At 64.6% G+C, this 109,396-nt stretch carries 130 protein-coding genes (2 of these 130 only partly in view); 93 read left to right on the plus strand and 37 right to left on the minus strand.

The window, feature by feature from the left end:
• Both SM753_RS15870 and SM753_RS15875 read right to left on the minus strand, forming a co-directional pair.
• Positions 1–492, minus strand: the 5' portion of a protein-coding gene (locus SM753_RS15870; RefSeq protein ID WP_323192350.1) for a hypothetical protein. The gene continues 489 nt to the left of window position 1, outside the view; the window shows 492 of its 981 coding nt (coding positions 1–492); the start codon lies at positions 490–492; its stop codon lies beyond the left edge, outside the window.
• A 175-nt stretch (positions 493–667) separates the two neighbouring features.
• Entirely contained in the window at positions 668–1,084 is a 417-nt protein-coding gene (locus tag SM753_RS15875) for an EamA family transporter (RefSeq protein WP_135535454.1), read from the minus strand.
• A gap of 133 nt (positions 1,085–1,217) precedes the next feature.
• Here SM753_RS15875 and SM753_RS15880 point away from each other — a divergent pair, with 133 nt between their 5' ends.
• The 4 genes from SM753_RS15880 (at position 1,218) to SM753_RS15895 (ending at position 4,214) form a co-directional block, all read left to right on the plus strand.
• Positions 1,218–1,706, plus strand: coding sequence for an Lrp/AsnC family transcriptional regulator (locus SM753_RS15880; protein ID WP_323192351.1), 489 nt, complete (start codon positions 1,218–1,220; stop codon positions 1,704–1,706).
• On the plus strand, positions 1,703–2,839 hold the full coding sequence (locus tag SM753_RS15885) for an aminotransferase class I/II-fold pyridoxal phosphate-dependent enzyme (RefSeq protein WP_323192352.1): 1,137 nt from the start codon (positions 1,703–1,705) through the stop codon (positions 2,837–2,839). The genes SM753_RS15880 and SM753_RS15885 overlap by 4 nt, the downstream gene beginning before the upstream one ends.
• A gap of 274 nt (positions 2,840–3,113) precedes the next feature.
• Positions 3,114–3,824: a DUF2270 domain-containing protein gene (locus SM753_RS15890; protein WP_135535451.1), complete on the plus strand. Its 711-nt coding sequence runs from the start codon at positions 3,114–3,116 to the stop codon at positions 3,822–3,824.
• A 213-nt stretch (positions 3,825–4,037) separates the two neighbouring features.
• A complete protein-coding gene (locus SM753_RS15895; protein ID WP_323192353.1) occupies positions 4,038–4,214 on the plus strand; it encodes a YMGG-like glycine zipper-containing protein in 177 nt (58 codons plus the stop codon).
• A gap of 82 nt (positions 4,215–4,296) precedes the next feature.
• On the opposite strand, the gene SM753_RS15900 is transcribed toward SM753_RS15895, so the two are convergent.
• Complete coding sequence (locus tag SM753_RS15900) at positions 4,297–5,082, minus strand: phytanoyl-CoA dioxygenase family protein (protein ID WP_323192354.1); 786 nt, start codon at positions 5,080–5,082, stop codon at positions 4,297–4,299.
• A 144-nt stretch (positions 5,083–5,226) separates the two neighbouring features.
• Between SM753_RS15900 and SM753_RS15905 the strand changes: the two genes are divergently transcribed.
• The 3 genes from SM753_RS15905 (at position 5,227) to SM753_RS15915 (ending at position 9,093) form a co-directional block, all read left to right on the plus strand.
• Entirely contained in the window at positions 5,227–6,504 is a 1,278-nt protein-coding gene (locus SM753_RS15905) for a divalent metal cation transporter (RefSeq protein WP_323192497.1), read from the plus strand.
• Between the two features lie 3 nt (positions 6,505–6,507).
• On the plus strand, positions 6,508–7,089 hold the full coding sequence (locus SM753_RS15910; RefSeq protein WP_323192355.1) for a hypothetical protein: 582 nt from the start codon (positions 6,508–6,510) through the stop codon (positions 7,087–7,089).
• A 126-nt stretch (positions 7,090–7,215) separates the two neighbouring features.
• Positions 7,216–9,093, plus strand: a complete 1,878-nt coding sequence (locus SM753_RS15915) for a PAS domain-containing protein (RefSeq protein ID WP_323192356.1) — start codon at positions 7,216–7,218, stop codon at positions 9,091–9,093.
• Between the two features lie 23 nt (positions 9,094–9,116).
• Here the strand turns inward: SM753_RS15915 and SM753_RS15920 are convergent, their stop codons facing one another.
• Both SM753_RS15920 and purL read right to left on the minus strand, forming a co-directional pair.
• Positions 9,117–9,698: a response regulator transcription factor gene (locus SM753_RS15920; RefSeq protein WP_135535445.1), complete on the minus strand. Its 582-nt coding sequence runs from the start codon at positions 9,696–9,698 to the stop codon at positions 9,117–9,119.
• Positions 9,699–10,180: 482 nt separating this feature from the next.
• Positions 10,181–12,445, minus strand: coding sequence for a phosphoribosylformylglycinamidine synthase subunit PurL (gene purL, locus SM753_RS15925; RefSeq protein WP_323192357.1), 2,265 nt, complete (start codon positions 12,443–12,445; stop codon positions 10,181–10,183).
• 130 nt (positions 12,446–12,575) lie between these two features.
• On the opposite strand from purL, the gene SM753_RS15930 reads away from it, so the two are divergent.
• The 3 genes from SM753_RS15930 (at position 12,576) to SM753_RS15940 (ending at position 15,879) form a co-directional block, all read left to right on the plus strand.
• Positions 12,576–13,262, plus strand: a complete 687-nt coding sequence (locus SM753_RS15930) for a PHP domain-containing protein (protein WP_138797311.1) — start codon at positions 12,576–12,578, stop codon at positions 13,260–13,262.
• A complete protein-coding gene (locus SM753_RS15935; RefSeq protein WP_323192358.1) occupies positions 13,259–14,344 on the plus strand; it encodes an asparagine synthase-related protein in 1,086 nt (361 codons plus the stop codon). The genes SM753_RS15930 and SM753_RS15935 overlap by 4 nt, the downstream gene beginning before the upstream one ends.
• A 95-nt stretch (positions 14,345–14,439) precedes the next feature.
• On the plus strand, positions 14,440–15,879 hold the full coding sequence (locus tag SM753_RS15940) for a hypothetical protein (RefSeq protein ID WP_323192359.1): 1,440 nt from the start codon (positions 14,440–14,442) through the stop codon (positions 15,877–15,879).
• Between the two features lie 12 nt (positions 15,880–15,891).
• Here the strand turns inward: SM753_RS15940 and SM753_RS15945 are convergent, their stop codons facing one another.
• Positions 15,892–16,365, minus strand: a complete 474-nt coding sequence (locus SM753_RS15945; RefSeq protein WP_135535440.1) for an NUDIX hydrolase — start codon at positions 16,363–16,365, stop codon at positions 15,892–15,894.
• Positions 16,366–16,503: 138 nt separating this feature from the next.
• Here SM753_RS15945 and gatC point away from each other — a divergent pair, with 138 nt between their 5' ends.
• The 3 genes from gatC to SM753_RS15960 all read left to right on the plus strand — a co-directional run bounded on the left by gatC (position 16,504) and on the right by SM753_RS15960 (position 19,988).
• On the plus strand, positions 16,504–16,782 hold the full coding sequence (gatC, locus tag SM753_RS15950; RefSeq protein ID WP_323192360.1) for an Asp-tRNA(Asn)/Glu-tRNA(Gln) amidotransferase subunit GatC: 279 nt from the start codon (positions 16,504–16,506) through the stop codon (positions 16,780–16,782).
• On the plus strand, positions 16,779–18,050 hold the full coding sequence (gene gatA / locus SM753_RS15955; protein ID WP_323192361.1) for an Asp-tRNA(Asn)/Glu-tRNA(Gln) amidotransferase subunit GatA: 1,272 nt from the start codon (positions 16,779–16,781) through the stop codon (positions 18,048–18,050). Before gatC ends, gatA begins: the two co-directional genes overlap by 4 nt.
• Before the next feature lie 99 nt (positions 18,051–18,149).
• Positions 18,150–19,988, plus strand: a complete 1,839-nt coding sequence (locus tag SM753_RS15960; RefSeq protein WP_323192362.1) for a formate/nitrite transporter family protein — start codon at positions 18,150–18,152, stop codon at positions 19,986–19,988.
• A gap of 18 nt (positions 19,989–20,006) precedes the next feature.
• On the opposite strand, the gene SM753_RS15965 is transcribed toward SM753_RS15960, so the two are convergent.
• From SM753_RS15965 to SM753_RS15975, 3 genes are all read right to left on the minus strand, one after another.
• The gene (locus tag SM753_RS15965; protein ID WP_135535436.1) at positions 20,007–20,186 is read right to left on the minus strand and encodes a hypothetical protein; all 180 of its coding nucleotides are present in this window, start codon (positions 20,184–20,186) and stop codon (positions 20,007–20,009) included.
• Between the two features lie 98 nt (positions 20,187–20,284).
• On the minus strand, positions 20,285–20,440 hold the full coding sequence (locus tag SM753_RS15970) for a hypothetical protein (RefSeq protein ID WP_168192948.1): 156 nt from the start codon (positions 20,438–20,440) through the stop codon (positions 20,285–20,287).
• An 88-nt stretch (positions 20,441–20,528) separates the two neighbouring features.
• Positions 20,529–20,939 carry a transcriptional regulator gene (locus SM753_RS15975; RefSeq protein ID WP_323192363.1) on the minus strand — a complete coding sequence of 137 codons (411 nt, stop codon included), beginning with the start codon at positions 20,937–20,939 and terminating at the stop codon, positions 20,529–20,531.
• A gap of 159 nt (positions 20,940–21,098) precedes the next feature.
• On the opposite strand from SM753_RS15975, the gene SM753_RS15980 reads away from it, so the two are divergent.
• Positions 21,099–21,791: a hypothetical protein gene (locus tag SM753_RS15980; protein WP_323192364.1), complete on the plus strand. Its 693-nt coding sequence runs from the start codon at positions 21,099–21,101 to the stop codon at positions 21,789–21,791.
• A 191-nt stretch (positions 21,792–21,982) separates the two neighbouring features.
• Here SM753_RS15980 and SM753_RS15985 read toward each other — a convergent pair whose 3' ends face one another.
• From SM753_RS15985 to SM753_RS16015, 7 genes are all read right to left on the minus strand, one after another.
• A complete protein-coding gene (locus SM753_RS15985; protein ID WP_135535434.1) occupies positions 21,983–22,333 on the minus strand; it encodes a MarR family transcriptional regulator in 351 nt (116 codons plus the stop codon).
• 67 nt (positions 22,334–22,400) lie between these two features.
• Complete coding sequence (locus SM753_RS15990; protein ID WP_323192365.1) at positions 22,401–23,147, minus strand: NRDE family protein; 747 nt, start codon at positions 23,145–23,147, stop codon at positions 22,401–22,403.
• Positions 23,148–23,188: 41 nt separating this feature from the next.
• Entirely contained in the window at positions 23,189–23,791 is a 603-nt protein-coding gene (locus SM753_RS15995; protein WP_323192366.1) for a DJ-1/PfpI family protein, read from the minus strand.
• A 39-nt stretch (positions 23,792–23,830) separates the two neighbouring features.
• Positions 23,831–25,303 (minus strand): o-succinylbenzoate--CoA ligase, encoded by a 1,473-nt coding sequence (menE, locus tag SM753_RS16000; protein ID WP_369335370.1) that lies wholly within the window; start codon positions 25,301–25,303, stop codon positions 23,831–23,833.
• A gap of 89 nt (positions 25,304–25,392) precedes the next feature.
• Positions 25,393–26,424, minus strand: a complete 1,032-nt coding sequence (locus SM753_RS16005) for an o-succinylbenzoate synthase (RefSeq protein ID WP_323192368.1) — start codon at positions 26,422–26,424, stop codon at positions 25,393–25,395.
• A complete protein-coding gene (locus SM753_RS16010) occupies positions 26,424–27,371 on the minus strand; it encodes a 1,4-dihydroxy-2-naphthoate polyprenyltransferase (RefSeq protein WP_323192369.1) in 948 nt (315 codons plus the stop codon). The genes SM753_RS16005 and SM753_RS16010 overlap by 1 nt, the downstream gene beginning before the upstream one ends.
• 304 nt (positions 27,372–27,675) lie before the next feature.
• On the minus strand, positions 27,676–28,563 hold the full coding sequence (locus SM753_RS16015; protein WP_135535428.1) for a 1,4-dihydroxy-2-naphthoyl-CoA synthase: 888 nt from the start codon (positions 28,561–28,563) through the stop codon (positions 27,676–27,678).
• Positions 28,564–28,663: 100 nt separating this feature from the next.
• Between SM753_RS16015 and SM753_RS16020 the strand changes: the two genes are divergently transcribed.
• On the plus strand, positions 28,664–29,533 hold the full coding sequence (locus tag SM753_RS16020) for a DnaJ domain-containing protein (protein ID WP_323192370.1): 870 nt from the start codon (positions 28,664–28,666) through the stop codon (positions 29,531–29,533).
• Between the two features lie 98 nt (positions 29,534–29,631).
• Here SM753_RS16020 and menD read toward each other — a convergent pair whose 3' ends face one another.
• The 3 genes from menD to SM753_RS16035 all read right to left on the minus strand — a co-directional run bounded on the left by menD (position 29,632) and on the right by SM753_RS16035 (position 33,244).
• Positions 29,632–31,380 (minus strand): 2-succinyl-5-enolpyruvyl-6-hydroxy-3-cyclohexene-1-carboxylic-acid synthase, encoded by a 1,749-nt coding sequence (menD, locus tag SM753_RS16025; protein ID WP_323192371.1) that lies wholly within the window; start codon positions 31,378–31,380, stop codon positions 29,632–29,634.
• 1 nt (position 31,381) lies between these two features.
• Positions 31,382–32,776, minus strand: a complete 1,395-nt coding sequence (locus tag SM753_RS16030) for an isochorismate synthase (RefSeq protein WP_323192372.1) — start codon at positions 32,774–32,776, stop codon at positions 31,382–31,384.
• 75 nt (positions 32,777–32,851) lie between these two features.
• Positions 32,852–33,244 carry a YlbF family regulator gene (locus tag SM753_RS16035; protein WP_323192373.1) on the minus strand — a complete coding sequence of 131 codons (393 nt, stop codon included), beginning with the start codon at positions 33,242–33,244 and terminating at the stop codon, positions 32,852–32,854.
• A 284-nt stretch (positions 33,245–33,528) separates the two neighbouring features.
• On the opposite strand from SM753_RS16035, the gene SM753_RS16040 reads away from it, so the two are divergent.
• From SM753_RS16040 to dph2, 3 genes are all read left to right on the plus strand, one after another.
• Positions 33,529–34,512, plus strand: a complete 984-nt coding sequence (locus SM753_RS16040) for a DMT family transporter (RefSeq protein WP_323192374.1) — start codon at positions 33,529–33,531, stop codon at positions 34,510–34,512.
• Positions 34,513–34,703: 191 nt separating this feature from the next.
• Positions 34,704–35,303, plus strand: a complete 600-nt coding sequence (locus SM753_RS16045) for a hypothetical protein (RefSeq protein ID WP_138797323.1) — start codon at positions 34,704–34,706, stop codon at positions 35,301–35,303.
• A gap of 45 nt (positions 35,304–35,348) precedes the next feature.
• Positions 35,349–36,386: a diphthamide biosynthesis enzyme Dph2 gene (gene dph2 / locus SM753_RS16050; RefSeq protein ID WP_135535422.1), complete on the plus strand. Its 1,038-nt coding sequence runs from the start codon at positions 35,349–35,351 to the stop codon at positions 36,384–36,386.
• A gap of 31 nt (positions 36,387–36,417) precedes the next feature.
• Here the strand turns inward: dph2 and SM753_RS16055 are convergent, their stop codons facing one another.
• A complete protein-coding gene (locus tag SM753_RS16055) occupies positions 36,418–36,759 on the minus strand; it encodes a hypothetical protein (RefSeq protein WP_138797325.1) in 342 nt (113 codons plus the stop codon).
• A 441-nt stretch (positions 36,760–37,200) separates the two neighbouring features.
• Here SM753_RS16055 and SM753_RS16060 point away from each other — a divergent pair, with 441 nt between their 5' ends.
• Both SM753_RS16060 and SM753_RS16065 read left to right on the plus strand, forming a co-directional pair.
• The gene (locus SM753_RS16060) at positions 37,201–38,100 is read left to right on the plus strand and encodes a permease (protein WP_138797326.1); all 900 of its coding nucleotides are present in this window, start codon (positions 37,201–37,203) and stop codon (positions 38,098–38,100) included.
• An 84-nt stretch (positions 38,101–38,184) separates the two neighbouring features.
• Positions 38,185–39,213: a hypothetical protein gene (locus tag SM753_RS16065; protein WP_135535419.1), complete on the plus strand. Its 1,029-nt coding sequence runs from the start codon at positions 38,185–38,187 to the stop codon at positions 39,211–39,213.
• Positions 39,214–39,249: 36 nt separating this feature from the next.
• Here SM753_RS16065 and SM753_RS16070 read toward each other — a convergent pair whose 3' ends face one another.
• Positions 39,250–39,426: a zf-TFIIB domain-containing protein gene (locus tag SM753_RS16070; protein WP_135535418.1), complete on the minus strand. Its 177-nt coding sequence runs from the start codon at positions 39,424–39,426 to the stop codon at positions 39,250–39,252.
• A gap of 171 nt (positions 39,427–39,597) precedes the next feature.
• Between SM753_RS16070 and SM753_RS16075 the strand changes: the two genes are divergently transcribed.
• Both SM753_RS16075 and SM753_RS16080 read left to right on the plus strand, forming a co-directional pair.
• Positions 39,598–39,996 carry a hypothetical protein gene (locus tag SM753_RS16075; protein ID WP_323192375.1) on the plus strand — a complete coding sequence of 133 codons (399 nt, stop codon included), beginning with the start codon at positions 39,598–39,600 and terminating at the stop codon, positions 39,994–39,996.
• Complete coding sequence (locus SM753_RS16080; protein ID WP_323192376.1) at positions 39,997–40,617, plus strand: METTL5 family protein; 621 nt, start codon at positions 39,997–39,999, stop codon at positions 40,615–40,617.
• Here the strand turns inward: SM753_RS16080 and SM753_RS16085 are convergent.
• Complete coding sequence (locus SM753_RS16085; RefSeq protein WP_323192377.1) at positions 40,614–42,242, minus strand: rhomboid family intramembrane serine protease; 1,629 nt, start codon at positions 42,240–42,242, stop codon at positions 40,614–40,616. The two genes, SM753_RS16080 and SM753_RS16085, sit on opposite strands and share 4 nt — an antisense overlap.
• A gap of 114 nt (positions 42,243–42,356) precedes the next feature.
• Here SM753_RS16085 and SM753_RS16090 point away from each other — a divergent pair, with 114 nt between their 5' ends.
• Entirely contained in the window at positions 42,357–42,641 is a 285-nt protein-coding gene (locus SM753_RS16090) for a DNA-directed RNA polymerase subunit L (protein WP_323192378.1), read from the plus strand.
• Positions 42,642–42,656: 15 nt separating this feature from the next.
• Here SM753_RS16090 and SM753_RS16095 read toward each other — a convergent pair whose 3' ends face one another.
• Positions 42,657–43,490 carry a hypothetical protein gene (locus tag SM753_RS16095; protein WP_323192379.1) on the minus strand — a complete coding sequence of 278 codons (834 nt, stop codon included), beginning with the start codon at positions 43,488–43,490 and terminating at the stop codon, positions 42,657–42,659.
• Positions 43,491–43,574: 84 nt separating this feature from the next.
• Positions 43,575–44,387 carry an imidazole glycerol phosphate synthase subunit HisF gene (hisF, locus tag SM753_RS16100; protein WP_323192380.1) on the minus strand — a complete coding sequence of 271 codons (813 nt, stop codon included), beginning with the start codon at positions 44,385–44,387 and terminating at the stop codon, positions 43,575–43,577.
• 145 nt (positions 44,388–44,532) lie between these two features.
• Between hisF and SM753_RS16105 the strand changes: the two genes are divergently transcribed.
• A complete protein-coding gene (locus tag SM753_RS16105; protein WP_168192949.1) occupies positions 44,533–44,700 on the plus strand; it encodes a hypothetical protein in 168 nt (55 codons plus the stop codon).
• A 19-nt stretch (positions 44,701–44,719) separates the two neighbouring features.
• On the opposite strand, the gene SM753_RS16110 is transcribed toward SM753_RS16105, so the two are convergent.
• The 3 genes from SM753_RS16110 to SM753_RS16120 form a co-directional block, all read right to left on the minus strand.
• On the minus strand, positions 44,720–45,019 hold the full coding sequence (locus SM753_RS16110) for a hypothetical protein (protein WP_323192381.1): 300 nt from the start codon (positions 45,017–45,019) through the stop codon (positions 44,720–44,722).
• Positions 45,020–45,183: 164 nt separating this feature from the next.
• Positions 45,184–45,399: a type II toxin-antitoxin system ParD family antitoxin gene (locus tag SM753_RS16115; protein ID WP_135535410.1), complete on the minus strand. Its 216-nt coding sequence runs from the start codon at positions 45,397–45,399 to the stop codon at positions 45,184–45,186.
• Between the two features lie 183 nt (positions 45,400–45,582).
• Entirely contained in the window at positions 45,583–45,816 is a 234-nt protein-coding gene (locus SM753_RS16120; protein ID WP_323192382.1) for a hypothetical protein, read from the minus strand.
• 327 nt (positions 45,817–46,143) lie between these two features.
• Here SM753_RS16120 and SM753_RS16125 point away from each other — a divergent pair, with 327 nt between their 5' ends.
• The 7 genes from SM753_RS16125 (at position 46,144) to SM753_RS16155 (ending at position 53,776) form a co-directional block, all read left to right on the plus strand.
• Positions 46,144–46,737, plus strand: coding sequence for a sulfite oxidase-like oxidoreductase (locus tag SM753_RS16125; protein WP_323192383.1), 594 nt, complete (start codon positions 46,144–46,146; stop codon positions 46,735–46,737).
• Positions 46,738–46,828: 91 nt separating this feature from the next.
• Positions 46,829–47,662, plus strand: a complete 834-nt coding sequence (locus SM753_RS16130; protein WP_323192384.1) for an MBL fold metallo-hydrolase — start codon at positions 46,829–46,831, stop codon at positions 47,660–47,662.
• A 196-nt stretch (positions 47,663–47,858) separates the two neighbouring features.
• Positions 47,859–50,384 (plus strand): hypothetical protein, encoded by a 2,526-nt coding sequence (locus SM753_RS16135; RefSeq protein WP_323192385.1) that lies wholly within the window; start codon positions 47,859–47,861, stop codon positions 50,382–50,384.
• A gap of 63 nt (positions 50,385–50,447) precedes the next feature.
• Positions 50,448–50,771 carry a hypothetical protein gene (locus SM753_RS16140; RefSeq protein WP_138797337.1) on the plus strand — a complete coding sequence of 108 codons (324 nt, stop codon included), beginning with the start codon at positions 50,448–50,450 and terminating at the stop codon, positions 50,769–50,771.
• Between the two features lie 856 nt (positions 50,772–51,627).
• A complete protein-coding gene (locus tag SM753_RS16145) occupies positions 51,628–52,215 on the plus strand; it encodes a hypothetical protein (RefSeq protein ID WP_323192386.1) in 588 nt (195 codons plus the stop codon).
• A 41-nt stretch (positions 52,216–52,256) separates the two neighbouring features.
• Complete coding sequence (locus SM753_RS16150; protein ID WP_135535404.1) at positions 52,257–52,652, plus strand: hypothetical protein; 396 nt, start codon at positions 52,257–52,259, stop codon at positions 52,650–52,652.
• A 218-nt stretch (positions 52,653–52,870) separates the two neighbouring features.
• The gene (locus tag SM753_RS16155) at positions 52,871–53,776 is read left to right on the plus strand and encodes a hypothetical protein (RefSeq protein ID WP_323192387.1); all 906 of its coding nucleotides are present in this window, start codon (positions 52,871–52,873) and stop codon (positions 53,774–53,776) included.
• Here SM753_RS16155 and SM753_RS16160 read toward each other — a convergent pair.
• Entirely contained in the window at positions 53,770–56,667 is a 2,898-nt protein-coding gene (locus SM753_RS16160; RefSeq protein WP_323192388.1) for a hypothetical protein, read from the minus strand. The genes SM753_RS16155 and SM753_RS16160 overlap by 7 nt on opposite strands.
• Positions 56,668–57,303: 636 nt before the next feature.
• Positions 57,304–58,221 (minus strand): NAD(P)/FAD-dependent oxidoreductase, encoded by a 918-nt coding sequence (locus SM753_RS16165; RefSeq protein ID WP_323192389.1) that lies wholly within the window; start codon positions 58,219–58,221, stop codon positions 57,304–57,306.
• 1,101 nt (positions 58,222–59,322) lie between these two features.
• On the opposite strand from SM753_RS16165, the gene SM753_RS16170 reads away from it, so the two are divergent.
• From SM753_RS16170 to SM753_RS16345, 36 genes are all read left to right on the plus strand, one after another.
• Positions 59,323–59,469 carry a hypothetical protein gene (locus SM753_RS16170; protein WP_323192390.1) on the plus strand — a complete coding sequence of 49 codons (147 nt, stop codon included), beginning with the start codon at positions 59,323–59,325 and terminating at the stop codon, positions 59,467–59,469.
• Positions 59,462–59,809 carry a hypothetical protein gene (locus SM753_RS16175; protein WP_323192391.1) on the plus strand — a complete coding sequence of 116 codons (348 nt, stop codon included), beginning with the start codon at positions 59,462–59,464 and terminating at the stop codon, positions 59,807–59,809. The genes SM753_RS16170 and SM753_RS16175 overlap by 8 nt, the downstream gene beginning before the upstream one ends.
• On the plus strand, positions 59,802–60,395 hold the full coding sequence (locus SM753_RS16180) for a hypothetical protein (RefSeq protein WP_323192392.1): 594 nt from the start codon (positions 59,802–59,804) through the stop codon (positions 60,393–60,395). The genes SM753_RS16175 and SM753_RS16180 overlap by 8 nt, the downstream gene beginning before the upstream one ends.
• Positions 60,396–60,651: 256 nt before the next feature.
• Complete coding sequence (locus SM753_RS16185) at positions 60,652–62,754, plus strand: minichromosome maintenance protein MCM (protein WP_323192393.1); 2,103 nt, start codon at positions 60,652–60,654, stop codon at positions 62,752–62,754.
• On the plus strand, positions 62,755–63,006 hold the full coding sequence (locus SM753_RS16190; protein WP_323192394.1) for a hypothetical protein: 252 nt from the start codon (positions 62,755–62,757) through the stop codon (positions 63,004–63,006).
• A complete protein-coding gene (locus SM753_RS16195; protein WP_323192395.1) occupies positions 62,999–63,688 on the plus strand; it encodes a hypothetical protein in 690 nt (229 codons plus the stop codon). The genes SM753_RS16190 and SM753_RS16195 overlap by 8 nt, the downstream gene beginning before the upstream one ends.
• The gene (locus tag SM753_RS16200; protein ID WP_323192396.1) at positions 63,688–64,530 is read left to right on the plus strand and encodes a phage Gp37/Gp68 family protein; all 843 of its coding nucleotides are present in this window, start codon (positions 63,688–63,690) and stop codon (positions 64,528–64,530) included. The genes SM753_RS16195 and SM753_RS16200 overlap by 1 nt, the downstream gene beginning before the upstream one ends.
• Positions 64,527–64,766, plus strand: coding sequence for a hypothetical protein (locus tag SM753_RS16205; protein ID WP_323192397.1), 240 nt, complete (start codon positions 64,527–64,529; stop codon positions 64,764–64,766). The genes SM753_RS16200 and SM753_RS16205 overlap by 4 nt, the downstream gene beginning before the upstream one ends.
• Positions 64,763–65,116: a hypothetical protein gene (locus tag SM753_RS16210; protein ID WP_323192398.1), complete on the plus strand. Its 354-nt coding sequence runs from the start codon at positions 64,763–64,765 to the stop codon at positions 65,114–65,116. Before SM753_RS16205 ends, SM753_RS16210 begins: the two co-directional genes overlap by 4 nt.
• Positions 65,109–65,393 carry a hypothetical protein gene (locus SM753_RS16215; RefSeq protein ID WP_323192399.1) on the plus strand — a complete coding sequence of 95 codons (285 nt, stop codon included), beginning with the start codon at positions 65,109–65,111 and terminating at the stop codon, positions 65,391–65,393. Before SM753_RS16210 ends, SM753_RS16215 begins: the two co-directional genes overlap by 8 nt.
• 101 nt (positions 65,394–65,494) lie before the next feature.
• On the plus strand, positions 65,495–66,037 hold the full coding sequence (locus tag SM753_RS16220; protein WP_323192400.1) for a hypothetical protein: 543 nt from the start codon (positions 65,495–65,497) through the stop codon (positions 66,035–66,037).
• A 17-nt stretch (positions 66,038–66,054) separates the two neighbouring features.
• Entirely contained in the window at positions 66,055–66,273 is a 219-nt protein-coding gene (locus SM753_RS16225; RefSeq protein ID WP_323192401.1) for a hypothetical protein, read from the plus strand.
• Positions 66,274–66,706: 433 nt separating this feature from the next.
• The gene (locus SM753_RS16230; protein ID WP_323192402.1) at positions 66,707–66,940 is read left to right on the plus strand and encodes a hypothetical protein; all 234 of its coding nucleotides are present in this window, start codon (positions 66,707–66,709) and stop codon (positions 66,938–66,940) included.
• Positions 66,937–67,344 (plus strand): hypothetical protein, encoded by a 408-nt coding sequence (locus SM753_RS16235; protein ID WP_323192403.1) that lies wholly within the window; start codon positions 66,937–66,939, stop codon positions 67,342–67,344. Before SM753_RS16230 ends, SM753_RS16235 begins: the two co-directional genes overlap by 4 nt.
• 2 nt (positions 67,345–67,346) lie before the next feature.
• Entirely contained in the window at positions 67,347–67,835 is a 489-nt protein-coding gene (locus SM753_RS16240; RefSeq protein WP_323192404.1) for a transposase, read from the plus strand.
• Positions 67,836–67,963: 128 nt separating this feature from the next.
• Positions 67,964–69,571 carry a hypothetical protein gene (locus SM753_RS16245; RefSeq protein WP_323192405.1) on the plus strand — a complete coding sequence of 536 codons (1,608 nt, stop codon included), beginning with the start codon at positions 67,964–67,966 and terminating at the stop codon, positions 69,569–69,571.
• A 3-nt stretch (positions 69,572–69,574) separates the two neighbouring features.
• Positions 69,575–71,143, plus strand: coding sequence for a phage portal protein (locus SM753_RS16250; protein WP_323192406.1), 1,569 nt, complete (start codon positions 69,575–69,577; stop codon positions 71,141–71,143).
• A 2-nt stretch (positions 71,144–71,145) separates the two neighbouring features.
• Positions 71,146–72,009, plus strand: a complete 864-nt coding sequence (locus tag SM753_RS16255; RefSeq protein WP_323192407.1) for a phage minor head protein — start codon at positions 71,146–71,148, stop codon at positions 72,007–72,009.
• A 203-nt stretch (positions 72,010–72,212) separates the two neighbouring features.
• Positions 72,213–72,353, plus strand: a complete 141-nt coding sequence (locus SM753_RS16260) for a hypothetical protein (protein WP_323192408.1) — start codon at positions 72,213–72,215, stop codon at positions 72,351–72,353.
• A gap of 3 nt (positions 72,354–72,356) precedes the next feature.
• Entirely contained in the window at positions 72,357–73,664 is a 1,308-nt protein-coding gene (locus SM753_RS16265; protein WP_323192409.1) for an XkdF-like putative serine protease domain-containing protein, read from the plus strand.
• A complete protein-coding gene (locus SM753_RS16270; protein WP_323192410.1) occupies positions 73,664–74,587 on the plus strand; it encodes a phage major capsid protein in 924 nt (307 codons plus the stop codon). Before SM753_RS16265 ends, SM753_RS16270 begins: the two co-directional genes overlap by 1 nt.
• Before the next feature lie 8 nt (positions 74,588–74,595).
• Positions 74,596–74,922 (plus strand): hypothetical protein, encoded by a 327-nt coding sequence (locus SM753_RS16275; RefSeq protein WP_323192411.1) that lies wholly within the window; start codon positions 74,596–74,598, stop codon positions 74,920–74,922.
• Complete coding sequence (locus SM753_RS16280; RefSeq protein WP_323192412.1) at positions 74,919–75,257, plus strand: hypothetical protein; 339 nt, start codon at positions 74,919–74,921, stop codon at positions 75,255–75,257. The genes SM753_RS16275 and SM753_RS16280 overlap by 4 nt, the downstream gene beginning before the upstream one ends.
• Before the next feature lie 121 nt (positions 75,258–75,378).
• Entirely contained in the window at positions 75,379–75,690 is a 312-nt protein-coding gene (locus tag SM753_RS16285; protein ID WP_323192413.1) for a hypothetical protein, read from the plus strand.
• Complete coding sequence (locus tag SM753_RS16290) at positions 75,687–76,271, plus strand: hypothetical protein (RefSeq protein WP_323192414.1); 585 nt, start codon at positions 75,687–75,689, stop codon at positions 76,269–76,271. Before SM753_RS16285 ends, SM753_RS16290 begins: the two co-directional genes overlap by 4 nt.
• The gene (locus tag SM753_RS16295) at positions 76,271–76,642 is read left to right on the plus strand and encodes a hypothetical protein (RefSeq protein WP_323192415.1); all 372 of its coding nucleotides are present in this window, start codon (positions 76,271–76,273) and stop codon (positions 76,640–76,642) included. Before SM753_RS16290 ends, SM753_RS16295 begins: the two co-directional genes overlap by 1 nt.
• The gene (locus SM753_RS16300) at positions 76,642–77,007 is read left to right on the plus strand and encodes an HK97 gp10 family phage protein (RefSeq protein ID WP_323192416.1); all 366 of its coding nucleotides are present in this window, start codon (positions 76,642–76,644) and stop codon (positions 77,005–77,007) included. Before SM753_RS16295 ends, SM753_RS16300 begins: the two co-directional genes overlap by 1 nt.
• Positions 77,004–77,504 (plus strand): hypothetical protein, encoded by a 501-nt coding sequence (locus SM753_RS16305; RefSeq protein WP_323192417.1) that lies wholly within the window; start codon positions 77,004–77,006, stop codon positions 77,502–77,504. Before SM753_RS16300 ends, SM753_RS16305 begins: the two co-directional genes overlap by 4 nt.
• A gap of 18 nt (positions 77,505–77,522) precedes the next feature.
• Entirely contained in the window at positions 77,523–78,035 is a 513-nt protein-coding gene (locus SM753_RS16310; RefSeq protein ID WP_323192418.1) for a hypothetical protein, read from the plus strand.
• Between the two features lie 2 nt (positions 78,036–78,037).
• Positions 78,038–78,472, plus strand: a complete 435-nt coding sequence (locus tag SM753_RS16315; RefSeq protein WP_323192419.1) for a hypothetical protein — start codon at positions 78,038–78,040, stop codon at positions 78,470–78,472.
• Between the two features lie 128 nt (positions 78,473–78,600).
• A complete protein-coding gene (locus tag SM753_RS16320) occupies positions 78,601–80,640 on the plus strand; it encodes a phage tail tape measure protein (protein WP_323192420.1) in 2,040 nt (679 codons plus the stop codon).
• A 54-nt stretch (positions 80,641–80,694) separates the two neighbouring features.
• Positions 80,695–81,096, plus strand: a complete 402-nt coding sequence (locus SM753_RS16325; RefSeq protein ID WP_323192421.1) for a hypothetical protein — start codon at positions 80,695–80,697, stop codon at positions 81,094–81,096.
• Positions 81,096–82,688, plus strand: coding sequence for a hypothetical protein (locus SM753_RS16330; RefSeq protein WP_323192422.1), 1,593 nt, complete (start codon positions 81,096–81,098; stop codon positions 82,686–82,688). Before SM753_RS16325 ends, SM753_RS16330 begins: the two co-directional genes overlap by 1 nt.
• Positions 82,689–82,755: 67 nt before the next feature.
• The gene (locus SM753_RS16335) at positions 82,756–84,075 is read left to right on the plus strand and encodes a hypothetical protein (protein WP_323192423.1); all 1,320 of its coding nucleotides are present in this window, start codon (positions 82,756–82,758) and stop codon (positions 84,073–84,075) included.
• Positions 84,075–86,045 (plus strand): hypothetical protein, encoded by a 1,971-nt coding sequence (locus tag SM753_RS16340; RefSeq protein ID WP_323192424.1) that lies wholly within the window; start codon positions 84,075–84,077, stop codon positions 86,043–86,045. Before SM753_RS16335 ends, SM753_RS16340 begins: the two co-directional genes overlap by 1 nt.
• 26 nt (positions 86,046–86,071) lie before the next feature.
• Entirely contained in the window at positions 86,072–86,752 is a 681-nt protein-coding gene (locus SM753_RS16345) for a PH domain-containing protein (protein ID WP_323192425.1), read from the plus strand.
• A 16-nt stretch (positions 86,753–86,768) separates the two neighbouring features.
• On the opposite strand, the gene SM753_RS16350 is transcribed toward SM753_RS16345, so the two are convergent.
• The 3 genes from SM753_RS16350 to SM753_RS16360 form a co-directional block, all read right to left on the minus strand.
• Positions 86,769–88,124: a hypothetical protein gene (locus SM753_RS16350; protein WP_323192426.1), complete on the minus strand. Its 1,356-nt coding sequence runs from the start codon at positions 88,122–88,124 to the stop codon at positions 86,769–86,771.
• A 380-nt stretch (positions 88,125–88,504) separates the two neighbouring features.
• Positions 88,505–89,128: a J domain-containing protein gene (locus SM753_RS16355; RefSeq protein ID WP_323192427.1), complete on the minus strand. Its 624-nt coding sequence runs from the start codon at positions 89,126–89,128 to the stop codon at positions 88,505–88,507.
• Between the two features lie 4 nt (positions 89,129–89,132).
• Entirely contained in the window at positions 89,133–89,372 is a 240-nt protein-coding gene (locus SM753_RS16360) for a hypothetical protein (protein WP_323192428.1), read from the minus strand.
• Positions 89,373–89,561: 189 nt separating this feature from the next.
• Between SM753_RS16360 and SM753_RS16365 the strand changes: the two genes are divergently transcribed.
• From SM753_RS16365 to SM753_RS16400, 8 genes are all read left to right on the plus strand, one after another.
• The gene (locus tag SM753_RS16365; protein ID WP_323192429.1) at positions 89,562–90,071 is read left to right on the plus strand and encodes a hypothetical protein; all 510 of its coding nucleotides are present in this window, start codon (positions 89,562–89,564) and stop codon (positions 90,069–90,071) included.
• Complete coding sequence (locus SM753_RS16370) at positions 90,068–90,289, plus strand: hypothetical protein (RefSeq protein WP_323192430.1); 222 nt, start codon at positions 90,068–90,070, stop codon at positions 90,287–90,289. Before SM753_RS16365 ends, SM753_RS16370 begins: the two co-directional genes overlap by 4 nt.
• Positions 90,289–90,552, plus strand: a complete 264-nt coding sequence (locus SM753_RS16375) for a hypothetical protein (RefSeq protein ID WP_323192431.1) — start codon at positions 90,289–90,291, stop codon at positions 90,550–90,552. Before SM753_RS16370 ends, SM753_RS16375 begins: the two co-directional genes overlap by 1 nt.
• Positions 90,549–90,860, plus strand: a complete 312-nt coding sequence (locus tag SM753_RS16380; RefSeq protein ID WP_323192432.1) for a hypothetical protein — start codon at positions 90,549–90,551, stop codon at positions 90,858–90,860. The genes SM753_RS16375 and SM753_RS16380 overlap by 4 nt, the downstream gene beginning before the upstream one ends.
• On the plus strand, positions 90,853–91,071 hold the full coding sequence (locus SM753_RS16385) for a hypothetical protein (RefSeq protein WP_323192433.1): 219 nt from the start codon (positions 90,853–90,855) through the stop codon (positions 91,069–91,071). Before SM753_RS16380 ends, SM753_RS16385 begins: the two co-directional genes overlap by 8 nt.
• A complete protein-coding gene (locus tag SM753_RS16390; protein ID WP_323192434.1) occupies positions 91,068–91,739 on the plus strand; it encodes a helix-turn-helix domain-containing protein in 672 nt (223 codons plus the stop codon). The genes SM753_RS16385 and SM753_RS16390 overlap by 4 nt, the downstream gene beginning before the upstream one ends.
• Positions 91,732–91,956, plus strand: coding sequence for a hypothetical protein (locus SM753_RS16395; RefSeq protein ID WP_323192435.1), 225 nt, complete (start codon positions 91,732–91,734; stop codon positions 91,954–91,956). The genes SM753_RS16390 and SM753_RS16395 overlap by 8 nt, the downstream gene beginning before the upstream one ends.
• Before the next feature lie 131 nt (positions 91,957–92,087).
• A complete protein-coding gene (locus SM753_RS16400; protein ID WP_323192436.1) occupies positions 92,088–93,143 on the plus strand; it encodes a Cdc6/Cdc18 family protein in 1,056 nt (351 codons plus the stop codon).
• Between the two features lie 184 nt (positions 93,144–93,327).
• On the opposite strand, the gene SM753_RS16405 is transcribed toward SM753_RS16400, so the two are convergent.
• A complete protein-coding gene (locus SM753_RS16405; RefSeq protein ID WP_323192437.1) occupies positions 93,328–93,507 on the minus strand; it encodes a hypothetical protein in 180 nt (59 codons plus the stop codon).
• Between the two features lie 122 nt (positions 93,508–93,629).
• On the opposite strand from SM753_RS16405, the gene SM753_RS16410 reads away from it, so the two are divergent.
• From SM753_RS16410 to SM753_RS16460, 11 genes are all read left to right on the plus strand, one after another.
• Positions 93,630–93,824: a hypothetical protein gene (locus SM753_RS16410; protein WP_323192438.1), complete on the plus strand. Its 195-nt coding sequence runs from the start codon at positions 93,630–93,632 to the stop codon at positions 93,822–93,824.
• A 315-nt stretch (positions 93,825–94,139) separates the two neighbouring features.
• On the plus strand, positions 94,140–94,358 hold the full coding sequence (locus tag SM753_RS16415; protein ID WP_323192439.1) for a helix-turn-helix domain-containing protein: 219 nt from the start codon (positions 94,140–94,142) through the stop codon (positions 94,356–94,358).
• Positions 94,358–94,507, plus strand: a complete 150-nt coding sequence (locus SM753_RS16420) for a hypothetical protein (RefSeq protein ID WP_323192440.1) — start codon at positions 94,358–94,360, stop codon at positions 94,505–94,507. Before SM753_RS16415 ends, SM753_RS16420 begins: the two co-directional genes overlap by 1 nt.
• Positions 94,504–94,956, plus strand: coding sequence for a hypothetical protein (locus SM753_RS16425; RefSeq protein ID WP_323192441.1), 453 nt, complete (start codon positions 94,504–94,506; stop codon positions 94,954–94,956). Before SM753_RS16420 ends, SM753_RS16425 begins: the two co-directional genes overlap by 4 nt.
• Positions 94,956–95,108 carry a hypothetical protein gene (locus SM753_RS16430; protein ID WP_323192442.1) on the plus strand — a complete coding sequence of 51 codons (153 nt, stop codon included), beginning with the start codon at positions 94,956–94,958 and terminating at the stop codon, positions 95,106–95,108. Before SM753_RS16425 ends, SM753_RS16430 begins: the two co-directional genes overlap by 1 nt.
• A gap of 2 nt (positions 95,109–95,110) precedes the next feature.
• Positions 95,111–95,587, plus strand: coding sequence for a hypothetical protein (locus tag SM753_RS16435; protein WP_323192443.1), 477 nt, complete (start codon positions 95,111–95,113; stop codon positions 95,585–95,587).
• Complete coding sequence (locus tag SM753_RS16440; protein WP_323192444.1) at positions 95,580–95,936, plus strand: hypothetical protein; 357 nt, start codon at positions 95,580–95,582, stop codon at positions 95,934–95,936. Before SM753_RS16435 ends, SM753_RS16440 begins: the two co-directional genes overlap by 8 nt.
• On the plus strand, positions 95,929–96,351 hold the full coding sequence (locus SM753_RS16445; RefSeq protein WP_323192445.1) for a hypothetical protein: 423 nt from the start codon (positions 95,929–95,931) through the stop codon (positions 96,349–96,351). Before SM753_RS16440 ends, SM753_RS16445 begins: the two co-directional genes overlap by 8 nt.
• A complete protein-coding gene (locus tag SM753_RS16450) occupies positions 96,348–96,668 on the plus strand; it encodes a hypothetical protein (protein ID WP_323192446.1) in 321 nt (106 codons plus the stop codon). Before SM753_RS16445 ends, SM753_RS16450 begins: the two co-directional genes overlap by 4 nt.
• Complete coding sequence (locus SM753_RS16455) at positions 96,661–97,209, plus strand: 3'-5' exonuclease (protein WP_323192447.1); 549 nt, start codon at positions 96,661–96,663, stop codon at positions 97,207–97,209. Before SM753_RS16450 ends, SM753_RS16455 begins: the two co-directional genes overlap by 8 nt.
• Before the next feature lie 111 nt (positions 97,210–97,320).
• Positions 97,321–97,893, plus strand: a complete 573-nt coding sequence (locus SM753_RS16460) for a hypothetical protein (RefSeq protein ID WP_323192448.1) — start codon at positions 97,321–97,323, stop codon at positions 97,891–97,893.
• A gap of 235 nt (positions 97,894–98,128) precedes the next feature.
• Here the strand turns inward: SM753_RS16460 and SM753_RS16465 are convergent, their stop codons facing one another.
• Entirely contained in the window at positions 98,129–98,389 is a 261-nt protein-coding gene (locus SM753_RS16465; RefSeq protein WP_323192449.1) for a hypothetical protein, read from the minus strand.
• Between the two features lie 45 nt (positions 98,390–98,434).
• Here SM753_RS16465 and SM753_RS16470 point away from each other — a divergent pair, with 45 nt between their 5' ends.
• The 5 genes from SM753_RS16470 to SM753_RS16490 all read left to right on the plus strand — a co-directional run bounded on the left by SM753_RS16470 (position 98,435) and on the right by SM753_RS16490 (position 103,105).
• Entirely contained in the window at positions 98,435–98,587 is a 153-nt protein-coding gene (locus SM753_RS16470; protein ID WP_323192450.1) for a hypothetical protein, read from the plus strand.
• A 250-nt stretch (positions 98,588–98,837) separates the two neighbouring features.
• Positions 98,838–99,260, plus strand: coding sequence for a DUF5805 domain-containing protein (locus tag SM753_RS16475; RefSeq protein ID WP_323192451.1), 423 nt, complete (start codon positions 98,838–98,840; stop codon positions 99,258–99,260).
• Positions 99,257–100,312, plus strand: coding sequence for a tyrosine-type recombinase/integrase (locus SM753_RS16480; protein WP_323192452.1), 1,056 nt, complete (start codon positions 99,257–99,259; stop codon positions 100,310–100,312). Before SM753_RS16475 ends, SM753_RS16480 begins: the two co-directional genes overlap by 4 nt.
• 349 nt (positions 100,313–100,661) lie before the next feature.
• Positions 100,662–101,963, plus strand: coding sequence for a Tat pathway signal protein (locus SM753_RS16485; RefSeq protein WP_323192453.1), 1,302 nt, complete (start codon positions 100,662–100,664; stop codon positions 101,961–101,963).
• Between the two features lie 77 nt (positions 101,964–102,040).
• Complete coding sequence (locus tag SM753_RS16490; RefSeq protein ID WP_323192454.1) at positions 102,041–103,105, plus strand: iron transporter; 1,065 nt, start codon at positions 102,041–102,043, stop codon at positions 103,103–103,105.
• A gap of 49 nt (positions 103,106–103,154) precedes the next feature.
• Here the strand turns inward: SM753_RS16490 and SM753_RS16495 are convergent, their stop codons facing one another.
• The gene (locus SM753_RS16495; protein ID WP_323192455.1) at positions 103,155–104,540 is read right to left on the minus strand and encodes a hypothetical protein; all 1,386 of its coding nucleotides are present in this window, start codon (positions 104,538–104,540) and stop codon (positions 103,155–103,157) included.
• A 102-nt stretch (positions 104,541–104,642) separates the two neighbouring features.
• On the opposite strand from SM753_RS16495, the gene SM753_RS16500 reads away from it, so the two are divergent.
• Positions 104,643–105,887: a PQQ-binding-like beta-propeller repeat protein gene (locus SM753_RS16500; RefSeq protein WP_323192456.1), complete on the plus strand. Its 1,245-nt coding sequence runs from the start codon at positions 104,643–104,645 to the stop codon at positions 105,885–105,887.
• 10 nt (positions 105,888–105,897) lie between these two features.
• On the opposite strand, the gene SM753_RS16505 is transcribed toward SM753_RS16500, so the two are convergent.
• Together SM753_RS16505 and btuC are read right to left on the minus strand one after the other, a co-directional pair.
• Positions 105,898–107,139, minus strand: coding sequence for an ATP-binding cassette domain-containing protein (locus SM753_RS16505; protein ID WP_323192457.1), 1,242 nt, complete (start codon positions 107,137–107,139; stop codon positions 105,898–105,900).
• On the minus strand, positions 107,136–108,242 hold the full coding sequence (gene btuC / locus SM753_RS16510; RefSeq protein ID WP_323192458.1) for a vitamin B12 ABC transporter permease BtuC: 1,107 nt from the start codon (positions 108,240–108,242) through the stop codon (positions 107,136–107,138). Before btuC ends, SM753_RS16505 begins: the two co-directional genes overlap by 4 nt.
• Before the next feature lie 60 nt (positions 108,243–108,302).
• On the opposite strand from btuC, the gene SM753_RS16515 reads away from it, so the two are divergent.
• On the plus strand, positions 108,303–109,396 hold the 5' portion of the coding sequence (locus tag SM753_RS16515; protein ID WP_323192459.1) for a PGF-CTERM-anchored ABC transporter substrate-binding protein. The gene runs 85 nt beyond the window's last position; only the first 1,094 of its 1,179 coding nucleotides appear in the window; its start codon is at positions 108,303–108,305; the stop codon falls past the right edge of the window.

The following is a 109,396-nucleotide window of genomic DNA, read 5'->3' on the forward strand; positions in this document are numbered from 1 at the left end:
CTGCTGGTTCGCCTCTGCCCAGAACCGCTGTCCGGCGGTCGACTGCGGGAACTCCTGTCCAGTTGCTCGGGACTGCTGCGGTTGTCGGTGACTCTGGGTCGCTGGTGTCCCCTGCTGGAGCGACTCCGCCCCCTGTGACGCGAATCGCTGCTGAGCCTGCGTCGCCTGTCGGATCCCCTGTTCCGCCTGCTGGCCCATCTCTCTTGCCGCCTGTCGACCCTGTTCGCTCATCGTCTGACCGGCCGAGGCTATCGAGTTGGCGCTGTCGAAGTAGTTCCGCATCGCCGACCTCGTCATATCGAGCGTCTGGCGTTGCAGCGACGCCCCCATCTCCATCCCGTCGACCAGCAACTGGGCGGCGTTTCGCTGGAAATCGAGACCGCGCTCCATCGCGTTTTGCCCCTGCGACATCGTCTCCCGTTGCATCTCGACTGCTCCCTCGACCGGGTTCGTTAGCGCTTCTTGCAGTTGCTCGGTGTCGTCGTCTGTCATCGTACCGACTGTACCGGCAACCGGGGCGGGAATAAACAGGCCCAATCGTTGCGATCCGTTCGAACCCGTAAACTCCGTATTTCTGGCTGTATAGACGGCCTGTGTCGTTCCGAGCGCGAAACCACCACAGCCGAAGTCGCCCAGGTAGTACACCGTTTCCCCGTACAAGCCGGCGTTACTCGACCGTCGTGAAATACACCGCGAGTATCGCGAAGCCCACACCAACTAGCTTGCGCGCTGTGAACGGTTCGTCCAGCAAGACGACTCCGAGTACTGAACTCGTGACCAGAAAGAGACCGAAGACGGGCGTCACGATACTGATCGGACCCATCGACAGGGCTCGGTAGTAGGCGAGAATACCGACTGCGAGACAGGCTCCCGCCGCGTACATGTAGGGGGATTTCGGATGCGTGACGTAGTCGGTGATGTGGTGGTTGCCGCGGAGTGCGATGACGAGAGCGACGGCGACGAGAACGAGATTGGAGACGAACGCGGCCACCTCACTCGGGATAGACTGTGTCGCGACTTTCATCAGTGGCGCGACGAGCGTGTATGCGAGGAGAGCGACCACCGCCCAGCCGACGTAGTTCATACTCGATCCGGGTATTCGAACGGAGGATAGGGTTTCGAAATCGAACGGCGTCACGTCTCCGCCTGCCCACGGCTTCGTCATCCCCTCGCACGGACTGGAAACTCTTATGTCGCCGCCACCGACTCTCGTACACATGACCGACAAGCGCGAACTGCTCGACCTCTTGCTCGAAAACGCGCGCTACTCGACCGAGGACCTCGCGCGCATGACCGGCCTCTCCGAGGCGGAGGTCGTCTCGACTGTCGAAACCCTCGAAGACGAGGGTATCATCCGGGGCTATCAGGCCGTCGTGGACTGGCACCGCGTCAAGGAGGAACACATCCGCGCCGAGGTAGAACTCAACGTCACGCTGGACCGCGAGACCAGTTACGAAGACATCGCGGAGCGACTCGCCAAATTCCCTGAAGTGAAGACGCTCCAACTCGTCAGCGGTGATTACGACTTCCACCTCGAAGTGGAGGGCGACTCGCTTCAGGAGGTGTCGAACTTCATCAGTGAGAAGGTCGCACGCGCCCCCGAGATCACCCAGACGGTCACCCACTACGTCATGGAGACCTACAAGGATCGCGGCATCGAGTTCGAAGACGACCACGGCGACGACCGGTTGTCTATCTCACCATGAATCTGTCCGATAGGGTCGAACGCGTCCCTCCGTCGGGGATACGGAAGTTCTTCGAACTCGCTGAAGAGATGGACGACGTCATCTCGCTCGGCGTCGGCGAACCGGACTTCTCCGCGCCGTGGGCCGCCCGAGACGCGGCTATCCAGTCCCTGGAGCGCGGCCAAACGTCGTACACCGCAAACCGCGGCATGCGCGAGTTGCGAGAAGCGATCAGCGACCACGTCGCAGAGCGGTACGCTCTCGAATACGACGCCGACGACGAGATACTCGTCACGACGGGCGTCAGCGAGGGGGTCGACGTCGCGATGCGTGCGCTGGTAGACCCCGGCGACACCGTCGCGGTCCCTCAGCCGTCCTACATCTCCTACGCGCCGGGCGTCATCTTCGCTGACGGAGACCCACTGCCGGTGCCGACCCGGGAGGCCGACGAGTTCAAACTCACCTACGAGCGTCTGGAGGCGAGCGGTGCCGCGGACGCGGACGTTCTCATCGCCTGCTACCCGAACAATCCCACGGGTGCAGTGATGACCGAGTCCGAACTCGAACCCGTCGCGGAGTTCGCCCGAGAACACGACCTCACGGTCATCTCCGACGAGATATACGCCGACCTGACGTACGGTCACGACCACACCTCCATCGCCACGCTCCCGGGAATGCGCGAGCGGACCATCGTGTTCAACGGCTTCTCGAAGGCGTACGCCATGACCGGACTCCGCCTCGGATACGCCCTCGCCCCGCCGGAGGCTATCGCGGCGATGAACCGCATCCACCAGTACTCGATGCTGTCTGCCCCGACGACCGCTCAACACGCCGCGATAGAAGCGCTCGAATCCTGCGACGACGAGGTCGAGGAAATGGTTCAGACGTACGACCGTCGCCGTAACCTCGTTCTCTCGCGCTTCGAGGAGATGGGAATGGACTGCTTCGAGGCCAAGGGCGCGTTCTACGTCTTCCCGGAGGTTCCCGGCGGCGACGCCGAAGCGTTCGCCGAGGAGTTGCTTCAGGAACAGGGCGTCGCCGTCGTCCCCGGCGACGTGTTCGGGTCGGGTGGCGAGGGACACCTTCGCGTCTCCTACGCGACCGGTACGGCAGACCTGAAGGAAGCGATGGACCGGATCGAGGCGTTTCTGTAGTCGACCGCCGGCATCTGTACGTCGGTGAGCAGACCCCCGGAACGGCGGGCGAGTTCGTCCTCCCGGGATCAGTCCACAGTCTCTCACGCCGTTGGACTCCAGCGGCTTCGGATCTTGCTTCGAGAACACCGCTAATGGACACATGGAACCGAACCCGAACAGCCGGTCGACACTGTGACGAGGGCGTTTCTTCATAAACCGAACTGTGCTGCGGTCGTTCTCGGCGACAGAGGGCACTAGAGGTTTCTCCCGTGTCGTCGTATCTCTAGGCGCAATGGCTCGCGACCATGAAGAGTTCGACCCCGAAGCACCGGAGGAGCGCGAGATCGGTCGCGAGATGGTCGACCAGAGCACGGGGCTCGGTTCGGTGGTCGCGCATCTCTATCGGGGCGAGATGGATCGCGCGGTCAACTGGCGGGGACGGCTGGATTCGACGACGAACTGGGCGGTGACGATCATCTCGGCTATCCTCGCGTACGCGTTTTCCAGCAGCGATGTCGCGCACACTATCATTCTGGTCGGGATGGCGACCGGGGTCGTGTTCCTGTTGATCGAGTCCCGACGGTTCCGACGCTACGACATCTGGCGGTCCCGGGTTCGCTCCATGCAGGAGAACCTCTTCGCGAACGCGCTCGACCCCTCCGAAGGCATCGAACAGCGGGACTGGCGGAAACAGTTGAGCGAGGACTACAGGCGCCCGGCGGTGAAAATGCCGCTCCGGAACGCGGTCGCACACCGTCTCCGCCGGGTGTACCTTCCGCTGCTGATCGGCCTGTTGCTCGTCTGGTTAGTTCGACTGAGCGGCGAGAGCGAACCGATAGTGGAGGCCGCATCCGTGTCCGGGACGCCCGGTTGGATCGTCTTCACCTGCGTCATCGCCGGGTACGTCTGTGCCTTCGCTATCGCTTTCTGGCCCGACGCGCAAGCGTCGACGGAGACGGACAGTGAGGTCGACCGCGGCGACCTGGGTTCCGACGACGAGTGATACCGTCGGTTGTACCTTCGAAACGATGATCGACTCCGGGGTCCGATAGTCTTCGCGGGAGTACAGCCGACAGTATGAGCGTCCTGCGCCACGAACGTCGGTCTCCGAGACCCGTGTCAGCGAAATCGGTACCGGCGACTGGGGTGACACCCTGAATTTAATGAGTGTGTACTACGACGTACGTGTATGGTATCTTACCGTCTCAAGCGCGCATTGAGTCGTTCTCGTCACGCCGCACTCGGCGCAAGCATCGGGGCCGCAATCGGCGGCCTGATCAGTCGCAACGCCGCGAGCACCGGTGCCGGAATCGGTGCGTTAGCCGGCGCGATAGTCGGCGAGAAACGCGTCTCCGCTCGCTCCCGCGTCGAGGAGGCCGTCGACCAGGAGTAGTAACGTCTGAGCGTATCGCGTACCGCGGTTTCGCGGTCGCCCAGGTGACTCTGTCGTCTGAACAGTCCGCTCGGCGTCGCGGTCAGACGCACCCGGGGAACGACTCGCCCGTGATGTGATGCGAGTCCACGTAGTCGGGGCGTTCCTCGGCAGATAGCGTGAACCGCGACCGGGCGGTCATGTACGACATGATGAGCGCGCGTCGCCAGTCGCTCGTCGTATTCTCTGCGGTGTAGTGTGGCACGAGACAGTGAGAGAACAGCGCGCTCCCCGGTTCCATCGGCACTTCGACGGCATCGTCCGTGTCGTACGTATCGTCCGAAACGACGATGTCTGTGTCGTATTTGCGCGTCTCGTGGTCGAGTAACCCGTCCGTGTGACCGCCGGGGACGACGTTCATACACCCGTTCTCGGGGGTCGCCTCGTCCAGTGCGATCCAGACGGTGCAGTGGTCGAGCGGCCTGATCGGGTAGTACGGTGCGTCCTGGTGGAAGCTCTTTTCGCTACCGATCTCCGGGGGTTTCAGCATCGCCGCGCTCCGGAGGAGTTTGAGGTTCGGCCCGAGGAGTTCTCGGGCGACGCTTACGATGTCCTCGTGGTGTGCCACGTCCCGAAAGACGCCGTCCTCCTCGACCATGCCGAGGCCTTCCATTTTCCGCACCGCGTTACCGGGGTCGTCGATGTCGACATCGCCGCGTTCGACCGCGGGTTCGGTCTGGGTGGCGAAGCCCTCCGGCTCCCGGTCGCCGTGCGTGTACTCTCTGAGACGCGACTTGACCGTCGCGCGCTCGTCCTCGTTCAGGACGTCCTCGACGACGACGTACCCCTTCTTCTGGTACTGCGCGAACGCATCGTCTGTGAGTGCCATTGCGTATTACCCCGTGGTACAACCGTATGAAAATACCTATACGTTCTCATAAGAACGGAGAAACCGATGAGTGAACAGACGGGCAACGCAGCGGTCGACGACGCGACAGCGTCGGACCGCGGAGTCGTATCGAAGCTATCGAACATGGGGCCGACGTGGCTAGCGGGCGCTATCGCCGCGGGACCGGCGAGCATGGCGAGTCTCCTCGGCGCGGGGTCGGCCTTCGGCTACTCGCTGCTTTGGGTCGTCGTGCTTTCGGCGGTTCTCGGAACGGTGTCTCAGTATCTCGCGATGCGTCTCGGCCTGCTCACCGAGGACGGTATCGTCTCGGTCGTCGAGCGACACGTCGGCGAGACGTGGGCTTGGCTCCTCGTCGTCGACGTCATCTTCGCCTCGGGGCTAGCGCAGTTAGTGATAATGAAAACCGTCGCCGACGTCAGCGCGACGGTGACCGGCGTGGACGCGCGGGTCTGGGGCGTCGCCTGGGCGGTCGTTCTCGCGGTCGGCCTCGCCGGGCGCGGCTACCGCGTCGCCGAGGTCGGCGCGAAGGTTCTCGTCTCGGCCGTCGTTCTGGCGTTCGTCGGCTCCGTGTTCGTGGTCCCGATCGACCTGTCAGCGGCCGCTGGCGGCCTCACGCCGACGATCCCGGCCGGCGTCGACGGCGCGTTGCTCGCCGCCGGTATCCTCGGCGGCGCGGTCCACATCACGCTCGTGACGATGCAGTCGTACACGATGCGGTCCCGGGGCTGGACCCGCGACGACTACGACCTCGCGCTGTTCGACGTCGGCGGGTCGATGCTCGTCGCCTTCGGTATCTACAGCGTCGCCATCTTCCTCGTGGCTGCGAGCGTTCTCGATTCGCCTGATATCGGCGCTATCGGTGCGGCGAAGGCGCTCGAACCCGCAGTCGGGGCGAACGCCAAGTGGCTGTTCCTGCTCGGCCTGTGGGGAGCGGCGGTGTCGACGCTCGGCAGCAACACCGTCGTCCCGCCGTACCTCGTCGCCGACAAACTCGACTGGGACACGGACGTTTCGGACCCGCGGTACCGCGGACTGCTCGTCGTCGTCGCGCTCGCGAGCGCCGGCGGCGCGTTCCTCCAGGGCGCGTTCTTCCCGCTGTTAGTGCTGGTGCTCGCGTTCGGCCTCGTCGGAACGCCGTTCGCGCTCGCGCTGGTGCTTTACCTGCTCAACCACGACGGCGCCGTCCCGGTGCGGAACTCCGCGGCGGCGAACGTCGGCGGACTCGTGCTCATCGGCGTCACGGCCGTCACTGCCGGCACGTTCCTCCGAGGGCAGTACGCGGCCGGCGTCGACGGGATAACCGCGTTCGTGCTCCTGTTCGCAGCCGTCTTCACCGGGGCGACGCTGGTGCTTCTCGGTCGGTTCGTCCGTGAGACAGTGACCGCCCGAGGAGCGGCCTGACCCGTGACCGGCCACCCCGTTCCCCTCTCGGGGACGACGCTCGTCACCGGACCCTCGAACGTCGGGAAGACGCGCCTGACCGTGCGAGCGCTAGAGCGGTGGCTCGACGCGAACGGCTCCGACGGAGTCGTCGTGTTCGATTTCGCTCCCGTCGTCGAACGCGACGGGACGGTTCTGGGCGGCCGCCTCACGCAGTTCACCGACGTTCCAGACGAGGTGTGGTACGGGGTTCTGGCGGCGCACGCCCCGCGGACGGACGCCACTGACGAGGACGGGTCGCTTCGTCTCGCCGCCGACAACGCCCGCCGTGCGCGACAGCTCGTGGCTGCGGCCCCGCCCGCCCCGACCGCTGTGTTCGTAAACGACGCCACGATCCCGTTCCAGCACGCGGACGGCGACACGCAACTGCTCGCCGACTACTGCGACGGCGCGACAGCCGTTCTCAACGCCTTCGACAGCGACGAACTGGGCGCGACGGACGCCGTTTCCCGTCAAGAGCGGGCGTCGCTCGCGGCGTTTCGGCAGTGGGCCGACCGGGAGTACCGGCTGGGCGAGTCGGACACCTCTCCGTCGAGCGAGCCGTGACGGTCCCGTGGCTTCTCCGCCGGGCGGCCACGAAAGGTAAGTGTCACCGCCGCCTAGGCTCACTGTACTGATGACGGGCGACTCCGCGCCGGCCGGGCCGGCGCGGCTCGGATCGGAGGGTTCGAGATGACAGACAGCGACGCCGTAGACGAACACGGGATATTAGACCGCATCACGGACGCGTTTTTCGCGCTCAACGCCACCTGGCGGTTCGTCTACGTCAACGAGCAGGCAGAGCGGATGCTCGACCGCGACGGCGAGGGGCTTCTCGGCCGGGTCATCTGGGACATGTTTCCGGAAACGGCACACACGCCGTTTCCCACGCAGTTCCACCACGCCATGGACGAGCAGGTCCCCGTCGCGTTCGAGACGTTCTACAACCCACTGGAGACGTGGTTCGAGGTCCGCGCGTACCCGTCTGACGACGGCCTGTCGGTGTACCTTCGCGACATCACGGAGCGAAAGCGCCAGGAGTCCGAGGCCAATCAGCACGCGGCCATCGTCGAGGCCGTCCACGACGGCGTCATTACGGTCGACGACGAAAACGAGATCACCTACGTTAACCGCGCCATCGAGGCGACGTTCGGCGTCCCCCGAGAGCGACTCGTCGGCAAGAACGTGTCGTCGCTTCCCCGGATCGCGACCATCGACGAAGACAGCGCCGAGGCCGTCGACGACGCCCTCGAATCGCTTCACTCCGGTGAATCCCGCGAACGGCGACTCGAAGTGACCTTCGAGATGGCTGACGGGGCAACCCGGGTCGGCGAGATCCGGATGGTTCCCATCCCGGGAGCCAACACGGACAGCGTCACGGGCGTCATCCGAGACGTGTCCGAGCGCCACGAGTACGAACGCGTCGTCACGTCGCTCCACGACGTGACGCGGCACCTGTACAAGGCCGAGACGCCGGAGGAGATCTGCGCCGTAACGGTCCACACCGCTTCGGAACTGCTCGGCCTCCCGATAAGCGGCGTCTGGTTGCTCGACGAGGAGCGCGACTTCCTCGACCCCGTCGCGGCGACGGCCGGCGCTCACGACTTGATCGACGGTCTCCCCCGCTTCAGGCAGAACGAGGGCCTGATCTGGGACGTGTTCCACAGCGGCGACTCGGCCCTGTACTCAGACCTGAAAGAGGTCGACGGGAAGTACAACCCGGACACCCCGATCCGGAGCGAACTCATCGTTCCGATCGGTTCGCACGGCATACTGATGACCGGCGCACGGACCGTCGACGCCTTCGACGAACGCGACCGGGAACTGGCCGAGATACTGGCCGCCTCGACCGAACTCGAACTCGACCGGGCGGAACACGAACGGCTGCTCTCCCAGCGGGAATCCGCGATCAGCCAGCAGACGGACCGGTTGACCGTCCTCGAAACCGTTCTCGGCAGTCGCGCCGACACCCGGATCGAGGACGCGATGGCGACGCTAGAGGACGCGGACCTCCCAGACGGCGTGCGAGACCAGCTGCGGTCGGACCTCGCCGTCGCCGAACGCCTCGTGGACGACGCTGCCGAACTCTCGACGGGGAAGGCGTCGCTCGGATCGCGCTCGTTCGTCGACGTGTCTGACGCGGCCGCGGCCGCCGGGGAGAACGTCGTCGAAGACGACAGTATCGCGGTCGACGACCTGTCGCTTACCATCGCGGAGGACGCATCGCTCCGGGCCGACCGCGACCGCCTGGTCCGACTGTTCGAGACGCTGTTCCGATGGTCCGAAGACGGGACGAAAGCCGAGGGACGGATCGGCCTGTTGGCGGAAGCAGAGGCTCGGTCGGTCGCTGACGGCGGGTATCCGAGCGGTTTCTACGTCGAGCGGGTCGACGCCACAGCGCTCGACGACGCCTCCGCGTTGACCGACCCCGACGCGGATCCGGTCGGTCCCGCGATAGCGCGCGAGTTCGCCCACGCTCACGGGTGGAAGTTCGCGGTCGCTCGAACGGACGACGGTACCCTCCGCTTCGAGATATCGGATATCACAACACTCGAAACAGACGCTGCCTGATCGAAATCGGCTGTCGGCCCGGGTTACGGTCGCGAGTGGGAAATGTCGTTACAGATCCGCTCGTACGCGTCGTGGCTGGAGAGTTCGGCGATCGTATCGTCGATCTGCTCGCGAAGGACCGCCAGCCTGTCCTCTAACCGGGCGTACTCCTCGCTCGCTCGGGTCTCCGCCTCGCTCTTCTCCGAGTCGAGGATGGCTTTCTTCGACGCCAGCGCGAAGAACTCCTGGATCTGTTCGTCGTAGGTCGACCGCAGTAACAGTTGGTCGACGGTTTCGAGCAAGTCGTCCCGAGAGACCGGCTTGACGACGTAGTCGTCGAACCCCATCTCGACGATATCGAAGTCGGGTTCGACGGCCGTCACCATCGCGACGCGGCAGTCGAGGTCGCGCTCGCGGATGGCGGTCAACACTCTGTCGCCGGAGATACCCGGCATCCGCCTGTCGAGGAGAACGGCGTTTACGTCTTCGTCCGTGGCATCGAGCGCCTGGCTCCCGTTGTACGCGGTTCGGACGGTACAGTTGTCGCGGAGCCACGACGTGTAGAGGTTCGCTAGGTCGGGCTCGTCCTCGACGACGAGAACGACCGGCTCCTCAGACCCAGTCACGCCGGGCCCCCTGCCGTGAGACGACACATCGTGGTAACGCTGTCGACGGAGCTATTTGAATATGGTGGCTCCCCCGGAGGAAATCACACGGCTCTGCTCGCAACTGTATTGTTCTCTCGTCGGGAGGGCTCATCACGAGAGCCACCTCCGGTCGTTCACCGCGACGGAGAGACGGTCGGCGACGGCTGCTGCCCCAGGCGGTTCCGTGGCCCCAGTATTGTCCGTCGTCACGACCGTCTTCGGCCATTCTGTCAGGGATACACCTGATACCACCTTATCACTTTCCGTGTCGGCGGGACGCGGAGACGACTCGACAGGGGGCCGAGAACCGGTGCCGGTCGAGTCCGAACTGGATGCCGTTGGCAGGTAGAAAACCGGACCCGTCGACAACGGGTCCACAGGTCGTACTGTCGGCTGTAATCCCTTGAAGAATATCGGACCCCGAGGGTCCGATTATCTTTACGAAGTTACAGCCGACAGTATCAGTCCATCTGTTCGGCGATGACAGACCGCAAAGAGGCGATGTCGTCCGCGTCGTACGTCAGGGTCACGTCGTCGACCGCCAGCGACAGCGTGTCGTCGTCCCGGCCCTCGCCGATCCGATGAACGGAAGCGACGCCGTCGAACGCCTCGCGGACGCGCTCGGGGGCTGTCGACTGGACGACGACGCGGCCCGGCCGCTCGTGGAACAGCGCGGTAACGGGGTCGGCGGCGTCGGGGAGCGTGGCGTCGAGACCGTTCTCTCCGACCATCTCGGCCAGTGCGACGGCCAGGCCGCCGTGGCTCACGTCGTGGATGGCGAGCGTCCGGTCGTCGTCGGCCACCGCGGCTAGCGTCTCGACGAACTCACCGGGGGTTTCCGGTAGTTCGGGGAACTCGTCCGTCCCGCCGAACGTCGCGAGATATTCGGAACCGCCGAGTGGCACGTCCTCGCCTGCGAGCGCCGGGTCGCCAACGACCAAGAGCGCGCCCTCGGATTCGACGGACTGCGGCGGCGCACCGTAACGCTTCGCGTTACGAGCTTCCGAGTCTTCCTCGGAAACGTCGTACCCGTCTTTCGTCCCGGTCATCGCCAGAGTCGGCGTCGGCGGGATGGGTCCGCTTGACGAGTCGTTGTACAGTGAGACGTTCCCGCCGACGACGGGCACGTCGAGCGCCGAGCACATGTCCGCGAGACCGTCGACGATACCCTTGAAGCCACCGTACACGTCGGGTTTCTCGGGGTTCCCACCGTTCAGGCAGTCGACTGCGGCCAGCGGCGTCGCGCCTTTCGCAGCGAGGTTTGTCGCGTTCTCCAGCGCGACGGCGCGAGCGCCGTCGTACGGCGCGGCGTCGGTCCAGTTCGGATCCGCACCGGAGGAGAGAGCGAGCCCCTGCTCCGCCTCTCGGATCGCGAGCACGGCGGCGTCGTCGCCCGGCGGCACGCTCGTTCTAACTCCCACCTCGTGGTCGTACTGGCGGTACACCCACCGTTTGGAGGCCGTGTTCGGACTTCCGACGACTGCGTCGAACGCCGTGCCCACGTCGGCGTCCGGGAGGTCGCGTTTCGGTTGGCTCGGCGCTTCGTGCGGCAGGTCGTTCATCGGTGCGCCGTCGTCGAGGAACTCCGCCGGGGCATCGACGACGGTTTCGCGCCCCTCCGTCTCGCTCCCCTCGAACGTACACGTGTAGTTCCCCTCGGTCACCTCGCCGATGACCGAACAGCCGAGGTCGTAGCGCTCGGCTATCTCGCTGACGCGGTCGACGTTCTCCGGAGCGACTTCGTAGCACATCCGCTCTTGGGACTCGGCGAGCAGTATCTCCAGAGCGTTCATGTTCGGTTCGCGCTGGTGGACGCGTTCGAGTTCGATCTCGGCTCCGAGACCGCCTTTGGCGACGAGTTCGCTGGACGCGCCGCCGAGGCCGGCCGCGCCCAGGTCCCGCGCGGACTCGATCAGTCCCTCGTCGATCAGTTGCTCGTTGGCCTCGATGAGCAACTTCTCAGTGTACGGGTCGCCGACCTGCACTGCGGGGCGGTCCTCCGTCTCGGCGTCCTCCGAGAGATCCTCGCTCGCGAAGGAGGCCCCGCCGAGGCCGTCGCGGCCGGTGCCGTTTCCGACGAGGACGAGTTTGTTGCCCGGTTCCTGGGCCTCCGCGGTCACCATGCGCTCTGCGTCGACCAGACCGACGCAGGCGACGTTGACCAGCGGGTTGCCCTCGTAATCGTCGTGGAAGGCGACGCTGCCCGCCACGGTCGGAACGCCGATGGAGTTCCCGTAGTCACTGATCCCCTCGACGACGCCGTCGAACAGGTATCGGGAGTGTTCGCGGTCGATATCGTCGGACTCCGTCGGACTGGCAGTCGAACGCGGTTCGACCAAACCGCCGAAGTACAGCGAGTCGGCCAGCGCGATGGGGTACGCGCCCATCGACAGCGTGTCGCGGACGATGCCGCCCACGCCCGTCGCCGCGCCGTCGTACGGGTCGACGTAGGACGGGTGGTTGTGGCTCTCGATGCCCATCGTGATGTACGTGTCCGAGTACCCCTCCCCGTCGGGGTCGGGGAGCGCGACGACGGCGGCGTCGTCGCCCGGGCCGACGACGACCTGTTCGCCGTTGCTCTCGAACGCGGATCGGTAGAGCGGTCTGGAGGATCGGTACGCGCAGTGTTCGCTCCAGAGGTTCTCGAACAACGCAGCCTCGACTGGCGTCGCCTCCCGTCCGAGCTCCTCCTCGACGAGTTCGCGGTCCGAATCGGCGAGACTCATTCACTCTCCTGTTCAAACAGGCCGAATAAGAGGCTTTCTATGTGCACGTTCATGGATAAAAAACGCCTGTCGAACTGGCACTCGGGGGAAGACCGGGGCGTTTTTGCCACCCTCCTACGAATAGCGACTTGTGCTGTCGGCCGAACTCCACTGCCACTCGTCGCTGTCGTACGATGGTCGTGACCCAGTCGAACTCCTCCTCCAGCAGGCGGAGGCAGTGGGTCTCGACGCGCTCGCCGTGACGGACCACGACGAGATAGACGCGAGCCTGGCGGCCGCCGAGAAGGCCGAGGAGTACGGGTTAGTCGGCATCCCCGGTATGGAAGTCTCCAGCGCCGCAGGGCATGTACTCGCCCTCGGCGTCGAGGAGCGAGTCCCGGCGGGGCTGACGTACGACGAGACGTTAAACCGGATCCGGGACCTCGGCGGCATCGCCGTCGTCCCGCACCCGTTTCAGGAGTCCCGCCACGGCGTGCTGGCGAAGGTTTCGAAGGACGCGCTCGCCCGGGCGGACGCGATCGAGGTGTACAATTCTCGCCTGCTGACCGGCCGCGCCAACCGACAGGCGGAGCGGTTCGCCAAGGGGCGCGGGCTCCCGATGACCGCCGGAAGCGACGCCCACATTAGCGAGATGGTCGGACAAGCGGTCACTCGAATCGGCGCTGAGGAGCGGAGCCTCGACGCCGTCCTCGACGCCGTCCGCGAGGGGCGGACAACCGTCGAGGGAAAGCGAACGCCCTGGCACATTAGCTTCCGCCAGGCGGCCGGCGGGGCGAAGCGCCGGGTGAAAAGCGGTCTGTTCTCGCTGTTTCGATGATTCTCCAAGGGGCATCCCCGGAGACGATTCGGCGTGCGATCGACGAGACAGATCCGTTTCCGGGCACCCGTGGGTTCGCCGGCACCGTCGACGGGACGCTCGTCCGGGACGTCCTCGGGCGTTACCCGCTGTTTGTCGACGGCGACGAGTGGGCGGCGGCCCCAAGCGAACTTGACGACCCGACTACCTTCCCGGCGGGACATAGCCGGCCTGCGGACGACGCTGCTGTCCCTGCCCGGCGCGTCTGGTCGCTCCCCGACCCGGACCCGGTCGACGACGAACGCGTCGCCGTTCGGAACCTGCGGGACGCGATCGGTTCGAGTCTGGCCGCGGTCGACGGGACGAACGCCGCCGTCGCGTTTTCGGGCGGCGTCGACAGCGCCGTCGTCGCCAGCGAGATCGACGGACCGCTGTACGTCACCGGCTTCCCCGAGAGCCACGACATCGCCGCGGCCCGGGAGGCGGCGCGAGCGATGGACGTCGACCTCCGCGTGGTCGAACTGTCGCTCGCCGACGTCGAACGCGCGGTTCCCGAGGTGGCCCGAGCGACGGGGCGGACGAACGCGATGGACGTGCAGATCGCGCTCCCGCTGTATCTCGTCGCCGAGCGCGCGGCCGCGGACGGCTACGAGCATCTGGCCGTCGGACAGGGGGCCGACGAACTGTTCGGCGGGTACGCGAAAGTCGCCCGCGCTCCGGACGACCCTCGCGTCGACGCCGACACAGTTCGGGCCGCCCGCCGTGAAGTTCTCGGGTCGCTCCCCGACCAACTAGAGCGGGACGTACTGGCGTTACGCGGCGCGGGAGTCGAGCCCATCGCGCCGCTACTCGACGACCGCGTGGTGGCTATCGCCCTGGGACTCGGCGGCGACATGCTCGTCGACGACCGCGGCGAGCGAAAGCGCGCCTTCCGCCTCGCCGCTCGCGAGTTCGTCCCCGACAGCGTCGCCTTCCGCGAGAAGAAGGCGGTACAGTACGGGAGTCTGGTCGCCCGCGAACTCGACCGCCTCGCGCGGCAAGCCGGGTTCAAGCGCCGGATGGACGACCACGTCTCACAGTACGTCGCTTCGCGGGTCCGGTAACCGCCTTCGTACGGCGAGAGATCCGCCTTCGTTCCACGAGTACCAGCGCGAAACGGATCTGCTGTTTATATCTCCAGGCGTGCTAGGCCGTACCGATGCGTCGTTCACTCGTGATCGCCGCTATCCTCGTTCTCATAGCGCTGGTTGCGACCGGCGGTCTGTCGCTGTTCGCGCCGTTTACGACCGACGACGTGGCTCCCCAGCACGACCTCGAACCGAAACTCGTCCACCCGAACGACAGCGAAAGCGGGTTCTATCCGTACCTCAACGCGAATCCGCGGTTCACTCAGCGGAGCCCCGTCAACATCATCGTCCACGGGAACGCCTCTCGGGTCACCCAGTTGATGCAGGAGGACACGCCGTCACGCTGGAACGAGACCGCGCCAGACGAGCAGGACATCGGCGGACAGACGCTGTTCGACGGCGAAAACGAAACCCTGGAGAACGGGACCGTGATCAACGAGTCCGTCGCGGCAAACAGGTCAGACATCAACAGGAACTTCGTCAACGAGTCGGAGCGGAACCGGTCCGATGGCGTTCCCAACGACTCGGCGGGCGACGCCGGGGCGGAGAACAGGTCCGAGAACGAATCGTTCATCGACCGGATCGACCCCACGACTGCGTGGGCGCGGACGACCGGCGCGACGAGATGGGCGTACGTCGACCCCGGTCCGAACGAGAGCGGCAGTTGGGTAACGGAAACGATGCAACTCGACTACGGCGACTACTTCGGCACGCGCGTTCACATCCGGATGTACGAGAGCCCCAACGAGAGCGAGGAGTGGGTGTTCATGCAGGCCCACAAGGAGCACTTCGACTGGTTCACGCTCCGCCACCGGGTCGACAGTTCCGAACAGGCCCAGTCCTACGTCGAGCAGGAGTTCATGGGGCAACCGTTCGTCGAGGACGACGGCATCTACCGGATCTACCTCGACAACGGCGGTCCATCGGACTCCGACGGGTGGACAACGGTGATCGAACTCGCCTTCCTGCTCCCGTTTGTCCTCGGCAGAGCGGGGATAGGACGGGCCGCCCGGTCGCCGCTGCAGGAGGCCGAAATTCAGCGGTTACGTGAGATCCGCGAGCGGATGACCGTTCGGCACCTGCTCCTGCCGCTGATCGTCATCACACTCCTCCTCGGCGTCCGGTTCGGGGGCATCTATCTCGAATACAACGCGCCGGAACTCTCGATGTACGCTATCATGGCGCTTCTGTACCCCGTGATGTCCGTCGGCATCCCGGTCGCGACGTATCTGGTCGCGAGCGGCATCGACCGGCAGTTCGATGCGGCGGTGCTCGCCTCGGCGTCGCTCTCAGTCGGGATCTGGCTCGACTACGGGTATCTAGGAATCGCGACGCTCCCGATCGACGTCGTCCTCCAGCGGATCGTCGTCATCCTCGCCCTCGGCCTCATCGCCGGCGGGGCGGCCCGGCAGGGCGTCGAGGGGGCTCGATCCCGGTGGAACGAGATGCTCATCGGCGGTATCGCACTGTGGGTCATCGTGCTCGTGGGAACTCTGCTCGGCTATTTCTGACCCCCTCGTCACTTACCGACTGTCGACGGTCTCGATCGCTCGCTGGCCCACGTCTACCACGTCCGCCTCGATCCCTTCGTCGTTCTCCGCCAACTCCGCGGCCGTGAACCACCGCCAGGCGTCGGCGGGCGCTTCACCGGGTGCCGGTGACAGATCCCGCGAGTCGGCCTCGGCGTAGTAGACGTGGTCGATGTGCTGGTGACCGACTTCGCCGTCGTGGACGTTGACGTCGGCGAGAATGAAATGCTGCGGCCTCGGGAGCGACGTGACCGACGCCGACTCGACGTCGTCGGTGTCGGCCACGAGAGACACGTCTAGCCCGGTCTCCTCGCGGACCTCTCGCTTCGCGGAAACGTGGGGCACCTCGTCCCTGTCGACGTGGCCGCCCGGCGGGAGCCACTTGCCGAGGCGCTCGTGTTCGTGGAGCAACGTCGCGCCGTCGTCGACGACGTACACGGTCGCGGTGAAATGTCGAGTCGTCTCCATACGGTGGCCGAACCGCGCGGACGGCTTGTAGCCGTCGCTCTGTGGCGACGAGGAGTCGACCGGAACGGACAGACGCGACGCCCACGCGGGTCCGGGCGTATCGAAACGCTTACTCCGCGGAAGGCAGTGGCTGAGAGCATGAGCGACACGCCCGTCGACCCGGACGAGGTCCGCCACGTCGCGGACCTGGCGCGGGTGGACGTAGATGACGACGACGTCGACCGCTTCACGGAGCAGTTCGCGGACATCCTCGACTACTTCGAGACGCTAGACGAGGTGCCCGAAGTCGAACGCGACGCCGACCTCGTCAACATCATGCGACCCGACGAGGTCCGCGAGAGCCTGAGCCAGGAGGAGGCGCTCGCCAACGCCGAAGAGACCGAAGACGGCTACTTCAAGGGGCCGAACGTCTCATGAGCGATCACGGGATCTTCATCTCCGAGGAAACGATCGAGGGCGACGGCGACGGGCCGCTCGCCGACAAGACCGTTGCGGTCAAGGACAACATCTCGACGGAGGGCGTGCGTACGACCTGCGGCTCGGAAATGCTCGCGGACTACGTCCCGCCGTACGACGCCACCGTAGTCGAACGGCTGAAAGACGCCGGCGCGACCATTGTCGGCAAGGCAAACATGGACGAGTTCGGCATGGGCTCGACGACCGAAACGTCCGCCTTCGGCCCGGTCGAGAACCCCGCCGCCGAGGGCCGCGTCCCCGGCGGGTCCTCCGGTGGAAGTGCGGCGGCCGTCGCCGCCGGCGAGGCCGACCTCGCGCTCGGCTCCGACACCGGCGGCTCGGTTCGCAACCCCGCCGCGTTCTGCGGCGTCGTTGGCATCAAACCGACCTACGGCCTCGTCTCGCGGTACGGGCTCGTCGCCTACGCCAACAGCCTCGAACAGATCGGCCCGCTCGCGCCGACCGTCGAGGGTGCCGCCGAGCTGTTAGACGTGATCGCGGGAGAGGACCCGCAGGACGCGACGACCCGCGACGAGGGAACCGACAGCGACTACGCCGCTGCGGCCGACGGCGACGTCGACGGCCTCGACATCGGCGTCCCGACGAACCTGGTCGACGGAGCCGACGAGGGCGTCGTCGAGGCGTTCTGGTCCGCCATGGACGACCTGGAGGACCGCGGCGCGACGTATCACGAAGTCGAACTCCCGTCCGTCGAACACGCCGTGGAGGCGTACTACGTCATCGCCACGTCCGAGGCCTCTTCGAACCTCGCGCGGTTCGACGGCGTCCGCTACGGCCACCGGGCCGACGCCGAGGGCAACTGGAACGAGGAGTTCGCACAGACCCGCAAGGAGGGCTTCGGCGAGGAAGTCAAGCGCCGGGTCCTGCTCGGCACGTACGCGCTCTCCGCGGGCTACCACGACAAGTACTACAAGAAGGCGCAGGACGCCCGCGCCTGGGTGAAACAGGACTTCGACGAGGCGCTCGCCGAGGCGGACGTGCTCGCGAGTCCGACGATGCCCGTGCCGCCGTTCGAGCGCGGCGAGAGCCTCGACGACCCGCTCCAGATGTATCTCGCCGACGCCAACACCGTCCCGGTCAACCTCGCTGACCTGCCCGCGATCTCCGTCCCCGCGGGCGAGGCCGACGGCCTCCCCGTCGGCGTCCAGTTCGTCGGGTCGGCGTTCGACGAGGAGACTATCATTCGAGCGGGAAGCGCCCTGGCCTAGCGGGTTTCGGTGCACGTTTCCCCGAGACGGTGCGTCTCTTTCCCCGAGACCGGCAGGGGTGACCAAACGTTTAGTTCCTCTACGGGGTTTCTCTCCCCAATGGCAGGTTCTGACCCCGACGAGAGTCTCCACGACGAGGAACTCCCCGATCCCGAAGAGAGCGTCCGGGAAGCCGTCGAACGGTCGCGAAGCGGCGCTCCGGCCGCCGGACGGGTCGTTCGGGACCGCTTCTCGTCCGACGAGGTGTTTCAGCGTATCGTCGCCGCCGCGGACGAGGAGATAACTTCAGGCAACCGCGAACTGTTCTTCAGCGGTCTGGCCGCTGGGTTCGCGATCACCGTCACCTTCCTGCTTCTCGTCTCGCTGACGGCCTCGACGGGCGGCCATCCCATCCTCAGCGCCTTGCTGTACCCGCTGGGGTTCGTCTACATCATCATCGGCGGCTATCAGCTGTACACCGAACAGACCCTGCCGCCGGTGGCGCTGACGCTCGAACGGCTGGCGAGCATCCCGGCGCTGTTGCGAAACTGGGGCGTCGTGCTGGCCGGGAACTTCACCGGCGGCGCGTTCGGCGCGGCCGCCCTCGCCTTCGGCGGGGTGCTCTCGCCGGAGGCGGCGACCGCGGCGGCGGACATAGCCGAGAAAGGGATCGCGACGGGATGGTGGCCCCTCTTCTCGAAGGCCGCCTTCGCAGGCCTGATCGTCGCCGGCGTCGTCTGGGTGGAGTACGCCGCCCGCGACACCATCTCGCGCCTCGTCGTGGTGTACATCGCATTCCTGTCGATCCCGCTCGGCGGACTCTTTCACTCGGTCGTTTCGTTCACCGAGATGGCGTATCTGGTGTTTCTCGGCGATCTTGCCCTTCTCGTCGGCCTGACGGAGTTCGTCCTGCCGGTGTTGCTCGGTAACACGCTCGGCGGCGTCGTCCTCGTGACCGCCGTCAACTACTTCCAGACGACCGAGGAGCGCATCGATTCCGCTCGCTTCCACGGCGCGGACCGGCAGCTCTCGGTCAACGAGTGGCTGTTCGGCGGCCTCGCCGGGAAGTCGTACGTCCCGCTGGTCGACACCGTCGAGGAGACCCCGGCCGACGACGGGCCGTACCGCGTCGTGGTGCCGATATCGAACCCGCGGACGGAAGCCGGCGTTGTAGACCTCGCCTGCAAACTCGCCGGAGACAAGGAAGACGCCGTCGTCCACGCCGTCCACGTCGTCCAGAAACCGCAGCGAACGTCTCGGTTCAGCGGCCAACAGAGCGAACGGATAGTCGCCGAGTCCGAGGCTCTGATGGAGCGTGTCCACGATCAGGTCGGCGACCACGGCGTCGACTGCGTGACTTCGACCGTCGTCTCGCACCGCTCGTTCGAGGAGGTGTTCCACATCGCCGAGCGCGACCGCGCCGACCTCGTCGTGATGGGGTGGGGCGACGACAGGCTGTGGGACGCCGCCCGGGCGGAGCGGCCGCTCAGCGAACTCACGAACCGCCTCCCCTGTGATTTCCTCGTCATCAGAGACACCGACGTCGACACGTCGCGGATCCTCGTTCCGACGGTGGACGACCCCAACTCCGACCTGAGTGCCGATGTCGCACGGACGCTCCGGTCGGCCGACGGGTCCGCGATCACGCTCATGCACGCCGTCGACGGCCCCGACGAGCGCGAGGCCGGCGAGAAGTTCCTCGCGGACTGGGCCGCGGACCACGGTCTCAGCGACGCCGTCCTCACGGTCGACGATTCCGGAAACGTCGAGGAAGCGATCGCCCGCGAAGCCGAAGACCACACGCTGATGCTGATCGGCGCGACGGAGCGCGGCCTGCTCTCCCGTCTCGTTCGCGGGTCGTTACATTTCGACGTTCTCGAAGAAGTCGACTGCTCTGTGATGCTGGTCGAGCGACCGACCGACCGGAGCATCGTCGAGCGACTGTTCGGTCGGCGGTAACGAGCGTTCGGGAGAGAATCAGGCGCTGCGGCGTCGACGGCGAATCTTCCGCACCGCGATTACCACGGCTCCGGTCGCGGCGAAAGTCACCGCGGCCGCCACGGCCTTCTCCGTCATCGCGGCAAAGGGCGTCTTCGGTGGCGAGCCGTTGTCACCTGCCTCTTCGCTACTGCCGTGTTCGTCGATCCTGTTGTCCATACGGAAGTGAGGGGCTTGAGCGGTATAAGGGCCGCGTGCTACTCGCTACCACCGTGTGGAAAACCGCAAGCATGAGCCGGTGTTTCAGCATCCGGACGCTACAATCGCCTGTCGTCTCTGAGATACAGCACCGCTATCCCCAGTGCCAGCAACAGGAACCCCCACCACATCGAATCACCGGGAAGGATCTTCAGTATCAGCGTGACGATACCCGAGGAGAGCAGGGACCAGCCGAGCGTCGTGTTGTACCCCATACGCCCAATACGCCGTCGATTTCCTTAGTCGAAACCCCTGCTGGAACGCGGTCGGCGCGCACCGCGCGGTGAGACTGCGTCCCGCCGCTCACCGATCGGGGCGCGGCGCGGACTCGTACGCCGCTATCCGGTCGGTCTTCTCCACGGCGTCGTACGCCTCTCTGAGAGAGTCCTCCGCGCGGAGCAGTCCGTGGCGGTCGAGGAACTGCCGGCCGTCCTCCGCGATTCCGTAGAAGACGTGCGGGAGGTCCCGACTGCGTCGCTCGGACGGAAGTTCGACCCGCTCGACGACGCCGACTTCGACGAGCGCGTCGAGATGCTCCCGGATGGTGGAGTCGCTCTTGCTCGGGTTGACGTAATCGAGTTCCTTCAGCGTGGGCAGTTGCTCGGGATGGCCCAGCACGTCCTGCAGGAGCGCGAACCTGGTCTCCTGCGTGACGACGCGCAAGCGCTCGCGCTCCCGGTCGACCCCGCCGGTAGCCGCGTCGGGTTGGCTCATACCTACGTATTGTTCCGTATTGGCCTTAACCATTGTGGTGAAATCCAGTTTGGTTGCAACCAAACTGGTTACCGTAGTGGGAACCGGTGTAGCTTCCGCTTCATTCCACTTTCACCGTGTGGCGTGCGCTTATGTATCAGGTCTTCGACGCGCCGACGTATGCGAGACGACCAGCCGCCGAACGGTCCCCCCGACGACAGCGGTCGCGACGGTCACGGTTCGCCTGACCCAGCCGGATCACCGGAGGATGACGACCAGTCGTCCGCCGGCGACTCCGCCGACGAATCGCCCGCGCCGGCTCAGGTCATCGCCGACGCCGAGGACCACCGCCACGACCGCTCGCTCACCCCAGAGGAGTACGAGCAGCTCAAACACGCCGTCGCTGAGCTGACGCCGATATTCACCCACGACAGTTCCTACTTCGTCCTCGGGAGCTACGGCGACCCCGAGATCCGACGCCTCCAGTTCGTCAAGGACCGACTGAACCGCCGGCGCGACACGTACGCCTTCCTCATGGTCGACGTCCGGCGCGAGTGGACGAACACGTACCTCAAGTTCCGGATCCTCGCCGACTACGCCGACACCATCGTCGGCGTCGCGGAACACGACGGCGGCGGCTTCCTCGTCGAACAGGGACTGTTCGTCGCGGACGAGGAGTACTTCGAGAAAACGCACGTCTGCAAGCGCGAGTACGACGGTCTGGACGCCACCGATCTCGACACTGACGCCGACCCGGAACGCCCGTACAGTGGCATGCAGACGCCGATATTCGAGATGTTGGACGAGTCCGGACGGCTCCACCGCTGGACGACGACGGACGACCTAGCGAAGTGCGTGGCGGAGATAGAATAACCGTCGTGGCCGAGAGCGCGGCGCGAGGCGGGGCGGCGAGCGCCGCGCGACCCGGGGAAGGGCAGGCCGTCGTCGAGCGGGAGATCCGCGAGTGAACGGAGCGAACGAGCGGCCTTTTTTGATCGATATTTTTTGGCCGAGCGGTGCGTGAGCAGAGCGAGCGCACCCGATGCGAAAAACGGTAGTCGTTGTTACTCCTCGTACGCGAGGTTCATGATCCACTGCGAGAAGGCGTCGCTGTTGGCGTCGACCTCCTCCTCGCCGATGAACGGAGAGAGCATGTCGCCGGCCATCAGCAGCGAGAACTCCAGGTCGCGCGCCGTGGGCGAAATGAGGTAGGTGTTGTGCCCGTCGTAGACGGTCTCCTCTCGGTCGACGAGGCCCTGCTCTTCGAGGGAATCGGCGATGCGACTCCCCTTCCGGGATGAGACGTCGAGTTCCTTCCAGAACTCGCTCTGGTGGATGCCGCCCGTCTCGCGGACGAGTTCGAGCGCTGCGCGTTCCTCCTCGGTCAGGTCCTCTTCCCTCGCGGAGACGCTCACGCGGACCACCTCCGGACGTTGACGGTCGCGGCTAGCATTGTGATCACCACAACGTGTGCCAACCTGTTTAAAGATGCGCTTCGAGGTCGACCTCGCCGTAGTCCGTCTTGCAGGGCGGCCCGTCAGCAAACCAGTAGCGGGCACCCGCCTCGCCGAGGAGGATCAGCGACGAGGAACGGGTCCCGAACCCGTCTCCGTGAACGCAGACGCCGTACTCGTGGTCTGACAGTACGTCCGCGGCGCGGTCAAGCCACGCCTCCGCCGTCTCGCCCGGCTTCGGAGTCAGCGCGGCCCGCACACCGCGGGCATTGGCGGCTTGCTCGCGAGCCGCGTCGGGACGAATCTCCGGAACGTCGAAGGCGTCGTCGGCACCGACGTTGACGACGACGTGGACGCCCGGTTCGAGGCGCGAGAACCCCAGATGGCCGTCCCACTCGTACAGCAACGCCGCGGCATCGTCGGCGAGGACGAGATTGAACCCGTCGAACTCGTTTTCCTCTACCTCGCGCTCGACGAAGCGGGCGGCGTCCTCGGCGGAGTCGTGTCTGAGAGCGTCGCGGACGAGCAATCCGCGGGAGCGGTCGCCGGCGAGGTCGGCGTCGGTCCAGCGGTTCGTGACGGCGACCAGCAGTCCGTGTTCGTTGTAGCCGATCCACGTCCCACCGGCCTCGGCGTCGCGCGGCGCGACGACCCGGGGGTCCGATTCGACGACCGCCGGCGGTTCCGAGGGACGACCGACCAGTTCATCGCGGTTCGCGGCCACGACGACCGGCGCGTCCGCGAAGACCCGCCAGGCGAGGGTGAGCGTGCACACGATAGACCGTAGGCGCTGATGCCGCTTAAAACGTCGTTCGGTTATCTGGGGTTGACGTCGATCTCGACGATGTCGTCGCTGCGGTCGTGTTCGAGTTCGAGAGCGACGTTCGCCGAGAGGTCGTGGTCGGCGAACCGTTCGACGAGCCACAGCGAGAGGTCGATCCCCGCCGTGATCCCCCCGGCGGTTATCACGTCGCCGGTGTCGACAACGCGGGCTTCCTGTAGCGTTGTGAACTCCCGCAGGTCGTCGGTCGCCGTGTGATGAGTCGTCGCCGGACAGTCGTCGAGTACGCCTGCTTTGGCGAGCAACAGCGCGCCGGTACAGACGGAGGCGACCGTCGTCCCGTCCCGATACTGGCTCTCGATGACGTCCGGGAGGACACCGTCCTCGAACTCCTGCCTGACGCCGCCGTCCGAGTTCCAGCCGCCGCCGGGGACGAGGAGGAGGTCCGGGTCGTCGACGACGCCGTCGGTGATTATCTGTGTGCCGTGCCTCGCCGTAACCGTGTCGACGACTTCGCCGGTACCGTAGGAGACGTCGAACTGGCCGCCCATCTTGTCGGCCGTCGTGAACACCTCGTACGGCGCGACGGCGTCGAGTTCGTCGAAGCCATCGAACAGCAGGATCGAGACGTCGATCATGCTCGTACAACGACCGCGACGCGTAAAACGACAGCGGGGTCAGCGGTATCGGAGGCGCTCGCGGACGGCCTCGCGGTCGACGGTTCCCGACGCCGTCCGCGGTAGTTCATCGGCGAACCCGACCGTCCACGGGTGTTTGTACCCGGTCAGACGCCCCGCGCAGTGGTCGCGGATGGCGTCCGGTGACAGGCCGTCCGCGGCGGGTTCTCGGGCGACCAGCGCTGCGACGCGTTCGCCCCACTCGGGGTCGTCGAGACCGACGACGGCCACGTCGCGGACGTCGGGGTGGTCGCGGATCACGTTCGCCACCTCGATGGGGTCGACGTTCTCGCCGCCGGTGACGATCCGGTCCTCGCGGCGGTTGAGAACTCGCAGCCGACCCGCCTCGTCGACGTAGCCGATGTCGCCGGTGTGGAGGCCGTGCTCCCCGAACGCGGCGGCGGTTTCGTCCGGGTCGTCGTAGTATCCCGGCGTCACCGTCGGACCGCTAACGACGAGTTCGCCCGATTCGTGCGGCGGTAGCGACTCCCCGTCCTCTCCGACGACGGTCACGTCCGTCATCGAGAGCGGGCGGCCGACCGTCCCGAGGTGGTCGAGCGCCTCGTCGGGCCGAGCGGTCGCTAGCTGGGACGCGGTTTCGGTCAGCCCGTACGTCGGACAGACCGGGACACCTGCCTCGCCGCAGCGCTCGATGAGCGCGTCGGGCGTGGGTGCGCCGCCGAGCAGAACGAACCGGAGCGAGTCGGACAGGGTTTCGCCGGCGTCCAGCATCCGCCGGAGCATCGTCGGAACGAGCGAGATGCCCGTTGCGTCCCGCTCGTTCAGGGCGTCCGCCGTCTCGCGGGCGTCGAACTCGCGCTGGATGACGACCGTGGTTCCGTACAGCGCCGAGCGCACGACGGGGGCCAGACCGCCCATGTGGTACATCGGAAGGGGGTCGAACCAACGGTCGTGTGGAAGGACGCCGAGGCGGAAGGCTGAGGCCGTCGCGTTCGCCAGCATGTTGCCGACAGTCAGGGAGACGGCTTTCGGTTGTCCCGTCGTCCCCGAGGTGTAGAGGACGTACTGTCGGTCGTCGAGGGAGCGCTCGATGGGAGTGACCGTCACGGGGTCGACGTCGGCGAATGCGCCGACCTCAGCCTCGCTCCGGCCAGTTGCCGGCGCGTCAACGGAAGCGACCGGCACGTCGCCGGCGGCGTCGACTGCCGTCGTCTCCGTGTCGCTTTCGCAGACAAGCAGCATCAGGTCCGCGCGGTCGACCTGCGAGTCGAGTTCCGCGGCCGTCAGGCGCGCGTTCAGCGGTACGAGCGTCGCGCCGAGTCTGGCCGTCGCGTGGACGAGGCGGACGAACGCCATCCGCGTGTGCATGAGTACGCCGACGTGGTCGCCCTCGCGAACGCCGAGCGCCGCGAGGCGGCCGGCGGTTTCGTCGACCGCCGAATCCAGTTCGGCGTACGTCCACGTCTGTCCGGTCCCGTGAACGACGACGGCCGGTTCGCCCTCGTGAGCCAGAGCGAGCGCGGGCTCGAACGATTCGCCGCGTCGGGTGGCGTCTGACGCGCCGGCGGTCTGGAGAGAGACCGGGTCACGGAGGGTCCAGGTCACAGCGCCCACGCCCCCGTTGTTCCGTTTCCGGGCAGTTGCGGGACGTGTGCCGCGCCGTCGCTGACGGGGGCTGGGTCCGCGGTGAGGTCCGCCTCGATCCAGTCTGCGGTCGCGAGGCCGCACGGCGGTACCGCCGGCAGCGACGCCGTGAGATGGACTGCTGCGGTGCGAGCGACGACGGCGTCTATTGTCGTCGTGACGACCGGTGTGAGTCCCGCGCTCCGGGCGCTGAGGGCGGCGTCGCGGGCGCGGTCGACCCCGCCGAGTGCCATCGGTTTGAGGATCAGGACGTCCGCCGCCCCGGCGTCGAGAACGGATTCGACGCTGTGGGCGGCGAGCGTCTCGTCGACCGCGACGCCGACCGGCCCTCCGCGAAGCGCCGCGTGGCCCGCCAGGTCGTCCGCCGGCAGCGGTTGCTCGACGAACGAGACGCCCGCGTGTTCGAACCGTGCGAACGCCCGTTCGGCCGCATCGTGCGTCCAGGAACCGTTCGCGTCGGCCCGGAGTTCGACGCCTGGACCCACCGCGTCGCGGACCGCCTGAATGCGGGCGGCGTCCGCGTCGACCGGGCGAGCGCCGACCTTGACCTTCACGCATTCGAAGCCGTCGGCGACGGCGTCGCCCGCTCGGCGGGCGGTCTCCTCCGGGGGCGCGTCCCCGACCGTCGCGTTGACCGGCACCTGCATAACCGGCGCGTCGCCGCCGAGATAGCGGTAGAGCGGTATCCCCGCCCGGGACGCGCGCAGATCTGCGAGTGCGAGCGAGAACGCGTGTCTCGCGGCGGGACTGTCAGCGACGGCCAACGCGGCACCAGATCCCTCCGCAAGCGCTTGCTCCGCTCGGTCGAGCGCCTCGTGGCACTCCGCGAGGGACTCGGTCCAGCCCGGCAACGGCGTCGCCTCGCCGATGCCGATTCGCTCGCCGTCTGTGAGTCGAACGATGACTCCTTCCCGGGCGGTGATATCCCCGCGTGCCGTCCGTAGCGGTCGCGCGAGCGGTACCGTGAACTCCCGGCGTTCCAGACGCATCAGGTGACCACCATTCCGAGCGCGAACAGCGCCGAATGCGCCGCGAGCAACTTGCCGGTCCGCTCCAGCGCCGGGTTGAGCGCCTCGCCGGAGCGCTCGGTGCAGACCGTCCGGGCGACCACGGCCGCGTAGGGGAGCGTCAGTAGCGGAAGCAAGACGGTCGGCCCGAAATCGTTCAGCCAGAACCACACCGGGACGGCGTAGGCGAGCGCGAGCAACGCGATGAACTCGACGCGACTCCAGCGGTAGCCGATCAGGACGGCCAGCGTCGTCTTGCCCGCTTCGGCGTCCGTTTCCATGTCTCTGACGTTGTTCACCACGAGAATGTTCGTCGAAATCCCCGCAACTGGGAGGCTCGCGAGAAACGCCGTGAGGGAAACCGTTCCCGCCGGAACTCCGACGGTGAGCGGATCGGCGAGTACCTGCGCCGCCTGCACGTAGAACGTCCCGGTCACGGCGACGATACCGAAAAAGAGGAACACGAAGAGGTCGCCGAGGCCGTAGTAGCCGAGCGGGTACGGGCCACCGGTGTACGCGACGCCGCTCGCGACGGAAAGCAGCCCGATCACGAGTATCGGGAGGCCGCCGACGTAGACGAGATACGTCCCCGTCAGGATCGCGAGAGAGAAGGTGATAGCCGTCGCCCGCTTTACCTGCTCCGGTGCGATGATCCCCGACTGGGTGACGCGGGTGAACCCCTCGCGGTCGTCCGTGTCGGCACCTTTTACGGCGTCGTAGTAGTCGTTCGCGAAGTTCGTCCCGACCTGAATCAGCGCCGCGCCGACGAACGCCATCAGCGCGGGGAGCGGCGCAAACAGCCCCTCACGGACGGCTAGCCCGGTCCCGACCAGCACCGGTGCCGCCGCCGCGGGTAACGTCTGCGGCCGAGCGGCCATCAGCCACGCCTTCGTCCGGGAGACGTCGGCCGCGTTGGCGACTCCTGTCATTGCCTGGCCTTAGGACAGCGACGCCATATGGACTGCGGTTGGCGGAGAGAATCGGATCGCTGCGGTGGAACGGAACGAGCAAACGGCGGCGAAGCCGCTACAGTAGTCACTGAAAGTCATCGCACTCCTGATCGCACGACACCGATGCGATCAGCATGTGAACCGTTCCAGCGACTACTGTATTCCCGAAAACTGCATCCGCGGACGTAGTGAACGGTTCATCGCCCGGGCCGTGCGAACGGGCCTTCACCCCGTTCGCAGAGAGTGGTGCGCCGCTGGCGCACCGACCGCGAAAACGGTCGTCCTAGTAGTGCCACGGGTAGTCGTCGAAGTCCGGGTCCCGCCCCTCGTTGAAGGCGTCCCGGCCCTCCTTCGCTTCGTCGGTCATGTAGCCGAGGCGAGTGGCCTCGCCGGCGAACACCTGCTGGCCGACCATGCCGTCGTCCGTGGCGTTGAATCCGAACTTCAGCATGCGCATCGCGGTGGGGCTCTTGCTCGCCATCGTCTCGGCCCACTCCAACGCGGTGGCTTCTAAGTCCTCGTGCGGGACGGCCTCGTTGACCATTCCCATCTCGGCCGCTTCCTCGGCGTCGTAGTTCTTCCCGAGGAAGAACACCTCTCGGGCCTTCTTCTGGCCGACCTGCTTGGCGAGATAGGCCGAGCCGAAGCCGGCGTCGAAACTCGCCACGTCAGGGTCGGTCTGTTTGAAGACGGCGTGGTCCTCGCTCGCCAGCGTCATGTCGCAAATGACGTGGAGGCTGTGGCCGCCGCCGACCGCCCACCCCGGGACCACGGCGACGACGGGTTTCGGCATGAAACGGATGAGCCGCTGGACTTCGAGGATGTGGAGGCGTCCGGTGTCGGACGCTCGCTTCTCGTCTCCCTCGTACTGGTAGCCGTCCTCCCCGCGGATCGACTGGTCGCCGCCGGAGCAGAACGCCCACCCGCCGTCCTTCGGCGAGGGGCCGTTTCCGGTCAGCAGGACACATCCCACGTCAGTCTGGCGTTTCGCATGTTTCAGCGCGTCGTACAGTTCGTCCACCGTTCCGGGACGGAAGGCGTTGCGAACCTCGGGCCGGTCGAACGCGATGCGGACGGCATCCGCGTCGACGGCCCGGTGATAGGTGATATCCTCGAAATCGAAGGCGTCGACTCGCTCCCAGCGCTCCTCGTCGAACAGTTCCGAGACCATCGGTGTTCGAACTCCGGACGGGAGAGAGAAATAGGTTCCCGTCCGTCCGTCGAGAGGTTTTTGTCAGTTCACCTGATACACCGGTCTACCAAGTTCCCGTATGGCAGAGACGTATTACGACGTACTCGGTGTTTCCCCCGACGCTTCCCCCGAGGAGATCCAGTCAGCGTACCGGGAGCAGGTGAAGGCGACCCACCCGGACGTGAGCGACGATCCCGACGCCGGGGACCGGTTCAAACGGGTCGTTCGCGCGGAGGAAGTCCTCGGCGACGAGAGCGAACGGGAGCAGTACGACCGACTCGGCCACGAGGCGTACATCCGGCGCGTTCAGGGTCAGAACGCGGCGGGCGCAGAGCAGTCACCGTGGACGACGAGTAGCCGATCTGACTCTGCCGACCGAACCGATCCGTACGGCCGGTCGCGGGGACGAACGACGGCCAACGAGGACGACGAGTGGGGCCGTGGTTCCGAGTGGGGCGAGTCGTCGCGGAACGGGGGTTCTGCGGACGAACGCACGGCCGAACGAGGCGAAACACGGTCACAGTCCCAACGTCGTCAGGAGTTCTACCGCGAGCGGACCGGTGGCGAGTCCGAGGGCTACGCCGTCCACGACTGGGACGACGACGTTGTCACGGAGGACCGCGTCAGCGTCCCGTTGACGCAGGAGCGCGTGCTCTTTCTCGTCGTGATGATCTTTCTCTACCCCGTTCTCGTGTTCTCGTCGGTGACGCCCGTCTTCCCGCTGATCGTGAAACTCGTCGTCGGCATCTGTACGCTTATCGTCACGGGGTATCTGGTCACCGTTCCGCCGATAGGAACCACCGTGTTCGGCGTCTGGAGCGTACTCGCACCGCTTGCCCTGCTGGTGCTACCTATCGACTTTCTGTCGCTCGCGGGGCTGTTCGCGCTCGGCGTGTGCTGGATCCCGTTCGGATACTCGCTCGCGGTGGCGACGGTGCTCCGGCGATGAGGTGTCTTACCGTCGGACGAAAGCCCATGGAGAATCACGCCACACAGCGGTGTCGAATCTCTCACGACGGTCCGTCCGACAGTATCAGTACGCGACCGTCAGCGTGACAGGCTCTCGACGACGGCGTCGCGGAGCGCGTCGCGGTTCCGATGGCTCTCCTCGGCGTCGAACTCCACGGCGAGCACCTGCGTCCCGTCGCTGTCGAGGGAGGCGTTGTACGCGTCTCGGAAGGCGTCCCGGTCGCTGACGCGCGAGAACTCGAGGCCGTAGAGGTCGGCCGAGGGCTCGAAGTCGAGGCCGTGAGGCGTCTTGAACTGCTCGGTAAAGGGCGGGTCGAACTCCTCGACCGGGAGTTTGTGGAAGATACCGCCGCCGTCGTTGTCGATCACGACGATAGTGGCGTCGACCCCACAGCGCCCGACGGCGAGCAGACCGTTCATGTCGTGGTAGTACGCGATGTCGCCCGTGACGAGGACGAGGGGGTCGTCAGCGGCACTGCCCGCGCCGAGTGCGGTGCTCGTGACCCCGTCGATACCGCTCGCCCCGCGGTTCGCGAGCACGGTGAGGTCGGCCGTTCGCGGGCGGCCGAAGCGGTCCAGATCCCGAACGGGCATGCTGTTCGAGACGAACACGGTGGCGGGGTCGGGCGCGTCTTCGACGACCGTCGCCAGCACGTCGCCTTCGAACGACTGTTCGCCGCGTTCGTCGGCGATACGGTCCCAGTACCGTCGCTCGGCGTCGGCGAAGCGCTCGCGCCACTCGGAGCCGCCGGCCGAGTGGCCGGCGGCCGCGGCGTCGATGAGACGGGAGAGCGTCGGTTCCGGGTCGGCGACGACCAGATCCGTCGCGGTGAACTCCGCCTCGCGCCACTCGCCGGCTGGGTCGATCAGTAACTGGCGGCAGTCGGCGCGGGCGAGATACTTCCGGAGCGGCTTCGACGTCGGCGACGCGCCGAACCGGACCACGAGGTCGGGGTCCGGCCACGACCCGGTCACTCGCTCGTCGACGAAGCCGTCGTATCCGCCGACGACGGGCGCGTCGGCGACGTGCGGTCCGTACCGAACTCCCGACAGCGGGTCGGCGAGGACCGGTAAACCGAACTCGTCAGCGAACTCGGCGACGACAGTCGGGTCGGGCGTCGCGTCGTCTGCCGGGCCCGCGACCACGAGTCCGCGGTCGGCGCGCTCGACGGTGCGGGCGATATCCCGAAGGCCGTCGTCGTCGAGGGCGGGCGTTCCCGCCGTCGTCCGGACGTGCGGGTGTTCCGGCGCGCTCGTCCGCCGCTCGACGTGGTCGGTTCCCTCGGGGGGTTCCAGACGTTTGCTGAAGGGGACGTTGAGGTGGACCGGTCCGGACGGCGTGCCGGTCGCCGCCGCGAGCGCCCGCGCAGCGGTGGTCCGGACAGAGCGAAGCGTCCGCCCCTCGGCGCGCGGTTCGGGGAGGTCCTGATACCACCGAACCGCGTCGCCGTACAGCTTTTCCTGGTCGATAGTCTGGTTCGCGCCGCTCTCGCGCAGTTCCGGCGGTCGGTCGGCGGTGAGCAGCACCAGCGGAATCCGCGCCTGGCTCGCCTCGATGACGGCGGGATGGAAGTTCGCCGCGGCCGTCCCCGACGTACAGACCAGCGGGGTCACGGTTCCGGTTCGCTTCGCCCGCCCCAGCGCGAAGAACGCGGCGGAGCGTTCGTCCAGGTGCGAGTACACCCGAACGTCTTCGTTCCGTGCGAACGCCATCGTCAGCGGCGTCGACCGACTACCGGGAGCGATACACACCGCGTTCACGCCGCCTGCGGCGAGTTCGCCGACTATCGCGTCCGCCCACGCCTCGTTGTGTTCCGCGGTGTCCATCTTACTCAAGGGTGTCGAGCATCGGTCTGTATTTCAGTTGTACCTCGTCCCACTCGCGGTCCGGGTCGCTGTCCGCCACGATGCCCGCGCCGGCAAACAGCGTGGCGTTCGTCCCGTCGGCGACGGCGGACCGGATGGCGACGGCGAAGGTGCCGTTCCCCGCGGCGTCGAACCAGCCGACTGGCGCGGCGTACCACCCCCTGTCGAACGTCTCCGTCTCGCGGATCGTCCGCCAGGCGAGGTCCGGCGGCAACCCGCCGACTGCGGGCGTCGGATGCAACGCTTCGACGAGACCGAGGACGTGCTCGACGTCGGTCAGTTCGGCAGCTATCGGCGTCTGGAGGTGCTGGACGGTGTCGAGCTTTCGAACGGTTCGCTGGCCGGTCCGAACCGAGTCGGCGAAGGGCGCTAACTGGTCTCTGACGGCGTCGACGACGAGGTCGTGTTCGTGGATGTCCTTCTCGCTCTCTAGCAGTTCCTGAGCGAGCCACTCGTCTTCCTCGGGCGTATCGCCGCGGCCGGTCGACCCGGCGAGGCCCTCCGTCCGGATCTGTCGCCCGCTGAGCGAGACGAGCCGTTCGGGCGTCGCACCGAAGAGCGTAGGGCCGGACCGCCCGACGGTGTCGGACCGCGTTTCGTCGTTCGCGTCGTCGCGTCCCGTACAGTCGATCATGAACCGATAGCAGTCCGGATACGTCGACCGCAGGCGTGCGAGAGCGTCCGGCACGGACAGTTCGTCCGCCAGAGTGACTTCGAGGGCCTGCGCGAGGACGACCTTCGTCAGGCCGCCGCGTCCGATACGCTCCAGGGCCGAGCCGATCTGGTCGCGCCACGCACCCCGTGATGTCGTCGCCCGCCGGTCCGTGACGCCCGGCGGGTCCCTGACCGGCCCCTGCGCCGGTAGTTCCCGTATCGTCTCAGCGACGGCGTCGATGTCGTCCTCAACTGCGTCCGTGCCCTCGGGAGCGACCGCGTTGACCGTCAACTGGACGTTCTCGTCGGTCCGTGCGACCTGTACGCGCGGGAGAAAGAAGTAACCGGAAGGAAAGCCCTCCCACGGCGGTGCCGGCTCGTGATCGTCGTGGAACGCGAACCCGCCGAACAGGCGGGGACGGGCCGCCGAAGTCGGGGCCCCAGTGTCGAACGCGGCGAACAGGTCGTCCGCGCCGTCGCGGACCGCGTCGAACCGGTTCTCCTCGCCGCCGTCGACTGTGATCGCCGCCACGGCCCCACAACCCACGACCGCCGGCTCATCCGGGGCGGTCCACACTGCTCGGGGGCTGTCGAACGCGTCGAGTATCGCCCGAAACGAGACGTCGGGGATCTCTCGACTCCGCGTCAGAAGCGACGGCTCGCCGGGCGCGTCCGCCCACGCCCCACTGCGCAGGATCTCCATACCGTGAACCTGTGAATCCTGATCCCTTCAGCCTGTCTTTTCGTGGGAGACTCCTCACCAAGCGAATGCCGTTCGCTAGTCCTGACAGCAACCGCCGGCCTCTTCGCCGAAATCGACCGAAAGCGGTTCCGAGATGGCCTCGTTGACCGCTTCGAGACGGGCGTCGAGTTCGTTCTGCGTGTCCAGATACTCGGACATGACCGGGACACTGTGGAGTTCCTGCTGGGCCTCCTGGACCTCCCGGAGGTCCTCCTGAGTCGCGTCGCCAGTCTGGCGAGCGAGCATGAAGTCCTGCCGGATCTGCTCGAACTCCTCTATTTTCGCCTGCGCCTCTTCGGATCGCTCGACCGCTTTCTTGGCTTCCTCGAACGCCCGGTACTCGGGCATCTCGGCGATGGTTTCACCGAGTTCGCGGCCGAGTTCTTCGACGTCAACCTCGTCTTCACCCGCGTCTATCTCGATGCTCATACCGTGAGATCAGGTTCGGACAGTGTTAGGTTTGCCGGTGTCAGTCGTTTCCTGCGGGCGTGACAATGGAGAACCTCCCGATTGACGGCCGCTATCTCTCGGGACTGACGGTATCTGCCGGAGCACCTTCGGAACCCCACGGACGATCACGAGAAATATTCCGTTCCAGTGAGGAAAACACCACTTTGTTACTGTGTGGTACGGTAACGATACTTCGAGAATATTGATGTTTCAGGGGCAATAAGTAGTGATATCCTCGGCATCTACTGCTGGAGGGATGTACAATGAATATATACGAATTCAGAAATGTTGGGGCATTTATCGCCCTCGCCGTCGTCTGGGGCTCGTCGTTCGTTGCGATCGAAGTCGGTCTGGCATCGCTGCCGCCGGTGCTTTTCGCGGCGATGCGGTACGACATCGCCGCGCTCGTCGTGCTCGCCTACGCGGCCTACAGTGCCGACCGATGGATACCGCGAACGGCCAGCGAGTGGAAACTCGTCAGCGTCGGCGGGACCTTAGTCATCGGACTGCACTTCGCTCTGCTGTTCATCGGACAGCAGTACGTGACGAGCGCGATCGCCGCCATCGTGTTGAGCCTGACGCCGGTCGTGACGCCGCTTTTCGCGTACCTGTTACTGCCCGGCGAGAAACTGTCGCGAACCGGGTTCGTCGGTGTACTGCTGGGCCTGCTGGGCGTCGCCATCGTCGCTCAGCCGACCCCGTCCACGCTGAACGGACAGCTCGTCGGCGTCGGGATCTTGTTCCTCGCGGCCGTCAGTTTCGCGCTCGGGTCCGTGCTGACCCGACGGTTCACCGTCGCACTGCCCGCCGTTCCGACGCAGGCCTGGATGATGGGTATCGGCGCGGGAATACTACACGGGATCAGCGCGCTGTCGGGCGAGTCCTTCGCCGATGCCACGTGGACGCCGACGGTCGTCGCCGGGCTGTTGTATCTCGCAGTCGTCGCCGGCGCGGGCGGACTGATGATCTACTTCGACCTGCTGGAGCGACTTGGCCCTAACGAGACGAGCCTCGTCAACTACGTGACGCCCGCCATCGCCGCCGTCGTCGGCTGGTTCGCCCTCGGAGAGACGATCAATGCGGCGACAATCGCCGGGTTCGGCGTGATCGTCTGCGGGTTCGCGGCCATGAAACGCGGGTCTATCCGCCGCATCGTCTCCAAGTCCGACTCGACGCCTCGCCGTTCCTCCGGCGGGACCGGAACCGTGGTCGTCGACGGAAACGCCTACCTGAAAGACGCGGAGTAGTTCCCGTACCCCTAATCGCAGACGACGTGCGTTAATCGTCTATCGAGTCCTGCTCGTCCGCCGTGCGCTGATCGTTCGTCGTACTGTCGGCTGTTTTCCGCTGTCTCTGCGCGTGTTTTCCGCCGAATGTAGCGTTTGAACCGTTTAAACGATCACTCGGGTTCATAGGCGAAGGACGCCGAGGATACGTCATGCCCCGCGAAGTGGACTCCGTCTTTCTTGCAGGTCCCCGTCCGCTCGTCGAACGGGTCCGGGAGTGGTTGCGAGACGAGTATCGGGTGTCGACGACGACTGGCCCCGCGGCGGTCCCGCGCGACGCCGACCCGGACGCCGCTATCGTCGACCATCGCCCGCCGTCGACATCGCTCGACGCTCTCACCTCGTCCGTCGACGACGACTGTCGGATCGCGGCGGTCGTCCGCGACCCACCGTCGTCGCCCACAGCACATTCTTTGCCCGTCGATGCTGTCCTCGTAGAACCGCTCTCTCCCGCTCGGGTGCTGAAGACGCTCGAACGGTTCGACCGTCGCCTGGCGTACGCCGACGCGCTCGAAGCGCTTCCAGAAGTCGCGGCGACGCGGGCCGCCGTGAACGAGATCGTCTCGTCGTCCGTCCCCGGCACCGCCGGCGCGGTCGAACCCGCCAGAGCCGCCTGGACGGTCGCCCAGAACGCCGCGACCGAACACCTGGCCGAGTTCGATGCGGCGGATTACCGGGCCGCCTTCCGCCGCACGGAGTTCGAGGATTTCGAGGCCGAGCGAACCGGTAACGGCGGGGGCAGTTCGGCATAACACGAAGCGTCGCCGTTAAACGGCCTCGGTGGCTAAGACGGTTCAATGAGCCAGGAGTCTGAGTTTTCCGAGGGAGACCTCCGAAACACCGGGATGTCGCTCAAACACGACCGGGAGTGGGACTACGAACTCGACCGCATCGTCGAGCAAGTCGAAGAGAAAGGCGCGAAGAAAGTCGGGCTTCAGTTCCCCGAGGGACTGAAGCGCCGCGGTCCGCGGGTCGCAGACGACATCCGCGAACTCGTCGGCGACGACGTCACCGTCATGCTGTCGGGCCAGCCCTGCTACGGGGCCTGCGACCTCGACACCTTCCTGATGAAACGGACCGACGTGTTCGTCCACTTCGGCCACAGCCCGATGAAGAACACGGACAAGGTGATCTACGTTCCGCTGTTCTCTAACGTCGACGTGTTCCCGATCATGGAGGACGCGCTCGAAGAACTACCCGAGGACGAGGTCGGCCTCGTCACCACGGCCCAGCACATGAACCAGTTCGAGGACATGAAGGAGTGGCTGGAGGAACGCGGCTACGAGGTCCACACCCGGCGCGGCGACGACCGTCTCACCCACGAGGGCCAGGTTCTCGGCTGTAACTACGCCTCTGCGCAGGTCGACGCCGACCAGATCCTCTACGTCGGCGGTGGCAAGTTCCACCCCCTCGGCCTGGCGATGGAGCATCCCGACAAGAAAGTCGTCATCGGTGACCCGGTCAACAACGTCGTCACCGTCGCGGACACGGAGAAGTTCATGAAACAGCGCTACGGCGCGGTCCACCGCGCGATGGACGCCGAAAAGTGGGGCGTCATATACTGCACGAAGATCGGACAGGGCCGCTGGGAACAGGCTCAGGACATCCTCGACGACAACGAAAACGCCTACCTCATCACGATGGACGAGGTGACGCCCGACAGACTGCGCAACTTCGACATGGACGCCTTCGTCAACACGGGATGCCCGCGTATCACGACCGACGACGGTCCGCAGTTCCACAAGCCGATGCTGACGCCCGGCGAGTACGAGATAGCGGTCGGCAACAAGCCGCTGGACGAGCTATCGTTCGACACGTTCCACGGCACCTGGTGAGCGACGACTCGTAGTTCCGCGTCGCTTTTCTCTATCTTTCGTATCTCTCGGACAGCTGTATCCGCCGGCTGTCGCGGTCGGCCGGCAGGTCGAGAGCGTCCGCGAGAAACGGTAGCGCGAGTTCTGCGCGGGCGGTGCCCGCGGCCCCGCTGAACTTCGCTACCGACAGCACCCCGTTCCGCCGGAGTTCCTCCCACGCGCGCCGCCAGTTCTTCCGGAAGATCAGGTCGGTCCGACCGTTCTCGAAGACGACGGCCTCCCGTTCGGCATCGTAGGCGAGTTCGCGCCGCTTACCGCGGTCGAAGGGGCGCACGAACTCGGCCGTTCTCGCGTGGTTCACGAGGTCGGGCCAGATCTCTTCGAACTCGGCCACGCTGGATCCTACCGCGGAGTTCTATTTCAATGTCTGGACCGTCCGTCCCGGAGCGCCTTCGCCGTCCGCTCACACCTCGTTCTCGAACACCAGGCAGTACGAGTGGTCGAAGCCATAGCCGAATTTCCGTCGCTGTCCGGAAACTCGTCAGTGTCGAATTCGAGAGCGTCGCCACGACGAACGTTCTCGGATGCGTCGAGGTCCTCTCGGATGTACTCGGCGAGGTCCGGTTACGCGGAGATTCGAACGCGAACGCAAATACGTTCCGAGCATCAGACAGTTCGCGGTTTCGGTACCATTTGCTGTCGTGCCACCGCAGGCGAAGAAAACCGGCGGAACCCACACTCTTTGCGGACAGAGAACGGGCGCAGCGGGACCCGCAAGGGGACGAGGGGTATCGGGGCAAAGAATCATAGTAGTGGCCTCAGTAAGGCCTCGTTAATGACCGAAAGTGACGAATACGAAAACCGACTCTTCGAGTGGTACGAGCAGTACTTCGGAGAACCAGACGCACGTATCGACGTGTATCTCGGGTTTGGACTGTTCTTCGCGGGGATCACGATGGGCGTACTCGCGCTCGCGCTCTTCTTCTGGGGGAGCCTCGCAGAACCGCGGACCGCCTCATACTTCGCCCGTATCGGCCCGGCGTACACCCTGGGAATGCTTTCGTTACCGATGGCGATGATCGGCATCGTCACCCTGTTGCCGGTGGAGAAGAAGGCGCGCTACGCCGCTGCAGCGGGCGGGGTGATCAACCTCGCCGCAGTCATCTGGTTCAACGTCGCGTACCCCGACGACTGGAACGGGTACGGCGCGGACCTGACGATGCAGGTCGTCACTGTCTACGCGACGGGCCTGACCGTCGTCGTCGGCGCGACCGGCGCAGCGCTTGTCGCCCACCAACTGGCGCAGGTGCGACCGAACCCCTCCGACATCGACCCCGTCGAAGCGGACGAACCGGACGAGAGCTACTCCGACGAGGAGATCGAACAGGACATAGAACAGGCGATGGAGGACGTCGATCTCTCGTGGGGCGGCGTCGAGAAGCAGGAGGGGCGGAAGATATCGTTCAACAGCGATACGGATATCGACGCGTCCGGATTCGACGTCGAGGCTGAATCGACGCGCTCGTCGGGCGTTGATTCGCAGGTCCAAGGCCTGAAACAGATGAAAGGCGGCGAGAAAAAGACCGCGACCTCGGAATCGACCGTCGACGACCAGACTGCGAAACTCACGGAACTCCGCGAGCAGAAACGCAAGGAGGAGGCGAGCGACGACGCCCGCAGTCCATCGGGGGACGGCTTCCTCAGTTGGCTTCGCAGTAAGCTCGGCGTTCGCTGAAACTAGTCCGTAATTATTGCATTAGTAATAATTCTGAATACTTTTCACATAGTTTTATTATCAGTGGGTGGACTTGTGTCACGCATGGCCAAAGGCCTAGACGTCGGCACGATGAACATCTTGTCGGCACAGCAGGATGGGAACGACACGGTGTTCGTGCAACAGCGTAACTCCTTCGTAGAGATCGATTACTCCGATATGGCGGAGCAGATGCTCTCTCGAAGCGAAGTCCTCCACATTAGAAAAGACGATAAAGTGTACGTCGTAGGCGACGACGCACTTAACTTTGCAAATATTTTCAATCGGGAGACACGTCGCCCGATGAAACACGGGATCCTCTCGAGTGACGAGCAGTCCGCGATCCCGATGATGAAACTCATCATCGAGCAGGTCGTCGGCGAACCGGACCGCCCCAACGAGAAACTGTACTTCTCGACCCCCGCCGACCCGATGGACTCCGACCTCTCGACGCTGTATCACCAGAAGACGATCGAGTCCTTCCTCGACGACATGGGATACGACGCCGAACCGATCAACGAGGGGATGTCCGTCATCTACTCCGAACTCGCTGATAACAACTTCACCGGCCTCGGCATTTCCTTCGGTGCGGGGATGACCAACGTCTGTCTCGCGTACTACGCCGTTCCGGTGATGAAGTTCTCCGTCGCACGCGGTGGCGACTGGGTCGACGAACAGGCCGCCCAGGCGACGGGCACGCCCGTCGACAAGGTCACCTCCATCAAGGAGGACGGCTTCGAACTCGACTTCACGACGGACGTCGGCGGCGTCGAGGGAGCGCTCTCAATCTACTACGAGAACCTCCTCGACTACGTCATCGAAAACATCGTCAAGGAAGTCGACGAGGAGGACGTCGAGGAAGGTCTCGACGTTCCCGTCGTCGTCACCGGTGGAACGTCTAGCCCGGACGGCTTCGAGGAACTGTTCCGCAGCCACCTCGAAGACGCGAACATCCCCTTCTCGATCAGCGGCGTGAGCCACGCCACCGAACCGCTGTACAGCGTCGCCCGCGGTGGCCTGGTCGCCGCCCGCTCCGACGAGGAGAACCCCGACGCCGGCGAGGCGGAAGCAGAAGCGTCAGCCGCTGACGAGTAACGGCTCAGCAATTCTTTTCGCGCGGACCAGCGGCCGTCACTCGGCGTTCTGGTCGTGGAATCGCCGGATGGCTTCCGACCAGGACTCCATCTCCACCCGTTCGCTCTCGTGTTCGACGGAGACGCCGACGTATCCGCACCGCTCGCATACGTCCGCGTCCCGGTCCCCGAGCGTGTACGTCTCGAGCGTTGTCTCACACCGTGGACAGTTCATATCGACATATGTGATGGTGGGTCACTAATAACCCCTTGTTTTTTGTTAGGTTTCACTCGCTATAATTTAGCACTTCCACTGTGTGGTGCTGTTGTGACCGTACTGGCAAGTATAATTACTGCCAGACATTCAATAAGGTTTTTGTATGAGCAAAGGAAATGGTGAGATAGTATGAGTACCACGCCGAGCCCAGATATCGAACGCGCTATCGATGGCTGTCAGCAGACCGATGTAACGCCCGTCCACCTGAACGCGGATTCGCTCGATTCGACCGCTCCCGAATACCTCCGCGACCTGAAACACGAGTTCGCGGAAGAGGGGTTTCAGCCGTCCGAGCTGACTGTTACGGGATGTTTCGACGCTGACTGCTCGCTCGCTACCCAGGAAGAGATAGACCGGATCCGTGGGTACGTTCGCGCCGCATCGTTCCTCGGCGCTGCCCGAGTCACTATCTCAGTGGATGAGGTGGCCAACGACCAGAAGGTCCGTCCAGCCCTGAAAGCCTGTGCCGAACGCGCACGCCGGGACGGCGTCACCGTGGAACTGGACGCGCCGATAACACTCGAATAGATGAGCACGCGGAGCGCCCTGGCGCGACAACTCGGCGTCGTCGCAGGGTTCGACGACCCCGATGCGAGCCTCGAACAGTACCCCACGCCGCCGGGACTCGCCGCGTACCTGGTCCACGTCGCCGACCTGCGCGGCGATATCGACGGTCGGACCGTCGTCGATCTCGGAACGGGGACCGGTATGCTCGCGCTCGGGGCCGCACTCCGGAGTCCCGAACGCGTCGTCGGGGTCGACCTCGACTGGGGCCCGCTCCGTACGGCCCGCACCAACGAGCGCCGCGTCGCCGCCTCGGCCGACATCGAGTGGGTCCAGGGCGACGCCACGCGGCCGCCACTCGCCGTAGACGATGCGACGGTCGTGATGAACCCGCCGTTCGGCGCTCAGCGCGGGAACGAACACGCCGACCGGGCGTTCCTCGAAACAGCGGCCGACATCGCCGCGGTGTCTTACTCGCTGCACAACGAGGGAAGCAAGGAGTTCGTCGAGTCGTTCGCCGCCGACAACGGCGGCGAGGTGACGGACGCGTTCCGGGCTGAACTGGACATCGACCGCCAGTTCGACTTCCACGACCGGGACCGGGCGTCGATAGACGCCGAACTGTTCCGGATCGACTGGGCCTAACCGTTCTCTCTCTCCGCGATGCGGACGCGGGTCCCGTCCGCCACCGCGTACAGCGTCTCCCCGGTCCGGACGATACGCAGGTCGTCGACCGTCATCGACTCGCCCGATTCCGGGAGCGGTCGTTCCGCCACCGTCTCGCCGTCGGACGTGATACGGAGGGCGAACTCACCGCTAGGTCGGGGAACGACGGTGACGTTTTTGCCGCGGATCTGGGGGTCGGCTGTCGACGCCGAGGAGTTGAACACGTGCCGCGACTCGCCGTCTTCGGGCCGCAACCAGACCTGATACGCCGCTCCGCCGCCGTCGACCGACCACCCGTTACGGTCGGCCTCGACGGTCGACTCCCATCCGACTCCTCCGACCCGGACCGTGGCTGACCCGCTGTACGCGAGTCGGTTCTTCGACACGGCCTGTGTCCAGATGGACCTGTCCCGGTTGACGACGATCACCCCGCTCGTCCGGACGGCGGTGTCCTCGCCGAACAGCGATACGTCGACGGCCGGAATCATTCGGTTGCGGACGTTCTCGGCGTAGGTGACGGTGTACCCCTCGACGGTGACGGCGTTCTCGACCGGTGGGGAACCGTCGTCCGCGACGGTCAGGGAGTTCGTCGGAACCGCTGGTCCGGCGATGGCCGACAGCGCGACGATCAACACCACCGTCGCGGCCTTCCGCCGCGAGATGCTCCCGGTTAGCGGCCGTTCAGAGGCCGTGACGGCGACAGTCACGAGCATAGCTAACGCGGCGACGAGAGCGAGGCCGACCCCCTGATAGAGGACGAACTCCCCGTTACCCCGGAACCAGTAGACGGCCCACATCCCCTGAACCACGGCGAACGCGATGACCGCTATCCAGACGCGAAGCGCGTTCGGCCCGCGGTCCCGGCCCCGAGCCACTGCGATCCCGACGAGGATGCCCAGGAGAAACCCGAGCGCGTGGCCCTGGATCGCGATCTCAGCCCACCACGGCGGGGACGGCCCGCTACCGGAAATCCCCGCCGTGACGACCGGGTCGAGAACCGCTCTGTACGTCCGGCTGAACACCGACTGTACGCCGAGCACCGCGATTAGCGTCGTGAAAGGGTAATGGACCAGCGCGAACCCGGCGAACGCGAAGACGACGCCCGAGAAACCGATGATCGGGCCGAGCGCGAACAGACTCGTCAGCAGGCCGATACCGAGAACGACCGCGGGGAAGATACCGAACGCGCGGACGTACGGGTTCGTCCGCAAGGAGGTGAACGGCTGGCCCTGCCGCCGGTCCGGGAAATGCCCCCAGGCGTACTCGACGATCGGCGCGAGGACGAGCGTTCCCGTGAGGTTGCCGATCAGGTGTCCCGGGCCGCCGTGGGAGAACGCGGCGGTCAGCATCCCGACCGGATAGAGATACGACCACGCCCTGTACGGGAGCGTCACCGGATCGTTCCAGTGGACGAGACCGCCCTGTACGAAGAGATAGACGCCGACGACGACTGCGCTAACGACGGCCGTCCCCCACGGGACTCCGAGCAGGAGTCGGGTTCGCAACTGGTGTCTGAACTCTCCGCTGAACGAGTCCGTGTACCAGGCGACTCCCAGCGACACCAGCAACGCACCGACGACGCCGACCGCATACGGGAGCGACATACCCGGTTGCAGGGCCCCCTCCGATATATTCCTTCATGCTCCCGCTCGATACGCTCAGCGCCGAACCGTCGCGGGTTCGTAAACTACAAACGGCGCTCGGCGGTACACGTGTTCATGGAACTACGCGTCATCGACAACACAGAGGACGAACTCTCCATCGAAATCGGTGGCGAGGACCACACGTTCATGAACGTTCTCAAGGGCGCGCTGCTTGAGACCGACGGCGTCTCCGCGGCGACCTACGACGTGAACCCCGAGCAGTCAGGCGGACAGACCGAGCCGATCCTCACCGTCAAGACGGAGTCCGGTACCCAGCCACTCGACGCGCTGGAAGCCGCGACCGAACGCGTCACCGAGAAGACCGACGGGTTCAGCGACGCGTTCGAGGCCGCTGTCTAAGCACTTGTAAAGAGATCAACAGGCCGTCACCGTCACGAAGACGCTCCCGTCGGGGGCGACGTGAACGTCGACGCCGACCGCATCGCGGTCCGCGGCGAAAAACTCTTCATTGCGGCTGTTTCCGCTCGTGAACTCCCAGACGACCACTGTCGCGAACTCGCTCTCGTTGTCGTAGGCCGCCAGCGGTCGCTCGTCGTCTCGGGACGGAACTACGCCGACTTCTTTCGCGGGCGTGCGGGCGCACTCGTACCCCACCTCGTCGTAGCTGTCTTGCAACGACTCCCTCTCCCCGTCGCCGTACCGCGCTTCGACCAGGAGTTTGTTGTACCGCTCGGCGACGGCGTCGAGGTCGTTATCGTCGCGTAGTTCCGAGACGCCTTCCTCGGCACGACGCTCGTTGATTCGGACGGCGATCGCCGATTCGACGTCACTCAGGTTGTGTCCGTCCGCCATCTCCGCCTCGCCCGGTACGTCGTCGAGGTCGTCCCCGCCTAGCCCCGGGACGGGGATGATCCCGGTTGCGACCAGTGCGACGACGGCGACCAGCGCGACGCTCGCGGCGATGTACTCCTTGCCGATGTCGAAGTAACTCGCGGACTCGAGTTCGGAGTCGTCGAACGCCTGTTCCCGCTTCTCCAGGTGCATGTGCCCGCACCGACTGCACGGCGGCGAGTTCTTTGGATGGTTCCGTCCGCACTCCTCGCAGACCCAGACGTAGGTGGTGCCGGTGTCGACCGATCCCGTATCGACCTGGACCACGGCCTCCTCGAACTTCCCGTGACCGCACTCGTCGCACGGCGGGTCGTTCTCCTCGTGGGGTTTCCCGCACCACTCGCATCGCCACTCCATTCTGTATGTCTCTTCGTCCAGAGAAATTAAAACCCACCGACACTGATAGCAGACGACTGGACGGCTTCCAGTGGGGCGTCCCCGTCAGAGACGCACCGGGACGTCCCGTTCGTCGAGGTACTCCTTTACCTCGCGTATCGAGTACTCGTCGAAGTGGAAGATAGAGGCGGCCAGCGCGGCGTCGGCGCCGGCTTCCGAGAACACTTCGTAGGCGTCCTCGGGGCCGCCGCATCCGGAGGAGGCGATGACAGGCGTCGAAACGGCGTCGCAGACTCCTTTCGTCAGCGGGATGTCATACCCCTCCTCGGTACCGTCGGCGTCGATAGAGTTCACGAACAGTTCGCCAGCGCCTCGGTTCTCCGCTTCCTTCGCCCACTCGACCACGTCCACGCCGGTGCCCTCGCGGCCGCCTTTGACGGTGCATTCGAACCAGCAGGACTCGCCGTCGACCTGCGCGTAGTGTTCGCCCTGCTCGTCGAAGCGGCGCTTGGAGTCGACGCTGATGACGATGCACTGGCTTCCGAACGCCTCCGCCCCTTCGGTTATCAGTTCGGGCCGCTCCAGCGCGCCGGTGTTTATCGACACCTTGTCCGCCCCTGCGCGCAGCGTCTCCTTGATGTCTTCGCGCGTTCGGATGCCGCCGCCGACAGTCAGCGGGATGAACACCTCGTCCGCGACGTCCTCGACGACGCCGAGCATCGTTTCGCGCCCGTCTGCGGACGCGGTGATGTCGAGGAAGACGAACTCATCAGCCCCCGCCTCGTTGTACAGCTTTGCCATTTCGACGGGGTCGCCGGTGTACTGCAGGTTCTCGAAGTTGACCCCCGTGTACACCGCCGCGTTCCCGTCTTCGTCCAGGTCCACGTCGATGCAGGGGATGATCCGCTTCGTTAACATCTACTACGGGAACGTTCGCGCGCGGGGCGTTTGACCGTTTCGACACACACAGTGCCAGTGAGTTCGTGCGACTCACGCGGACAGGACCGGGGCGTCGCTCCGGCGCTCCGGGCTTTTTAAGTTCAGGCCGACGAAACGTTCGTCCATGACCGGCGAAGACGAACACGGCCACCAGGACACGGACGCACCAGACGTCGAACCGGGACGCGAGACGGCTCCGCAGAGCCCCTACTCGATGCAGCAAGTCGGTATCGGCTTCGCCGTGCTTGCCGTCGGACTCGCGGTAGCGTTCGCGATCCCGCTCGCGCTCTAACAGGGTTTGGCTTTCGACCTCATCGTGCGTTAGTACGGTAGTAGCTCCGTTTCCCCTGACCCACGTCGATGAGCCGTCGCTTCCGACGACCGTCGTCGACGAGTCTGTCGAGGATCGCACTGACGGTAGCCAGATCGACGAACCCCGACATGAACGTCTGTACGTCCGTCGGCCGGTCGACGGTTTGCTCCGTCAGACCGACATCCATCACTTCGACGGTGATCTCTCGGACGTTGTACGCCTTCCGTGGGTTCTCCCGGAGGAGGTTCAGTATCTTGCGTTCGATGGAGTATTCGCTCTTCGGTTTCGAACGTCTCATTGTCGATCGGCACGCGTGTGACTAGTTCGCGAGGCGGCAAAAGCTGACAGTCGTCTCGAGTAACGGCGGGCGGTTTCGATAGACGCGTAGCTAACAGTCGTCCGCGACTGCCGCGCTACTGGCGACCGTCGCGCCGGTCCAGAAGAACGGAGAGAGGAAAGGAGCTAGAAGACGTACTCGTCTTCGTGGCCCATCATGCCGTCGTCTTCGAGTCCATGGTCCTCGTCGTCGTCCATCGGTCCGCTTGTCTTGTAGGCTTTCAGCCCAGTCGACAGCAACTCCTCCACTGCTTCCTCACGATTGACAAACTCGCCCTGTTCGACCATCTGGGCGATCTGCATTTCGAGGTGTTCAGGGATAGTGATCTCTACTTTCGGCATCGGGTATTGTGTCTTCGTCGGAGGGGTATATAACTCTGACGGGGAGTTGCGCCTGAACGATAAAATTATTCCCATATATGGGCTATTTAGTTCGGGTATGAAAAACCGAAGTTCGCAGTGGAGGAATTAATGTCTTGGTTTCAAAAATACGGGCTGTGAGGCGTCGTGCGACCTCTCGGCGGTCTACCGGTTCCGGTTCTGCATCATCTCCTGGACCGTATCGCGGAGAGTGCTACCAGGATTGCTGAGCGCCTTAACGTCGTCGTGGATCTCGTTTATCTTGAAGTAACTGCCGAGCGCGAGGAACGTAGGCGGCCACAGGCCGACGAACAGTCCCATCTCCTTGTTCCCCTTCCCGAAGTAGTAGTACCACGACAACGCGATGGAGCCTACCGCGGCCCAAGAGAGGGGACTCATGCCCGTCTTTTGCGTACCCTCTGAGACATCTTCCATTCGCTCCTGTTTTTGCGATTCCTGTTGTAGCATTGCTTTTGATGCATGGCCCAGTCAGCACTTTGTTATTCAGCACATGTCGAGGTTTATTGCACCGTTATGGATCGCGAGAGGACCGTTCGCTACCGTTACGCGCGGAAGAACGGGACGAGAAACGCGTAACCACCCGTTACCCGTAGCGCTCCTGACGAGCCGACGCCCGAACGCAGCGACAGGCCCGCCGACGGAGCGACCGACGACCCGACTCCGCGAGTCGACAGTCATACGACTGTCGCACTATTCCTGTGCAACATGGTGAGAGACGTTACGGACCTGTACGAGGAGTTCGGTGAGGAGCGACTCCCGCCGGGGCAACGAAAGACGGAGGCGTTTCCCGTCCTCTCGAAGAGCGGCACGCCGGAGTTCGATCCCGAATCGTGGGAATTCACGGTTACCGGCGCTGTCGAGGACGGACTCTCCTTCACCTGGGACGAGTTCCGGGACCTGCCGGGCGAAACGCAACGCCAGGACTTCCACTGTGTCACCGGGTGGAGCAAGTTCGACTGCGAGTTCACCGGCGTTCCGTTTCCCGAACTGGCCGACCGTGCCGGCGTCCGGGAGGACGCCGTCCACGTCATGTTCTACGGAATGGACGACTACACGACCGACCTACCGCTGGAAGACTGCATGACCGACGAAGTGCTGTTGGCCTGGGGGTACGACGGCGACGACCTGCCGCCGGACCACGGGGGACCGCTCCGCGTCGTCACGCCCCAGAAATACGCCTATAAGGGCTCGAAGTGGGTGACCGGCGTCGAGTTCCTCACGGAACCGGAGCGAGGGTACTGGGAGAAACGCGGCTACTCCCGGACGGCAGACCCGTGGAACGAGGAACGGTACAGCTAATACTCCCGGCGGCAGCGCTCACATCCTCGTCGCGGCGGTCGAGACGGACGGGTTCGTAACACTTACGCGGGTTCTGATCGGACGGGAACTCATGACAGAGAGCGACTGGGGAGATTGGCTTCCGCGCGCGGTGGAAGATGCGGATCCGGAGAGCGTCGCCGTCTGGTATCTCGGCTGTAACGGATTCGTTCTGAAAGGGGCGGACGGGACGACCATCTACGTCGACCCCTACGTCGGCACCGGCGACCCGCCGCGGACGGTGCGGATGGTACCGGTCCCGTTCGACCCCGAAGACGTAGACGAGGCGGATGCTCTGTTGGTGACGCACGAACACACGGACCACGTTCACGGTCCCAGCCAGGCACCGATTCTGGAAAACACGGGCGCGACGCTCCACGGACCGGACGACAGCCTCGATGTCGCGTTCGAGGACGAGGAGTGGCCGGAAACCTACGGGGTCTCGGACGACCAGTTCAACGAGGTCGCCGAAGGTGACAGTTTCGAGGTTGGCGAGTTCACCGTCCACGTCGAGGTCGCAAACGATCCGGACGCGACACACCCGGTCAGCTACGTGTTCGAACACGATAGCGGCACCGTGTTCCACGGCGGCGACACGAAACCGACCGACGAGTTCGCCAGGATCGGCGACAAGTACGACATCGACCTCGGGATCCTCGCGTTCGGATCCGTCGGAAATATCCCGGACAAGGAGACGGGCGAGCCGAGCCGAACGAAGTGGTACAACGACGAGAACCAGGCGATAGAGGCCGCCGCCGCCCTCCAGTTCGACCGGTTCCTCCCCAGTCACTGGGACATGTGGAAGGGGTTGACCGCGGACCCGAAAGTGTTACACGACCACTCGCGGAGCTTCGAGTACCCCCGCGAACTGGAGATAGTCGAGATCGGCGACCGCGTCGACCTCTGATAGGGGCGGTCGTAAGACGGCACGCACGGAGATTTTCCCTTTTTGCCGGAAGGCGAGGTATCGCTGCACGTACGTACACCGTTGGGGCAGTAGTGTCGGTACACAGGTATTCACGGATTCGTGCCTGGTTGCGGTGGAAAACGCAAGACACGGAGCGCCCGTTCCTTTTATGGTTGTGCTACCGGTAAGGAGCGATATGAGTAGCCAGGTCGACCCGGACGAAGAAATATCGATCGCCGCCGACGGCGTTACCGTGCGGAAAGCGTTCGAAGCGGACGAGTTTCCGGTCCCCGCGATTCGGTTTGCGATCACATCGGAGCGAGAGACGCCCGTGAGTATCTGTCTCTCCGAAGACATCCCCGAGGAGTTTCCGATGGACAGGGTGGGGTTTCATCCGGAGTACGAGGACGAGAACTGGACGGCGTATCAGGACCAACGCGTCGAGTTCGAGCGAACGCTCGAACCCGACGAGGAGATCACGACGGTCTACGGGATCCGAATCGACAGCCCGGACGAGGCGACACCGTTTCTGACCGAACCAACCCTCTCGGACGTGGTTCCCGCGGGCGAAGCAAACGATAGCTCGACCGGCAACGAGGGCTCCGAGATAAACGAGATCACGGACGAGACGAGCAATCAGGCGGTCAAGAACATGATCGCGGGCGAGAGCGAGGGCGTCCCCGGACTGAGCGACGACGATGACGATGACGAGGACGAGTCGACCGCGGACTCCGACGATTCCGACGATCCCGGCGTCGACGCGGACGATGAGTCCGGCGGACTGGATCTTGACCTCGGAAGCGTCGACACTGATCCCGACGTGAGCGAAGATACGGACGGGTCGTCCGACGACACCGAGGACGAACCCGATATCGACCTCGGCTTCGGGGACGAGACGTCCATCCCCGACGAGAACGAAAGTCCCGAGACGGAGTCGGACGACGCACCCGAGATCGAACTGGATCTCGGTGGCGCGGACGACACTGACGCTGAAACGGGGTCGATCGAATCCGAACCTGACGCGGCCGAGCCGGAATCGGACGACCGCGACGGTGTCGAAGCCGACGCGGACGAAGCGGAAGCCGACACGGGCGAGGGCTCCGAAGAGGAAATCGAGCTAACCCTTGAATCGTCCCCGGCGGAGACAGACGCGGACGCCAACACCGGCGTTGAGACGGAAGAAGCGTCCGTAGACGACGCGGACGACGATGCGGAGATCGACGCTATCGACGAAGACGAACCCGACACCGAGGTTGATTCGTCCGCCGCCGAGACAGACGAACCTGCTGTCGAAACCGACGACCCTGTTACCGAAACTGCTGAATCCGTCGCCGAGGCCGACGGATCTGACGCCGATGCTGTCAGTGCAGACGGAGCCGACACAGAGACTGCCGACGGAGCGTCGGCGGCATCGACTGACACCGACGACGGCGAGGCGTCCGAAGCGGACACGCCCGCCGAGGAACCGACAGTCGGATCCGAAGGAGGCGCCGAGGCAGAGACGACAGACGAGGATGAGAGCGCTACCGCGGAGGCCGGCGGGGCGGAGCCCGCGGTAGAAGCTGATGCGGACGACGCGGAACCCGTCGAAGACGCCGATGCCGCGGACGAGAGCGACGTCGCCGAAGCCGAGGACACCGACGACGTACTCGCCGACGACGAGGAACCCATCGCCGACGAAGAGGTGACGGACGACGGTGTCGACACGGAGACGGTCGAGGACGAAGACGCGTCCGACGACGAAGAAATAACTGACGAGGCCGACACCGGCAACGAGACCGCCGAGAGTCTCGACATCGGCGACGAGACTGACGCGCTCACAGCCGACGACGCCACAGAGGAACCGGCAGCCGCGGCCGAAGACGCCGACTCCGAGATGGCGACGGGTGATTCTACCACCTCGGAGAGCGCAGCGTCGACGGGAACAGCGGCCGTCGAAGGCGGCGTCGCAGCGGCGCTGGCGACGGAACTCCGCGAGGGACGGGTCGACGAAGCGGACAAGGAGGTCCTCCGCGAGGAACTCGAGGTCCAACTGTCCGGCGCGGAGGCGGCGCGCATCGACCACCTTCGGAAGCAGGTCGACGACCTCGCGGCCTACACGGACGCGCTGGAGGAGTTCATCGCCGAGGAAGGCTCTGGACAGGAGATTATCAACAGCTTCCAAGACGAGCTCGAATCCATGCACGCGGAGCTCGACGACATCGCCGGACACGCCGACGCCAACGCGGACGAGATCGACGACCTCGACGCGACTATCGGAGATGTGACCGACAGGATCGACGCGGTCGACGACACCGTCAGCGACGTGGACGAACGTCTACACAGCGTCCGGGACGACGTCGAGTCGCAGGTCGAGTCGGTTCGAGCCGACCTGACGGAGGAAATCGATGCGGTCGATGACTCCGTCGGGGACGTCGAGCAGACGGTCGAGGAGACCAGAACCGAACTGGCCGACGACATCGAGTCCGTCGATACGCGCGTCGACGAAACCGGCGAACAGGTCGATGCGGTCGAGACGGCAGTCAACGGCGTCGCGGACAACGTGCAGGTCGTCGAGGGCGAAGTGAATCAACTCGACGACGACGTGTCCGCCATCGACGACGACGTTGCTGCCCTGGACGACGACCTGCGCTCGCTCGAAGACGAACTAGCGGACGTCAGAGAGGCCGTCGACGAGATACAGGCCTGGCGCGACCAACTCGGCGAGATGTTTTCGGGCTGAGCGGAGTTAGGATCGACAGCCTTTTGTTTCCCGTAATCCCGATACGAATTCAAAGCGGTGCGTATGGTCGGGGACACTCTCTACGAGATCCGAGATCACATTGACGCCCTTCGCTCAGACGGCGGTCCGTTCTACATCGTCTGTGCGCGGACGGGAGAGCGGCCGGTACCCGTCGCCGACGCCCGGTTCGACAACCGGAACACTGCGGCCGAGGCGGCCCGTATCGCATCCGAATACCGGACCGCGTTACGGCGGTACGACCCGTCGCTCCCCTACCGCGACCTCATCGTCTGCGAGGACGAGTGGGTCGGTGCCGAGGGGTCGGAAGCGGACGACCTCATCGCGTTCTGTCACGACGTCGCCGGCGTCTTCTTCGCGAGGAACTGAAAGCTTTGGAGTGAGTGGCGGCGATGCCGGTCGTTGTCGGGGGTCGGTCCGCGAGGCGATCCTCCGCACCCGCCTCGCGGCCGTCGACCGCTGCCCGTGCTGGTGTTCGTCGAGAGCGGCGGGGGAGGTGAAGCGCTTCACGGATGTTCTTCGAATATGTATAAAATACAATATATAATTTTTATAATTCTCCACGTATTTCCATTATATGATGTCTAAAAATAACTACTCCTCCAGCAGAAGAAGAGCCCTAAAATCGATCGGTGCCAGTGCAGTCGGTCTCGCGTCGCTACCGATCACGACCAGTGCTAAATCGGAAGGCCAGTGCCGTAGCGTGACGGGCACCGAATTCACTGGGCTTGCGTACGATCCCGAGAGCCTGGAAATCGTAGGCAACGCTTCAGGAGAGTTCAACGAAATAAAAAAGGGATTGAGCGGAAATATCTCAGTCCCGAGTGCGTCCGTTTCCCTCTCTCGATCCGAGGCGACTCGACGGAACTCCAGTTCAGAATCGCGACTGTTCACGAAGAACGAACGAAAAGAGGAGAAAAAACCGTACGAACACACCCAGGTCATCGTCTCTTCTGATAACTCCATCACGGGAAACATCAGAAAACCGTCGTTAGATTCGGTGGCGTTCACGCTGTTGCCTAAATCCGCGCCGAAAGCTACTCAGCTTGAAGAATTTATAAAGAGAGCGAAGCCCGATCGGAGCAAGACGTACGATCAGAAGGTTACGGAACAGAGCGGGTCTATCGCTAGTACCGATGACGAAGATTACAAAGACATCGAGTGGGTTCGGACCCGGGACTACGGCAACGATTTCGACGACGATGGATGGGAGTGGTTCGCTTACTTGACAGGTGATGCTGGCAAGTCGTACGACGTGGATCAACTGCCGAACAACGGGTACAACCGCTGGTCGATGCAGTCGTACTTCACGAAAGTACCGTCCTCTGACACTTCTGACGTCAGTCTCGACCTCACGAGCCACACCGACTACATCGACGTCGCTCCCGGTTCAGGGTACAAGTCGGGCCGGGATTCGGGATTAAAGATAACGTCCGAACGGCCAGACACACGGGGTGAAGACGATAATTATTCGTTCTCCGTCGGAATCGGATACGCGTTCGGTTCGGTTTCGATGGGTCCGTCCATGTCGGTTAATCTGGACCGAAACACGTACGATCTGAACAACGACCACATGTACTCGGAGTGGATAATGAATCTCAATCAGTTCCCGACCGGCCAGGAAGACAATCGCGGCGTGTGGTTCGATATGGAACCGTCCACGAGCGAAGATACGAAAGAAGTACGGGCGGAATCACAGTACAACTGGAACTACGACGAATCGGGAACGGCCTGTGATCCGGGCAGAACGATCTACGTCAGAGACAGCGTGGAACTCCCCTTGAGTTCTAATCTCACCGTCGATATCGTATAAGGAGTAACTCTTAACCCTTTCCCAAGGCTCACACGCGTACAATGAACCGGAGAGATTTACTAAAAATAGGCGTTCCGACTACCGTCTTTGCCACGACCGGGCTGTACGTAGCGTCGACTAAATCCACGGACATTCATATACGGAACAACACGGGATCTGCTCGCTCCATCTCCATTTCGATCCGACGGAAAGACGGCGGTACAGAGCAGTATACAGAAGAGTTCACCCTTCCGCCGAACGAAGACGTGACCGAGGCGGGCGTGTTGAGCAACGGTGATTATCACCTCGCTATCGAAAACGAGAGCACTCGTCTGGAGCGGGACGTCTCCAACGAGTTCTGTTGGGACCCGGCCATCTACGTCGCGGTCTACGACGGCGGCGGGATCTCGCTTTCCTCCTCTAACTGTTGGCTCGACTACGTCCGCGCCGACCGATAACGGGACGCCGTGGCGTTCGGCGACCTCCCAAAAGATCTTTCGAGCGTGGACGACCATCCCCAAACGATGACTGAAGGTGGGTGGCGACTCGCGGTGACCGCGGGTGCCGACGAACCGCCGACGGGGATGGTTAGCGTCGACGTGGACGCCGACACGGCGTGACTAGCCGGTTGAGTGAAGCGCAACCGGTTTACAGACACGGAGCGTGATACAGGACAATGACTGAGACGTTACGGGTCGCCGTCCCCCGGAAGGGACGACCGCTGGAGGCCGTTCTCGACCGAATCGCCGCCGGAACCGGAGACACCGAACTCGCTGATTCCATCTCCTCGACGCTACGCTACGAGAAAGCCATCGCGAAAGGCAAACAGACGGACGAGCGAGACGTGTACGACCGTCTGGCGGCCTACAGCACGCTTTCCGACGCGGGACAGCCCGACTACACCCTTCTCCGCGACGACCGCGCCGGTATGCCGCGCCGGATCGTGTTCGACAGCGTCACGGTCGAAACCGACGGCGTGGACGTACAGCTGATCGGCCGCGAGGAACCGTTTCGTGCGGTTCGAACGCACGACTTCGCCCTCGGATTCGACAGCGCCGACCTCGTTCTGGAGGAGGTCGTCGGTCTCCGCGAAGAACCCCTCGCGTCCATCGACGACCTCAACGCTCGGATCGACCCCAAAGACACCGACGTTCGCGTCGTTACCGGTCTCGGGGACACAGTCTACCACACGCTGATGGCCACACCGGAAACCCGTCGAGAGGGTCCCGCCGACGAACTGAGCCGGGAGTTCGTCGCGAACTACGCCGGACCGCTCTGTATCTCGCCGCGGTACGAGCGGCTCGTCCGGGCCGTGCTCGGCACGGCGGCGATGGAAGACGTGACTTTCTGCTATCCGGACGACGGGCGCGAGGAGGAAGCAGCGGTCGCAGATGTCGGGCTCGGCGTCTATCTCACCGTCACCGGATCGACCGCCCGCGACCACGGTCTTGAACTGGGTGAACAGCTGTTCCCCAGCGAGACGGTACTGATGGAAAACGTCGTCGAGACGACGCAGGAAGCCGACGCGGTCAAAAACCTCTTCGCCGACGCAGAGTTCGAGACGGCCCTGGCCGTTCAGTGAGACGCCGCGACGGCCGCCGCCTGGTCCGTCGTACCGTTCTCTCCGTCCTCCGTAGCCGTTTCGTCGCTGTCGATATCGTCGGTCGAGTCCCCGTCTACCGGGGTTGAGTCACCGTCTCCCGTAGTCGGGCCCTCACTCTCGTTTGCTGGGTCTTCTCCCTCCGTAGTCCGTTCTGCCGTTGCAGTGCTGTCCGTTCCGTCGGACTCAACCGTGGAGGTATCGTTCGTCACCGACCCGTTTCGTTCGCTATCCGAGGACTGGGTGGCTGTCGCGGTGTCACCGTCCCCCTCCCGGGTGACCGTCGAGTCACCGTCTCCGTTCTGGGAACCGGTGGTGGCCGTCTCGCTGGTCGTCTCGGAGGGCTGCGTGATGGTGAAGTTCCAGACCGGCCGCTCCGTCACGGCCCCCGACTCGTCGACGACCCAGACGATGACCGGACACTGGCAGGCGCGTTCGACGGACATCGTGGCCGTGTCCTGGGCCCCGCTGACCGATGTCGTTCCGAGGCGGGCGTCCTGTAATCCGTAGAACCAGACGACGCGGTGCAGGTCACCGTCCGGGTCGCTCACGTCGAGTGTGAGGTCGATAGCGTCCCCCTCCCCGATGGCAAGCCCGGTATCTTCGTCCTCCTCTAGCGTTATCTCACCACCGCCGTCCGCTGCCGACATGGACGGCGCTTCGGTACCGCCCTCTTCGACAGTAACCGTCCACTCGGCCGTTCCCACGCTCTCCTGATCGCCGTTCAACACCGTCGCGGTCACCTCGTGAGTGCCCGTTTCGGTGAACGTCTGTTTATAGAACTCCTCGCCTTCCGCCCTGTACTCGCTGTGGAACGGACCTAACCGGTAATCGGTCTCCCCGTCGATGGTCCATTCTGCCGCGATGGGGCCGTCGACGGACTCGTCGACGGACACTTCGAACAGCATTCGAGTTCCAGGTTGAACCGTCACTTCCCCGTCTGCCGGCGTTATCCGCTCTACCGCGTCAGTGCCGCCGTCGTCCTCGGTTTCCGCTGTGTCAGTATCCGTCTGGTTGCCGACGGTAGCGTTTCCGTCGGTAACGTTGTCATCAGTGTCGTTTCCGTCGGTAGCGTTATCGGCAGAGTCGTTTCCGTCGGTAGCGTTATCGGCAGAGTCGTTTCCGTCGGTAACGTTGTCTTCTATGTCGCTCCCGTCAGTTTCGTTCTCATCAGTGCTCTCATCATCACTGTTGTCCGTCTCGTTACCCTCAGTATCGTCGTCGTCTTCAGTGTCGTCGGTCTCGTTGTCGTCAGCGTCCCCGTCGTCCGTTTCGCTCGGTTCGTCGTGGACTGGAATCGTCGCTTCGTCTTCCTGACCGTCGTCGGGCGCTTCCTCCGGCGGAGCGTCAGTCACGTCGGCTTCGCTCGTCGGACAGGCATCGGTGACGAGATACGCGGCACCGCTATCGTTCGCGTTGCCGTCGTGGAACGGCGCGCCGACGAGCAGTTCCTCCGTGTCGTCGCCGGTCAGATTGGTCGCTCCGGCCAGCGAGAACCCGGCACCGTCGCCCTCTTCCTCGCCGAGGTACGTCGCGACAGCGCCCGAAAGCGACGCGTTGCCGGTCGCGTTACCGCCGACAGCGTAGGCGCTGCCGGTCGCAGAATCAACGCCGGGCGCGCCCACGTACACCGTCTCGTTGCAGGGGCCGCCGCTCACTGCGAACCCGGCGAGGTCGTTTTCGCTCTCGCCGTACAGTTTCAGGGCGGCGTCGTCGAGGCTGACGTTCTCGGAGAGGTCGCTCCCCCGAACGACGTACGCCGCACCGGCGTCGGTACCGGTCTCGTTGTTGTACGGCGCGCCGACGACGACATCGGCCAGGCCGTCGCCGTCGACATCACCGGCACCGTCGACCCTGTATCCCGCGAAGTCGTCAGTATCAGCGCCCGTGAGTGTCGCGTTCGCTTCACCGAGCGTGGCCTCGGCAGGCGGGTCGTCGTCCCCGTAGATGACGTACGCCGCGCCGGCGTCGTTCGTCCCTTTGTCGGCACTGTATGCACCGACGATCACGTCGTGTCGCCCGTCGCCGTCGACGTCACCGGCGTCGGCGACTGACCAGCCGGCGCGGTCCCCGAGACCTTCCCCGGCGTATTTACTTCCGAGGTCCGAGAGGGACTGCGTCGCTCCGGCACCGAACTCGATCTCGTCGCCCTCGATCAGATAGGCGGCACCGGCCGTCGTGTTCGTGCTGTTGTTGTACGGCGCGCCGACGACGAGATCGGACTCCTCGGACGAGTGGTTCACCACGTCGAGGGCGTACCCCGCGTGGTCGCCCCACGACTCGCCGTCTATCGTCGTCGTGTCGTTTCCGAGAGCGACGGTCCCGTTGAGGCTCTCGCCGCCGGAAACGACGTACACTTTCCCGGCGTATCGCTCGCCGTCGCTGTTGTTAGAGTGGGACGCTCCGACGACGACATCGGCGTACCCGTTTCCGTTCAGGTCACCGCCCGCCACCGCGACGCCCGTTCGGTCGGCACGTTGCTGGCCTTCGAACGTCACGTCCGCGTCCGAGAGGTTGATGTCGCCCTCGTCGACGGGCCCGTAGAAGAGGTACGCAGAACCGGCGTGCGTACTGTTGTCGTGCCGTCTCGGCGCGCCGACGAGGAGGTCGGACTCCCCGTCACCGTTGACGTCACCGGCCTCCGCCATCGACCATCCGGCGGAGTCGTTCTCCATCACCCCCCGTAACGTCGTGTTCGCCCCCGAAAGGTTCGTCTCGTTCAACGCTTGGTCCGGTTCCTGCTGAAGGGCTTCCTGTTGAAGATCAGTGCCCTCTGCAGTTCCGGCGTTGATCCCCAGGACAGCGACACTTACCGCGACCAGAACGGCAACGGCCACGGTCGCGATGCGAACTGAACTCGCACTGGTATCCATACACGGTTCGCACGACGCCAAGAGGGTATTGTAATTCGTCGCTTGCCCGACGGCAAGGTCGGCTGAACTTTCGGGGTGGACGAGTAACCGTCACGTCGCCTTCAGTTCACGCCGACGCCAGTCGAGGATTCAAAGCCGGTATAGGTGCCGCTTACGCCCCATATCGAGGAAATACGATCACACTTGCGATCGAACCGACTGGACTTACTCGTGATCGCACACTTCTGTCCCGTCTCTCGCATCCCTGGTGCGAACGAGAAAACACCGGTAGAGCGACTATAGACGGGTAATCTCGCATTACTCGTCATCACACGAAGGTAATAGTCGACGTCCCACGGCGGAACGGGTCCTTCACCAGATCAGCGTGCGGATATCCTACGACACACTGACGAAGGGATCCGATGCAGTCGTGACAGGTTCAGATCGTTCTCACCGCACGAGAAGCTGGTTGCGATCGCTCCCTGACGCAGTGACGAGGACAACGAACGCCTGCCGGTCCGAATATCTCCCCCGGATTCACCCCGGTTGCCATCCGTTTTTTCGAAGACGGGCATCGAAGTGCTATGACACACCGCTGATTCGGAGCCTGTTTCCGTCACGAGGGTGCAACCAGGGCCGAACCCACTCGCCGATGGGCTACTCGTTCGTCTCGGACTGACGCTCGGCGGTGATCTCACGCGCCGCTTCGAGGATGAGATCGTCGTCTACGTGGTCGAGTAGACGTCGGTGACCCTGCTCCGTCCGGCGTTTGATCTCGGACCGAGGGAGATACGTGTCGATCCGACGGTCGATCTCTCGTTCCCGTAGTTCGGCGAGTCGCTCCTCCGGAAGGTCGTGGTCGTCGGGCAAGCGGTCGTCGAACAGTTCGCGCCAGCGGTCGCGGTCGTCGAGTTCGTCGTCGAGTTCCGCTTCTCGACGCATCCAATCGTACTCCGCAGCGAGCGCGTCGGGATAGCCTCGCTCCCGCCGGTGGTCCTCCACGAGCGTGAGGCCGACCCGTGCGCCGCGGCCGGCGGCCATGATCGTCTGGTGATCCGTCTCGTCAGATGGGGACGCAACGTAGAGGCCGTCGACCGGCGTCGTCCCGTCCACCTCCGGGTACGACCGGTCGAACTGCTCGTGGGACTTGCCGTCGTACTCGTACGTTTCGAACATCGCGTCGCCATCGAGCGGTCGGAGATACTCGCCGTCGTACCGGGTCGCTGCGACGACTCGTCGGGCGGTGACGCGCCGTCCGTCCTGCGTTTCGACCGCAAACCCGTCGTCGCAGCGTTCGACGGCTTCGACCATGTCGGAGACGAGTTCACAGCCCGCGTCCTCGGCGTGGTCGTACATCAGTCCATACAGCGTCTCGATATCGATCCCGCCGGGGAAGCCGAGGTAGTTCTCCAGATAGGCGCACTGCTTGATCGAGGAGCGACCGCGGTCGAAGATGGCCGTCTCGAGTCCGTACCGTGCGGTGAACACGCCCGCTGAACAGCCGGCTGGCCCGCCGCCGACGACGACCACGTCGTGATCCGTCGCTAGCTGCGAGTCTGTGTCTGAGGTCGTCATGACGAGTTCTCCTCTATAGCTGGTTTCGCTGTCCGCTGGCGGTCACGGAGCGGTTCGACTTCAGTCATTCGGGCGTCACTGTTGGAAAACCGATGCAGCCTCTCCGTTTCAGCCGGAATGCGGTCGTAGATCGGGCTTTCCCGCGTCGCGGCCTCTCGACGCGTCAGAGCCCCGTCTACCGTACTATCGACGGCCATGTTTTTAGGTTAGCCTAAAATTATAAAGCCGTTTCGAAGTTCCGACTCGCTCTAATCGCTGATCACGCTGTAGTGCGGACGCGTTCGGCCGTCTGACCAAGCCGTTCAGTATATCGACATACGGTTTAGCTGGTCCTTTTGCGGTACAGGGGACGACGCACAGTGCTTCCGAACGAGAGTCGTCATAGAAAGAAACCAAATTCGGGTACTTGTCGTCATCGAATGTCAGACCGGAACCGGACAACGAGACTAACGTGTTCAGTGACTGTATCAACCGCTGTCTGAGATGTCGGCTCACCCCCCAGGCAGCACCCAGTCGAACCACAGTTTGTCGTTTCGTGAATTCGCCGTACCCGCGAACACAGACACATGTTGATTATCTGTACGCCTTTTGTTCCAGTTGTCTCCCTGTCGTTTACCGCTGTTCGACACTACGATTCAGACCTGTTGGAGACGATCTCTTCTGGGCGGGACATCCACAACCCTCTATCATTGTATCCTTGACCAGTCGTTTTGCTCCCCTTCCTGAACAGGAGAACAGACAAGGGCGGCTCAGTGCCGTATCAGTTCGGAACTGTTCCCGTCACTCTCGATTCTTACTCGGTTTCTCGGTTCTAAGAGAACCAACCTAGATCTACGTATTGAGACAGATCTGGTCCTGTTGTCCTGTATCGGGCGCAATTGAGCGTAGCGGTGGATTATTTTATTCGTGTATGTAGTACCAGAGACAGAGTTTGGGATACCTTTAATACAGATATGTATCCAATACCCGGCAGATTAACGGTCCATTTAGCAGGATAAACTCTCGTATCATTCGGGGACTCACCGCCTCTACTCCCCGAACTGTGCTATTGGGCCGACAAACACAGTGCAAAGTGCACTCTGCAAGGATGGTGGTCGGTGCATGAGCGTCGAGGTTGTCGGAGGTCCGTTCTGTTCGAAGCTCGGTTGCACCGACGAGGCCGCCGCTGTCATCGACCACCCAGACCACGGCGAGCGAGTCGTCTGCGACGATCACGCCGACGATGGCGAGGTGATTCGCCATGTCTGAGCAAGACATCCGCGCCGAGGACGCCCTGCAGGTCGCCCAACGAGCGCTGTCGAGAGTCAACGACCTCGAACAGCGTGTCGACGAACTCGAAGACAGCGGCGAACCAAACAGCGAGGCCGCCGGCTACGACAGTCGCGACTCGGCCGTGGTTGGGCACCTCGAACCAGGAGAACCGGTCGAGATCAAGACCCTCAGACAACTCTACCGCCGCCACACCGACATCCGGGCTGACGACACGCTGAAAAAGCGCATCCAGGGCCTGGTCGCGGGGCCGGACTTCCGGATCGCCCGGGCGGGTGTCATCCTCTACGATCCCGACGGGGTGAACAGCGATGACTGACGACTACAGTGACGCGCGCCACGCTGACGAGTCGCTCGACGAAGCGGCAGCCAACGACGTTGCGTTCCGGAAGCTCATCTACGGTCTCGCCGGCGACGACATCGACCCGACTGAGTGCGGCCCCGTCGAAGCCACTCAGCGCGCCGTCGACCGCGTCAACGACCTTGAGGACGAGAACGAACAACTCCGTCAGCGCGTGATCGACCTTCGCGAGACAGTGGACAAGATGAATCGCGCCGCGGAGTTTTACCAGACCGTCGCCCGCAACAGCGCGGCGAAGCGAGACCGTCAGGCCGCGGTCGTGCTCAAACACGCCGCGAACGTCTCGGTCTCCCCCGGTCGACAGGCATACGACGGCTCCCGAGTCAAGGACGTCCTCGAAGCAGCCGACGAGAAGATCCACCGGACCGACACCTACGACGTCATGGACAAAGCCGAGGAAGTGGTCGGCGACACCGAACTTTGCCGCGTCAAAGAGGAACCGCGGTCGAGCCCGAAGAACACGCGGCTGATTGTCGACTCCCCGACGGAGCTCCCCGGGACGATCGCCGGTGTTCGGATCCACGAGGGGGTGTTGCGGGAGTGAACACGTGTTGCGGAGGTGTTGCGGTTCCACAACACCTCATGAGGGGGGTGCCCCCGCCCAGGCCGTTTAGAGAACAACCACGCTTGGATTGAGTGAAAATCCCATGACGTAACCGAAGAAAGCAAATGTCGATTAGTCACACCTACGCTCGAACATCGCTCGCATCGCTCGCAGAAAACGACCGCAACACCGTTCGTTCGGTGTTGTGGAGACGCAACACCTCCGCAACACCGGGTCGATGGAGGTGGATCGCGTGATGTCCGCAACGACAGACACTCAAACGGCCGAGCTCGTGGATACGTTCCAGGAGTTCTTCCGGGGCTATTACGACGATGAGATCCGGACGCTCGCGCAACACTACCCGAACGAGGATCGGTCCCTGGTGGTCGACTGGGGCGACCTCTACCGGTTCGATCCTGACCTGGCGGACGACTACCTCTCGAAGCCCGACCAGTTACAGGAGTACGCCGAAGAGGCGCTGCGGCTGTACGACCTCCCGATCGACATCGAACTCGGGCAGGCACACGTCCGCGTGTGCAACCTCAACGAGACAGACTCGTTTTACCCGGGCTGGTTCTCACCGACGAAGCGCCACAACACGGCACCGTACCTCACGGTCGAGGGCCAGGTCGAGAAGGCCACGGACGTCGACCCGAAGGTCGAGGAAGCGGCCTTCGAGTGCCAGCGCTGCGGGACGCTCACCCGAGTCCCGCAGTCAGGGACGAGCGACGACTTCCAGGAACCCCACGAGTGTTCGGGGTGCGAACGACAGGGTCCGTTCCAGATCAACTTCGACCAGTCGGAGTTCGTCGACGCGCAAGTGCTCCGACTCGCCGAGCCGCCGGAAGTGGCTGCTGGAGGCGGCGGGACGAAGATCGATGTTGCCCTCGAAGACGATATCACCGACGAAGTCGACGCCGGCGATCGCGTCGACGTCACCGGCCGGCTCCGTCTCAAACAGGAGTCATCGAACAACACGAAGACCACGCGGTTCAAGCCCTATCTGGAGGGCCATCACACCGAAATCTGCGATACGGACTTCGAGGACCTCGAAATTACTCCGGACGACAAGCGGAAGATCGAAGCGATCGCGGACGGCGAGCATGGCCCGCTGTTCGAGACCGTCACCGCAAGTATCGCCCCCGACCTGACCGGCGAGAAATACGAGCTGATCAAGGAAGCGATCTTCCTGATGCTGATCGGCGGCGCGACCGCCGAGCTCGACACCGGCCGTGAGGTCCGCGGCGTGTTCCATATGCTGCTGATCGGGGACGCCTCGACCGGGAAATCGACGCTTCTGCGCGAGGCGAAACTGATCGCCCCGCGGTCGGTGTTCGCGAACGGGAAAGGCGCGACCGAGGCCGGGATGACCGCGACGGCGAAACAGGACGACTTCGCCGGCGGCGAGTGGGCGCTCGACGCGGGCGCGCTCGTCCAGGCGAACAACGGCCTCGCGTGCATCGACGAGATCGACAAGGTCCGGGAGGACGTCCAGGACTCGATGCACGGTGCGATGGCGGACATGAGAGTCGACGTGAACAAGGCCGGGATAAACACCACCCTCCCCGCGGAGACGTCGGTGTTCGCGGGCGGGAACCCGAAACACTCCCGATGGGACGAGTACGTCGCCGACAGCGAACAGATCGACCTGAGCGAGACGTTGCTTTCACGGTTCGCGCTCATCTTCAAACTGCAGGACAAACCCGACGAAGAGACGGACCGGGAGAAAGCCGAGCACGTCCTGGAGACCAAGGAGGGCGCGAAAGCACGACGTGCTGGCGAGGATGCCGGTGCCGATGACGATAATCGCGTGCTCGACCACGACCTACTCCGGAAGTTCGTCGCCTACGTGCGGCAACTCCCCGACCCGCGCTTCCGGTCGAAAGAGGACCGGGACACACTCCGCGACGCGTACGTGCGGATGCGCGGTGTCAACGGCTACGATGATGATGCACCGGTCCCGATAACGCTGCGGAAGCTCCAGGACATGCACCGGATCGCAGAGGCGAGTGCCCGGGCCCGCCTCTCGGAGTGGATCGAGGAGGAGGATATCAACCGCGCGAAGCGGTTGGTCGGCGAGTCGCTGCAGGACTACGGGATGAACGAAGACGGCGACTTCGACGCCGACATCGTCGAGACGAACACGTCGAAGCCCCAGCAGGACCGCGTCAAGAACGTCAAGGCAGTCATCGGCGAATTGCAGGGGGGGAAAGAGGGCGGCGTCCCGTACGAGGATGTTTACGAGAAGCTCGAAGAGGTCGGGATCGACCGGGAGAAGGCGGAACACGAGATAGAGAAACTGAAGCAGAAAGGCGAGGCCTATGAGCCGAAGACGGACAAGGAGGTGCGGGTGGCGTAGATGTCCCGACCCCAACACACTGCCGTCGAACTCTCCCACCCCGACGGCACCACCACACCCGGCATCGAGCGCGAACGACGGACCGACAGCGCCGGCGGCCACACGCAGGAGCGCGTCGTCGTGGCGGTCGCGACCGACGGGGACGTCACCGAGATAGACACGGCGGCGTCTCGCGTCGCAGCGATCGACGGCCAACAGGCCGAGCTGGTGCGTGACGTGCTCGGCGATCGACTGGGTGATGCCGATGAGTGACAATTCCACTCCGGGCGGCGGTGAAGCGTCTGGTACGTCAACGAGCGGTACTGAACGATCAGCCACTGCGGAGGAGATAGAGGAGTGGGACGAGGAACACGACGAGCCACATCCCGTCTTCGAGGTCGACCACCGACCTGAGCGTCAGAACGTCGGAACTGAGCACCCCGAGGTGGTGTGCCTGTGTGGCTCGACGCGGTTCAAGGAGACCTACCGCGAGGAGAACGAGCGTCTCACGATGGAGGGGAAGATCGTCCTCTCCTGCGGCGTCTTCGGCCATGCTGACGACGTGTCGTTCAGCGAGGGGGAGAAGGAGATGCTCGACGCGCTCCACAAGCGGAAGATCGACCTCGCTGACCGCATCCACGTCATCAACGTCGACGGCTACGTGGGCGACAGCACGCAGTCGGAGATCGAGTACGCTCGGGAGACGGATACCGAGGTCACGTACTTGAAGCAGCCCGTGGCGACCGACGGCGGTACCGACACGAGCGGTACTAAGCGATTCGAGAAGACGACGCGCCGGGAGATCCACCGCTGTTCAGAGTGCGACGAGTTCGAGCTGGAAAAGAAGTTCAGCGGTGTCGCGGGGACGCCGGGAGAAGAGGAGTACGACCGCATCGAGGCCCCCGACAACTGCCACGTCTGTGGTGGGGAGATCGAGTGCGAGGTGGTCGCCTGATGCCGACGAACATCGCCTGGACCGACGAGACTTGGAACCCGGTTCACGGCTGTTCGAAGGTCTCGGCGGGCTGCGACAACTGCTACGCGGAGCGTATCAGCTACCACCAGTACGGCCACACTGACGAGCCCTGGACGCCGGAGAACGCCGAGGAGAACGTCACGGAGAAGCCCGGGAAACTGGAGTACCCGCGGACGCTCGATGAGCCGGCGCGCATCTTCGTGAACTCCATGAGCGACCTGTTTCACTCGCAGGTCTCCGACGAGTTCATCGGTGACGTGTTCGCGGTGATGCGGAACCACCCCGAGCACATCTTCCAGATTCTCACCAAGCGACCGGGACGCGCGGCGAACATGGCGATCGACTGGCCGCCGAACGTCTGGATGGGAACGAGCGTCGAGGACGGCCGCGTCGTCGAGCGCCTCGATCTGCTCCGGAACTGCGGCGCTGAGACGCTGTTCGCGAGCTTCGAACCGCTCATCGGCCCAGTTGCTGACAGCGCCGACGAACTGGATCTGTCTGGCTACGACTGGGCAATCGTCGGCGGCGAGTCCGGCCCGGATGATGAGCGCCGCGAGATGGCCCACGAGTGGGTCTGGCCGATCCGGCGTGCCTGCATGAAGCAGGACGTGGCGTTCTTCTTCAAGCAGTCGTCGGCTCACCAACCGGAGCAAGGGCAGGCGCTTCGGTGTCCCGACGGCGTCCGCCGGGAGTTCCAGGAGATGCCGCGGCTACCGGAGGCGACCGAGAAGGCACGCGAGGCGCAGAAAGTTGCACGGGCCGACGGCGGAAACACCCGACCAGTAGACACGGGAACTGACCGGGACGGTGATTCGCGATGACTGACGACACTGCCCCGGCCGTGCCGGAACAGGACCGCTCGGGCTTTGGGATCTACATCCACGAGTACGTCCTCGGCGTCGATATCGGCGACCACCAGCGGGACCCGTCGGACGGGACCGATGTCTACGCGTACGGGAGCGATCGAGAACGGAGCGCCCGTTGTCGGAAGTACATGGCTGCATGGGCGCGTCGGACGCTGTTCCGAATCGAGGACCAGGACGGTGAGTCACAGTGAGCACCGACCTCGAACGCCGTCGCGAGTCCCGCGACCGCTACCAGGCCGTCCTCCGAACGGTCGCCCATCAGACATCGCCGAAGCAATCCCCCGGTGCACGCCCCACGACCATCCGACTGCTGCAAGCCACACACGGCCAGCACGACCACGACGACGTCGACAGCGCGATGCGTGCGGCCATCGAGAACGACGACTTGCTCAAATGGACCGACGCCGACGGCCGCGTCCGACTGACACTCTACGCCGAACCGGATCTCAAACGTCTCGCCCAACACATCGGCGGGACGGTCAAGGACCCGCACGAACTCGCTCGCGTCAACCAGGCGCTCGCGGAGGTGCGCGATGAGTAACCACAGTTGCTCGCGAGCGCCGGGTCGCCCCCTCGACGAGTACTACGACGCACTGGTCGACCTGTACGAGCGTGGCGAGCGGGACAGCCTCGACGGTGGCGTTGCCGCCGAACGCTTCGCCGCCGAACTCGGCGTTGAGGAGTCCTCGGCGCAGGGTATCATGCACAGACTCCTTGAGGCGGGCCACGCCGAGGCCGTCTGGGGCGTGGACCCTGAGACCTCCCGTCCGAGACAGAGTTACCGTCCGACTGACCCCACAGAAGGCAAACAATTATGAGCCAGCAGTCACAAGAGAGAGCCAGACGCGCCGAGTTGCAGCGTCGCGGGACCGCTACCAGCCACCTCACGGTGGTGACCTGTCCAGCTTCTTGTCCGTCCGTGTCACCAACATTTGCCCTTGATGAGCTATCGATCCCGGAGAGGCCCCACCGGGTCTTCCCCGCGCTCGTCGAGAGCGACTGTCTCTGCCAACAGTGCTACCGTCGGCTCAAACGCACGGAGCGCTATCCCGACGAGGCGGGCCGCAGTCACGGCGACATCGCCGCATGGGTTGAACCCCGGGAGACCGACACCCTCGACCACGAACTACTCGACCGGGTGTGGTCCGAGCAAGTCGAGATCGCCGAGCGCTCACCGAGAGCATACGTCCCGGACGAACCGGCGGCAAGTGCGTCGACGCGATCGTGTTGGCACTGCGGGGCACTTCGCCCCCATCGGTCGCCGTCCACGCGCGACAAAGACGAGGCGGACATGGCGGCCCGCGGACTCTCGGCATCGCTGGCCGAGCTGGCCGTCGCCCATGACCGCACGACCCTCATCGACGAGGTTGCCCGGCACAAGTCCAACCCGGCCCTGTCCGGCAACGACCACACGGTCTTTCGGCTCGCGACGGCGGTCTCGGTCTACCAGGCCCGCGACTAACCTCACTACGATTTCCCATGAGCTCCGAGAAGGCAGTCCACCACTCCGCACCGGGAGCGGCAGGGCTACAGGAGGACCAACCCGTTACCGTTACTCTCGCCGGCCGAACGACCACGGGCACCGTCGTCGACATCGAGTGGCGACCGCGGTTCAACTACCAAGCCCAAACGGCCGTCACCGTCGACGTCGGCGAGACAACCGTCGTCGCCCCGCCGGCGGACGTCCTCCCCCGATGACGCCGCTGTCCCCCTGGGACATGCCGAGGACCTGCATCGCTCCGGGACGGGGCACCCAACCTGACCAACCCAGTCGGCAACGACCGACACCCCACGCCTCGTCCTGACTCCAGCCGGGATTGCCGTCGTCCGGGATGTCTCGGGCAGCGGCCCCTCACGGGCCCGGCAATCGTTCCCCATCCTGACCCGACTCCAGCGCACTGCGGCGTCGTTACACCACGCGGTCGTTTTGCGCCACAGTGATCCGGAGTCGGACCCTGTCCGTCCAGGCTGGCCGCGCTCCGTTGTTGTCATGTTATTCCTTGGAGGGGACACACGCTCACCGAGCGCGGGCCGAGTTCGACTCTTGGCACGGACGCTTTCTTATGCACAGCCCCGCCGACCAACTCTGGTGCCGTCTCGGGCGGCCCGACCTGACCGATGTGATACTCTGATGACCCAGCCGACAGACTTGGAGGATCGACTTCGCAACGGAGATCAGACGCTGGTCCGACTCCCAGTCCTTGGCAAACTGACGATCAACGAGTTCCACGTGTCGATCCTCGGCGTGACGGCTGGCCTGATACTGGCCTGGTCGCCCATCGCGCGACGGACGATCCGACGCGAGCCGTGGTACGCGGCCGCCGCGCTGCTCTGTGGCTACTGGCTCGGGAGGCGATCCCGATGACCGGGCTCTTCGATGCGCTCATCGACGGGGCGGGCAACTTCATCGGCGCCCTCCTGGTCGCTCCAGTCGCGGCCGCAGTCGAGGCTGGCCGCCGGCTGCGAAAGCACATCAAGACCAACAAGGACCGCTCGACGGAGAACGCGGACCGCCTCGACTCTGTCGAGCAAACGGTTCGGCAACACGACGAGCGCCTCGACCGGACCGAGGACGTACTCGAAACCCATGCGTTGCGGTTGACTGGAGACGATGACGACCCGACAAACCCGGGCGCACTCCAGTCGATCAACAACCTCGCGGCGCAAGTCGACCATCTCGAAGAGAAGGTCGAGGAGAATCACAGCGAGGTCACGGAGTCGCTCGACCGAATCACGGACTCGCTATCCGAGGGCCAGGAGGCCGACTGACCATGGCTGACGAGGATATCTGCGGCGCTGACTGCGCCGACGGGACGCCGTGCGAACATCCCGCTGGGTCCTGCCCCGTCCCGAGCCACGGCGACGATGATAGCGGCGGTGCCGGCGGTCGTCCATCGAAGTTCGACGAGGACCGCCGCAGGGCCATCCTCCAGGCCGCCCGTAACGGGACAACTGTCGAGGGCTGTGCCCGTGCGGCTGGCATCCATCACTCGACGCTGTACGAGTGGCTCGACGAGTATCCCGAGTTTTCCGAGGCGTTCGAACGCGCACGCGGGAAAGGCGAACAGCGCCTCGTCGAGGAAGTGGCCGATGACGACCCGAAGTTCATCCTCGAACGCTCATACGACTACGTCAAAACGGAGCGCCGAGAGATCGAGGCGGACGTCGACCAGACGACCACCCACGAACTCGGGGAGGACGAACGCGAGGTCGCGCTCGAAACTATCCGCGAACTCCAGGAGCGTGATGCCGGTGAGTGACATCCACGACGCGGCGTTCTACACGGGGATTGCCCTAATCGGCCACGCTGTCGGTGGCCCTCTGCCGGCGGGCGTCCTCCTTCTGGCCGCTTCGCTCACACTTGCCGCTCTCTCGGCCGGGGGTAACGATGAGTAGCACTACCGACCCCGAGTCACTGGCGGACGTCGCGACCGGCCGGGATCCGGCGGGCAAACGGGAGACGCTGAACCCGTTCGACGGACCGGCCACGCTACTGGACGCGGCAAACGAACTCTGTCGAGGCTACATGGACCAGGAGCGCGACGGCTACCACCTTCTCGACGAGCATCACGGCGAGTGGCTGCGCCTGCTGGACGAACACCGGAAACTCGTCCTGAACTGTCACCGTGACGGGCTGAAGACGACGACCACGCTCGCCTACCTCATCCTGCGACTCGAATACGACCCCGGCTTCAAGGCCATCTGGGCGATGAACAACCAGGGCATGGCCACGGAAAAGGCCGACACCGAGTTCAATCGGATGGTCGAGCGCAACCCGTGGCTCGTCGAACTCAACAAAGGCCGGCGTCGCGACACGGTCAAGAAAAAGGAGTTCGCGAACGGGTCGACGCTGAAGGCGACGTGGCTCGACGGCGGTATCGACGGCGACCGCGCGCACCTGCTCGTCCTGGACGACCTCATCAAAGCGAAAGGTGACGGGGACCCGAAGGACGTCCGCGAGTGGATCGAGGGCACGGCCGTGCCGATGGTCAAAGACGACGGTCGGCAGGTGTTCCTCGGGACGCGCAAGCGCTCGGACGATATCTACGCTCACTACCGTGGTCTCCCCGCGTACACGGTCGCGGAGTACCCGGCGATACTGGAGTACTGGGAAGACGCCAACGTCACGGACAACAGCCTCGACACGCGCCGGCCGCCGACAGAGTACTACACCGAGGTCCCGGATCCCTGGACTGGCGGCGAGACAATGCAGGTCCTCTGGCCGTCGGCGCGTGGCACCGAATGGCTGGCCGAGAAGCGCGACGAGATGGCGGACTTCCGGTTCTGGCGGGAGTACTGCCTGGCCTTCATCGGGGGGTCGGGCAATCTCGTGGAGGCCGACGACGTCAACGTCGACGTCGAGCAAGGCGGATGTTCGATCCGGAACCGCGACCCGCCGCGGAAGTACCGCGCCGGCACTGGCGAGGCGATCGTCGTCGCACACGACCCGGCGAACAGCCCGACCGGCGACAACTGCGCGTTCGTGGCGTTTCTCCGACGACGGAACGGCGAGCGCGTCCTGCTGGATGCCCGTGCCGAACCGGGACTCTCCCCGAGCGAGGTGAAGGGCCAGCTCGTCGAGTACGACCGACGGTATGACCCGGCGATGATCGTCATCGAGTCGAACGGGATGCAGGGCTACATCGTCGAGGACGCGATCGAGTTCGACGCCCAACTGCGGGCAAAGGTGACGGGGCTCCCGACGAGCGAGGAAAAGCATTCGTGGGAAAACGGCATCCCGCGACTGCGGACGCTCGTTGAGAACGGCGGCATCCAGTTCTACCGCGGGCACGAACCCACGGAGGATTTCATCACGGCGCTCCAGTCGCTGGAACTCGACAACGGGAAGCTGGAAGGGCATACTCCAGATCTCATAGCTGCCTGTTACATGGCCGAGAAGGGCCTCCGGCGGTTCGACGTCCCCGACGAGGACGATGTCGACGACACTGGCGGGGACAGTGACCAGGACACCGACGGCGGCGTTTACAGCCTCTAATCCATGACCGACGACACTACCACCGACGACAGCACCGACCCGCCACGCCTGGAAGGCGCGTACTCCGAGCGCATGAGCGCAGCGACCACGGCGAAGGCCGAAGAGAGTCAGCAACTCCAGGAGCAACAGTTCGCCGACGCCCGTGGCGGCGCGATCAGCCCGCCGTACCCGCCGGCGCAACTCGCGAAGCTCATCGAGGTCAACACCACGCACGCGAAGTCCGGTTTCGCGAAGGCCCGAAACGTCGCTGGGTACGGCATCGAAATCGTCCCCCACCCCGAAGTCGAGGACCCCGACGAGAGCCAACGCGAGATCGCCGAGGAGTTCTGGTTCTCCGGCGAGTCGGACTGGCAAGTCGGACCGATGGACGCCGAACGGGCGACGCCGGCGGACGTCCTCGAAATGATGTGGGGCGACTACGAGTTCATCGGGTGGTTCAGCGGCGAAGTCCTCACATCTCTCGACGGCACGCCGACGGGGCTGGCCTACATCCCCGCCCCGACCGTGCGCAAGCGCAAGGATGCCCCCGGATTCGTCCAGATCCGGAATGGCAACCTCCGATACTTCGGCGCGTTCGGCGACCGGTACACGGACGAAGATGAGTCCCGCAGCGACCGGCGGTTCGTCGACGCGGACACGGGGGCGGTCGGGCCGTCGGTCACCAACCCGGCGAACGAGCTGCTGTTCAAGCGCAACCACACGCCGTTCGTCGACCACTACGGGACGCCGGACATCATCCCGGCGATTCCCAACATCGACGGCGACCAGTCCGCCCGGGAGTTCAATATCGACTTCTTCGACGGGAACGCCGTCCCCCGACTCGCCATCATCGTCGAGGGCGGCGAACTGACGCAGAACTCGCGAGACGATATCCACAAGCTATTCCGAACCAAGCTGAAGGACAACGACCACCGGACGGCGATTCTGGAGGTGAACAAACTCCTTGAAGAGAAAGTGTCGGACTTCGCGACGAGCGACGGCGAGGACTCCCCGCGCATCCGCCTCGAACCGCTGACGGTCGGCGTCGACGAGGATGCGTCCTTTTTGGAATACCACGACTGGAACGAACACGAGATTCTGAAGGCACACGACGTGCCGCCGGTCGTCGCCGGCACGGTCGAGTCGGGGGCGTTCAGTTCCGACGCGGAACAGCAGCGAAAGCAGTTCCTCGAAACCGTCATCAAACCCAAACAGGAGTCGTTCACCGAGTTGCTGTACGAGACGATCCACCAGGCGCTCGGTGTCACGGACTACACGATCACGTTCAAAACACGCGGCGTCGACACACGCCTCTCCGACGCTCAAGTTGCGCAGACGCGCATCCAGGCCGCGCAGGGGATGATGACGGTTAACGAGGCCCGCGCCGAACTCGGCCTCGACCCACTTGACGGGACCGCCGGCGAGATGCTCATGGCCGAAGTCGGCGGGATGGGCGCGCCCGGTGGCGGCGGTGGTGGCATCGGCCAGGCCGTCGAGGAGCTCGTCGACGACCGTGTCGATGACGTCCGCGAGGACCTCCGGCAGGACGTCCGCACCGAGGGCCGACTTCAGTCGGCCAGGGGCGACGACTAATCATGTGTTCCACCTGCCACAGGGCCGGCCGGACACTCGTCGCAAAGGAGATCCCGCCGGAGGCCCGGGCCGCTATCGAGCGCTTCTTTCGGGACTTCGCCGGCACTGTCGACGATGTCCGCGTCGACCTGGTGGACGCTGTTCGCAACGGCGACCTCGACCCGTCGACGACGGCCGGCGTCCGGGCGTTCGTCGAGGAGACGGTCGGTAACTACACGGCCAGTTTCGAGACGGTGTTCCGCGAGGGGCTGGAGGACGGCGCGAAGGCAGGCCGGGCCGTGGCGTCGCGGCGCTTCGACCTGGACGTCGGCTTCGAGACCGTCCCGCAGCGGACACTCGACGCCCTTGAGGACTGGTCGGTGCAGGCCAGCGACGAGGTCACGTCTCGGTTCGCCGACGACATCACGTCGTTCGTCCGCACCGCACACGAGGAGGGGCTGTCGGTCCCGGACCTTGCCGATACGCTCAACGACGACCTGTTCGAGGGACGGCTGCAGGACTGGGAAGCCGAACGGATTGCCCAAACCGAGACGGTCTCCTCGTCGAACGCCGGGTCGCACTCGGCGTTCCGCGAGGCAGACAGCGTCGTCGGCGAGGAGTGGCTGGCGACGTTCGACGGTCGGCAACGCGACACCCACGGCAGTGCGGACGGGCAGATCGTGGCCGTCGACGGGACGTTCCTCGTCGGCGGGTTCGAGGCCGACCATCCCGGCGACCAGAGCCTGCCGGCAGCAGAGCGGATCAACTGCCGCTGCACGGTTATTCCCGTCTTCCGGTCGGATCTCTCCGAGTCGGAGTTCGCCCAGCTGGAGTCTGGCGGGCGGCTCAACGCCAGCGCTCCGACTGGCAACGCAGTCGCAGTGTAGCCGTCAGGTCCGATGACCGTCAGCGCGGGAGCCCCCGACTCCCCGCGCGAGCGAGGCCTGGCCGGGACGCAAACACGGATTCTCAGATGAGCAATAGCGATAAAGAGCGCGGCGAGAAGCGTGGTGTCCTGTCGACCGGCCAAGCCCGGAAACTGCAGGACGCCGACGCGGACGCCGACGATGACGACGAGGAGAACTGACACATGACTCTCTGGCACGACGAAGACGAGAACGAACTCGTCTGTCGCAGTGGGACGCAGGAGTTCCGGCTTGAACTCAAAGACCACGAACGCGAAGAACTCGCCCGCATCGTCGACGGGTTCCGAGACGACAGCGAGGAGTAACGCATGACAGTACAGAAAGACGAACAGGTCTCCAAGCGGGTCGAGTTCAAGGCGGCCGACGACGAGCGCCAGATCGCGACCGGCGTCGTGATGGTGCCGTTGAAAGTGGACCGCCAGGGCGACTTCGAACGCCCGGAGACGATCCGCGACTTCGCCGAGGACTACATGGCTCGCCTGCCGCAGGGCGAGGCCGCCCAGGGCGTCATGCACGCCGTCTGGCCCGACGAGCACATCACGCTGGTCGAGAACACGGTCCTCGACGCGCCCCGAGAGATCGGTGGCGAGGACGTCCCCGCGGGCTCGTGGATTCAGTCGTTCAAGTTCGAGGACAGCGAGCTCTGGACGCTGGTCCGCGACGACATTCTATCGGGCTACTCGATCGGTGCCGAGAGCGTCGAGTGGTCCGCCCCGATGGACCAGGACGACCTCCCGGATGACGTCGATGTCGCCGCCGACTACCCCGACGATGAACCGGTCTGGGAACTCCAGGGCGGGACAGTCGTCGAGAACTCGGCGGTCGACATCCCGGCGGTCCCGGACGCACAGATCCTCGCGACGAAGGACGCGGGCGAGAAGCGCATCGCGGACCTCATCGGCGACAAGGAACAGTTCGTCGCGGAGATGGCCGAACGCGGGCACTCCGACGGCGAGGCCGAGCGCCTCTGGACCTACCTCCGACGCGCCGTCGACGAGACTGATGTCGATGTCGAGAACGGCCGCGGCGATGGCTTGCTGGCGCGCATGAAGGCGATGATCAGCAAGTCAGACGGAGACAGCACGGCCTCGGCAGGGGCTGCAAAAGAGGGCCGGACGCTCTCGCAGGCCAACCAACACGCCATGTTCGCGTCGATCGACGCGCAACTCGACGTCCTCGACGACGCCGGCGTCGACCACGGGCTGACACGGTTCTCCGACCGCGAGGACTTTGACTTCGACGTCGCCGACTTCTCGGGCTCGACGGCCGCCGCCGAGGCCCGCGGAAAGGACGCACAGACTGACAAGGACGCCCCCGACGGCGAGACGTCGGACGCAGACAAGACCCACATGAGCGACAACGACGACTCTCTCGAAGAAAAGGTCGACGCGCTGGAGAAGCGCATCGACGAACTGGACGAACAGACCGACAAGAACGACGACGGTGGCGCGGACGACGACACGAAGGCCGTCGAGGAAAAACTCGACAACCTCGAAGAGAAGCTGGACGACCTGGCGAAGGCCTCGGGCCAGAGCCAGCAGCTCGACGCCGGCGACAACGAGGAGGGAAAGAGCGCGAGCAAGGCAGACCTCCTGGGGCTCGGGGGTGACGCCTGATGGCTGCGAAGGACAGCCTGCAGAAGGTCACGACTGGCGACCTCGGCACTGGCGGGACGCTGCCCCGCGAGATGTTCGACGAGTTCTTCACTGAAGTACAGGAAAATGCCGAACTACTCGACCGCGTCCGGACAGTCCCGGTCGGGCAGTCTGACACGCGGATCCCCAAGATCGGCGTCGGTGAGCGACTTCGCCGCGCACAGGGCGAGGACTCGACACAGAACGAGTCGGGTGTCAACACCGACTACGTCGACATCGACTGTGAGAAGGGCTCGGTCTACTGGAGCCTGACGCGCGAGACCGTCGAGGAGAACCCAGAGCGTGAGGATCTCGCCAACACTATCCTCTCGCTCATGTCGCAGCAGTGGGCTGTCGACACGGAGGACCTCGGCGTCAACGGCGACGAGTCCGATGCGGACGCGTTCATCAACCAGAACGACGGCTGGCTCACCATCGCCTCTGCCCGCGGGATGCCGACCTACTCCCACACTGACGGGAGCGGCAACGCGCAGCCCGTCCGGTCGGACCTGTTCCACAACGCCATCCAGACGATGGAGGACAAGTACGAGCGGATGGACCCGATCTTCGTCATGTCGAACAGCCAGGTCCAGCAATACTCGTTCCACCTCACCGAACGCGAGAGCGGGCTCGGCGACTCCGTGCTGTTCGGCGACTCCGAGCTAACGCCGTTCGACTACGATGTCCTCGGCCTGCCGACGATGCCGGACACTGAGGCGCTGTTCACGCCCGCGCAGAACCTCATCTACGCACTGCGCTACGACGTCCGCGTCGACGTCCTCAGCGAGTCCGACGAGACCTTCGACAACGACCTGTTCGCGAAGTACAAGATCGTCGGGAAGGACGACTTCGAGATCGAAGACGAGAACGCCGGTGTCCACATCACGGACATCGCGGCACCGTGAGGTAGCTCATGGGAGTTAGCTACACCATCGAAGAACGGCGGCTGCAGGGGCGCATCGGTCGCGAAACTGTCCTCACCGCGTCGTTCGACGCGAGCTACAACGCCGGCGGCGAGGCGCTCACCGCGAGCGACGCCGGGCTCGACGAGTACGGCGAAGTCGCCGTCCGGGAGACCGTCACCGAGAGCGGCTACGTCGTCGGCTACGACGAAAGCGCCGGCGTGCTGAAGGTCTACGAGGGCGGCGGCGCGGGCGCGACACTGCAGGAAGTCGCTGGCGGTACCGACCTGTCGACCGAGACAGTCCGACTTCTCGTCCGCGGGAGTGGGACAGCATGAAGGTCCAACTCGACAAGGACGGGCCTGCTCGTTACACCGTCGCCGGCGAGACCTTCGAGCCCGGCGACGTCAAGGATGTCAGCGACGGCCTCGCCGAGACACTGCTGGAGAAGCCGCATTTCTCCGAACCTGAAACTGGGACCGGCACCGACGAGACGGACGCCGACGCCGAGGCGTTCGACGCCGACGAGTGGCTCGACCAGGACTACGGGACCCGCGCCGACCGCGTCGAGGCTGGCGACGTCGACGAACACCTGGACGAGATTGCCGAGGTAGAGACCAGCGACACCGTCTCGGACGCCATCGGCGTCCGCCGCGCAGAACTGGAGGAGTAACGGATGCCACGAGCAACCCTATCGGCCGGCACGCCCGGCCGAGTCGACGCGACGCTGACGACTGGCCCGACCGCGCATATCGACGCCGATCTGCGCGTGTCCGGGCCGGGGGAGTAACACGATGATCAGTACTGCATACGCTGGCGAGGATCTTCCGATCCGAATCAGCTACCAGGCCGAAGACGGCACCGACACCGACCCGGATGACACGGACTCGGACGGCACCCCCGACGCCGACATCACTATCGTTGATGTCTCGGACGGATCCGAGGTCATCAGTGCGACGGCGATGTCCAACACGGGGACCGGGGCGTTCGAGTACGTCTGGGACACCGAGGTCGACGCCAACGGAGAGGGCAATTACCGCGTCGAGGTCGCTGCCGAGTTCTCCAGCGAAACCAAGATCACGAAGGACTCGATCACACTCCGATGACGTACGTCGCCCCCGAAGATCTCGAACACGAGCTGCCGTTCGACGAACACGACTTCCCGCTGCAGGATAGCGCGCAGTGGGACAGTGCCGTCGAGCGGGCGCTTGCCGCCGCATCGGAGCAGGTCGAGGAGTGGGGCGACACCCGATACGAGACGACCGACGCCACGACCACACTCTCGCGACCGGCGCACGCCGCCGAGTACGACCTCCCCCTGCCGAAGCGCCCGATCCAGTCGGTGGCGTCCGTCGATGCGGGCGGCGAGACACTGACCGAGGGCGACGACTACGTCGTTCACGAGACACACCTGGAGCTACTCCCGGATGCGGCCGTGTCGGAGTGGCCGACTGACCGGCGGTCGATCACTGTCTCGTGGACGTGGGGATACGACGGCGCACCGGAGCCCGTCAGGGAGGCAGTCATCCGACTGGCCCGGAACGCACTCGACCAGATCGAGACCGACGGCATCGGTAGCGACAACGAGTTCTCGTACCGCCCGCCGAGCGAGCTCAAACGAGAGTGTGCGGCGATGGTCAAACAACACGACGCGCCGTCGTACGGCAGCGGCGTGGGGGTAATCTGATGGCCCGCCACCGAAACCGGCAACGGGCAACGCACACTCTGGCGGCGACGCGCGAGGAGCAAGTCGACGAGGGCGACCACGGCGACCCGATTTACGACACGGTCGACATCGTCGAGGGCGAGCCTGTCCAGTTCGACAGTGGCGGCACATCGTTCGTCCGCGGTGACACGGGCGAACGCGTCGAGCGAACCCCGACGGTAGAGGGCCGCGGCGCGCTGGCCGACCTCCTGCAGGAGGGCGATGATGTCACGCTACGGCCGGCCGCCCCCGGCGCGAGCACGCTGTCGGGGCTGGAGGTCGTCAGCATCGACGCTGACTACGGTCGCCGTGCCCGCGCCGGGAGCGCCACCATCGAACTGGAGGGTGTCTAATGGACGCCACGCTGGAGTGGGACGGCGAGACGCCGGCCGACCGCGTCGCGATGTTTCAGGAGTTCACGGATGCTCTCCCGCAGCGCCTCGAAGCGGCGGTCGAGGAGATCAGCCTCCGCGTCATGCGGTCCGCGCAACGCCTGGTCAACGTCGACACTGGCCGTCTAAGGTCAAGCATAAAACAGGAAAGCGAGCGTATCGCCACGCACACTGTCCGCGCTATCGTCGGTAGCAACGTCGAGTACGCGCCGTTCCACGAGATGGACTACCCGTACTTGCGCCCGGCGTTCGAGCAGAACCGGCAGTTCATCCGCGAACGGATCGCGACTGCCGTCGAATCGGCGTGGGACGGGGTGATAACGTGAGTCAGTCCGACCGCGCGACTGGCCGCGTCCGCGACCTCCGCTCGCTCACGCTCCAGCGGCTCCGAAACCACTCTCCCCTGACCGATCGCCTGGCGTACGTCGCGTCGGTCTCCGACGGGGCGGACGTCATCATGCCGGCGTTCACGGCCGACAAGCGTCGGCGCGACGACGGCGCACCTGACCCGCCGGACATCACCGCCACCGTGTCGGTCGTCACCGGCTCGTCGACGCGGCTGAACCGCCAGGAACGCGTCAACCTGACCGTCCAGGTCGGGCTGGAGATGACGGCCGACACGCTGGGGACCAGGCAGGACGGCCACACCCTCGGTCTCGCTTGGCATGACGCACTCCGCGACGGGGTCTCGGCGGTGATGACAGCGCAAGTCGCAGAGTGGGAGGCCGGCGGCGAGACTGGCGGCACGCCGGAACCGCTCTGGGACGATTCGATCAACCGCTACCGGAGCGTCCAGCGCTTCGACGTATCACGATTCGACTAACGACGACTAACGACATACATGGCAACCAACCAGAAATCGCAAGAAAACGAAGTTGAAGGAAGCATCGTCCACGTCATCCACGTTGATGACTCCGGGACAGACCCGGTCAGAACCGTCCTCGCGCTCGCGACGAAAGACGATATCTCGGTGACGATCGACGAGGACAACGAGGACTTCAACGCCGCGGCCGAGCGCAGGACCCGGCGCTACCGAACGAACGGCACAGCGGACCTCGAAGTGGCATCGGCGATCGACGTCGACATGGAGGCGATGAAGCTCGCCGGCCTCGTCGACTCGAACGGAGATGTCACGTTCGACACCACCGACCGGCGCATCGAAGCCCCCGACGAATACGTCGAGATAGCGTATTTCCGCGACGAGGCCCAGGACTACGCCAACGCCGAACTCGTGCATCGGTTCCACGACGTCGAGGCGACGTCACCCGAGGTTGATCCCTCCGCGACGCCGCCGCTGCTATCGTGGACGTGGTGGGTCGAGTCGACCATCGAGTTCAACGCTGACGCCCTGTGACGATGAGCACCGATAGCTACGCCAACCCCGAGTTCGTCGAACAGGCGACTGACCAGGTCCGGGAGCAGAAACGAGAGCGCCGCGAGATGTCGGCGCTGCAACAGCGCATCGAGCAGAATCTCGAATCCGAGACAGTGGCGCTGCCCGTCGGCGGCGAGGCCGTCGAGTTCGAGACGTTCGGTCGCGAGCGATCCGAATGGGCGGCACTCCTGCAACAGCGCGTCCGCGATCTCGACGGCGACAACTACGCCGAGGCGTTCTCCAGCGAGGTCGACCGCGTCTACCGCACGCTCGGCGAGCACGCCGACCCCGACTGGATGGACATGGACTGGTGGGAGGACCAGGTGTCCATCCGGCGGGCGATCCAGTACATCACCAGCATCAACGCGGAGGCCGAGATCAACGAGGAAGACCTCGAACGCTTTCGCGGCGAGTGAGCACGGTCGCTGGACCGGCCGGCTGCTCGCGTACTACGGCATTGATTTTCAGCGCTGGTGTGAGATGAGTCCCAAGACGCGGCGCTGGCACAAGCACAACTACGCGGCTATCATGCAGGCGAACGAACATGGCATTTGAAGAACTCACTGGCACCCTCGAACTCGACGCGAGTGACTACGAGTCGGGAGTGAACAGTGCCGCCGACTCGTCGGAGGAACTCGTCAGTGCAACGGCTGGCGTCGAAGACCAGTTGTTCGCCCTCGACAGCGCCGGCGTCGCCGCTGGCGCAGGGCTCACCGCACTCGGTGGGGCGATAACCGGCGCGACCGAGCAATCAAAGGAGTGGCGCGAGACACTCGGGCGGACCGCGACCACGATGGGGATGGCCCGCGACGAGACGCGGGCGCTCGCGACGGAGATCAGCAACGCGACGTTCCCGATGGACGACGCGACCGCGACGATGGACGCGCTCGCGAGGCAGGGCATCACGACTGAAGAAGAGATGCAAGAGGTCGCGACGGCGGCCGACATGGTTGCCGACGCGACCGGCGAGACGGCCGCGAGCGTGGCCGAAAACGCCGGCCCCGCACTCGCGGCGATGGGCGAGGACGTGTCCGACCTCAACGAGCACATGGACACGTTCACGTACGTCGCTCGGAACACCACGATGACCGTCGACGACTTCTCGCGGATGGTCCGGAAGACGGGCCCCGAACTCCAGCAGATGGGGATGTCCGTCGACGAGACTGCCGCGATCATGGCGACACTGGAGGAACGCGGGATGGACTCCCGGACGGCGATGCGCGAATTCAGGCAAGCGGCCCGCGGCGCAGAGGGCGACCAGCAAGCGCTCATGGACTCGCTGAATCTGACGAGCGAGGAACTCGCCGCGCAGAAAGACGCCCTCGCCGCCGCCGAAGGCACGACGAAAGACCACGCCGAGGCCGCGAACGAAAGCATCAGCACGATGGACCGCCTTGGTCAGGCGCTCGACGAGGCGACACTCGCTGCGGGTGGCGTCCTCGAACCCGTTGAGGCGGCCGGCCCCGCGCTCATGGCGATGGGTGGGGCGATGACGACCGTCTCCGCGATCAACTGGGCGGCAGTCCCGTCGTTCAGCGCAGTGGCCGCAGCTGCCGCGCCTATTCTGCCGATCCTCCTCGGCCTCGCTGCTGGCTCCGCGGCGCTGTATGCAGCCTGGGAGAGCAATTTCCTCGGGATCCAAAATGCAACGTCCGCGCTGTTCGATGCACTCGGCAGCGGGTTTGACTGGCTCAAAGGCGTCGTCGCCGACAGTATCAGTTATGTCGTCGAGTTGGTCATGACGATCCCCGAAGCGCTCGGGAAGGCGATCGACAAGATCCCCGGAGTGGACTCCGAGGACGTTATCGGGACCATCGACACCGACGCGATCTCCGAGAGTCTGTTCCCTCCGGAGCCCAAGAAGGATGGCGAGAAAGCCGGCGAGGCGATGGGGTCGGGCGTCGAAGAGGGCTTCCAGTCCTCAAAGCCGGCGTACGGCTCCGAGGGCAAGTCTGACGGAAAGGAGTACGCGTCTGGGTTCCAGTCGGGCGTCGGCGAGGCACAAGGCATCGACATCATGAGCGACGGCCTGACGCCGGAGATGCGCGCCGCGATGGAGAGCGGCGTCGGGGGGTACGTCTCCGACCCGAGTCAGATGGAGGACGTCCCCACCGAGATCAGCACGGAACTGTACAACGCCATCCTCGACCAGCAGGGCAGCATCAGTCCCGAGGACCTCGGCGTCTCGGACGAAGAATTCAACGCGTTGAGTCAGCGCGCCGGCTACCGTGGAGCCATCAACGACACGTCTGGCCCCTCGAAGGCAGAGCGGCGCGACGCCGCTATCAACCTCGGCCAGCCCGTCGGCGAGCGCTCGTCGAGTTCGAGCACGTCGGCGCAATCCAGTCGCGGACGGTCGACGAGCGGACGCCCCCGGTCGTCGGGTGGCGGGAGCGGCCGAAGCCTGGACGATGTCGTCCAGGCGATCAAGAGTCTCCGCTCGACAGTCCGGTCGATGACCGTCGACGGCGAGGTCGCCGTCACGACTGACGACGAGACGCTGGAGTCGGTCATCGACGACCGCGTTGATGTCGCCCTGCGATTCGAGGCCGTCCAGACGAAGAACCGCGGCCTCAGGCAGTGAGCATCGCACGCGAACCAACCGTTTTCGACACGACAACACACCAATACAACAATCATGAGCGACTTCGCTGACTACCTCGAAACCGAGATCGCCGCTTGGGCGTTCCGTGATGTGCAGATGCCGACGCCACCGAGTACCGTCTACGTGGCGCTTCACACGGCCGACCCAACCGACGCAGGAACGAGCAACGAACTCGCCGCCGGGGGCTATTCGCGACAGAGCGTCTCGAATCCCGGCGGCTGGACCAGCTCTGGAAACACCGCAGAGAACGCCAACGGAATCGCGTTCGGCCCGGCGACCGAAGACTGGGGCGACATCACGCACGTTACCGTCTGGGACGGGAGCGCGAGCACGGACAACGTGCTCTGGGTGACGGCCCTGGACACGACGCGCACCGTGCTGACTGACGACGAACTCCGGTTCCGCGCCGGCGACCTTAGCTTCGAGGTGGACTGATGACGGATAAGCACTGGCCGCAGGACGCGGGGACGGGCCTGTCCCAGCAGTCGGATCGGGACTGGGCCGACGCCGCGCACATCGCCGCTGCGGCGCACGACGCGAACGGCACCGACTTCGTCGTCACCGGACTCGGGCTGACGAACCCCGACTACACGAACCTCACCATCGACGTCGACAGCGGGATGGCGAAGATCGCAGTGACGAACCTCTCGTCGCGGGACCACGGCGACGGCGTGACGACCACCTGGGACGAGGCGTCGCAGGTCTACTCGGCCGACGCCCGAACCGGACTGGCGCTCACTGACAGTGACATCAACGAGATCTGGTTGGACGCCGACCAGAGTTCGCCCGATGCTGTCTCCGTGACGGTCGTCGACTCCAGCGGGAGTGCGCCCGCAGCGCCGGCGCTGAAGATCGGCGAGGTCGACACCACGAACGACACGACGACGCAGTTGAACCGGGACCCTGACGCGTCGTTCGAATCGGTAGATGCAGAGAATGTAGATATTGGTGGACAAGATATCCAGATCGCTCTTGATGGAATGGTGGTTCCGGTGGGGCAGGGGCTTGGCCCGGAGGATGCGATCGATCCTGCGAACACGACGACGCCATTGCAGAATGCAACGGACGCCGTTGCGGGGACGTCCCACGGCTACGGGTCCGTTCTGCTCCCGCCTGCACAGATCACCGAAGACAGTCCATACAACCCCTCCCGTGGCGTATCTGTTATTGGATGGGGACGCGACGCCTCAGCGATCAAATTCCCGAGCACAGGGTCGAGTGCCCATGGCATCCATATGGATGCGTCGGGGTCGGGGGCGTATGCCAAATTCGACGGTTTCCGAATCATTGGCCCAGGTAATACTAACACAACTGGCGTCGGGTGGATGGTTGACGGCGGCAACGTGGGGAACGTCACAATCGGCGCGGTCGGCGTTAACAGTTGGGGCAACTCAGCGTTCCGGGTGAGCGACCCCGGATCGATCACCGCCTGGGAAGTCGGTAGCTGGCGGTCGAATTTCGTGACGCCGGAGGAAACCGGCGGCACCGGAACGGCGGTTATCGACGTACAGGGCGGACCAGCGAACATTTGGCATAGCCTGTATGTAATCCCCAAATCCGGAAATACCGGCGCAGACCAAACTATAATTACCTGTCAACGCGGGGACCACGAATTTCGGCAAGTCAATATCGGCGGTGCTGCGGACGCGATTGCCCATCAGTACGGCTCGGCCTCCATCACAATCGGAAACGTCAACTACGAACCGAGTGAAAACAACTCGACAAAAGGGTTCCTGATTGACGACACCAACGAAAACCCGATGCGGGTCGGGTCCGTCGAAGTCAACGGTGCGGGTAACGCAACCGACGTTAACCACGTCTATCGGACAAACGGCGGGTCGAGACATGCGGTCTTTGGCCCCGTGCAACCTGTCAACGGTGCCAGCCTGAACACGGGTGTGCTGCGGGTTAATGACACGAGCGTCCACGCCTATCTGTTCGCCGCTTCAGGCGATGTGACCAACGACAGCGGTGGAACGCTTTCGCCTGGGATAACGTGTTTCGAAGATCTGACTATCGTCACGTAAGGCCTGTAGACTAAACACCCGATTCTCCCGTATAGTAGCGAAATAAACCACTCATACTCATGAACATATGACAACAGCAGCCCTCGGCGAGTCGGGTGTCGGCGAGTTCGGCCTCGCCGACGGTGAGATCGTCACGGCGAGCACGTCGGCGACCGGCCACGGCACCGCACAGACCCGCGCGACAAGCACAGTCTCGGCCTCGGTGGGACGCGATGACGCCGCGCTCGGTGAGTCGGGGCTCGGCGAGTTCGGTATCGGCGACGGGACAGCCCCTGCTGTCGGCGCGGGGATCGCCAGCGCCCGCGCCACCGGCGTGTTCGGCGGCACTGCCGACGCGACCGGCACCGGCGAGGCGAGCGCACTCGCGACGCGGTCGCTGTACTTCACGGCGAGCGCGTCGGGCCAGGGGGCCGCAACAGCCGCTCCCGTCCGGAGCAAGATCGGTGTTGCCGACGCGACCGGCCGAGGCCACTGGATGGCGCGGGGCGTGGCAGTCCGCAAGCCCTGGACGATTGGCGGCATCGTCGCCGAGGCGCTGGTCGACACGCCGACGCCGACACTGACGCGGGGCGAGACCGCGGAGCTGTCGTTCCTCTTCGACGACGATGACGAAACGCCCGACGATTACCGACAACGGTACGATTCGCTGCGGGCGTTCGCCGACTACGCGAACGATGACGACGCGGTCGCCACCGGCCTCGACGACCGCGGGCGGCCGTGGTTCCGCGAGCGCGTCCCCTCGGATGCGCCGGTCGATAGTCTCCTCGTCGAGGTCACGCCGAACCACCGCATCCCCGACGTGGAGCCGTTCTGGGCGGTCATCGTCAGCATCGAAGACCAGAGCACGCCGCCGACGGACTACCGTCAGTTAGACTTCGAGTTCTTCATCCTCGGCACGGTCGCCGAGTACGGCACCGAAGCGGCAGTCCGCGACGCCCTCGAAGTCGATGTCTCGTACGACGTCGGCGGCATCGTCGGCGATGCACTTGCCGACCCGTCGGCCCCGACGCTCCAGCGTGGCCAGGAGATCTCGCTCACGCTGGAGTTTGCCGAAGGGAACTTGCCGACCGAGTACAACGCAGTCCGGGATTACCTCGCCTACCCCCAGGCCGTCACGACCGGCACGACCGACCAGGGCGTCCCGTGGTTCCGCGAGCAACTGCCGTCGATCGCCCCGGTCAACAGCCAACTCGTCCAGGTCTCCCCCAGCGCTCGCTCCGGCGCGGGCTTCGAGGACTTCTGGGCGCTCATCGTCGGCGGGAGCGAGGCCAGCACCGCGTATCCCAACCGCCGCGCCGTCGACGTCTCGCTGTTCGTCCTCGGGACGACCGCCGAGTACGCGACAGAGACTGACGTCCGCAACGCCCTCGAATCGGAGGTGATCTGATGGCGGCCGGCTACCGCATCCGACTCAAGCAGGGCGGCAACAGCGTGACGATCAGCCCGGACGATATCGCCAGCATCGCACTCCCTCGCGAACACACCGTCATCAACTCGTGGACGGCGACCGTCCCGCCGTCCCGGTCGCTGGAGGACTGGCGTCGCGCCGAGGCGTTTATCGACTACGTCGACACGGACGCTAACGTCGAGGAACTCATCTACCGTGGCGTGCTCGACTCAGTCCAGACAACACTCGGGTCGGAGACGCGCCTCCAGGGCCGGACTGTCGAGTATAAGTTAGAGCGCGGTGGCGATTCGATCCACTACCAGGCCGAGCGCGTCGACGACGCACTGCGGGACGCCTGGAGCCGGACGCCGTTCGACGCGACGGTGCTGGACCCCGACGTTCGGACGGTCCGTTCGGGCACGGTCGTTCAGGATGCCACCACGGCGTCAGAGCTGTTAGAGGTCTTTTCAATACCTGACGAGACGCCGGCGAAGGTGCACCTCTCCGGCGATTACCTCCATACGACGCAGACGTGCTGGACTCAGGAGGGCGAAAATGCAGATCGGATGAGCGGTGCGACGACAGACCCCGACGCGAAATCGACGTACAGCGGCGGCCAATGCGCCCGCCTTGACGATCTTGGAGACTCCGCCGAATGGGATTTCTCTGTGGACCACACGATCCCAGGCAGTGATTTCGGTGTGTCTGTTCGCGACGACGAAGGGACGGACGGGATCAATGGTGTCCAGTGGTACGTGATAATTGATGGGACGAGGCACGACATCGACCAGTCGCAATCTGGGAGTTCCATCATACTCAGTTGGTCCGAAGTCGGAGACGGCAAGTATGACACCTCTGCAGGGTATGATGGCGGCGATGTCCCTTCGGGGACGCACACCCTCGGCGTCGAATGCGTCGACGGAGGAACCTCAAGCGAGTGGTACCGCGTCGACGTCGTCGCCCCGTACGACAAGCGATTCAACTATTTCTGGGACAACGACAACGGCGGCAGTGGCGGGTATCTCGACGGCCCGGAGACACACCCGGATTCGGTGACGGTCAAAGGGGCCGTCGAAGGGTCTGAATGGAACATCCCCGCCGCGAAGTTGGACATCTCGATCGACGACGCCAGCGGCTCGCAGGCGCTGGCAATGACCAACGACGGGGGCGCGAACTGGTCGGAGTCGTCGAACACGTCGTTGCTGTCCGTCGACTTCACGACAGTCGGGACGACGATCCAGGGGCGAGTCACGCTATCCCGGTACGGAAGTCGGACGACAGCCACTCCGCAACAGGGGTTCAAGAGCCAGCGCGTTTCATCCTGGACGCTGTCGATCGACGAGAACGACCTGCCCGTCATCGACGACTCTGAGTTCACTGGCAGTTATTTCGAGATCCTCCAGCAGCTCCATGAACGCGGTGGCTATCTCTGGACAGTCGACTTCGCGGAGGCCTCTCTACCAGTCACGTCGGCCCAGCCCGGACAGCTCTCGGGGAGTGCCGACTGGACGCGTAACGGCGACCCGCAGGTCGGGTTCAACGACCGGGCGTACGCGAACGTCGTGACGGTGTTCGGTGCAAAAGACGACACCGGCAATCGCCTGACAGTGACAGCTAAAGACGACGACGAGATCAGCGCCGTCGGGGAAGAGATCCCCGCACCGCCGCTGTTCGAGACATCGGTGAGTAGCGAGGACGACCTGAAGAACATCGCGCGCTCCGAGTTGGGGTCGCGTGTCGCCGAGGACCAGATCGAGGCCTCGGTCCCGATCGTGCCGCGGGCGATCGCGCCGGGGCGCACCTACCAGGTCCCGGCCGCGGACGGCAAGGAAGTCCTCCTGGAGAGCGTCCAGTTCACGGCCGGCGGCGGTAATCTCTCCGGGACACTGGAGTTCGGAGCGCGCTCGTCGCTGTCGGGGATCATCTCCGGCGTTCGCAGCGAGGTTCGGCGGACGAAAGAGGGGCTCTGAGCCGGTGTCGTCGGGTGGCGAAGTGTATGGGTTGGCTTTGCCCAACCCCTCACTTAGGAGTACAGTTATACTTCTATAGATATATTCAGCCAGTTATGGGATTATTTGGTTCCGACTCCGACCCAGACAAAATTGACGAAGAATGGCGGTGTGAACCACAAGGCGACTACGTCACGCAGCCGCGAATCGACAAGGTCAAAGACATCCTCGACGACGGCGAGAATATCTACTACCTTGGGCGCGGAGGGACCATCGACGTCGAGGGCTCTTCGGCCGGATCGTCGCTTTTCGGAGACGATCGCTCCCGGAAAAGCGGGACCAAAGGGTATGTCCGCACCGTAATCGCCGACGACCGGATCGTGGTGAAGATCCCGCAGTTGACGGGGAACGACGAACGATCCGTGCCGTATCGAAACATCACCAGTGTCGACCTCGACACTGGCCTCGTCAACAAACGGCTTTCGCTGCAGACGCCCGGGCAAACGTACCACATTCAGATAACCGAACCCGGGAAGGACGAGGTTCGCGAGATGATGAAGTTCATTCGGGGCAAAATGGAGGAAGCCAGCAAACCCGATACCGCCGTCGTCGAATCCGAACCCGACCCTGTCGATCAGATCGACAAGCTCCGCGAACTCAATGAGAAGGGTGCGCTAAGCGACGCAGAGTTCGAGGAGAAAAAACAAGATCTCTTAGATAAAATCTGATTCTGGCAGTGTCGGGTTAGCTATCGAACGACCCGGCCGAGTCGATCCGGTGAACCACGATGTCGCAACTGTCGAACTCGCCCCGGGCGTTTTGCTCGGCGGACTCTTGCCGGCTCTCGTTTCCGTCGGCCCCTGCCTGTGCGGCGTCGTCGAGATGCTCACTCCCGGCGGCCATCGCGTTGGCGACACAGACTGCCTCTTCGGCGATATCCGAAAACGGATCGGACCAGTCGGCGTCCCCGAACTCGCCGGCGAGACTATCGAATGACGTTGCCGCGTCGTAGAACCCCGCCGAGGCGGACTGGTAGTCCTCGCCGTAGTCCGAGACGGCGGTGCTAAATGTCTTCAGAGCACCGCCGAACTCGTCCAACAGGTCGCCGAGGGTGTCGCACTGGCCGATCTCGTTTTCGATCTGGTCGAGTTTGGCGTTGTAGTCCTCCGACGAGAGACGGTCTATCGCCGACATGTCCTCGGGGTCCGAGTCGTCGGCGATGTTTGAGAGATTCTCGTCGACAGCGGCAGCGTTATCGTTGAGGGTGCTCGTCCGCGCCCCGGCCGTGCCGTGGTCCTCGTCGAGCGTGGCGTTCCAGATCTTCACGCAATTCCCTCGCGCCGAATTGAGCGCGTTGTGGCCCGAGGCGAGCCACCAGACGAACCAGTGCGTCCCCCACGATGCAGCGAGTCGGTCCTGTTGCCCGTCAGAGAGCCCGTCCGCATCGTCGACAGATCGGAGCAAGTCGCGGGCGTCGAGCAACGGACTCCGGATCGCGTCCACGTTAACCCCGACGCTCGCGTCGACCTCGTCCATGCGCCCCATCGGGCGGTAGCTGCTGATATACTCCTCGACGGCGTCCTCCAGCAGCCCTGCGGCCTCGTCAAGGTCCTGTCTGGCCGACTCGTTGATAGCCGCCGTGACGGATAGCTCCGTTTCGGCGTCGTATTCGGGAAGGCGGATGAGCAGCGCCACGGGCTCGTCGTGTGAGCCGGTGTCCGAATTCCACGTCGCGGTCTCGCCGGCGGGGGCGTCCAGCGACAGCTCGCCGGATTCGAGCGTGTCGCCAGTGTCGGCGTCGACGACGTCGACGGCCGTCTCCAGCGTCCCGTCCTGGCCGCCAGTGTTTCGCGCAGTGACGGCGAACGTGAACTCCTCGCCCGTCTCGACCGATGACGGGGCGTCGATCGAGACGATCTCGAACGCCGCCGGTTCGGCGGCCGTCGTCGCCGTGTTCTCGGTGGTTGCCGTTTCCGTCGTGGGGTCTGTCGTGGTGTCGGTCGGCGCAGTCGTGTCGGTCGGGGCGTCGTCTGACTCGCCGGAGGACGAACAGCCGGCGAGGACCAGGGCCGACAGCGCGAGGTATCGGCGGCGTTGCATATCCTCGTACTTTGGACACGTCCGTGATAAGTCCCCGGGCAGAACAGTCTCGCTGGTCGATGTGATCGGTCAGCGGTGCGAACAGCGGCCGTTGACGTGCGCTTCACTCGGTGTCTGGGGTCGCAAGAAGTCAGGAGCCCAGCCGGATGGGTGTCCCGCAGCGTCATCGTTACCCTCTGTCGTGGGTAGTGTCCGTCCGTGCTAACGGATTCGAGTCCGTTTGGGTGGCGTAGACGAACCACGCCAGCCCGATCAGGAACAACAGGGTGAATCTATACACGCCGTAGTATAGCGAGATCCCAACCCCGAAAACTCCGTTAAGCAGCCCGAGACAGGCCACTACCCGTAGTGCCGTCTGGCACGCACCGCCTGCCGGTGGCTCACTCATCGTCAGTCATCGCCTCACGGGCCGCCTTGAGTTTCCCGAACCGCCCCGTCGATCCGCCGGTGTCGGGATGCCCCTTCAAGTCCTTCACCTGCGCGCGGAACGCGGCCTCGACGATCTCGTCGGGCGCGTCGGGGGAGACGTCCAGAACCTCGTGTGGCTCTTCCTCGAGGACATCCTCGTCGCTCGGCGCTGGCGGCGCAGCGACAGCGTCTTCGTCGCCGGGCGGGAGTGCCTGCGTCGCAAACTCGTCGTTGATCGTCTCGACACCGTAGCGTTCGAGCGCCCGCTTGGCGTCGAGGTAGCGCGCGATCGCCTGGCCGTTGTCGCGGGGGTTGTCCCAGCGGTCGCAAGGGACCGCGAACTGCTGGCCGTCACGCTCGAACCGGACCACGACGCCCGGATCGTCGAACCCCGAATTCGCGTACGGCTTGTTCGGGTTGCGTTGCTGGTGTTCCGCGCCAGTGTCCAGCTGGACGTTTCTCGTGTCCATCCGACGGAGTTCTTCCAGGATGTTGTCGAACGCCTCGCTGCGCGTGACGCGAAAGCCGTGGGGGTAGGGTTCGCGGTCGCTCGGGTCGGTGCGGTCGAAGCCGTCGGGCCAGTCGAGTTTTCTCATGGTTTTAGGCATCGTTGTTATCTTCTCGTGGATCTTGGTTTAGCCGCCAGAAGGCGGTTGGTTCGTGGACGTACTCAATGCACTCGGCAGCAAACAACCGGTCGAGGCGCTTCGTCACTGTCGGGCGCGTGCTCCCGATCTCGTCTACGATGTAACCGGTAGTCGCGTAACCGCCAGTGTTGACGAAGACATCAAGCACCGCCCGCATCGTGTCGTCCATCTTCACAGCCATTTGGTGATTCATGCGACTACCACGTGTTTAGTACCCGCCGCTACTCCTTATCTTTACTGGTAGTAGTACTATAGACCTTTACGGTCCGTTAAGACTAAGTGGGTGGCGATAGAAGTAACTCATGTGAAGCGCGGGGCGCTCGGGAGAAACTCCCCGGGCCGGTGTCACAAGCACCGACCCGCGCTTCCGGAAAGAAGCACTATGAGTTTGCCACAGAACGCCAATAACGGTTCCGGTGACGACGCCCCTGTCGCCCGGACCACGACCGAAGTCAACGGCATCGAAACGAGAGAGATAGACACTGACGCAACCGTCGCGAGACTGGACGGTGCGCGTGCGATGGTACACGAGCGAGATGCCGACGCCCCGTACTGGCGCGGCCAGCGGCTCCCCGCGACGATCGACGCCCCGCGGAAACTCGTCGACGACCACAGTCGCGTTCGCGTCACGTTCGACCGCTACGACCGGAGTGATGTCGTCCCGGTCGGCATGGTCGCCGCCGTGCTGGACGGCGAGCGCGTTCTCGGCGTGGACCAGACCGGCGACCGCCACATCTGGGACCCCGTCGACAACGTCGTGCGTGTCTACGACGACGCCGGCGAGGTCGATCGCGAGGTCGACCAGGACGAGCCCGGCAAGGACGTCCGCACTTGGACGGCGTACGTGGCCGACCGCCGTGGATGGGCGCGGACCGAGGGGGACGACCGATGACCGACGTCGACGAGAAGGTGGAGCGGACGGACGTCGGCGTCTCGGTCGAGATAGAGATGAAACGCGGGAGCGGCACCCGCGACCAGGACAAGATCAAGGCGAAGGTGAAAGCCGAAACGCTCGGCGAAGCGAAAGCCGACCTGGACGAGCTGAAACCGTACCTCCGCGAGTACGCTGACGACCTGCGGGCGATCCAACCCACGGAGGATGATGACTGATGGTGCAACGCCGCCAGACCCACGAAGCGGCCGGGGAGTTCGTCGAGGAGTTCGCTGACTATGACGAGGAGTTCGACTACCACCAGCGACTCGTCGCGGACGAACAGTTCGGCGTCATCGCGTTTCAGCTGTCCACGCTCGATGTTTACGAGGGCGAGTTCGAGGGTCACGTCGGGACGTTCGCCGGCGGCGCGCGGGAGAAGCTCAAACTCGCGCTGGAGGAGCGTGCCGCGCAACTTCGTGAGGAGGGCGACGGCGAATGACGTTTCAACACCGACTCCAGTACGCCGGGTCCGATCCGTACCAGCCCGAGCGTGACCGCGAGGATCTGACCCACCGCGAACGCGAGCAACTGGAGCAGGACGAGACGTACCAGCGCCTCGCCGAAGTGCGCTGGCTCGCGGACGAACTCGAACGCGAGGTCGCCGGCAACGCCGAAATCGCCGAGGAGACGCGCGCCAACCTGTTCCGCGCGGTCGCGACCGACGATGCGCCGCTCCAGGACGCGGTCGAGGAGTACGTCGACGCGTGGGTCGCTGAGTATCGTAACGCGGAGGGCGACGATGAGTGAGGGCCTGACCGTCGAGTGGTCGGGCGAGCACTGCCGGCGGCGGATGCGATTCGAACGTCGCGATGCGGGCGGCTGGGAACGTGTCGAGGAGCGACGAACGGAGGGGAAGTGGCGATTCGTCGGGTCGGAGATCGTCGCCGGCCTGGTCGTCGAGGACAACGCCGATGTCGCGACCGACTGCAAAGCGGCGGAGGTGTTCCGAGGGCCATGACGCACGCCTGCGACACCTGCGGCCGGGAGTTCCCGACGCAGCAGGCGCTGGCTGGGCACCAGAACGTGGATCATGACAAACCCTGGACCGACCGAGAGGTGTTGGTGAAATTGTATGCCGAGCAGGGGCTGACGATCTACGAAATTGGCGATAAACTGGGGTGCAGTGGCCGGGCCGTCGCAGATTGGCTTGAAAACCACGGGATAGATCGGCGGGAAGCAGCCGAACGGCCCGGGGACCACGCCGATGAGGAGACGCTCCGTGAGCTGTATCTTGAGGAAGAGATGTCAATGGAGTCCATCGCCGATCAGTTTGGATGTTCGTCATCGACGATCGGGTACTGGCTTGCTGAATTCGATATCCCCACTCGAGACCGTCACGAGAAGATGGTCGAACGGTTGTATCGTATCCCGCCCACGTTCTTCACCGATCATAACGGATACGAACGCTGGCAAGGCGGGACGAGCGAGGGACACTATACTGTGCAAGCCCACCGGCTGTTGGCAGTTGTCGAATATGGACTGAGTGAGATCGAGGGGAAGGACATCCACCACAAGAATCAGATCCCGTGGGACAACCGACCAGAAAACATCGAACCAGTAACGCGCTCTGAACACATCAACAAACACATCGATTCAGAATACGAATGGAGGCCCAATTATGAATGACGAAGACCCATTATCGTTCACCCACCCGACAACCCAGTTCCGCTTGTTGCGCTCACACAGCCCGCCGACCGTCGACGGGTTCCCACTCGAAGCGCTCACTGGCGAGGTCGAGTGCATGGCGTGCGGGTCGTCGGCCATGAACGTCGACGAGATCGATCACGACGACGAGTGCGACCAGGCGGACGTTCACTCGCGGTACTGGCGCGAGACGCACTGACGGACGAGTTCTTTTTGTCTTAACCAACACCGGCGAGTGGCGACGCTGCCGTGTTGGTTAAGGATTTTCGCCAGTGGTTCTCCCGGAAGTGGCAACCTGCTTTAAATACTGTCAACCCGTCAGCGCTTTACATGATTATCAAACCGGAGGTCTTCGAGGACCAGTTTGTCCCCCGGCAACTCCCCCATCGCGATGGCAAGGTCGAGCAACTCTCGCGTGCGCTCAATCCCGCCCTCCGCGGCGAGCGCCCGCTCGACGTCCTGCTCACCGGCCCCAGCGGGGTCGGGAAAACCGTCCTGGCGCGCCACACCATCGGTCGCCTCCAGGAACAGACGGCCGTTCATCGCACGTACATCCGCTGTCTCGGGCTGGAAGCACGGGGTATCCTCCGGACGGCCCTCCGCAAGCATCCAGGCGGCCCGAAAGCGGTCGCCGAGGACGCAACGACCGAGGCCCTCCGCAACGAGCTGCGCGACTGCGTCGACGGGCCCTACATCCTGGTGCTCGACGAAGCGGATGGTCTGCCGGATACTGCCGCACTTGATCATCTCGACCGGATCCCCGAGATCTCGACCGTCATCATCTGCCACGACGTCGAAGACTGGCAGGCCCGACTCGGCAACTCCACGACCCGGTTTCGGTCGGACGACACTGTTCGCCTCGAACGCTACACCGTCGACGAACTGGCCGATATCCTCGAAATTCGCGTCCGGGAAGGGTTGTCGGGGACGGTCCCCCGGAAGCGCCTCGAACACATCTCCGACACGGTTGCCGGCGTCGCTCGCGACGGGATCCAGACGCTCAAGGCGGCGGTCGAGCGAGCGCAGGAACAGGGCCGTTCGGAGCTGACTGATGATGACGTCGAGGACGGATACGAGCGCGCTCGGACGCGCATCCGGACATCGAATCTGTACTCGCTCCCGTTTCACCATCATTTGCTGTACGCGATCATTCATAGTGCCGGGGAGATCAAGGCCGGCGCGTTGCACGACCGATACGAGGCCGCCGAGGACCGGTATCGGGGTCGGGACCTGATGCCACTCACCCCGCGGGCGCGTCGGAGCAAGCTCTCGAAGCTCAAACGCTACGGCTTGATCGACTGGACGGGCGACTCGCGGCACCGGGTTTATCGGGTCCAAGATGAGGCGATCGCACCGCAGATCTCCATCGAGTCCGTCTCGGCGTGATTCGCGATGTCTAACGCCACTACGTTCTACAACACTACCCCCTTTCAGGGTAAATGTACAAATGTACATTGAGTGTGGAAATGTACATTCTAGTGTGGGATCCCCCTCCGAGTGGTTGTTAACATGTTAACAATGAGTTGAATTGTTAACAACGACTTGTGTCGGGGGCGCGCTGGAATCCCATTCAGTCAGCCGTCATCGTCGGAGGGTTCTGATTTCCCTCATCCGCCTCATCGCGTTCAAGCCGTTGGTCAATCGCTTCACGGACCCATTCGCTGAGGGAGTCGCCGTATTCTAACTGATCCTCGATCCGTTTCTTTTTCTCTTCATCAACACGGACGCCGATGTATTCCTTCTCTGCCATTGCTGTTTAATCGTTTAACCCGTCCACAGTATAAGGGTAGCCCCAAGGAACGCCGTTTCTGTGAAAGTGTTAAACGGTGAAACAGCGTTAACTATTTAACACAGTGCTTGTTAAACACGTGTGTGTCAGAGAAAGAGGGTGACTTGGAGTTCATCGGGTTCCGGGCTGAGAGTCAGCTTGACAATGAACTCCGGGACCTCGCGTACGAACACAAGATGACGAAGTCAGAGTTGCTTCGCCAGGTCTGCCAGTACGGCGTTGACCACATCGACCAGATCCTCAACGGCGACAGTGAAGCCGAACCCGCCGACGCGTAGCCGAGACGCACCGCTCACGAACTAACGACGACCGGCCCGCGCCCCCACGCGAGCCAGCAAAGGACCAGACAACGTATGCAAATTCACCCCCAGCAGGTTAGTAATAGACCTGCTACGACCGGACGACGCCGAGTAAGCGCCACTTACCAGGAGCGGAAATCCTCCCGGAAGTTCAATCCTGCTTTTTATACCCAGGCATCAAATCACCGATCAGGTTCGCGGCTACCTCCGAGCGCGCCAACACTGACCAAAGCCCGGCGCGCCCGGCTACCGCGGCCCCCAGCGCGAGCAAACACACGCACCAGACTGAGGACGATGACCACAACGAGCTCCAACTACGATAAAGATCCGGACCTACGCGACGAGTATAGTTTCGACCACCCGTGGCCCTGGCAGGTCGCCGATATCATGCGCGACCTCGCCGACGACGACCTGACGCCCGCGGAGATGGCCAGCGCGATGGGGTGTCATCCGAACACCATCTACCGCTACCTGGACAGACACGGCATCGGTCTCAACGAGGTCGGTGCGTGATGTCGGCCGACGAGTTCCGCGCCACGGTTGACAGCGCGCTCGAAACGGCAGTCGCCGGCGACGCCGACCTCGATGAAGTCGAGGCGGTACTGGAGGACGCACGGAATCGCGTCGGCGAGGTCCGGACGATCCGGGGTGACGACGCATGAACGCCCGCCGGACGCCGCGCGAACGCCGCGTCACCTCGCCCGAGAACTCGTGCATCGAGTGCGGCAAGGGCGCACACAATCATCGCTGTGGGTGTTGCAGCCTCCCGCTGTGTTCGATGCACAACGAGGTCCAGGGCGGCTTTTGCTCGGGCTTTACCGGCGTCCACGATGTCCCGGGGTGTATCCTGTGGGGCGAGACGTTCGTCGCGTACACCGCGGCGATGGACGCCGACGAGATCGACGTCTGCGTGACCCAGACCGGCGACGACCAGCCCGATATCTGGCACATCGTCGATGACGATGCGAACCCGCTCTGTCCCGGGGAGCCCATCGGAGAGACAGAGCCGACGACACTGCGCGACGTCGGCGAGCGTGCCGCCCGGCTCTGCACGGACTGCGAAGAACGGGCCGTCGAGATCGTCGCAGAGCGCGACGGAGGTGACGAGTGATGGCGGTTCGAGTCCGTGTCGACGGCGAGGAGTGGGAGTGTAGCAACGACGAAACCGCCGAGTACGACGCGATCCACACCGCCGCTGGCGCTGTGCTGGCGGGGGCGACCGAGGTCCAAGTCATCAACACCGACAACGGGGAGGAACGATGAGCATGGCAAGCGACTCCCGTGCGCCGAACAAGCGCGTCGGCGAGCGGATCGAAACCGCCATCGCCCGTCGCGTGCCGGCGCTGGGGCTTGTCCCCGACGACGTCGCCGAACACTACGATGCTGTCGCGACCACGACCATCGACGCGCAGACGCTCCCGATGGCTGGGGCCTGTTTAGTAGAGCGCGGGACGAGTGTTGAGATCAAGTCGGCCGCACGCTCGTACGCGGACGGGCAGCGCGGGCGGTTTTACGTCCGCGCAAAACAGCACGCTGAGTTGCTGACTATGGGGGGGGTCTACCTGTTCGCCGTCCGCGACCGCGACGACGAATCGGCGATCCACGCGCTGAAGGCCATCCCCGCGTCGCTGGTCGACGAATTACTTCCGTCCTGGCTCGACGGCGGCCCCGGGCGCGCCGAGTACGCGCAGGTCTCGTGGGGCCGGCTGTTCGAGGCCGCGGAGGTCGGTTGTGATGAGTGACGCCGAGTACGCCGATGAGGCGGGCGACGTCATCTCGATCTACCAGTGTCCGGACTGCAACGAGGACCTCCGCGTCGAGTTCCGGGAGAACGTCCCGGCGCACATGATCGGTCTGGCGTGCCCGAACGGGTGCGTCGGCCTGCCGGTTCGGATCCGCGACGCCGCCCGCCTCGACGAGACGTTCGGGACGCGTCAACCCTGGCGGTGCTTCGAGTGCCGCGAGGAGATCCTCGTCGACGACCCTCCGGAAACCGAGAACGGATGGCCGCTCCATCCCGGCGAGTGCGACGAGACGTATCGTGACGACGTTCGACGGCTCAGGGCCGTCGGGGGTGAACCGCATGAGTGACGCCGACGAGCGCGTCGGCGCGACCGCCGCGGAGCTCGGCATCGGCGACGACCTCGACCACATCGAGGCGCTCTGTCGCGATGTCGCCGACGCACTCGCCGACCTCGACTGCGCGGAGGCGGCCGTCGGCGCGCATCTGGCCGCCCGCATCGTCGAGGACCTACAGGGCCGACGGCTGTTGCTCGGGAGCTACCGCCAGTTCCTCAGCGACGTCGACGACCATCTCCAGACTGCCGACGACCGCATCCCGTTGTGTCCGAGCAAGCTGCGTGACGCGCGGCAACTCATCTGGGGCGTCCTCGAAGCGCGCCGGGGCGAGCCGATCGTCCGCCGCGAGCGCATCAGTCGGTGCGCACGGCATCACGAGACCGTTATCGGGGACTGCCCCGACTGCATCCCGGGTGGTTCGCGATGAGGAAGCATTTCTACCTCATCACGGAGCACCCGAACGAAGACAGGGTCGGTCAGATAGAGGTGACGAGTCAACGGAAGACACCGAGTTCGAAGAACGAGGAGACCGCCTGCCACAAGATGCGGTTCGACGAAGAGCGGGAGTCCATCGAGGATCGGTTCACGCAGATGAACGTCAGCATCGGCTACTACGACTTCGAAGACGAGGACGGCTACCAAGAGCAGGCGTCCGACGTGGTTCAATCCAAACTGGAGGAGATCGACGAGGAACACCTTCGGAAGGCGGGACTTGACCCCGAGGAGGTGTTCGCCGATGCCTGAGAGCGATACTGAGCGCGTGATGGTCGATATCGAGACGCTGGGTCTCGAACCCGGGTCGGCTATCCTCAGCATCGGCGCGGTGACGTTCTCAGAGAACGGACTCGGCGACGAGTTCTACCGCGAGATCAGCCTCGAATCCTGCCAAGAAGCGGGCCTCCAGATCGACGCGGACACCCTCGAATGGTGGCTCAGCCAGGACGAGGCTGTAACCGGGGTACTGACCGGTGGCGACTCGCTTACCGATGTTCTGGGATCGTTCTACTGTTGGTTCCCCAACGGCGCGGAAGTGTGGGCGAACTCGCCGTCGTTCGACTGCAAGCATCTGGAAGCAGCCCTCGACGCGGCCGGGATGACTGAACCGTGGGAGTTCCGCGACCAACGGGACGTTCGCACGCTTCGGTCGCTTCCCTGTGCTGCGGAGGTCGAGATGAATGGGGATGAGCATGACGCCCTCGACGACGCAAAGTACCAAGCCCGGATTGTGAGTGAGACGCTTCGCTCACTACGCACGGTAGCCCCACAGGACGGTGAGTCGCGATGACTCGCCACACCCCAACAGCGAGCGACATCCGCGGGGCGATCCTCCTGCTGGTCGCGTTCTTCGTGCTCGTGTTCGGCGGCTCACTGGCCTACGTGCTGGGGGTGCTCTGAGATGGCGGCCAGCCAGTCCGACCCGGTCGGCCGCTACGTCGAGACAATCGACCCGACGCCACAGCGCACCTATCGCCTCCAGCGCCCGGACCAGCACCACGTCGAGTGGGGCTGTCCTGACTGCCCCGGCCGCCAGGGCGTCGCGGTCGTCACCCGCCGCGACGCTCGCGACGGCGCGGCCGTCGAGGCGTGGCTTCGCTGTCCCGAGTGCCAGTTCGCCCGGCAGTTCCGCCTGACTCATCACGCTCTCCAGCGCTGGCGCGAGCGCGTCGGTCGCCCCGTCCACGCGCTCCGAGCGCTCGTCGAGGGCATCCACGTCGGTCGGCCACATACCGACCAGCCCGCGCGGATCCATCCGCCGACGGCGGCGCTGCTCCCGGTCAACATCCACGGCGACGAGGTCGTCGCCCGGACGGTCAAGCGCCCCATCTACGGACGCGGTCGGTTGGAAACCGGGCATCTTGAGCGCTGTCGGGCGTGTCGACAGGCGTTCGACCCGGCGCGGACGGCGGCCTGTCCGTGGTGTCAGGTCAGTATCGACTATCAGACAGCTTCAACGGAGGAACAGGTATGATCCCCCAATTCTATAATAGCGACATATGGTTTATGAGACAGTACAGCACCACCGCACGGGCGGTGGGTTTATCAGATAGTGCACAGTACACCAAGGATAGACACAGCGCTGCCGCTTTCGGGTTGGGAACAACCCCCCGAGATAAGAGCTCGGGGGCAGCGCTGTCGTCCAGCCAACAGCTATGCAAACCCACAACCCGACGCAAAATAAGCGTTGCGTCAAGCAGAACAGAGCGTCATTCCTCAGACCCACGCCGCAGTTCGTTCAGCACCGCTTGCCGAGCGAACGCCTCTCGGGGTTTCCCGTGGTCGAGCGAGATGTCGTCGCTGTCCTCGATAACGTCGGTGACGGCCAGCCCGATATTGACGAGTTCTCTGACCGCCTTCGAGCGGCCGACGATGTCCTGGTCGCCGGTCTCGGGATCCTCGCGGATGCGATACTGTTCGATCCGGCCGCCAGTCTCGTCATCGACGGAGACGCCGTATTTGCGCGTCATGCCCGCGACCAGTGCACCATACACCGTAAATGGTGGTGGTGCGCGATGAAGGTTGTTGCCGACCTGCCGGACGATGTCGCACTGGAACTTGCTCAGCGCCACGACGACGGCGATCTCGACGCCGCCCTGGCCGACGCTGCGCAGCTGTACAACGACCTCGAAAATCCCGGCGAGCTCCTCGGAGATGAGACCGCATGATCGACGTGACTACCCCCGCGGTTCGAGGGCGCGAACAGCCGGTTCAAGGTCGGATTACCCGCCCGTCTAATCCGGCATTTCTGGTACATGGTGCAGATAATCGGCGATTTGAGAGTAGTGCACCATGCACCACCGGGTCGGCGCTTGCTGGCGATTCGGGGTGCGAAAATATGGGTCCAGTAGTCCAGATAAACTCTCTTATTTGTGGTATTGGGACAGATTAATGTGGAGGGAAAACGAGGCGGTCATCATGGCAGTCGAGGGAGACGAGACGGAGCGAACCGTCGTCAAGACGTACGTGCCTCGTTACCAGAAAGAGATCTGGACCGACCACGCCGACGAACTGGACATGAGTCGGAGCGAATTCGTCCGGTCGATGGTCCAGGCCGGCCGTTGCGGGTTCGAACCCGCAGACGGCGACGGGGTAAACGAATCTGACCGGTCAAGTTCGGAGAAAGGGCCTTCCGAGGACGCTACCCCTGGGGGTGAAGGCCTCGATGACCGGGTCCTCACGGTGCTCGATGACGGCGAATATCTCGACTGGGACGAACTCGTCGAGGCGGTGACCGGCGACATCGAGAGCCGACTCGAAGATACCCTGCAGGATCTCCAAGGGGACGACGAGGTTCGATACAGCGGTCGCCACGGCGGATACACTCGGGTGGACGGATGAGTACGACGGGCCCGGCACCGGGCGACGTCGACGATCCGGTCGGGTATTTCCTGCAAGACGTCGCCTATCACGGCAAGAGCGACCGGACTCAAGAGGCGTACGAGCGGGTTCTACGGCGTTTCGAGGCGTTTCTGCAGGATCCGGACCGGAGTCCGTCTGGGACCTCGACAGCGCTGTCGGCGGCCACGCACAGGGACTGTATGGCCTGGGTTCACGAGATCCGCGACGGCGTCGCCGAGAGTACGGTGGCGACGTATGCGTCCTACCTCCACCGATTCTACGCGTACATGACACAGGTGGGGGCGTTCGAATCGAACCCGATGACGTTGGTCGTAGAGGAGATGGACGAAACCATCGACACTGACCCGGCCAGACGCGATATTCCGCTGTCGGACATGCGGTCGTTCGTCGCCGACGTTACGCATCCGCTTGATCAGGCCGTGATCGTGGTCCTCCTCAAAACGGGAATGCGCGTCGGCGAACTCTGTAACCTCGACCGCCGCGACGTGCACCTCTCGGAGATACCCTACGACGATGACGATGCCCCGACACGGGCGCAACTCGCCGAACGACCGGACTCGCTGTACGTCGCTGCGGATCCCGCTCGCGGGGCCGTGACGAATGGCGAGCAACGAACAGCGTCGAACAAACGCAAGCGAGCGACGGTGATCCCCGTCGACGACGAACTCTGTCAGGTTCTCGGTCGATGGCTCGCCGTCCGCCCCGACGCCCACTCGCCCGCCGACCCGCTGTTTACCAGCACGAGTCGCAACTGGGGGAGTCGACTCACACCGGATATGGTCCATCACGCCGTCGAAGGGTACGCCAGGAACCGCGGGTGGTATCAGTCGGGCGGCGGTGCCGAGGTAAACGTGACGCCACACTACTTTCGGCACTTTTTCACGACTCATCTTCGGGACCGCACGGGTGACCGCGGCGTCGTGAAGTACCTACGCGGCGACGTCGCACAGGACATCATCGACACCTACACGCACAACTGGGGCGACAGAGTCCGGGAGACGTACGAATCGAACGTGTACACCCTCCTCTGAACGCGGTTCTCCACTTCAGGACCGTACGGCCCGATATTCGCACGTCGGTCGACAGACGGGTAAATCGAATATCGCTATATCGAACGTTGGGGGAGAGAACTAGTGAGATCAGCGTAGACGAAACTATGTGGCGCCCACCTGCAAAGTCAGGGAGAGATGGACCACGTCCGACTACTCCACGCTTGGTCCCGGCGGCTTGACCGCCGAGTCAAGGAGACAGGGATTCGCCGTATGTCTCGGCTCAGTACTTGCCTTCCACGAGTTGCCTACCACGAGGACCCGGCGGTACGGCGCGGCTTTCGAGAACTGCACCAGAACGCCCTTTCTGATTAAGACACTAGTCCGGTCAATGCCTTCACCCAACAGGAACCGCGGGATCTCTCGGCGGGAGTTCGCGAAATCCGCGGTCGCCATCGGCGGGTCCGCGGCGCTGGCCGCCTGTATGGAGCGGGACGGGAACGGCGAGGAAGAGGAGATAGACGTTCCGCAGGGTCCGTCGGACCTCTCGGCGCTGTCGGAGCGCCAGCACGCCTGGAACGAACTGTTGTCGACCGACACCCACGGGAATCGCCTGGCACCCGCCCACAACGTCGTTTTGATGCTCGACTATTCGGGAGACGGGACGCCATCCGAACGGGAGCGGGAGACGCTCGAAACGGCGCTTCGGGACCTCGAACGCGCCTACCAGCGCGACACCGCGGGGCTGTTGTTCACGCTCGGCTACTCGCCGTCGTACTTCGCCAGGTACGACGCCTCGCTTCCCGAATCCATCGACCTTCCGGAGCCGCGAGCGCTTTCACCGCTCGAAGATCCCGCGCTCGACGAGTACGACGCCGTATTGCATCTCGCCAGCGACCACGCGCAAGTAGCGCTCGCAGCCGAGGAGGCACTGTTCGGGGAACTGGACGAACTCAATGGCGTCGAAACGGAGACGTCCGTCGACGGCGTCGTCGAGAAGGCCGAACGCCGGACCGGCTTCGTCGGCGAAGGACTCCCTGCAGAGAACCAGGACGTCAGGGGTATTCCCGATTCGGAACCGGTTCCGGAAGACGCGCCGCTGTACATGGGATTCAAGTCCGGGTTCGAGAAGAACCAGGCCAGCGAGGAACGCGTGACGATTCAGGACGGACCGTTCGCAGGCGGCACCACGAAGCAACTGTCCCGGATCCGGCTGAACCTCCAGCAGTGGTACGAACAGGACAGCCGCGACCAGCGCGTCGCCAAGATGTTCTGTCCGGTCCACGCCGAGGAGGACAAGGTCGAGGGGGCCGGCGAGAACCTCGGAGAGGACACGCAGATAACCGGCGACTGCGTCGAGAACGTCGAGGAACACGCCCGCACGAAGGGGATGGTCGGCCACTCGCAGAAAGCGGCGCGCGCGCGGGAGGACGACGACCCGATCATCCTTCGACGGGATTTCGACTCCACGAACGGCGGCGAGGCGGGACTACACTTCGTTTCGCTTCAGCGGTCGATCAGCGATTTCGTCGACACGCGCGAAGCGATGAACGGCACCGACCTGGCCGAGAACTCCGCGGTCGGCCAGCGGACGAACAACGGGATCCTCCGGTACATGTCCGTCAAGCGCCGCGGGAACTTCCTGATCCCGCCGCGCTCGCTGCGAGCGTTCCCGTCGCCGAAGCCGGAGTAGGTAAACCGGACCTGCCCCGATGGCTTTCGTCAACTGTACCAGAACGACTTTTCGGCCCTTGTAACTAGCGTTTCCCTATGCAACGACGCGAGTTTCTCGCCAGTACGTCTCTCGCCGGTGCGGTGGCTATCGCCGGCTGTAACTCCCTTTTCGAGACGGAGTCGGTCCGAAGCGTCCCCGATGTCGTCGAGGACCGGCCGGACGCGGTGTACTTCCCGACCCACGTCGAGGGCATGGAGATGATCGGTATGACCGCCGCGGGCGACTACACTATCGGGCTGATGTACTCGTTCCCGCACCGGTTCTGGACGGTCACTGGGACGACGACTGAGAAGGTTTCGATCAGGGACAAGGACGATATCCACCTGATGGCATCGGTGTGGGACGACGAGACTGGGACGGTGTTGCCAGTCGGGTCTGGCCTCTCGATGACGGTCGAACAGGACGGGGAGGTAGTGACCGAGAAGCCGCCCTGGCCGATGATATCGCAGAACATGGGCTTTCACTACGGCGATAACTTCGCGCTCGACGGCGAGGGAACGTACGACGTGACGCTCGACATCGGGAGTATGAACGTTTCCAAGCCCGGCCCGTTCGAGGGACGGTTCGAGGAGAGCGCGTCGGGGACCGTCGAGTTCGAGTACAGCGTCGACGAACGGGACGGACTCAGGTTCGAGACCTTCGAGAACCAGCAGGGTGAACGGGGCGCAGTCGACCTGATGGAAATGGAGATGGCCCCGGTTTCCGTCGCTCCCGAACCGGACGCCATGCCCGGCGACCACCTCACCGAGGCGACGAGCGGCGACGCCGTCTTTCAGGTGACGGCCGTTCGAGATCCGTCGTTCACAGACGGTTCGGGCACCTACCTCGCCGTTTCGCCGCGAACGCCGTTCAACCGCGTGCCGCTTCCGATGATGTCGCTTTCCGGCACGGTCGAACGGGGCGGCGAACCCCGATTCGACGGCGCGCTCTCGAAGGCGGTCCATCCCGATATCGGATACCACTACGGCGCGCTTCTCGACGGGATAGAGAGCGACGACGCGGTGACTATCACGGTTGACACGCCCCCGCAGGTGTCCCGGCACGAGGGGTACGAGACGGCGTTCGTGGAGATGGACCCCATCGAGTTCACCGTTTCGTGACTCTCGGAACCGATCCCGCCCGGCCGGGCCCGACGACGGAGTCCCGCGGTTAGCCCGCTACGACCGGTCGGGAAACGATCCAGAGCGAAAGCACCGTGTACCCGATCATCAACGCGGTAAGCGGGAGGTGTGCGCGGCGAGCGAGCGACCGCGTCGCGTATCGGCGTCGCGCGACCTCGTGGGAGGCGACGACGGCGACGACGTGGCCGCCGACTATCAGGAGGATCTGTGACCACCAAAACGCCGGGAGCGAAAGCCACCACAGCGGCTCGATCGCGTCTGTGGCCGACCCGAGATACGGCCCGAGTACCGCGGCCAACTGGCCCGCGTTGCGGAGAACGTACGGGTAGTTGTGCGCGAGTTCGTACGCGACGGCGATCGGTAACACCGTGGGCGCGAACGCGCAGGCCGTCGTCCGCCACGACTCGCTGTTGCCTACCAGTCGGTCAGTCGTTGCGGCGACGAGTGCGAACGCGACGAGGAACCCGACGAACCCGACCGCGTACAGCCCCACCGAAACGACCGGGCCGACGCCGAGGGCTTCCCGTACGTCGAAGAGGATCGTCTGATACTCGGACGTGCTCGTGAACCCGTCGAAACTGACGGTGTAGACGGTCGCGACGACGAACGCCGTGACCGAGAGATCCGAAACGCCGTCGGTGGTCCCGTGCCACGGGGCCCGGAGTTCGAACCGGATCCCGCCGTCCGCATCGCGGGTCGCGGCGACCGGGGCGACCCGGCCGAACAGTCGATAGAGAACGTCGAGCGCGTCCGCCCGGCGGAACCACTCGCGGCCGAAACAGAGACCGCCGGCCACCATCACGAGCGCGTACGCGGCGACGACAGTGGCGGTGAGTCGGGGCGAGCGCGGTATCACAGTGAGGTTCTCAACGATCCCGATCCCGGCGACGAATCCGAAGACGGCGGGCCACTCGCCGAGCCGTGACGGATACGCACCGACGAGCGAAACGTCGGTCCCTTCGAGCCACGCGAGGCCGTCGTAGACGGTCAGCCACGGGGACAGCGCGCGCCAGGGGCTCCCGAACAGGACCGCGACCAGCCCTACGCCGCGTATCCAGACGGGCCAGACGAACACCGTGGCGAAGTTCTCCGCTCGGACCTGCTTTCCGAACAGCCCCGCGTAGAGGACCCAGACGAACGCGACCAGGAACGCGACGCGGGCGACGCCACGGAGGGCGGTCGCCGTTTTCGGGGAGAGCGACGCGAGTCGTCGGGCGCGGACGCCGTCGAGTCGGGTGCCCGTTGCACCGAGCCACACCGCGGTCAGACCGACAGTCGCCCCCGCGCCGACGAACAGGAGCGAAAGCGGAAGCGGCGCGTCGAACCGGGTGCCGCCGACGCCGTGCGCGCTCGCGACACCGGAGAACAACACCGCGCTCATCACCGCCGACGAGATCCGGACGTGCCACCGCATACGGAAATCTGCCGATGACGGGCGGAAGTAACTGCTGGTTCAACCGTCGAAACCCGCTCTCGCATGTGTAAGCTTTACCACGAGCGGTTCGAACCGCCGCGTATGCGACTCCGGACGTTCGCGGCGCTGCTGCTCGTCGTCTTCGTACTCGGCGGTGTCGCCCTGTTCGGTGTCAGCGGCGGGACGCCCGACGGGACATTGACCGAGCGGTGGGTTAGCGACACCGCGCGGAGCATCGAAGGGAACCACCACGCCACCGCTGTCGGTACCGTGAACGGTTCGGCGATGGTGTACGCTCCGATCAGCGGCACCAGCGGGACGGACCAGTGCAGCCTCGTCGCGCTCCACGACGAGAACGGCAGTCGAGAGTGGAAGTCTCAGATCCGGCCCGCTAACTGCACTATCCACTCCGTCGCCGACCCGACCCTCGCCGATTACGACGACGACGGCACGGTCGAGGTTCTCGCCGCGACCACGGAGCAGACAGTCACCGCGCACGACCCGGACACCGGCGAGGTAGAGTTCCGCCACGACCTGACCTCGTACGGGTACACGAAGCCGGTCGTCGATGACCTCACCGGCGACGGGAGCAGCGAAACCGTCGTGGTAGACGTGCGCGGGACAGTGTTCGTCCTCGAACCGAACGGGACGGAGCGCTGGACCGACCGCCTCGACTCGTACACCTGGGCGCAACCGTCGGTCGCCGACTTCGACGGTGACGGCGAGAGCGAACTCGTCGTCGGACTCCGGAGCGGCACGGTGCAACTGTACGAGTCGGACGGTCGGGTTCGCTGGAACGAGACCGATGCGGTCGAGGGCTCAGTCACATGGATGACGACAGTCGACGTTCCGGACCGAACCGGCACTGAAATCATCGTGGCGTCGACGGAAGGGACGGTCGCCCTCGTCGACGGTACCGACGGGAGCGTCGTCTGGGAGCGTGACCTCGGCGAGTACGCCGCGGTGCACGCGACCGGCGACGGAGACGGCGACGGAAGCCGCGAGATATACGCGGTCGCTCGCGACGGCGACCTCCGGAGTTTGCGGGCGACCGACGGCGAAACCGAGTGGTCGACGACGCTGACCACCGCCGACGTCCAGATGATGCCGCCCCCGAGCATGGGCGACATCGCCGGCGACGGCGACCCCGAACTGGTCGCCGTTACGAACGACGGCGTCGTTTCGGTCGTCGACCCCGACTCTGGCGAGGTACTCGACTCCTACGAACGCGACGTGGCGATATTCACGCACCCGACGCTCGCCGACGGTGACGGAGACGGCGTGCCGGACCCGTACGTGATCTACGGGGACGGGCGCGTCGTGGCGTTCTCGTTTTCGAGCGAGTGACAGAGACCGGCTACGCGCTCTCCGCGGTGACCGTCCGGCGGAGTTCTCTGACCGCCGCGGTCACGTCGTCCTCGGCGACGACCGTCGCGCCGCGGCGGAGCGATTCGTACGCCTCCCGCGCGCCCTCTCCGGCGTGGTTGCGCTCCTCGAACGGTCGCGTCTCGACGACGACGAGCGTCCGCGCGTCGCGGACGACCGACAGTACGTCTCGGTTGCCGGGCGTCACGACGGGGTCGGCAAGCACCGTCACGTCCGCGGCGGCGACGCGGTCGGCGAGGGCGTCTATCATCGCGCCGTCGATAGGGTCGAACGGCGACGACGTGAGGAGGTCGACACCCTGTACGCGTGCGGTCTCGGCGGCGGCGTCGCCCTCGGGGAGCGGCCCGGCCGTGCGGTCGAACCCGGCCGACCTGAGCGCGTCCAGCACCCTGGCACCGGTCTCGCCGCCGCCGACCACGTGGACGGTCCCGTCCGCGTCCGGACGGTCTGCGAGCGCCGTGACGGAGACGCTTCCGGTGGTCCCGTCCCGGGAGACGACGGCGTTCGTGTCGAAGGCGTCTGCGAGCCGCGACTCCGAGAGGACCTGCACAGGGGGACCCGCGGCGAGCAGGTCGCCGTCGGTGATCAGGAGGAGTTCGTCGCAGTAGCGCGCCGCGAGGTCGAGGTCGTGGATAGCGGCGACGGCCGTCTTGCCGTCGGCGACCAGATCCGTAACGAGTTCCAGCGTCTCGACCTGATGGTTCACGTCGAGGCTGGCAGTGGGTTCGTCGAGGAGGAGAACCGGCGCGTCCTGGGCGAGCGCCCGCGCAAGGAGCACGCGCTGTCGCTCCCCGCCGCTGATGCCCTCGATAGAGCGGTCCGCGAAGCGAGCGACTGCGGTCCGCTCCATGGCTTTTGCGACCGCGTCGCGGTCCGCGTCCGTCTCCCGACCGAACCGCGACCGGTACGGATGGCGACCCATCTCGACGACGGTTTCGACGTCGAACGAGAAGGACAGGTGGGTCTCCTGCGGCACGACGGCGACCCGTCGGCTGGCCGCTCTCGACGAGAGCGCGTGAACGTCGTCGCCGTCTACCTGCACACGGCCGCTGTCCGGAGTCAGGGCTGCGCTTACGGTCCGCAGGAGCGTCGTCTTGCCGGCCCCGTTCGGACCGACGAGTCCCACGAACGACCCCCGCTCGACGGACGCGGAGACGCCCGAAAGGACCTCCGCGCCGCCGAGCGAGACGCGTACGCTCTCGATATCTATCACAGCGCGCTCACCTCCCGGCGGCGGAGCAAAAAGAGGAAAAACGGGGCACCGATCGCCGCGGTGACGATGCCGACCGGTACTTCGGCCGGTCCCGACCGCGCGAGCGTGTCGGCGGTGACCAGAAACGAGGCACCGGCGAGCGCGCTCGTCGGGAGCAGTATCCGGTGGTCCGGACCGACGAGTAGCCGCATCATGTGCGGGACGACGAGCCCGACGAAACCGATGACGCCCGCGACGGCGACTGCCGCCGCGGTGATGAGACTCGACAGCGCGAGAAGCAGTCGCTTCGTGCGCTCGACCTCGACGCCGAGATGCGTCGCGTCCTCCTCGCCGAGCAGGAGGACGTTGAGGTCCTGCGCGAACGCGCTCAGCGCCGCGAATCCGAGGACCGCGACCGGAAGCGCGAACTCCACGTCGCTCCACGTCGAGGCGTGTAGATTCCCCATCAGCCAGTACATCGCTTCGCGCAACTGGTCGCCGCTCAGGACGAGGAGATACGAGACGACAGCACCGAGCAGCGTTTGGACGGCGACGCCGGCGAGGAGAAGCGTCGCGACCGGCGTTCGGCCGTCCTCGGTAGCGATAGCGTACACGAGAAACGCGGTCGCAAGCGCGCCGGCGAAGGCCGCCCAGCGCGGCCCGATCGGAACCACGCCGGGCAAGGCGAGGGCGGCGACCGCGCCCACCGCCGCGCCGGAGGAGACGCCGATGATCGAGGGGTCTGCCATCGGGTTCCTGAAGAACCCCTGCATGACGGTCCCCGCGGACGCGAGCGCGAACCCGACGGCCCCGGCGAGCGCGATGCGCGGCAGGCGGAGTTTGCCGACGATCCGCTGGTCCGTCTCGGGAACGGCGAGCGAGAAGGGGTGGACGTACCCCACGTCGAAACCGGGCACGGGAACGGACACCGGCAGCAGCGGTAGCGAGACGGACGACACCGACAACCCCGCCGATGCTGGGACGGCGAGGGTGTTTACCGTCGCCTTCGCGACGTTGGCGTAGTCCAGTGACACGGGGCCGATAGCGGCGCTCACGACGACGACCGCGCCGAGCAGGGCAGTGAGCGCCGCGGACCAGACTATCGTCCGAGCCCCAGTTCGCATGGTTGCAATCCGAGTTGGGTTAGGTAAATACTTATTGTCTAACGACGGAGTCTCAGACCGATGGTACGAGACGGACTTCGACTCTTGGTCGCGTTGCTTGTCGTCGTTGCGGGCGTCGGCGCTGTCGGCACCGCGGGTGCCGCCCAGTCGGCAGTTCCGGGCGACACCGCCGCCGTCGCCGAGTCGGCGGCAGCAACGAACGATGCAATCGCTCAGGAGAACTGTTCGTTCCCAGTAACGGTGGAGGACGCGAAAGGAAACGAGATAACGCTCGACGAACGCCCCGATTCAGTGGTTGCGCTCCAGCCGAGCGCGGCCCAGACGATGTGGGAGATCGGCGGGCAGGGGCAGGTGACAGGGATGGCGGTCAGCCGGTACACGGAGTATCTCGACGGCCGCGATAACGTGACCGACATCAGCCAGGACGACGGCGTCTCGGTCAACGTCGAGACGGTGGTCGCCACGGAGGCCGACCTCGTGCTGGCGCCCAACAGCACGCCCGACGAGACCATCTCACAGGTCCGCAACGCCGGAATGACGGTGTACGAGTTCCGGGAGGCGGGTTCCCTCGATGACATCTACGAGAAGACGAATCGCACCGGCCGTCTGACCGGTAACTGCGAGGGTGCCGCGGAGACGGTCGACCGGATGCAGACCGAGATCCGGGTCGTCAACGAGGCCGTCAGCGGCGAGGACGCCGCGCCCCTCTACTACCAGATGGGCGGCGGCTACACCCCCGGAGAGGGGACGTTCATCAACCACATTATCGAACTCGGCGGCGGCGAGAACATCGCCGTCGCGGCCGGCGTCGAGGGGTATGGTCAACTGAGCGGCGAAGTGATCATCGAGCAGAACCCCGAGTGGATCATGGTCTCTCGTCAGATGGGCCTTCAGGAGAGCGAGGCGCTGTCCGGCACGACCGCCGTCCAAGAGGACCAGGTCATCGAGGTCAACGCCAACTACCTCACCCAGCCCGGACCGCGCGTGGTAGTCCCGATCAGTCAGATCGCTGAGTCTATCCACCCCGAGGCGTACGAGGAGGCCAACGTGAGCGTCCGCGGCGAAGCCGAAATCAACGGATCGAACAGTTCCGGCGAAACGACCACCACTGTGGAGAACGGCGGCGAAACGGACAGTGATGGCGACGGCGAGTC

The organism is Halostella sp. PRR32, assembly GCF_034808085.1.
In the GTDB taxonomy this organism is placed as follows: domain Archaea; phylum Halobacteriota; class Halobacteria; order Halobacteriales; family Natronoarchaeaceae; genus Halostella; species Halostella pelagica.

Coding starts and splice junctions, on each gene's coding strand:
- SM753_RS16330 (WP_323192422.1), top strand. CDS start 81,096: ATGACGGATAAGCACTGGCCGCAGGACGCGGGGACGGGCCTGTCCCAG.
- SM753_RS16260 (WP_323192408.1), top strand. CDS start 72,213: ATGACTCTCTGGCACGACGAAGACGAGAACGAACTCGTCTGTCGCAGT.
- SM753_RS15905 (WP_323192497.1), top strand. CDS start 5,227: ATGGGGCCGACGTGGCTAGCGGGCGCTATCGCCGCGGGACCGGCGAGC.
- SM753_RS16415 (WP_323192439.1), top strand. CDS start 94,140: ATGACCACAACGAGCTCCAACTACGATAAAGATCCGGACCTACGCGAC.
- SM753_RS16500 (WP_323192456.1), top strand. CDS start 104,643: ATGCGACTCCGGACGTTCGCGGCGCTGCTGCTCGTCGTCTTCGTACTC.
- SM753_RS16135 (WP_323192385.1), top strand. CDS start 47,859: ATGAGTAGCCAGGTCGACCCGGACGAAGAAATATCGATCGCCGCCGAC.
- SM753_RS16370 (WP_323192430.1), top strand. CDS start 90,068: ATGACCGACGTCGACGAGAAGGTGGAGCGGACGGACGTCGGCGTCTCG.
- SM753_RS16375 (WP_323192431.1), top strand. CDS start 90,289: ATGGTGCAACGCCGCCAGACCCACGAAGCGGCCGGGGAGTTCGTCGAG.
- SM753_RS16430 (WP_323192442.1), top strand. CDS start 94,956: ATGGCGGTTCGAGTCCGTGTCGACGGCGAGGAGTGGGAGTGTAGCAAC.
- SM753_RS16340 (WP_323192424.1), top strand. CDS start 84,075: ATGGCGGCCGGCTACCGCATCCGACTCAAGCAGGGCGGCAACAGCGTG.
- SM753_RS16020 (WP_323192370.1), top strand. CDS start 28,664: ATGGCAGAGACGTATTACGACGTACTCGGTGTTTCCCCCGACGCTTCC.
- SM753_RS16485 (WP_323192453.1), top strand. CDS start 100,662: ATGCCTTCACCCAACAGGAACCGCGGGATCTCTCGGCGGGAGTTCGCG.
- SM753_RS16310 (WP_323192418.1), top strand. CDS start 77,523: ATGGCAACCAACCAGAAATCGCAAGAAAACGAAGTTGAAGGAAGCATC.
- SM753_RS16005 (WP_323192368.1), bottom strand. CDS start 26,424: ATGCGTCTGGAACGCCGGGAGTTCACGGTACCGCTCGCGCGACCGCTA.
- SM753_RS16045 (WP_138797323.1), top strand. CDS start 34,704: ATGCCCCGCGAAGTGGACTCCGTCTTTCTTGCAGGTCCCCGTCCGCTC.
- SM753_RS16475 (WP_323192451.1), top strand. CDS start 98,838: ATGGCAGTCGAGGGAGACGAGACGGAGCGAACCGTCGTCAAGACGTAC.
- SM753_RS16400 (WP_323192436.1), top strand. CDS start 92,088: ATGATTATCAAACCGGAGGTCTTCGAGGACCAGTTTGTCCCCCGGCAA.
- SM753_RS16295 (WP_323192415.1), top strand. CDS start 76,271: ATGGCCCGCCACCGAAACCGGCAACGGGCAACGCACACTCTGGCGGCG.
- btuC (WP_323192458.1), bottom strand. CDS start 108,242: ATGCGAACTGGGGCTCGGACGATAGTCTGGTCCGCGGCGCTCACTGCC.
- SM753_RS16425 (WP_323192441.1), top strand. CDS start 94,504: ATGAACGCCCGCCGGACGCCGCGCGAACGCCGCGTCACCTCGCCCGAG.
- SM753_RS16035 (WP_323192373.1), bottom strand. CDS start 33,244: ATGAGCATCGAGATAGACGCGGGTGAAGACGAGGTTGACGTCGAAGAA.
- SM753_RS16185 (WP_323192393.1), top strand. CDS start 60,652: ATGTCCGCAACGACAGACACTCAAACGGCCGAGCTCGTGGATACGTTC.
- SM753_RS16470 (WP_323192450.1), top strand. CDS start 98,435: ATGAAGGTTGTTGCCGACCTGCCGGACGATGTCGCACTGGAACTTGCT.
- SM753_RS16360 (WP_323192428.1), bottom strand. CDS start 89,372: ATGAATCACCAAATGGCTGTGAAGATGGACGACACGATGCGGGCGGTG.
- SM753_RS15900 (WP_323192354.1), bottom strand. CDS start 5,082: ATGGCACTCACAGACGATGCGTTCGCGCAGTACCAGAAGAAGGGGTAC.
- SM753_RS16170 (WP_323192390.1), top strand. CDS start 59,323: ATGAGCGTCGAGGTTGTCGGAGGTCCGTTCTGTTCGAAGCTCGGTTGC.
- SM753_RS16405 (WP_323192437.1), bottom strand. CDS start 93,507: ATGGCAGAGAAGGAATACATCGGCGTCCGTGTTGATGAAGAGAAAAAG.
- SM753_RS16350 (WP_323192426.1), bottom strand. CDS start 88,124: ATGCAACGCCGCCGATACCTCGCGCTGTCGGCCCTGGTCCTCGCCGGC.
- gatA (WP_323192361.1), top strand. CDS start 16,779: ATGAGCGATCACGGGATCTTCATCTCCGAGGAAACGATCGAGGGCGAC.
- SM753_RS15975 (WP_323192363.1), bottom strand. CDS start 20,939: ATGAGCCAACCCGACGCGGCTACCGGCGGGGTCGACCGGGAGCGCGAG.
- SM753_RS16060 (WP_138797326.1), top strand. CDS start 37,201: ATGACCGAAAGTGACGAATACGAAAACCGACTCTTCGAGTGGTACGAG.
- SM753_RS16030 (WP_323192372.1), bottom strand. CDS start 32,776: ATGGAGATCCTGCGCAGTGGGGCGTGGGCGGACGCGCCCGGCGAGCCG.
- SM753_RS16460 (WP_323192448.1), top strand. CDS start 97,321: ATGGCGGCCAGCCAGTCCGACCCGGTCGGCCGCTACGTCGAGACAATC.
- SM753_RS16160 (WP_323192388.1), bottom strand. CDS start 56,667: ATGGATACCAGTGCGAGTTCAGTTCGCATCGCGACCGTGGCCGTTGCC.
- SM753_RS16130 (WP_323192384.1), top strand. CDS start 46,829: ATGACAGAGAGCGACTGGGGAGATTGGCTTCCGCGCGCGGTGGAAGAT.
- SM753_RS16455 (WP_323192447.1), top strand. CDS start 96,661: ATGCCTGAGAGCGATACTGAGCGCGTGATGGTCGATATCGAGACGCTG.
- SM753_RS16015 (WP_135535428.1), bottom strand. CDS start 28,563: ATGGTCTCGGAACTGTTCGACGAGGAGCGCTGGGAGCGAGTCGACGCC.
- SM753_RS16190 (WP_323192394.1), top strand. CDS start 62,755: ATGTCCCGACCCCAACACACTGCCGTCGAACTCTCCCACCCCGACGGC.
- SM753_RS16230 (WP_323192402.1), top strand. CDS start 66,707: ATGACCCAGCCGACAGACTTGGAGGATCGACTTCGCAACGGAGATCAG.
- SM753_RS16465 (WP_323192449.1), bottom strand. CDS start 98,389: ATGACGCGCAAATACGGCGTCTCCGTCGATGACGAGACTGGCGGCCGG.
- SM753_RS16205 (WP_323192397.1), top strand. CDS start 64,527: ATGACTGACGACACTGCCCCGGCCGTGCCGGAACAGGACCGCTCGGGC.
- SM753_RS16435 (WP_323192443.1), top strand. CDS start 95,111: ATGGCAAGCGACTCCCGTGCGCCGAACAAGCGCGTCGGCGAGCGGATC.
- SM753_RS16265 (WP_323192409.1), top strand. CDS start 72,357: ATGACAGTACAGAAAGACGAACAGGTCTCCAAGCGGGTCGAGTTCAAG.
- SM753_RS16125 (WP_323192383.1), top strand. CDS start 46,144: ATGGTGAGAGACGTTACGGACCTGTACGAGGAGTTCGGTGAGGAGCGA.
- SM753_RS15965 (WP_135535436.1), bottom strand. CDS start 20,186: ATGGACAACAGGATCGACGAACACGGCAGTAGCGAAGAGGCAGGTGAC.
- menD (WP_323192371.1), bottom strand. CDS start 31,380: ATGGACACCGCGGAACACAACGAGGCGTGGGCGGACGCGATAGTCGGC.
- SM753_RS15875 (WP_135535454.1), bottom strand. CDS start 1,084: ATGAACTACGTCGGCTGGGCGGTGGTCGCTCTCCTCGCATACACGCTC.
- SM753_RS15915 (WP_323192356.1), top strand. CDS start 7,216: ATGACAGACAGCGACGCCGTAGACGAACACGGGATATTAGACCGCATC.
- SM753_RS16150 (WP_135535404.1), top strand. CDS start 52,257: ATGAACCGGAGAGATTTACTAAAAATAGGCGTTCCGACTACCGTCTTT.
- SM753_RS15945 (WP_135535440.1), bottom strand. CDS start 16,365: ATGGAGACGACTCGACATTTCACCGCGACCGTGTACGTCGTCGACGAC.
- SM753_RS16065 (WP_135535419.1), top strand. CDS start 38,185: ATGGCCAAAGGCCTAGACGTCGGCACGATGAACATCTTGTCGGCACAG.
- SM753_RS15885 (WP_323192352.1), top strand. CDS start 1,703: ATGAATCTGTCCGATAGGGTCGAACGCGTCCCTCCGTCGGGGATACGG.
- SM753_RS15935 (WP_323192358.1), top strand. CDS start 13,259: ATGATTCTCCAAGGGGCATCCCCGGAGACGATTCGGCGTGCGATCGAC.
- SM753_RS16235 (WP_323192403.1), top strand. CDS start 66,937: ATGACCGGGCTCTTCGATGCGCTCATCGACGGGGCGGGCAACTTCATC.
- SM753_RS16180 (WP_323192392.1), top strand. CDS start 59,802: ATGACTGACGACTACAGTGACGCGCGCCACGCTGACGAGTCGCTCGAC.
- SM753_RS16070 (WP_135535418.1), bottom strand. CDS start 39,426: ATGAACTGTCCACGGTGTGAGACAACGCTCGAGACGTACACGCTCGGG.
- SM753_RS16200 (WP_323192396.1), top strand. CDS start 63,688: ATGCCGACGAACATCGCCTGGACCGACGAGACTTGGAACCCGGTTCAC.
- SM753_RS16385 (WP_323192433.1), top strand. CDS start 90,853: ATGAGTGAGGGCCTGACCGTCGAGTGGTCGGGCGAGCACTGCCGGCGG.
- SM753_RS16110 (WP_323192381.1), bottom strand. CDS start 45,019: ATGAGACGTTCGAAACCGAAGAGCGAATACTCCATCGAACGCAAGATA.
- SM753_RS16120 (WP_323192382.1), bottom strand. CDS start 45,816: ATGAGTCCCCTCTCTTGGGCCGCGGTAGGCTCCATCGCGTTGTCGTGG.
- SM753_RS16440 (WP_323192444.1), top strand. CDS start 95,580: ATGAGTGACGCCGAGTACGCCGATGAGGCGGGCGACGTCATCTCGATC.
- SM753_RS16345 (WP_323192425.1), top strand. CDS start 86,072: ATGGGTTGGCTTTGCCCAACCCCTCACTTAGGAGTACAGTTATACTTC.
- SM753_RS16380 (WP_323192432.1), top strand. CDS start 90,549: ATGACGTTTCAACACCGACTCCAGTACGCCGGGTCCGATCCGTACCAG.
- gatC (WP_323192360.1), top strand. CDS start 16,504: ATGAGCGACACGCCCGTCGACCCGGACGAGGTCCGCCACGTCGCGGAC.
- SM753_RS16320 (WP_323192420.1), top strand. CDS start 78,601: ATGGCATTTGAAGAACTCACTGGCACCCTCGAACTCGACGCGAGTGAC.
- SM753_RS16195 (WP_323192395.1), top strand. CDS start 62,999: ATGAGTGACAATTCCACTCCGGGCGGCGGTGAAGCGTCTGGTACGTCA.
- SM753_RS16285 (WP_323192413.1), top strand. CDS start 75,379: ATGATCAGTACTGCATACGCTGGCGAGGATCTTCCGATCCGAATCAGC.
- SM753_RS16300 (WP_323192416.1), top strand. CDS start 76,642: ATGGACGCCACGCTGGAGTGGGACGGCGAGACGCCGGCCGACCGCGTC.
- SM753_RS16495 (WP_323192455.1), bottom strand. CDS start 104,540: ATGCGGTGGCACGTCCGGATCTCGTCGGCGGTGATGAGCGCGGTGTTG.
- SM753_RS16315 (WP_323192419.1), top strand. CDS start 78,038: ATGAGCACCGATAGCTACGCCAACCCCGAGTTCGTCGAACAGGCGACT.
- SM753_RS16095 (WP_323192379.1), bottom strand. CDS start 43,490: ATGGAGTGGCGATGCGAGTGGTGCGGGAAACCCCACGAGGAGAACGAC.
- SM753_RS16490 (WP_323192454.1), top strand. CDS start 102,041: ATGCAACGACGCGAGTTTCTCGCCAGTACGTCTCTCGCCGGTGCGGTG.
- SM753_RS16155 (WP_323192387.1), top strand. CDS start 52,871: ATGACTGAGACGTTACGGGTCGCCGTCCCCCGGAAGGGACGACCGCTG.
- purL (WP_323192357.1), bottom strand. CDS start 12,445: ATGAGTCTCGCCGATTCGGACCGCGAACTCGTCGAGGAGGAGCTCGGA.
- SM753_RS16325 (WP_323192421.1), top strand. CDS start 80,695: ATGAGCGACTTCGCTGACTACCTCGAAACCGAGATCGCCGCTTGGGCG.
- SM753_RS16175 (WP_323192391.1), top strand. CDS start 59,462: ATGTCTGAGCAAGACATCCGCGCCGAGGACGCCCTGCAGGTCGCCCAA.
- SM753_RS16090 (WP_323192378.1), top strand. CDS start 42,357: ATGGAACTACGCGTCATCGACAACACAGAGGACGAACTCTCCATCGAA.
- SM753_RS16270 (WP_323192410.1), top strand. CDS start 73,664: ATGGCTGCGAAGGACAGCCTGCAGAAGGTCACGACTGGCGACCTCGGC.
- SM753_RS16115 (WP_135535410.1), bottom strand. CDS start 45,399: ATGCCGAAAGTAGAGATCACTATCCCTGAACACCTCGAAATGCAGATC.
- SM753_RS16275 (WP_323192411.1), top strand. CDS start 74,596: ATGGGAGTTAGCTACACCATCGAAGAACGGCGGCTGCAGGGGCGCATC.
- SM753_RS16105 (WP_168192949.1), top strand. CDS start 44,533: ATGACCGGCGAAGACGAACACGGCCACCAGGACACGGACGCACCAGAC.
- SM753_RS16355 (WP_323192427.1), bottom strand. CDS start 89,128: ATGAGAAAACTCGACTGGCCCGACGGCTTCGACCGCACCGACCCGAGC.
- SM753_RS16075 (WP_323192375.1), top strand. CDS start 39,598: ATGAGTACCACGCCGAGCCCAGATATCGAACGCGCTATCGATGGCTGT.
- dph2 (WP_135535422.1), top strand. CDS start 35,349: ATGAGCCAGGAGTCTGAGTTTTCCGAGGGAGACCTCCGAAACACCGGG.
- hisF (WP_323192380.1), bottom strand. CDS start 44,387: ATGTTAACGAAGCGGATCATCCCCTGCATCGACGTGGACCTGGACGAA.
- SM753_RS15960 (WP_323192362.1), top strand. CDS start 18,150: ATGGCAGGTTCTGACCCCGACGAGAGTCTCCACGACGAGGAACTCCCC.
- SM753_RS16395 (WP_323192435.1), top strand. CDS start 91,732: ATGAATGACGAAGACCCATTATCGTTCACCCACCCGACAACCCAGTTC.
- SM753_RS16080 (WP_323192376.1), top strand. CDS start 39,997: ATGAGCACGCGGAGCGCCCTGGCGCGACAACTCGGCGTCGTCGCAGGG.
- SM753_RS16245 (WP_323192405.1), top strand. CDS start 67,964: ATGAGTAGCACTACCGACCCCGAGTCACTGGCGGACGTCGCGACCGGC.
- SM753_RS16420 (WP_323192440.1), top strand. CDS start 94,358: ATGTCGGCCGACGAGTTCCGCGCCACGGTTGACAGCGCGCTCGAAACG.
- SM753_RS16215 (WP_323192399.1), top strand. CDS start 65,109: ATGAGTAACCACAGTTGCTCGCGAGCGCCGGGTCGCCCCCTCGACGAG.
- SM753_RS16290 (WP_323192414.1), top strand. CDS start 75,687: ATGACGTACGTCGCCCCCGAAGATCTCGAACACGAGCTGCCGTTCGAC.
- SM753_RS16480 (WP_323192452.1), top strand. CDS start 99,257: ATGAGTACGACGGGCCCGGCACCGGGCGACGTCGACGATCCGGTCGGG.
- SM753_RS16165 (WP_323192389.1), bottom strand. CDS start 58,221: ATGACGACCTCAGACACAGACTCGCAGCTAGCGACGGATCACGACGTG.
- SM753_RS15995 (WP_323192366.1), bottom strand. CDS start 23,791: ATGATCGACGTCTCGATCCTGCTGTTCGATGGCTTCGACGAACTCGAC.
- SM753_RS15940 (WP_323192359.1), top strand. CDS start 14,440: ATGCGTCGTTCACTCGTGATCGCCGCTATCCTCGTTCTCATAGCGCTG.
- SM753_RS16365 (WP_323192429.1), top strand. CDS start 89,562: ATGAGTTTGCCACAGAACGCCAATAACGGTTCCGGTGACGACGCCCCT.
- SM753_RS16450 (WP_323192446.1), top strand. CDS start 96,348: ATGAGGAAGCATTTCTACCTCATCACGGAGCACCCGAACGAAGACAGG.
- SM753_RS15970 (WP_168192948.1), bottom strand. CDS start 20,440: ATGGGGTACAACACGACGCTCGGCTGGTCCCTGCTCTCCTCGGGTATC.
- SM753_RS16240 (WP_323192404.1), top strand. CDS start 67,347: ATGGCTGACGAGGATATCTGCGGCGCTGACTGCGCCGACGGGACGCCG.
- SM753_RS16335 (WP_323192423.1), top strand. CDS start 82,756: ATGACAACAGCAGCCCTCGGCGAGTCGGGTGTCGGCGAGTTCGGCCTC.
- SM753_RS15890 (WP_135535451.1), top strand. CDS start 3,114: ATGGCTCGCGACCATGAAGAGTTCGACCCCGAAGCACCGGAGGAGCGC.
- SM753_RS16225 (WP_323192401.1), top strand. CDS start 66,055: ATGAGCTCCGAGAAGGCAGTCCACCACTCCGCACCGGGAGCGGCAGGG.
- SM753_RS15980 (WP_323192364.1), top strand. CDS start 21,099: ATGCGAGACGACCAGCCGCCGAACGGTCCCCCCGACGACAGCGGTCGC.
- SM753_RS16280 (WP_323192412.1), top strand. CDS start 74,919: ATGAAGGTCCAACTCGACAAGGACGGGCCTGCTCGTTACACCGTCGCC.
- SM753_RS16140 (WP_138797337.1), top strand. CDS start 50,448: ATGGTCGGGGACACTCTCTACGAGATCCGAGATCACATTGACGCCCTT.
- SM753_RS16250 (WP_323192406.1), top strand. CDS start 69,575: ATGACCGACGACACTACCACCGACGACAGCACCGACCCGCCACGCCTG.
- SM753_RS16085 (WP_323192377.1), bottom strand. CDS start 42,242: ATGTCGCTCCCGTATGCGGTCGGCGTCGTCGGTGCGTTGCTGGTGTCG.
- SM753_RS16255 (WP_323192407.1), top strand. CDS start 71,146: ATGTGTTCCACCTGCCACAGGGCCGGCCGGACACTCGTCGCAAAGGAG.
- SM753_RS16010 (WP_323192369.1), bottom strand. CDS start 27,371: ATGACAGGAGTCGCCAACGCGGCCGACGTCTCCCGGACGAAGGCGTGG.
- SM753_RS15880 (WP_323192351.1), top strand. CDS start 1,218: ATGACCGACAAGCGCGAACTGCTCGACCTCTTGCTCGAAAACGCGCGC.
- SM753_RS16445 (WP_323192445.1), top strand. CDS start 95,929: ATGAGTGACGCCGACGAGCGCGTCGGCGCGACCGCCGCGGAGCTCGGC.
- SM753_RS16390 (WP_323192434.1), top strand. CDS start 91,068: ATGACGCACGCCTGCGACACCTGCGGCCGGGAGTTCCCGACGCAGCAG.
- SM753_RS16040 (WP_323192374.1), top strand. CDS start 33,529: ATGAATATATACGAATTCAGAAATGTTGGGGCATTTATCGCCCTCGCC.